The sequence below is a fragment of the Kitasatospora sp. NPDC001540 genome, from assembly GCF_042894345.1.
Classification (GTDB): Bacteria; Actinomycetota; Actinomycetes; order Streptomycetales; family Streptomycetaceae; genus Kitasatospora; species Kitasatospora phosalacinea_C.
Map to the genome: position 1 here is coordinate 1 of NZ_JBIAVO010000026.1, position 111172 is coordinate 111172.

Annotated in this window: 86 protein-coding genes and 1 rRNA gene; 63 read left to right on the forward strand and 24 right to left on the reverse strand. The window is 73.9% G+C overall.

From position 1 onward, the window contains the following. Positions 1-88, forward strand: a 5S ribosomal RNA gene (gene rrf / locus ACFY00_RS26460); the annotation flags it as partial. Between the two features lie 79 nt (positions 89-167). Further along, positions 168-1052, forward strand: coding sequence for a phosphatase PAP2 family protein (locus ACFY00_RS26465; RefSeq protein ID WP_388034053.1), 885 nt, complete (start codon positions 168-170; stop codon positions 1050-1052). Between the two features lie 26 nt (positions 1053-1078). On the opposite strand, the gene ACFY00_RS26470 is transcribed toward ACFY00_RS26465, so the two are convergent. From ACFY00_RS26470 to ACFY00_RS26495, 6 genes are all read right to left on the reverse strand, one after another. Then, entirely contained in the window at positions 1079-1948 is an 870-nt protein-coding gene (locus ACFY00_RS26470; protein WP_388034054.1) for an ArsR family transcriptional regulator, read from the reverse strand. Positions 1949-2065: 117 nt separating this feature from the next. Further along, positions 2066-3082, reverse strand: a complete 1017-nt coding sequence (locus ACFY00_RS26475) for an ABC transporter permease subunit (RefSeq protein ID WP_388034055.1) — start codon at positions 3080-3082, stop codon at positions 2066-2068. Then, the gene (locus ACFY00_RS26480; RefSeq protein WP_388034056.1) at positions 3079-3972 is read right to left on the reverse strand and encodes an ABC transporter ATP-binding protein; all 894 of its coding nucleotides are present in this window, start codon (positions 3970-3972) and stop codon (positions 3079-3081) included. Before ACFY00_RS26480 ends, ACFY00_RS26475 begins: the two co-directional genes overlap by 4 nt. Further along, positions 3969-4358, reverse strand: coding sequence for a GntR family transcriptional regulator (locus tag ACFY00_RS26485; RefSeq protein WP_388034057.1), 390 nt, complete (start codon positions 4356-4358; stop codon positions 3969-3971). The genes ACFY00_RS26480 and ACFY00_RS26485 overlap by 4 nt, the downstream gene beginning before the upstream one ends. Before the next feature lie 171 nt (positions 4359-4529). Further along, on the reverse strand, positions 4530-5084 hold the full coding sequence (locus ACFY00_RS26490; RefSeq protein ID WP_388034058.1) for an acetate uptake transporter: 555 nt from the start codon (positions 5082-5084) through the stop codon (positions 4530-4532). Positions 5085-5362: 278 nt separating this feature from the next. Next, positions 5363-7909, reverse strand: a complete 2547-nt coding sequence (locus ACFY00_RS26495; RefSeq protein WP_388034059.1) for a SpoIIE family protein phosphatase — start codon at positions 7907-7909, stop codon at positions 5363-5365. 514 nt (positions 7910-8423) lie between these two features. Here ACFY00_RS26495 and ACFY00_RS26500 point away from each other — a divergent pair. From ACFY00_RS26500 to ACFY00_RS26540, 9 genes are all read left to right on the forward strand, one after another. Then, the gene (locus ACFY00_RS26500; RefSeq protein ID WP_388034129.1) at positions 8424-12887 is read left to right on the forward strand and encodes a HAMP domain-containing protein; all 4464 of its coding nucleotides are present in this window, start codon (positions 8424-8426) and stop codon (positions 12885-12887) included. Between the two features lie 202 nt (positions 12888-13089). After that, on the forward strand, positions 13090-13725 hold the full coding sequence (locus ACFY00_RS26505; RefSeq protein ID WP_285738811.1) for a two-component system response regulator: 636 nt from the start codon (positions 13090-13092) through the stop codon (positions 13723-13725). Between the two features lie 120 nt (positions 13726-13845). Further along, positions 13846-16530: a DNA translocase FtsK gene (locus ACFY00_RS26510; RefSeq protein ID WP_388034060.1), complete on the forward strand. Its 2685-nt coding sequence runs from the start codon at positions 13846-13848 to the stop codon at positions 16528-16530. Between the two features lie 156 nt (positions 16531-16686). Continuing rightward, entirely contained in the window at positions 16687-17547 is an 861-nt protein-coding gene (locus ACFY00_RS26515) for a helix-turn-helix domain-containing protein (RefSeq protein ID WP_388034061.1), read from the forward strand. Positions 17548-17630: 83 nt separating this feature from the next. Further along, positions 17631-19106, forward strand: coding sequence for a 30S ribosomal protein S12 methylthiotransferase RimO (rimO, locus tag ACFY00_RS26520; protein ID WP_388034062.1), 1476 nt, complete (start codon positions 17631-17633; stop codon positions 19104-19106). After that, positions 19103-19735: a CDP-diacylglycerol--glycerol-3-phosphate 3-phosphatidyltransferase gene (gene pgsA / locus ACFY00_RS26525; protein WP_388034063.1), complete on the forward strand. Its 633-nt coding sequence runs from the start codon at positions 19103-19105 to the stop codon at positions 19733-19735. Before rimO ends, pgsA begins: the two co-directional genes overlap by 4 nt. Next, positions 19728-20213 carry a CinA family protein gene (locus tag ACFY00_RS26530; RefSeq protein ID WP_388034064.1) on the forward strand — a complete coding sequence of 162 codons (486 nt, stop codon included), beginning with the start codon at positions 19728-19730 and terminating at the stop codon, positions 20211-20213. Before pgsA ends, ACFY00_RS26530 begins: the two co-directional genes overlap by 8 nt. A 317-nt stretch (positions 20214-20530) precedes the next feature. Then, positions 20531-20899: a helix-turn-helix domain-containing protein gene (locus tag ACFY00_RS26535; protein ID WP_033254644.1), complete on the forward strand. Its 369-nt coding sequence runs from the start codon at positions 20531-20533 to the stop codon at positions 20897-20899. Positions 20900-20951: 52 nt separating this feature from the next. Continuing rightward, positions 20952-21200, forward strand: a complete 249-nt coding sequence (locus ACFY00_RS26540; protein WP_388034065.1) for a hypothetical protein — start codon at positions 20952-20954, stop codon at positions 21198-21200. 11 nt (positions 21201-21211) lie between these two features. Here ACFY00_RS26540 and ACFY00_RS26545 read toward each other — a convergent pair whose 3' ends face one another. Continuing rightward, positions 21212-25813 (reverse strand): ATP-dependent helicase, encoded by a 4602-nt coding sequence (locus ACFY00_RS26545; RefSeq protein ID WP_388034066.1) that lies wholly within the window; start codon positions 25811-25813, stop codon positions 21212-21214. A 151-nt stretch (positions 25814-25964) separates the two neighbouring features. On the opposite strand from ACFY00_RS26545, the gene ACFY00_RS26550 reads away from it, so the two are divergent. The 8 genes from ACFY00_RS26550 to rny all read left to right on the forward strand — a co-directional run bounded on the left by ACFY00_RS26550 (position 25965) and on the right by rny (position 34775). After that, entirely contained in the window at positions 25965-27623 is a 1659-nt protein-coding gene (locus tag ACFY00_RS26550; RefSeq protein ID WP_388034067.1) for a S8 family serine peptidase, read from the forward strand. Positions 27624-27673: 50 nt separating this feature from the next. Then, entirely contained in the window at positions 27674-27868 is a 195-nt protein-coding gene (locus ACFY00_RS26555; protein WP_388034068.1) for a DUF3046 domain-containing protein, read from the forward strand. Positions 27869-27901: 33 nt separating this feature from the next. Then, positions 27902-29338 carry an AI-2E family transporter gene (locus ACFY00_RS26560; protein WP_388034069.1) on the forward strand — a complete coding sequence of 479 codons (1437 nt, stop codon included), beginning with the start codon at positions 27902-27904 and terminating at the stop codon, positions 29336-29338. A 45-nt stretch (positions 29339-29383) separates the two neighbouring features. Further along, positions 29384-29917, forward strand: a complete 534-nt coding sequence (locus ACFY00_RS26565) for a SigE family RNA polymerase sigma factor (protein WP_388034070.1) — start codon at positions 29384-29386, stop codon at positions 29915-29917. Then, positions 29914-30831: a hypothetical protein gene (locus ACFY00_RS26570; RefSeq protein ID WP_388034071.1), complete on the forward strand. Its 918-nt coding sequence runs from the start codon at positions 29914-29916 to the stop codon at positions 30829-30831. Before ACFY00_RS26565 ends, ACFY00_RS26570 begins: the two co-directional genes overlap by 4 nt. Before the next feature lie 319 nt (positions 30832-31150). Next, positions 31151-32257, forward strand: a complete 1107-nt coding sequence (gene recA, locus ACFY00_RS26575; protein ID WP_388034072.1) for a recombinase RecA — start codon at positions 31151-31153, stop codon at positions 32255-32257. Between the two features lie 4 nt (positions 32258-32261). Next, positions 32262-33209 (forward strand): regulatory protein RecX, encoded by a 948-nt coding sequence (locus ACFY00_RS26580; protein WP_388034073.1) that lies wholly within the window; start codon positions 32262-32264, stop codon positions 33207-33209. Between the two features lie 162 nt (positions 33210-33371). Further along, positions 33372-34775, forward strand: coding sequence for a ribonuclease Y (gene rny / locus ACFY00_RS26585; protein ID WP_388034074.1), 1404 nt, complete (start codon positions 33372-33374; stop codon positions 34773-34775). A gap of 243 nt (positions 34776-35018) precedes the next feature. Here rny and ACFY00_RS26590 read toward each other — a convergent pair whose 3' ends face one another. The 5 genes from ACFY00_RS26590 to ACFY00_RS26610 all read right to left on the reverse strand — a co-directional run bounded on the left by ACFY00_RS26590 (position 35019) and on the right by ACFY00_RS26610 (position 40091). Beyond that, a complete protein-coding gene (locus tag ACFY00_RS26590; protein ID WP_388034075.1) occupies positions 35019-36689 on the reverse strand; it encodes an FAD-dependent monooxygenase in 1671 nt (556 codons plus the stop codon). Between the two features lie 107 nt (positions 36690-36796). Further along, positions 36797-37624 (reverse strand): amino acid ABC transporter permease, encoded by an 828-nt coding sequence (locus ACFY00_RS26595; RefSeq protein WP_388034076.1) that lies wholly within the window; start codon positions 37622-37624, stop codon positions 36797-36799. Then, entirely contained in the window at positions 37621-38271 is a 651-nt protein-coding gene (locus ACFY00_RS26600; protein WP_285738740.1) for an amino acid ABC transporter permease, read from the reverse strand. Before ACFY00_RS26600 ends, ACFY00_RS26595 begins: the two co-directional genes overlap by 4 nt. Positions 38272-38311: 40 nt before the next feature. Beyond that, positions 38312-39232 (reverse strand): glutamate ABC transporter substrate-binding protein, encoded by a 921-nt coding sequence (locus ACFY00_RS26605; RefSeq protein ID WP_388034130.1) that lies wholly within the window; start codon positions 39230-39232, stop codon positions 38312-38314. Positions 39233-39308: 76 nt separating this feature from the next. Further along, entirely contained in the window at positions 39309-40091 is a 783-nt protein-coding gene (locus ACFY00_RS26610) for an amino acid ABC transporter ATP-binding protein (RefSeq protein ID WP_388034077.1), read from the reverse strand. Positions 40092-40483: 392 nt separating this feature from the next. On the opposite strand from ACFY00_RS26610, the gene ACFY00_RS26615 reads away from it, so the two are divergent. Both ACFY00_RS26615 and ACFY00_RS26620 read left to right on the forward strand, forming a co-directional pair. Then, positions 40484-41233, forward strand: coding sequence for a response regulator transcription factor (locus ACFY00_RS26615; RefSeq protein ID WP_388034078.1), 750 nt, complete (start codon positions 40484-40486; stop codon positions 41231-41233). A 7-nt stretch (positions 41234-41240) separates the two neighbouring features. Further along, positions 41241-42680, forward strand: a complete 1440-nt coding sequence (locus tag ACFY00_RS26620) for a sensor histidine kinase (protein WP_388034079.1) — start codon at positions 41241-41243, stop codon at positions 42678-42680. A gap of 51 nt (positions 42681-42731) precedes the next feature. On the opposite strand, the gene ACFY00_RS26625 is transcribed toward ACFY00_RS26620, so the two are convergent. Next, complete coding sequence (locus tag ACFY00_RS26625; protein ID WP_388034080.1) at positions 42732-43757, reverse strand: TAXI family TRAP transporter solute-binding subunit; 1026 nt, start codon at positions 43755-43757, stop codon at positions 42732-42734. Positions 43758-43830: 73 nt separating this feature from the next. Here ACFY00_RS26625 and miaB point away from each other — a divergent pair, with 73 nt between their 5' ends. After that, positions 43831-45321 carry a tRNA (N6-isopentenyl adenosine(37)-C2)-methylthiotransferase MiaB gene (gene miaB / locus ACFY00_RS26630; RefSeq protein ID WP_388034081.1) on the forward strand — a complete coding sequence of 497 codons (1491 nt, stop codon included), beginning with the start codon at positions 43831-43833 and terminating at the stop codon, positions 45319-45321. 178 nt (positions 45322-45499) lie between these two features. Next, positions 45500-46192: a hypothetical protein gene (locus ACFY00_RS26635; protein WP_388034082.1), complete on the forward strand. Its 693-nt coding sequence runs from the start codon at positions 45500-45502 to the stop codon at positions 46190-46192. A 43-nt stretch (positions 46193-46235) separates the two neighbouring features. On the opposite strand, the gene ACFY00_RS26640 is transcribed toward ACFY00_RS26635, so the two are convergent. Next, positions 46236-46457, reverse strand: coding sequence for an antitoxin (locus ACFY00_RS26640; RefSeq protein ID WP_014138444.1), 222 nt, complete (start codon positions 46455-46457; stop codon positions 46236-46238). A 108-nt stretch (positions 46458-46565) separates the two neighbouring features. Here ACFY00_RS26640 and miaA point away from each other — a divergent pair, with 108 nt between their 5' ends. The 5 genes from miaA (at position 46566) to hflX (ending at position 53250) form a co-directional block, all read left to right on the forward strand. After that, positions 46566-47543: a tRNA (adenosine(37)-N6)-dimethylallyltransferase MiaA gene (gene miaA / locus ACFY00_RS26645; RefSeq protein ID WP_388034083.1), complete on the forward strand. Its 978-nt coding sequence runs from the start codon at positions 46566-46568 to the stop codon at positions 47541-47543. A 252-nt stretch (positions 47544-47795) separates the two neighbouring features. Then, entirely contained in the window at positions 47796-48281 is a 486-nt protein-coding gene (locus ACFY00_RS26650; RefSeq protein WP_388034084.1) for a hypothetical protein, read from the forward strand. 96 nt (positions 48282-48377) lie between these two features. Further along, the gene (gene dapF / locus ACFY00_RS26655; protein ID WP_388034085.1) at positions 48378-49256 is read left to right on the forward strand and encodes a diaminopimelate epimerase; all 879 of its coding nucleotides are present in this window, start codon (positions 48378-48380) and stop codon (positions 49254-49256) included. A 176-nt stretch (positions 49257-49432) separates the two neighbouring features. Continuing rightward, positions 49433-51754 carry a RelA/SpoT family protein gene (locus ACFY00_RS26660; RefSeq protein WP_388034086.1) on the forward strand — a complete coding sequence of 774 codons (2322 nt, stop codon included), beginning with the start codon at positions 49433-49435 and terminating at the stop codon, positions 51752-51754. After that, positions 51751-53250, forward strand: a complete 1500-nt coding sequence (gene hflX / locus ACFY00_RS26665; protein ID WP_388034087.1) for a GTPase HflX — start codon at positions 51751-51753, stop codon at positions 53248-53250. Before ACFY00_RS26660 ends, hflX begins: the two co-directional genes overlap by 4 nt. Positions 53251-53346: 96 nt before the next feature. On the opposite strand, the gene ACFY00_RS26670 is transcribed toward hflX, so the two are convergent. Continuing rightward, positions 53347-54492 carry a trypsin-like serine peptidase gene (locus ACFY00_RS26670; RefSeq protein WP_388034088.1) on the reverse strand — a complete coding sequence of 382 codons (1146 nt, stop codon included), beginning with the start codon at positions 54490-54492 and terminating at the stop codon, positions 53347-53349. Between the two features lie 127 nt (positions 54493-54619). Beyond that, positions 54620-55735 carry a trypsin-like serine peptidase gene (locus ACFY00_RS26675; RefSeq protein ID WP_388034089.1) on the reverse strand — a complete coding sequence of 372 codons (1116 nt, stop codon included), beginning with the start codon at positions 55733-55735 and terminating at the stop codon, positions 54620-54622. A 276-nt stretch (positions 55736-56011) separates the two neighbouring features. On the opposite strand from ACFY00_RS26675, the gene ACFY00_RS26680 reads away from it, so the two are divergent. Genes ACFY00_RS26680 through ACFY00_RS26700 form a run of 5 tightly spaced genes read left to right on the forward strand, consistent with a single transcriptional unit; the run spans position 56012 to position 63580 of the window. Next, entirely contained in the window at positions 56012-57778 is a 1767-nt protein-coding gene (locus ACFY00_RS26680; protein ID WP_388034090.1) for an IucA/IucC family protein, read from the forward strand. Further along, entirely contained in the window at positions 57775-58341 is a 567-nt protein-coding gene (locus ACFY00_RS26685; protein WP_388034091.1) for a GNAT family N-acetyltransferase, read from the forward strand. The genes ACFY00_RS26680 and ACFY00_RS26685 overlap by 4 nt, the downstream gene beginning before the upstream one ends. After that, positions 58338-59714, forward strand: coding sequence for a lysine N(6)-hydroxylase/L-ornithine N(5)-oxygenase family protein (locus ACFY00_RS26690; protein WP_388034092.1), 1377 nt, complete (start codon positions 58338-58340; stop codon positions 59712-59714). The genes ACFY00_RS26685 and ACFY00_RS26690 overlap by 4 nt, the downstream gene beginning before the upstream one ends. Next, positions 59695-61476: an IucA/IucC family protein gene (locus ACFY00_RS26695; RefSeq protein ID WP_388034093.1), complete on the forward strand. Its 1782-nt coding sequence runs from the start codon at positions 59695-59697 to the stop codon at positions 61474-61476. The genes ACFY00_RS26690 and ACFY00_RS26695 overlap by 20 nt, the downstream gene beginning before the upstream one ends. Before the next feature lie 13 nt (positions 61477-61489). After that, entirely contained in the window at positions 61490-63580 is a 2091-nt protein-coding gene (locus ACFY00_RS26700) for an ATP-dependent DNA helicase (RefSeq protein ID WP_388034094.1), read from the forward strand. Positions 63581-63629: 49 nt separating this feature from the next. On the opposite strand, the gene ACFY00_RS26705 is transcribed toward ACFY00_RS26700, so the two are convergent. Beyond that, positions 63630-64292 carry a hypothetical protein gene (locus ACFY00_RS26705; RefSeq protein ID WP_388034095.1) on the reverse strand — a complete coding sequence of 221 codons (663 nt, stop codon included), beginning with the start codon at positions 64290-64292 and terminating at the stop codon, positions 63630-63632. Positions 64293-64507: 215 nt separating this feature from the next. Beyond that, entirely contained in the window at positions 64508-65233 is a 726-nt protein-coding gene (gene lexA / locus ACFY00_RS26710; RefSeq protein WP_285738817.1) for a transcriptional repressor LexA, read from the reverse strand. Between the two features lie 438 nt (positions 65234-65671). Here lexA and nrdR point away from each other — a divergent pair, with 438 nt between their 5' ends. The 12 genes from nrdR (at position 65672) to ACFY00_RS26770 (ending at position 79671) form a co-directional block, all read left to right on the forward strand. Next, a complete protein-coding gene (nrdR, locus tag ACFY00_RS26715) occupies positions 65672-66148 on the forward strand; it encodes a transcriptional regulator NrdR (protein WP_285738757.1) in 477 nt (158 codons plus the stop codon). Between the two features lie 182 nt (positions 66149-66330). Then, complete coding sequence (locus ACFY00_RS26720) at positions 66331-69216, forward strand: vitamin B12-dependent ribonucleotide reductase (RefSeq protein WP_388034096.1); 2886 nt, start codon at positions 66331-66333, stop codon at positions 69214-69216. Between the two features lie 82 nt (positions 69217-69298). Continuing rightward, positions 69299-70036: a hypothetical protein gene (locus tag ACFY00_RS26725; protein WP_388034097.1), complete on the forward strand. Its 738-nt coding sequence runs from the start codon at positions 69299-69301 to the stop codon at positions 70034-70036. A gap of 39 nt (positions 70037-70075) precedes the next feature. After that, positions 70076-70501 (forward strand): hypothetical protein, encoded by a 426-nt coding sequence (locus ACFY00_RS26730; protein WP_388034098.1) that lies wholly within the window; start codon positions 70076-70078, stop codon positions 70499-70501. A gap of 286 nt (positions 70502-70787) precedes the next feature. Beyond that, the gene (locus ACFY00_RS26735) at positions 70788-70985 is read left to right on the forward strand and encodes a hypothetical protein (protein ID WP_388034099.1); all 198 of its coding nucleotides are present in this window, start codon (positions 70788-70790) and stop codon (positions 70983-70985) included. A 107-nt stretch (positions 70986-71092) separates the two neighbouring features. Beyond that, positions 71093-71884 (forward strand): SDR family oxidoreductase, encoded by a 792-nt coding sequence (locus ACFY00_RS26740; RefSeq protein ID WP_388034100.1) that lies wholly within the window; start codon positions 71093-71095, stop codon positions 71882-71884. 63 nt (positions 71885-71947) lie between these two features. Continuing rightward, positions 71948-72178, forward strand: a complete 231-nt coding sequence (locus tag ACFY00_RS26745; protein ID WP_388034101.1) for an RNA polymerase subunit sigma-70 — start codon at positions 71948-71950, stop codon at positions 72176-72178. A gap of 1 nt (position 72179) precedes the next feature. After that, positions 72180-72746, forward strand: coding sequence for a Clp protease N-terminal domain-containing protein (locus tag ACFY00_RS26750; RefSeq protein WP_388034102.1), 567 nt, complete (start codon positions 72180-72182; stop codon positions 72744-72746). A 182-nt stretch (positions 72747-72928) separates the two neighbouring features. After that, positions 72929-74305, forward strand: a complete 1377-nt coding sequence (locus ACFY00_RS26755) for an ABC transporter substrate-binding protein (protein WP_388034103.1) — start codon at positions 72929-72931, stop codon at positions 74303-74305. Between the two features lie 69 nt (positions 74306-74374). After that, positions 74375-75400, forward strand: coding sequence for a carbohydrate ABC transporter permease (locus tag ACFY00_RS26760; RefSeq protein WP_388034104.1), 1026 nt, complete (start codon positions 74375-74377; stop codon positions 75398-75400). After that, a complete protein-coding gene (locus ACFY00_RS26765) occupies positions 75397-76371 on the forward strand; it encodes a carbohydrate ABC transporter permease (protein ID WP_388034105.1) in 975 nt (324 codons plus the stop codon). Before ACFY00_RS26760 ends, ACFY00_RS26765 begins: the two co-directional genes overlap by 4 nt. 246 nt (positions 76372-76617) lie before the next feature. Next, the gene (locus ACFY00_RS26770; RefSeq protein WP_388034106.1) at positions 76618-79671 is read left to right on the forward strand and encodes an Ig-like domain-containing protein; all 3054 of its coding nucleotides are present in this window, start codon (positions 76618-76620) and stop codon (positions 79669-79671) included. Between the two features lie 86 nt (positions 79672-79757). Here ACFY00_RS26770 and ACFY00_RS26775 read toward each other — a convergent pair whose 3' ends face one another. Next, the gene (locus ACFY00_RS26775) at positions 79758-81311 is read right to left on the reverse strand and encodes an MFS transporter (protein WP_388034107.1); all 1554 of its coding nucleotides are present in this window, start codon (positions 81309-81311) and stop codon (positions 79758-79760) included. A 130-nt stretch (positions 81312-81441) separates the two neighbouring features. Between ACFY00_RS26775 and ACFY00_RS26780 the strand changes: the two genes are divergently transcribed. The 3 genes from ACFY00_RS26780 to ACFY00_RS26790 all read left to right on the forward strand — a co-directional run bounded on the left by ACFY00_RS26780 (position 81442) and on the right by ACFY00_RS26790 (position 83708). Further along, positions 81442-82080, forward strand: coding sequence for a TetR/AcrR family transcriptional regulator (locus tag ACFY00_RS26780; RefSeq protein ID WP_388034108.1), 639 nt, complete (start codon positions 81442-81444; stop codon positions 82078-82080). A gap of 139 nt (positions 82081-82219) precedes the next feature. Next, entirely contained in the window at positions 82220-82903 is a 684-nt protein-coding gene (locus ACFY00_RS26785) for a ribonuclease HII (RefSeq protein ID WP_388034109.1), read from the forward strand. Between the two features lie 283 nt (positions 82904-83186). Next, positions 83187-83708, forward strand: a complete 522-nt coding sequence (locus tag ACFY00_RS26790; protein WP_388034110.1) for a hypothetical protein — start codon at positions 83187-83189, stop codon at positions 83706-83708. A gap of 95 nt (positions 83709-83803) precedes the next feature. Here ACFY00_RS26790 and ACFY00_RS26795 read toward each other — a convergent pair whose 3' ends face one another. Together ACFY00_RS26795 and ACFY00_RS26800 are read right to left on the reverse strand one after the other, a co-directional pair. Next, positions 83804-84484, reverse strand: coding sequence for a hypothetical protein (locus ACFY00_RS26795; protein ID WP_388034131.1), 681 nt, complete (start codon positions 84482-84484; stop codon positions 83804-83806). A gap of 434 nt (positions 84485-84918) precedes the next feature. Beyond that, positions 84919-87114, reverse strand: coding sequence for a DEAD/DEAH box helicase (locus ACFY00_RS26800; RefSeq protein WP_388034111.1), 2196 nt, complete (start codon positions 87112-87114; stop codon positions 84919-84921). Positions 87115-87320: 206 nt separating this feature from the next. On the opposite strand from ACFY00_RS26800, the gene ACFY00_RS26805 reads away from it, so the two are divergent. Beyond that, positions 87321-88871: a DUF4192 family protein gene (locus ACFY00_RS26805; protein WP_388034112.1), complete on the forward strand. Its 1551-nt coding sequence runs from the start codon at positions 87321-87323 to the stop codon at positions 88869-88871. Between the two features lie 37 nt (positions 88872-88908). Here ACFY00_RS26805 and ACFY00_RS26810 read toward each other — a convergent pair whose 3' ends face one another. Next, positions 88909-90222, reverse strand: a complete 1314-nt coding sequence (locus ACFY00_RS26810) for an alpha/beta fold hydrolase (RefSeq protein WP_388034113.1) — start codon at positions 90220-90222, stop codon at positions 88909-88911. 1074 nt (positions 90223-91296) lie between these two features. On the opposite strand from ACFY00_RS26810, the gene ACFY00_RS26815 reads away from it, so the two are divergent. From ACFY00_RS26815 to ACFY00_RS26845, 7 genes are all read left to right on the forward strand, one after another. Continuing rightward, positions 91297-93513: a glycogen debranching N-terminal domain-containing protein gene (locus ACFY00_RS26815; protein ID WP_388034114.1), complete on the forward strand. Its 2217-nt coding sequence runs from the start codon at positions 91297-91299 to the stop codon at positions 93511-93513. Positions 93514-93630: 117 nt separating this feature from the next. Next, positions 93631-94398, forward strand: a complete 768-nt coding sequence (locus ACFY00_RS26820) for an NUDIX domain-containing protein (RefSeq protein WP_388034115.1) — start codon at positions 93631-93633, stop codon at positions 94396-94398. Between the two features lie 299 nt (positions 94399-94697). Beyond that, on the forward strand, positions 94698-96536 hold the full coding sequence (locus ACFY00_RS26825; RefSeq protein WP_388034116.1) for an ATP-binding cassette domain-containing protein: 1839 nt from the start codon (positions 94698-94700) through the stop codon (positions 96534-96536). 41 nt (positions 96537-96577) lie between these two features. Continuing rightward, complete coding sequence (locus ACFY00_RS26830; RefSeq protein ID WP_388034117.1) at positions 96578-97360, forward strand: hypothetical protein; 783 nt, start codon at positions 96578-96580, stop codon at positions 97358-97360. 219 nt (positions 97361-97579) lie between these two features. Further along, the gene (locus ACFY00_RS26835) at positions 97580-98452 is read left to right on the forward strand and encodes a FadR/GntR family transcriptional regulator (protein WP_388034118.1); all 873 of its coding nucleotides are present in this window, start codon (positions 97580-97582) and stop codon (positions 98450-98452) included. A gap of 403 nt (positions 98453-98855) precedes the next feature. Continuing rightward, the gene (locus ACFY00_RS26840; protein ID WP_388034119.1) at positions 98856-100484 is read left to right on the forward strand and encodes an RNA polymerase sigma factor; all 1629 of its coding nucleotides are present in this window, start codon (positions 98856-98858) and stop codon (positions 100482-100484) included. Between the two features lie 207 nt (positions 100485-100691). Then, positions 100692-101543: a S1 family peptidase gene (locus ACFY00_RS26845; protein WP_388034120.1), complete on the forward strand. Its 852-nt coding sequence runs from the start codon at positions 100692-100694 to the stop codon at positions 101541-101543. Between the two features lie 96 nt (positions 101544-101639). Here the strand turns inward: ACFY00_RS26845 and ACFY00_RS26850 are convergent, their stop codons facing one another. After that, positions 101640-101870: a hypothetical protein gene (locus ACFY00_RS26850; RefSeq protein ID WP_014138480.1), complete on the reverse strand. Its 231-nt coding sequence runs from the start codon at positions 101868-101870 to the stop codon at positions 101640-101642. A gap of 469 nt (positions 101871-102339) precedes the next feature. On the opposite strand from ACFY00_RS26850, the gene ACFY00_RS26855 reads away from it, so the two are divergent. The 6 genes from ACFY00_RS26855 to ACFY00_RS26880 all read left to right on the forward strand — a co-directional run bounded on the left by ACFY00_RS26855 (position 102340) and on the right by ACFY00_RS26880 (position 109119). Continuing rightward, positions 102340-104451, forward strand: a complete 2112-nt coding sequence (locus ACFY00_RS26855; protein WP_388034121.1) for a type IIA DNA topoisomerase subunit B — start codon at positions 102340-102342, stop codon at positions 104449-104451. A 140-nt stretch (positions 104452-104591) separates the two neighbouring features. Then, on the forward strand, positions 104592-105074 hold the full coding sequence (locus tag ACFY00_RS26860) for a DUF1453 domain-containing protein (protein ID WP_388034122.1): 483 nt from the start codon (positions 104592-104594) through the stop codon (positions 105072-105074). Positions 105075-105145: 71 nt separating this feature from the next. Next, positions 105146-106306: a sensor histidine kinase gene (locus tag ACFY00_RS26865; RefSeq protein ID WP_388034123.1), complete on the forward strand. Its 1161-nt coding sequence runs from the start codon at positions 105146-105148 to the stop codon at positions 106304-106306. Then, positions 106303-106989 (forward strand): response regulator, encoded by a 687-nt coding sequence (locus ACFY00_RS26870; protein WP_388034124.1) that lies wholly within the window; start codon positions 106303-106305, stop codon positions 106987-106989. Before ACFY00_RS26865 ends, ACFY00_RS26870 begins: the two co-directional genes overlap by 4 nt. Before the next feature lie 112 nt (positions 106990-107101). Then, positions 107102-107518 (forward strand): DUF485 domain-containing protein, encoded by a 417-nt coding sequence (locus tag ACFY00_RS26875; RefSeq protein ID WP_388034125.1) that lies wholly within the window; start codon positions 107102-107104, stop codon positions 107516-107518. Further along, complete coding sequence (locus ACFY00_RS26880) at positions 107515-109119, forward strand: cation acetate symporter (RefSeq protein ID WP_388034126.1); 1605 nt, start codon at positions 107515-107517, stop codon at positions 109117-109119. The genes ACFY00_RS26875 and ACFY00_RS26880 overlap by 4 nt, the downstream gene beginning before the upstream one ends. Before the next feature lie 120 nt (positions 109120-109239). Here ACFY00_RS26880 and ACFY00_RS26885 read toward each other — a convergent pair whose 3' ends face one another. Further along, positions 109240-110145 (reverse strand): sucrase ferredoxin, encoded by a 906-nt coding sequence (locus tag ACFY00_RS26885; RefSeq protein WP_388034127.1) that lies wholly within the window; start codon positions 110143-110145, stop codon positions 109240-109242. Between the two features lie 150 nt (positions 110146-110295). Here ACFY00_RS26885 and ACFY00_RS26890 point away from each other — a divergent pair, with 150 nt between their 5' ends. Further along, entirely contained in the window at positions 110296-110901 is a 606-nt protein-coding gene (locus ACFY00_RS26890) for a hypothetical protein (protein ID WP_388034128.1), read from the forward strand. Positions 110902-111172 lie beyond the last annotated feature (271 nt).

Genomic DNA, 111172 nt, shown 5'->3' on the forward strand with positions numbered 1-111172 from the left:
CGGTTACATTCCGAACCCGGAAGCTAAGCCTCACAGCGCCGATGGTACTGCAGGGGGGACCCTGTGGGAGAGTAGGACGCCGCCGAACAATCTTTCAGAGAAAGCCCCCTGACGGGAAGTCAGGGGGCTTTCTCGCGTTTCCGGGGTAGTGCGGGTAACCTGCGCGAATGCAGAACCTGACGTTGACGTGGCAAACCTCGGCCGGTGCCTCCGCGGTGCTGTACACTGCGGCGTTCGCCGTCAGGAGGGGGGTGGCGCGGCGGGCCGAGGGGGAGGTGCGGCGGCGTCGGGCGGGGACGGCGGCGGACGTGCTGCGGGAGGCGGGGACGCTGCTGGCGTTGTTCGCGCTGTGGCAGGTGGTGGGGCACCTGTCGTTGATGGGGACGGACCACGCGCTGGAGCGGGCGGAGTGGATCCACCGGACGGAGGGGGATCTCGGGCTGCCGGACGAGGCGTCCTGGCAGCGGGCGGTGGTGGGGCATCCGTGGCTGGTGCAGGGGGCGAACTACTACTACGCGACGATGCACTTCGGCGTGATGCTGGTGGTGCTGATGTGGTTGTTCCTGCGGCACCGGGCGCGCTACGCGTGGGTGCGGACGACGGTGGTGGCGACGACGGCGGTGTGCCTGCTGATCCAGTTCGTTCCGGTGGCGCCGCCGCGGATGCTGCCGGGGAGCGGGTTCGTGGACCTGGCGGAGCAGTACGGGCAGTCGGTGTACGGCAACGCGGTGGCGGGGGTGGTGGCGGACCAGTTGTCGGCGATGCCCTCGGTGCACGTGGCGTGGTGCGTGATCACGGCGATGGCGGTGGTCTCGGTGGCGCGCGGGCCGTGGCGGTGGCTGATGGTGGTGCACCCGGTGGTGACGGTGTGGGTGGTGGTGGTGACGGCGAACCACTTCTGGGCGGACGGCCTGGTGGCGGTGGTGATCCTGCTGACGGTCTACCTGGTGCAGGCGGCGGTGTCGGGGTGGCGGCAGCGGGAAGGCCGGCCGGACGGGGAGCCGCGGGACGTGGCGCGGGAGCGCGAGCACAGCGCGGTGCGACCGGGCTGAGGGCGGCGGCGCGGGGAGGTGGCCGGTCAGCCGGGTTGGGCGGAGAGCAGGGCTTCGGTGAGGGCGGTGCGGTAGTAGCGGCCCGGGGTGCTGGTGGCGGCGACCAGGCGGGCGTCGAGCAGGACGGTGAGGTGGTCGTCGACGGCGGCGGGGCTGAGGCCGGTGCGGGCGGCGAGTTGGGTGGTGTCGCGCGGGCGGTCGAGAGCGGCCAGGAGTTCGGCGCGGGCGCTGCCGAGCAGGCGGCCCAGGCTGGCTGGCGGGGTGCACGGGCCGGGGACGGGGGCGGCGGAGGCGGGGTAGACGACGGCGAGGCGGGCGTGCGACGCGTCCGGGAGGAGCCAGCCGTGGCGGGCGCTGGTGGGGACGAGGAGCAGTTCGGTTATCGGGTGCGGGGGAAGGTCGGGAGCGGTGAGGCGGAGGCGGCCGTCGGGGAGCCAGCGGTGCTGCGGGCCGAGGTGGGGGAGGGCGGCGGGCCAGCCGTGGTGGGCGGCGCGTTCGCGGCGGGCGGTGAGGTCGGCGCGCAGCGCGTGCAGGCGGGCGGGCCATTCGGGGCGGACGACGTGCTGCCACGTCCAGTCGAGGAGTTCGGTGAGGGCGGGTGGCAGGTCGAGGGCGGTGAGGTCGAGCAGGCGGGGGTCGGCGTCCGGGTCGGGGACGGGCAGGCGCAGGACGGTGGGCCAGTCGGACGGGCGGCGGTCGGCGAGCCAGGCGGCGGAGTGCGGGGCGGCCGCGAGGTGGGCCCGGAAGGCGGGCTGGTGGGTGGCGAGCCAGTGGCGGCGCCAGGGCTCGGGGCGGATCTCGGCGAGGATGCCGACCGCGGCGACCGTCTCGACCAGGGGGGAGAGGGCGAAACGGCACGCGGCGAGACACTCCGTACCGACCAGCCAGTGACCCATCCGTCCCCCTCCGCACGCAGACAGTAGCAACCGGAGGTGAACGGGGCAGGGGAATGCGGGAGGTGGGGGGGGGGGGGGGGGGGGGGGGGGCGCCCCCCCCCCCCCCCCCCCCCGCGGTCAGCCGAGGCGGCGGCGCAGGCCCCAGGAGGTGAGCGCGGCGAGGGCGGCGGCGAGGACCAAGTAGAGGCCGGTCTCCGCGAGTTGGAAGGTCCAGTAGCGGTCGGCGGGCTGGTAGTCGACGGCGACGTACAGGTCGACCCGGGCCACGCAGGAGCCGTCCGGGGGGAGGGGGCCGGAGCTCGGGCAGGGCAGGGAGGCGAGGGTGAGGACGCGGCCGGTGGCGTCGCGCGCGGGCTGCGGGGTGCGGCCGGAGAGCACCCAGCCGTCGGGGACGTCGAGGACGGCGATCAGGCGGGAGTCCGGGCCGAGGCGGCCGTCCGGGGTGTCGAAGCCGGCGAACGAGCCGTGGCGGGTCGACCCCTCGCCCAGGGCGACCAGTTCGTGGACGGGCTGCTGCAGGTGCGGGCGGACGGCCAGCGGCACCAGGACCTGGACGGCGGTGAAGACGGCCAGCGTGACGGCCATCGCGGCGAGGGTGCGGCGCAGGAACAGGCCGGTGCAGGCGCCGAGCGCGACCGCGAAGGCGGCGTAGCCGAGCGGGACGAGGCCACGGAGGTCGAACAGCAGCGGCTGGAAGCGGTCGTGGTCGAAGCGGTCGAACGGGGCGGCGTACCAGGTCACCAGCAGGCTGAGCAGACCGGTGGCGAGGACCGCGGCGGCGGTGGTGAGCAGCAGCTTGGCGGCCAGCCAGCGGCCGCGGGGGACGCTCTGGTTCCAGACCGTCCGGTGGGTGCCGGTCTCCAGTTCGCGGGCGATCAGCGGGGCGCCCCAGAACGCGCCGATCAGTGCGGGGGCCAGCAGCACGAGCGCACCGGCGGCGAGGTAGGCGTTGCGTCTGCCCTGGATCACCTGCTCCAGGTCGAAGCACTGGTTGAGGCCGCAGTCGGTGGGCAGGCCGTGCAGTTCGTGGCGCAGCCGGATGCCGTCCACCAGCAGGTAGGCGGCGGCGAGGACGAGCAGGGCGGCGGCGGTGAGGAACTGGGTGCGGTGCTGGCGCCAGGTCAGCCAGGTCATCGTTGCGGCTCCGGGGCGTGGCGGGGGTCGGCGGGCGCGGACTCGGACGGGTCGGACATGTAGTGCAGGACCAGGTCCTCCAGGCCGAGCGGCTCCATCACCCAGGACGGGTCGTCGACGGGGGCCGCGGCGCGGACGGTGAAGGTGCTCTGGCGTCCGGTGTGCTCGGCGCGCAGGACGTGCAGGGCGGCGGGCAGCGAGGTGGCGTCGCGGCGGGCGGTGGTGAGCCGGAAGTGGGTGGCGAGCAGGTCGTCGATGTCGCCTTCGGTGCGGACCCGGGCGTCGGCCAGCACGACCAGGTGGTCGCAGACCCGCTCCAGGTCGGAGAGCAGGTGGGAGGAGAGCACCACGGTGGGCTGCGGTTCGGACTCGGCGACGAACTCCATCAGGCCCTGCAGGAAGGTGCGCCGGGCCAGCGGGTCGAGGGCGGCCACCGGCTCGTCCAGCAGCAGGAGTTCGGGTCGCTTGGCGACGGCGAGGGCGAGGGCGAGCTGGGCGCGCTGGCCGCCGGAGAGCCGGCCGGCCTTCTGGGCGGGGTCGAGTCCGGCCTGCCGGACGCGGCGCTCGGCGAGGGCGGCGTCCCAGCGGGGGTTGAGCCGGGCGCCCATCCGCAGGTGGTCGGCGACGGTGAACGTCGGGTAGAGGGGGGTGTCCTGGGCGACGAAGCCGACCCGGGCGAGTTGGCCGGGCGGGGCGCCGAACACCTCGATGGTGCCGCTGGTCGGGGTGAGCAGGCCGCAGGCGAGTTGCAGCAGGGTGGACTTCCCGGCGCCGTTCGGGCCGACCAGGCCGACGACGCTCCCGGCCGGGACGCTCAGCGTGCAGTCGGTGAGGGCCGGGCGGCGGCCGTAGCGCTTGTGCAGCGCCCGGGCTTCGACGATCGCGGTCATCGCTCCTCTTCGGTGGGACTTCGGACGGTCTGGCGGAACAGCGCCTCGATGGACTCCTCGTCCAGCCCGGCGGCCCGGGCGGCGGCCAGCCAGCGGGCCAACTCCTGTCGCAGCGGCTCGTGTTCGGCCACCGCGGGGGCGCCGAGGGTGCCGCTGACGAAGGTGCCGACGCCGGGCTTGGGGGAGACGAGCCCCTCGTTCTCCAGCTGGCGGTACGCCTTGAGCACGGTGTTGGGGTTGATCGCGACCTTCGCCGCGACCTCCTTGACCTTGGGCAGCCGGTCCCCCTCGGAGAGCAGGCCCAGGCGCAGTGCCTGCCGCACCTGGTGGACCAGTTGCAGGTAGGGGGCGACGCCGGACCGGGGCTCGATGTGGAACTCGATCACCGCAACCTCATTTATCTAGGTTCCTAGCACTATAGAACTGACGGACCGTCGGCCTTGTCAAGTAAATGATCGCAAGCGGGAGTTGACCTGCGGACATGCCGGAGCCCGGGCGCCGTGGGGGTGGCGTCCGGGCTCCGGGACGAGCGGTGGTGCGGCGGTGCGGCGGTCCGACTACCTGACCGGCAGGGCGACCCGGCCCCAGCGGCCGCCGGTCAGCTCGGCGGTGGCCGAGTACCAGGCGACCAGGCCGGAGACGGCGGCGACCCAGCCGCCGACCTTGCCCCAGCCGGAGGCGTCGCCGAACGCCCCGATGGCGCTGAGCACCAGGGAGACGGTCAGCAGGCCGTAGACCGCGCGGGTCAGCAGACCGGCGCCCCAGGAGGCGGCGGTCAGGGTGAGCGCCAGCAGCGCCCACAGCAGCAGGAACAGGCCCGCGGTGTTCTTGCCGGCCGGGCCGGCCGCGGCCCAGGTCGCCCAGAAGGCGCCCAGGGTGGTGAACGCGGTGCCGCTGAAGCGGTCGCCGCCGCGGAACTGCCAGAGGCCGGCGACGAACAGCGTCACGCCGCCGACCAGGTGCGCCAGCGAGGAGGCGCCGCCGGCCGAGGTGCCGCTGAGGACACCGGTGCCGAGCAGGCCGTACGCCAGCAGAGTCAGACCGAGGGCCAGGTAACCGAGCGGACCCGCGTCAGCGGATCGGGCGTTCGCCCCGGAGGCTTCGTTGCTCACCGGAGGCTCCTTTCACTCTGCGCCAGGGCATGGCGAGATCACGGTGAAGGGTGGGTGCGTGCGAGGTGGTGCCGGGTGCCGGGTCGTGGGCGCACCGATGGGAGGGTGCGGCGGCTGCGGCGGATGAGAGAACCGACGGCGCGGCCGTCGGTCATGCCCTCCGGGGTGGAAGCCCCCGGTGCTTACGGTGTACCCGGCGACCCGGTCTTGTACCCTTGTGAATCACGCAGAATGAGCAAGTGTGAGCAAACCGTGACCAGTTCGAGTGGTCGCCCCGGTCAGTTCCGGCGCTGGGTCGGAATGCGCAGCGTCAGGATCGCCATGTCGTCGGACGGCGGCTCGGGCGCGAAGCGCTCCACCGCCCGGTGCACCCGGGCCGCGACCGCGCCCGCGGTCAGGCCCGCGCAGCCGGTCAGCACCTCGACCAGGCCCTCGTCGCCGAGCATCCGGCGGCCCTCCCGGCGCTCGGTCACGCCGTCCGTCACGCAGAGCAGCACCTCGCCCGGGGAGAGCACCAACTCCTCGGCGGTCAGGTCGAGTTCGTCCATCACACCGAGCAGCGGCTGCGGCGAGGCGGCCTGGTCGACCTGCCCGTCGGTGCGCAGCCGCAGCGGCAGCGGGTGGCCGGCGCAGACCAGCGACAGCGCGGTCGAGCCGTCCTCGCGGGGCGTCAGCTCGCCGTACAGCAGGGTCAGGAAGCGGGCCCGGCTGCCCTCCTCCAGGATCGCCGCGTTCAGCCGGGTCAGGACCTGCGGGGCGCTCAGGCCCTCGCGGGCCAGCAGGCGCAGCGAGTTGCGGGCCAGGCCGGTGACCGAGGCGGCCTCCGGGCCGGTGCCGCAGACGTCGCCGATCGCGAAGCCGTAGGTGCCCTCGCGGATCGGGAACAGGTCGTAGAAGTCGCCGCCGACCTCGTTGCCCTCGCCCGCGGCCTGGTAGAACACCTCCACCTCGACGCCCGGGATCTTCGGCAGCTCCGGCGGCAGCAGGGCGCGCTGGAAGGCCTGGCTGGTGGCGGTGCGCTCGGAGTACAGGCGGGAGTTGTCCAGGGCCAGGGCGGCCCGGCGGGAGAGGTCCTCGCCGAGCTCCAGGATCTCCTGGCGGAACCGGACGCCGCGCCGGGTGCCCAGCACCAGCAGGCCGATCACCCGGTTGCGGGCGGACAGCGGCAGCACCACCGTCTCGCCGAGGTCCGGGCCGACCGGGTGCCCGAGCGCCCGGGCGGTCTCGGCGAGCGCCGTCCACGGGCGGGCGCCGGGACTGGGCACCGCCTCCGGGGCGGGGGACTTGTCGAGCAGGGCGCGCAGCGCGTCGATCCGGTCCTCGTCCTCGTGCAGCACGAAGGCGAGTTCGGCGCCCGCCGCCACGTCCGGCGTGGTGTAGACGGCGCACCAGGAGGAGAGCGTGGGAACGGCCATCTGCGCCATCAGGGCCAGCGTCTGCTCGTGCTCCAGGGTGCCGGCCAGCAGGTCGGAGGCCTCCACCAGGAAGGACAGCGAGCCGCGCCGCAGCCGCTCCAACTCGCTCAGCCGGGCGCTCTCCAGGGCCAGCGCGATCCGGTCGGCGGCGAACTGCAGCCGCAGCGCGTCCTCGTTGTCGTAGCGGCCGGGGGCGGCCGCGGCCACCCCGAGCGAACCGGTCAGGCGGCCCTCGACCTTGAGCGGGACGGTGATCAGCGAGCGCAGCTCGGTGCCGTCGAGCAGCGGGGCGGCGCCGGTCGGGCGGACCGCCAGGTCCTCGTGGACGGCGGGCAGCCGGGCCGAGTCGAAGCGGCCCGCACCGGCGTCGATCGGCATCCGGGAGAAGCGCCGGGACGGCCCGGCCAGGCCGGTGGCGGCGCGCAGTTCGAACTCGGTCTCGTCCTCGCTGGTGAGCAGCAGGTAGGAGGCGTCCGCGTCCAGCAGGTCGCGGGCGCGCTCGACGATCCGCTGCAGCAGGCTGGACAGGTCGTCGGGGGAGACCGGGCCGACCAGCAGGTCCAGCGGCTCGACGGCGGTGGTGGCGCCCTCCGCGGCGCCGGGCGTGCCGGGGGTGCGCAGCACCGCGCGGTCGGCCTCCCGCACCAGCACGCACAGCACGGTCGGGGTGCCGCCGCTGTCGCGCAGCCGCACGTGGGTGCCGTACACCTCCTGCACCGCGCCGTCGCCGCCGCGCACCGCGTACGAGCCCTCCCAGCGGGCCAGGCGCAGGGTGTCGCCGAGGCCGAGGCCGGGGGTCTGCGGCCAGACGGCCAGCTCGGCCCAGGGGCGGCCGAACACGGCGTCCGCGGGCCGGTGGAAGAGCGACTCGGCGTCGGCGTTCCAGTGCCGGACCCGCCCGTGGTCGTCGAGCTGCACCACGGCGACCCGCACCGGCCCGTCCGCGGCCGGGAGCTCGCCGCCGGGCAGGCTGGGCAGCGCGTACCGGGTGCCGGGCTGCTGCTCGGGCAGGGCGAGGCGGAACCAGACGGTCTTGCGGCCCGCCGCGTACTCCACGCCCCAGCTGCTGGACAGCGCCGAGCACATCAGCAGGCCGCGGCCGCCCTCGCCGTCCGGGTCGGCGTACCGCTCGGAGTTCATCGTCACGTTGGCGAAGGAGGGCAGGCCGCGCTCCGGGTGCCGGTCGCTGACCTCGATCCGGACGGTCTCCTCCTCCTGGAGGCAGACCACCTCGGCGGCCGTCCCGGCGTGCACCACCGCGTTGGTGACCAGTTCGCTGACCAGTACCACGGCGTCGTCCACCACCTCGGGCACGCCCCACCCGAGCAGGGCGTCCCGGACGAAGCCGCGGGCCGCGGCGGCCGACCGGTCGACCGGTTCGAAGGTGGCGGCTGCGCGCGCGGTGACCACGGCCACGTCTCCTCTGCTGCTGGTCCGACGGAAGATGGGGAAGCTTACGGGCGGTGCGGCGGGCGCGGTGCGGCCCCGCCCCGGCCCGGTGCGGCCCTCCACCCTACTTTCCGGTTGGTACCCAGTGGGGCCGGGGCGCCGAAACAGGCCCCTGGGGGTGATTTCGTCCACCACTTTCCCTGCTCGCCGACAAAACCCTCCGCAACCGGTCCGACACCGGGGAGCAGTGCTGCCACACTGGGGGGTCCGCGTGCCGTCACCGCCGCAGTACGGTCGAGGGGGACGGCGCGGGAGCGACGGCGGACGCCTTCTCCTCCCGCGGCGGTGAACCGAGTCAGGACCTGGGAGGGCCCCGTTGAGTTCGGCGACCAAGGACGTGTCCGGTACGACGACCGCCGCTGCGCGAGGCGCCCGCCCGGTGCCGCCGTCGCGGGCCGGCGGCGGGCGGCGCCCTGGCCCGGGGCGCGGCGCGGAGCCCGCGGAGCTTCGCAAGCTGCTGACCGCGCTGACCGCGATGCGGGACGGCAACTTCCGCCGTCGGCTGACCTTCCCCGGCGACGGCCTGCTGGCCGAGATCGCCGCGGTGTTCAACGAGGTCGCCGACCGCAACCAGCACCTGACCGGCGAACTGGCCCGGGTGCGCCGGGCGGTGGGCCGCGAGGGCCGGCTCTCCGAGCGGCTGGAGAGCGGCGTCGGCGAGGGCGCCTGGATGGCGGCCGTCGACAACTGCAACGCGCTGATCGACGACCTGGCCCGGCCGATGGCCGAGGTCGGCCGGGTGCTGTCCTCGATCGCCGAGGGCGACCTGACCCAGACCATGGAGCTGCGCTCGCTGCACACCACCGGGGCCAGCTACCCGCTGCGCGGCGAGTTCCTGAAGGTCGGCCGGACGGTCAACGGCCTGGTCGACCAGCTGTCGGAGTTCACCGACGAGGTGACCCGGGTGGCGATCGAGGTCGGCACCGAGGGCAAGCTCGGCGGCCAGGCCCGGGTGCGCAGCGTCTCCGGCTCCTGGAAGGACCTGTCGGACTCGGTCAACACCATGGCCGGGCGGCTGACCGCGCAGGTGCGCAACATCGCCGAGGTGACCACCGCGGTGGCCCGCGGCGACCTGTCGCGCAAGGTCACGGTGGACGTCGACGGCGAGATGCTGGAGCTGAAGAACACCGTCAACACCATGGTGGACCAGCTCAACTCCTTCGCCGCGCAGGTCACCACGGTGGCCCGCGACGTGGGCACCGAGGGCCGCCTCGGCGGCCAGGCGCAGGTGTCGGGCGTGGCCGGCGTGTGGCGCGACCTGACCGACTCGGTGAACTTCATGGCGGCCAACCTGACCGCGCAGGTCCGCAACATCGCCGAGGTGACCACCGCGGTCGCCAAGGGCGACCTGTCGCGCAAGATCGAGGTCGACGCCCGCGGCGAGATCCTGGAGCTGAAGAACACCATCAACACCATGGTCGACCAGCTGTCCGGCTTCGCCGAGCAGGTCACCCGGGTCTCCCGCGAGGTGGGCACCGACGGCATCCTCGGCGGGCAGGCCCAGGTGCCCGGCGTGGCCGGGGTCTGGAAGGACCTGACCGAGAACGTCAACTCGATGGCGAACAACCTGACCAGCCAGGTCCGCGGCATCGCGCAGGTCACCACCGCGGTCGCCAAGGGCGACCTGTCGCAGAAGATCCAGGTCGATGCCCGGGGCGAGATCCTGGAGCTGAAGAACACCATCAACACCATGGTCGACCAGCTCTCGGCGTTCGCGGACGAGGTCACCCGGGTCGCCCGGGACGTCGGCACCGAGGGCATCCTCGGCGGCCAGGCCAGCGTGCCCGGGGTCTCCGGCACCTGGAAGGACCTCACCAACTCGGTGAACCTGATGGCCAACAACCTGACCAGCCAGGTGCGTTCGATCGCCGAGGTGACCACCGCGGTGGCCCGCGGCGACGTCTCCAAGAAGATCACCGTCGACGCGAAGGGCGAGATCCGCGAACTCGTCACCACCGTCAACACCATGGTCGAGCAGCTGTCCGCGTTCGCCGACGAGGTGACCCGCGTCGCGCGCGAGGTGGGCACCGACGGCATCCTGGGCGGCCAGGCCCGGGTCTCCGGCGTCTCCGGCATCTGGCGCGACCTGACCGACAACGTCAACCTGATGGCGTCCAACCTGACCAACCAGGTCCGCAACATCGCCGAGGTCGCCTCCGCGGTGGCCCGCGGCGACCTGTCCAAGAAGATCGCCATCGACGCGGCGGGCGAGGTCGCCGCGCTCGCCGACACCCTGAACACCATGGTCGACCAGCTGTCGGCCTTCGCCGTCGAAGTCACCCGCGTCGCGCGCGAGGTGGGCACCGACGGCATCCTGGGCGGCCAGGCCAGCGTCCCCGGCGTCGCCGGGATCTGGAAGGACCTGACCGAGAACGTCAACCTGATGGCCAACAACCTCACCGGCCAGGTCCGCAACATCGCGCTCGTGATCACCGCCGTCGCCCGCGGCGACCTCTCGCAGAAGATCGACGTGGACGCCCGCGGCGAGATCCTGGAGCTCAAGACCAGCATCAACACCATGGTCGACCAGCTCGGCGCGTTCGCCGACGAGGTCACCCGGGTCGCCCGCGAGGTCGGCACCGACGGACGCCTCGGCGGCCAGGCCCGCGTCCCCGGCGTCGCGGGCACCTGGCAGGACCTCACCGAGTCGGTGAACGAGCTGGCCAACAACCTGACCCGGCAGGTGCGCGCGATCGCCCAGGTCGCCACCGCCGTCACCCGCGGCGACCTGTCGCCGCGGATCAACGTGGACGCGTCCGGCGAGCTCGACGAGCTCAAGGACAACATCAACCAGATGATCGCCAACCTGCGCGAGACCACCCGGACCAACAAGGAGCAGGACTGGCTCAAGTCCAACCTGGCCCGGATGTCCGGCCTGCTGCAGGGCCGCCGCGACCTGTCCGCCGTCGCCTCGCTGATCATGAGCGAGCTGACCCCGGTGGTCTCCGCCCAGCACGGCGCCTTCTTCCTCGCCCAACCGGCCGGCCGGGCCGCCGAACTCGTCACCGAGGACGACGACGAGAACGACGTCGTGCTGCGCCTGATCGGCAGCTACGGCTACCACCGGCGCACCATGCCCACCACCTTCCGGCTCGGCGAGGGCCTGATCGGGCAGGCCGCGGTGGAGAAGCGGCCGATCGTGCTGAAGGAGACCCCGCCCGGCTACCTGAAGATCTCCTCCGGCCTCGGCGAGTCCTCCCCGGCGCACGTGGTGGTGATGCCGGTGCTGTTCGAGGGCCGGCTGCTCGGCGTGATCGAACTCGCCACCTTCTCCAGCTTCACCACCGTCGCGCTGGACTTCCTCAACCAGATCGCCGACCAGATCGGCGTGACCGTCAACACCATCTCGGTCAACACCAAGACCGAGGGGCTGCTGCTGGAGTCCCAGCGACTGACCGCCGAACTCTCGATGCGCTCCGCCGAGTTGGAGGCCCGCCAAGAGGAACTGGAGCGCACCAACGAGGAGTTGCAGGAGAAGGCCGAGCAACTCGCCCAGCAGAACCGCGACATCGAGATCAAGAACAGCGAGATCGAGGAGGCCCGGCAGATCCTGGAGGAGCGCGCCGAGCAACTCGCGCTGGCCTCCCGCTACAAGAGCGAGTTCCTCGCCAACATGTCGCACGAGCTGCGCACCCCGCTCAACTCGCTGCTGATCCTGGCCAAGCTGCTCTCCGACAACAACGAGGGCAACCTGTCGGCCAAGCAGGTCGAGTTCGCCGAGACCATCCACGGCGCGGGAAGCGACCTGCTCCAGCTGATCAACGACATCCTCGACCTGTCCAAGGTCGAGGCGGGCAAGATGGACGTCCGCCCGGCCCGGATCGCGCTCGTCCAACTGGTCGACTACGTGGAGGCCGCGTTCCGGCCGCTGGCCGCCGAGAAGAACCTGGACTTCGCGGTCCGGGTCTCCCCGGACCTGCCGGTCACCCTGCACACCGACGAGCAGCGCCTGCAGCAGGTGCTGCGCAACCTGCTCTCCAACGCGGTGAAGTTCACCGACGCGGGCGCGGTCGAGCTGATGATCCGCCCGGTCGCGGGCCAGGAGATCCCGCAGCACGTGCGCGAGCAGCTGCTGGAGTCCGGCACCATGGCCGACCCCGACGAGCCGCTGATCGCCTTCTCGGTCTCCGACACCGGCATCGGCATCCCCGGCAACAAGCTCCGCGAGATCTTCGAGGCGTTCAAGCAGGCCGACGGCGGCACCAGCCGCAAGTACGGCGGCACCGGCCTGGGCCTGTCGATCAGCCGGGAGATCGCCCGGCTGCTCGGCGGCGAGATCCACGTCGAGAGCGAGATCGGCCGCGGCTCCGCCTTCACCCTCTACCTGCCGCTGCGCAGCGAGGGGCCCGAACCGGTCACCCTGGAGCGCGCGGGCGCCCCGCGCGCCCTCGAAGCCCCCCGCACCCCCGCCGAGCAGTGGACCCAGGAGGCCCGCGGCCTGGTCGAGGAGCGCCGCCGCTCCACCGTCGAGCGCCGACGCCCCGCCGACGCCCCCCGTCCCGCCGAGGAGACCGTCCCGCGCCAGGGCGAACCCGCCCGCCCGGCCGGCGCCCCGCCCCGCTTCGACGGCGAGCGGGTCCTGATCGTCGACGACGACATCCGCAACGTCTTCGCCCTCACCAGCGTGCTGGAGCAGTACGGCCTGACCGTGCTGTACGCGGAGAACGGCCGCGAGGGCATCGAGATGCTGGAGCACAACGAGGACGTCGCCCTGGTGCTGATGGACATCATGATGCCCGAGCTGGACGGCTACGCGACCACCGAGCACATCCGCCGGATGCCCCGCTTCTCCGGCCTGCCGATCATCGCGCTGACCGCCAAGGCGATGAAGGGCGACCGCGAGAAGAGCCTCCAGGCGGGCGCCACCGATCACATCACCAAGCCGGTGGAGACCGACCACCTGCTGGCGGTGATGCGCCAGCACCTGCCCGTCAGGTGACCGCCACCCGCGGGGGCCCGCTCCGGCTGGCCCCCGCGGGCGGGAACCCGGTAGGGTCACCGCTCGTTGCCAACAGTGACCGGACGGTGACGCCCGGCACCGGGCCTGTGGCGGGCGAGGGGGTACGGCTAGCATGACCGGGGCAGTGATGGGCGGTGCGAAGGTGCCGGCCCTCGGGAAACAACCGGCAGGAGGGCGGGTCCTGGTGCAGAAGGCGAAGATCCTCCTGGTCGACGACCGTCCGGAGAACCTGCTCGCCCTGGAGGCGATCCTCTCCGCGCTCGACCAGACCCTGGTGCGCGCCTCCTCCGGCGAGGAGGCGCTCAAGGCCCTACTCACCGACGACTTCGCGGTCATCCTGCTGGACGTCCAGATGCCCGGCATGGACGGGTTCGAGACCGCCGCGCACATCAAGCGCCGCGAGCGGACCAGGGACATCCCGATCATCTTCCTGACCGCGATCAACCACGGCCCGCACCACACCTTCCGCGGCTACGCGGCCGGTGCGGTCGACTACATCTCCAAGCCCTTCGACCCGTGGGTGCTGCGGGCCAAGGTCTCCGTCTTCGTCGACCTGTACCAGAAGAACACCCAGCTGAAGGAGCAGGCCGCGCTGCTGCGCCTGCAGCTGGAGGCAGGCGCCGAACCGGCCATCGGCGGGGCGCTGCTGGGCGAGCTGTCGGCCCGGCTGGCCGCGGTCGAGGAGCAGGCCGAGGCGCTCACCAAGCAGCTGGAGGCGGGCTCCGACGGCGGCGCCGCGGCGACCGCCGCGCACCTGGAGCGGAAGATCGCCGGCCTGCGCGGGGCCCTGGACGCGCTGCGCCCGGGCTCCGGCTGACGGGCCGTCAGGGTCATCCGTCCGGGTGATTCCCGGGCGGCTGACGGCGGGTCGGCGACACAACCCGCCGAAGTGCGCCCGCGCATGTCCGCGGCCCGGGTGCGCCGGTAGGCTGCCCCCATGGCCACACGAACGCCCGGAAGCGCCGCCGCACGCACCAGCAAGCCCGGGCCGGCCAAGGGCGCACCGGCCAAGAAGGCTCCGGCGAAGAAGGCCGCCCCCGCCAAGAAGGCCGCGCCCGCCAAGAGGGCCCCGGCCAGGAAGGCGCCCCCCGCAGCTCCGCCGCCCCCGCCGAAGCGGCCGATACTCTTCCGGGCCGTCCGGGCGCTCTGGCTGGGCCTGGCGCACTCGGTGGGCGCGCTGTTCCGCGGCTTCGGCCACGGCGCCCGCAACCTGCACCCCGAGCACCGCAAGGACGGGGTGGCGCTGCTGCTGCTCGCCCTCGCCCTGGTGACCGCCGCCGGGACGTGGTTCAGCCCGCAGGGCTGGCTCGGCGAGGCCGCCACCAACGTGGTCTCCGGCCTGTTCGGCCGGCTCGACGTGCTGGTGCCGTTCCTGCTCGGCGCCCTCGCCGTCCGGCTGATGCGCCACCCCGAGGTGCCGGAGGCCAACGGCCGGATAGCGATCGGCCTGAGCACCCTGGTGGTCGGCGTCCTGGGCCTGGTGCACATCGGCTGCGGCGGCCCCGCGATGGGCGCGGGCGCGACGAGGATCCGGCAGGCCGGCGGTCTGCTCGGCTGGGGCGCCTCCACCCCGATGATGGCCGCGGCGGGCCCGCCGCTGGCCGTCCCGCTGCTGCTGCTGGTCGCGTTCTTCGGCCTGCTGGTGGTCACCGCGACCCCGGTCCACCGCATCCCCGAGCGGCTGCGGCAGCTCGGCGTGCGGCTGGGCGTGGTCGAGCCGCTGCCCGGCGACGAGGCCTTCCAGGACGTCGACGCGCCCACCGGGGAGCGCGCGTACTCCACCGCCCCGCCCGAGGACGCCGACCCGGACGCGCTGCCGATCACCGTCGAGAACGACGAGCTCTCCGCCCGCCGCAGTCGCCGCCGCCGCAAGGCGGAGGCCCCGGAGGGGACGGAGCCGACCGAGCCGCTCCCCCTGGAGAAGGACCCGTACCGGACCCGGGACCTCGCCGCCGGGGTGGCCGCCGACCTGGACGGCGCGCTGCTGTACGGCGTGCCCGGCTCGCCCGCGGTGGCCAGCATGGTCGGCCAGGTCAAGGACAACACCGCCCCGCCCGAGGAGCCGTGGGCCCCCGAGGTGCCCGCGGCCCGGGCCGCCGACGCCTCCGAGGGCCACGGCCAGGCCCCGGTGCGGATGGAGCAGCTCCAGCTCTCCGGCGACGTCACCTACGCGCTGCCCTCGCTGGACCTGCTGGAGCGCGGCGCCCCGGCCAAGGCCCGCTCCCAGATCAACGACGACGTGGTGGCCCAACTGACCGGCGTTTTCGCCGAGTTCAAGGTCGACGCGCGGGTCACCGGCTTCACCCGCGGTCCGACGGTGACCCGCTACGAGGTCGAGCTCGGCCCCGCCGTGAAGGTCGAGCGGATCACCGCGCTGGCGAAGAACATCGCCTACGCGGTGGCCACCCCCGACGTGCGGATCATCTCGCCGATCCCCGGCAAGTCCGCGGTCGGCGTGGAGATCCCCAACCGGGACCGGGAGATGGTCACCCTCGGCGACCTGCTGCGCTCGCGCGCCGCCGCCGAGGACGGCCACCCGATGGTGGTCGGCATGGGCAAGGACGTCGAGGGCCACACCGTGATGGCCAACCTGGCGAAGATGCCGCACGTCCTGGTGGCCGGCGCGACCGGCGCGGGCAAGTCCTCCTGCATCAACTGCCTGATCACCTCGGTGCTGGTGCGCGCCACCCCCGACGAGGTCCGGATGGTGCTGGTCGACCCCAAGCGGGTCGAGCTGACCGCGTACGAGGGCATCCCGCACCTGATCACGCCGATCATCACCAACCCGAAGAAGGCCGCCGAGGCCCTCCAGTGGGTGGTGCGCGAGATGGACATGCGCTACGACGACCTGGCGGCCTACGGATTCCGGCACGTCGACGACTTCAACGCCGCCGTCCGGGCCGGCACCGTGCAGCCGCCGCTGGGCAGCGAGCGCGAGCTGACGCCCTACCCGTACCTGCTGGTGATCGTCGACGAGCTGGCCGACCTGATGATGGTCGCCCCGCGCGACGTCGAGGACTCGGTGGTCCGGATCACCCAGCTCGCCCGCGCCGCGGGCATCCACCTGGTGCTGGCCACCCAGCGCCCCTCGGTGGACGTGGTCACCGGCCTGATCAAGGCCAACGTGCCGTCCCGGCTGGCCTTCGCCACCTCGGCGATGGCCGACTCCCGGGTCATCCTCGACCAGCCCGGCGCCGAGAAGCTGATCGGCAAGGGCGACGCGCTGTTCCTGCCGATGGGCGCCTCCAAGCCGGTCCGGATGCAGGGCGCCTTCGTCACCGAGGCGGAGATCGCCAAGATCGTCCAGCACTGCAAGGACCAGCTGACCGCCCGCTACCGGGACGACGTGGTGGTCGGCGGCGGGCCGAAGAAGGAGATCGACGAGGAGATCGGCGACGACCTCGACCTGCTGATCCAGGCCGCCGAGCTGGTCGTCACCACCCAGTTCGGGTCGACCTCGATGCTCCAGCGCAAGCTGCGGGTCGGCTTCGCCAAGGCCGGCCGGCTGATGGACCTGATGGAGTCCCGCGGCATCGTCGGCCCCAGCGAGGGCTCCAAGGCCCGCGACGTCCTGGTCAAGCCGGACGAACTCGATGGTGTGCTGCTGGCCCTCCGGGGGTAGACGGCGGGCGGTCGCGGGCCGGGGGCCGCCGTGACCGCCCGTCAACTTCTGTTGCGAGACTGTGGCACGTTCGGGCCCCCTCCGGTTGAGAAACGTTCCACCCCCACCCCTAGACTGGTGCCTCAGCAGGTGGCCTCCGCTCGAAAGGCGTGCCCAGTGACCATCGGCAAGTCCCCCCGCCGCTCCGCCCCCGACTCCTCCGCGCCGATTCCCGCCGAGGAGTCGAGTCGTGCCACCGCCGGCGGGCCGAGCATCGGGCGGCAGCTCGCCAGGGCCCGGATCGACGCGGGCCTGACGGTCGACCAGGTCAGCACCCGTACCAGGATCCGGGTGCCGATCGTGCACGCCATCGAGTCCGACGACTTCGAACGCTGCGGCGGCGCCTTCTACGCCCGCGGCCACCTGCGCCTGCTGGCCCGCGAGGTCGGCCTGGACGGCGAGGCGCTGGTCGCCCGCTACGACGCCGAGCACGGCGGGCCCGCCGCCCTGCCCGCCGGGCAGCTGCTCGACACCGGCCCGATCAAGGTCCGCGACCACAACCGGCCGAACTGGACCGCCGCGATGGTGGTCGCGATCCTCGCCGTGGTCGTGCTGATCGGCTACAACCTGGTCGGCTCCTCGTCCTCCGGCGGCAACCAGCCCGGCGCGGCCAGCGCCCCGCTGCCCTCCGGCGTCTCCGCCCCGGCCACCGGCTCGCCGTCGGCCCAGCCGCCCGCCCCCGAGAGCAGCGTCGCCGCGATCGCCGCCGCGCCCGCCGACAAGGTCACCGTCAAGCTGGTCGCCGGGGCGGACAAGAGCTGGGTCACCGCCAAGGACGGCAACGGCAAGTCGCTGTACTCCAACAACCTGGAAGCCGGCCAGGACCAGACCTTCACCGACCCCAAGAAGATCACCCTGGTGATCGGCAACGCCGGGGCCGTCCACCTGTTCGTCAACGGCAAGGACCTCGGTCCGGCCGGTCAGGACGGCCAGGTGGTGCACCTCACCTACACCCCCGGCGACCCGCAGGCGGGCTGAACCGGGGCGGATCCACCCACTGCGGCAACGCGCGCGCCCTCCGGGGGGAACTCCACCGGGGGGCGCGCGTTAATCTTGGCGTCATGCCTGAAACCCGCACTGTCGCCCTGGTCACGCTCGGATGCGCCCGCAACGAGGTCGACTCCGAGGAACTCGCCGGGCGACTCGAGGCCGACGGCTGGCGACTGGTCGACGACGCCAGCGAGGCCGACGTCGCCGTCGTCAACACCTGCGGGTTCGTCGAGGCCGCCAAGAAGGACTCCGTCGACGCCCTCCTGGAGGCCAACGACCTCAAGGGCCACGGCCGCACCCAGGCCGTGGTCGCGGTCGGCTGCATGGCCGAGCGCTACGGCAAGGAGCTCGCCGAGGCCCTCCCCGAGGCCGACGGCGTGCTCGGCTTCGACGACTACGCCGACATCTCCGCCCGCCTGAACACCATCCTCTCCGGCGGCCACGTCCAGGCCCACACCCCCCGCGACCGCCGCAAGCTGCTGCCGCTCACCCCGGTCGAGCGGCAGGCCGCCGCGGCCGCGATCGCGCTGCCCGGCCACGGCGCCCCCGCCGACCTCCCCGAGGGCCTCGCCCCCGCCTCCGGCCCGCGCACCCTGCGCAAGCGCCTGGACGACGCCCCGGTCGCCTCGATCAAGCTCGCCTCCGGCTGCGACCGCCGCTGCTCGTTCTGCGCCATCCCCGCCTTCCGCGGCTCCTTCGTCTCGCGCCGTCCTAGCGACGTCCTGAACGAGGCGGTCTGGCTGGCCGGGCAGGGCGTGCGCGAGGTCGTCCTGGTCTCCGAGAACAACACCTCCTACGGCAAGGACCTCGGCGACATCCGCCTGCTGGAGACCCTGCTCACCGAGATCGCCGCGGTCGAGGGCATCGAGCGGGTCCGGGTCAGCTACCTGCAGCCCGCCGAGATGCGCCCCGGCCTGATCGACGTGATGACCGGCACCGACAAGGTCGTCCCGTACTTCGACCTGTCCTTCCAGCACTCCGCGCCCGCCGTGCTGCGCCGGATGCGCCGCTTCGGCTCCACCGAGCAGTTCCTCGGCCTGCTGGAGTCGATCCGCGCCAAGGCCCCCGAGGCCGGGGCCCGCTCCAACTTCATCGTGGGCTTCCCCGGCGAGACCGAGGAGGACTACGCGGAGCTGGAACGGTTCATCACCCACGCCGGGCTCGACGCCATCGGCGTGTTCGGGTACTCCGACGAGGACGGCACCGAGGCCGCCGGGTACGACGGCAAGCTCGACCAGGACACCGTGAACGACCGCGTCGCCCGGCTCTCCAAGCTCGCCGAGGAGCTGACCGCGCAGCGCGCCGAGCGGCGCGTCGGCAGCGAGGTCACCGTGCTCGTCGAATCCGTCGAGGACGGGGTGGTGGAGGGCCGCGCCGCGCACCAGGCCCCCGAGACCGACGGCCTGACCACCCTGCTCGGCGTCGAGGACGCGGTGGTCGGTCGCTCCTACCGGGCCGTGGTGACCGGGACCGAGGGCGTCGACCTGATCGCCGAGGCCGTCGCGGCCACCGCCGAGGCGCCGGAGCTCGCCGGAGCCGAGGTATGACCAAGGGGCCGGGGGCCCCGGCCGCCACCCGGCCGACCCCGGCCGCCGTCCCGCCGCAGCCGGGCGTGTGGAACATCGCCAACGTGCTGACCATGTTCCGGCTGGTGCTCGTCCCGGTCTTCGCCGCGCTGCTGTTCGCCGACGGCGGCCACGACCCCGAGTGGCGGGCCTTCGCCTGGGCGGCCTTCGCCGTCGCGATGATCACCGACGTCTTCGACGGGGCGCTGGCCCGCCGCAAGGGCCTGGTCACCGACTTCGGCCGGATCGCCGACCCGATCGCCGACAAGGCGATCATGGGCACCGGCCTGATCGGCCTGTCCCTGCTCGGCGACCTGCCCTGGTGGGTCACCGCGGTGATCCTGGCCCGCGAGCTCGGCATCACGCTCATGCGGTTCTGGGTGATCCGCTACGCCGTCATCCCGGCCAGCCGCGGCGGCAAGATCAAGACGCTGGCCCAGGGCACCGCGGTCGGCATGTACGTCCTGGTGCTCACCGGGCCGCTGGCCACCGCCCGCGCCGTGGTGATGGGCGTCGCGGTGCTCCTCACCCTGGCCACCGGCCTGGACTACGTGCTGCAGGCCGTCCGGCTGCGCCGCGAGGGCATCGCCAGGGAGCGCCGCGGTGGGTGAGCGCCCGGCCGCGGCCCGGGCGCTGGCGGCGCTGCGGGCCGAGGGCGCCACCCTGGCCGTCGCCGAGTCGCTCACCGGCGGCCTGCTGGCCGCCGCCCTGGTCGACGTCCCCGGCGCCTCCGCGGTGTTCCGCGGCTCGGTCACCGCGTACGCCACCGAGCTGAAGGCCTCCCTCCTCGGCGTGGACGAGGGCCTGCTCGACGTGCACGGGCCGGTCCACCCGGTGGTGGCCCGGCAGATGGCCGAGGGCGTCCGCCGCCTGCTCGGCGCCGACTGGGCGCTGGCCACCACCGGCGTGGCCGGCCCCGATCCGCAGGACGGGCAGCCCGTCGGTACCGTGTACGTCGCCCTCGCCGGACCGGCGGGAACAGAAGCGCTCCCGCTCCGGTTGTCGGGTGGGCGTGACACGATCCGGCACGGTTCGGTGGACGCCGCGCTGGAGCTGCTGCTCCGGCGGCTGGCACCGGGCAACGGCTGAGCTTCGCCGAAAGACCCGGCGGAGCGCGGTGAAAACCGGCGAACCCACCGCACCCGGCGGGGGATCGTGTTAGACCGGATGCCCCGGCCGGACGGAAGACGGCCGGGGGCGAATTGCGTCGACCCGGTGTCGACCGTGCGTCCGGAGCCGGACATCTGCCCTTCACGAGGGGTTCGACGGCTCCGACGGGGAAGAATCAGGGAGGGGCGGCCTTGCAGCCCAGAGTGAACACGACCCCGGTCCCCGCACGGGATGCTGGCAAGGCGGTACGGTGGGGTCGTGACATCTCGATCCGCAGTCCGAGGAGGGAGGCACCGATGATTCTGCTCCGTCGCCTGCTGGGCGATGTGCTGCGTCGGCAGCGCCAGCGCCAGGGCCGCACACTCCGCGAGGTGTCGGCAGCCGCCAGGGTTTCGCTCGGGTACCTCTCCGAGGTCGAGCGGGGTCAGAAGGAGGCGTCCTCCGAACTGCTCTCCGCCATCTGCGACGCGCTCGACGTGCGGATGTCGGAGGTCATGCGGGAGGTCAGCGACGAACTGTCGCTCGCCGAACTTGCGGCGATGGCCACCCTCTCGGAGGGTGATCTGCTGAGGCCGGTGCTCGAACCGGTTCCGCTGCCGGCCCCCGGTGTCGACCGGGCCGGCTCCATCTCGCCCAAGGCGGCGATGGACGTGGTGGCGGCCTGACCGGACCTCGACCGCCCCGCGGACGCGGGGCGCCGGGTGAAGGAGGGCCACGATGCGGAGTGCGCGCAGTGCGCTGCTGCTCGGTGCGACGGCACTGGTCGGTCTGGGCCTGATACTGCTGCTGGTGAGCGGCACCGCGATACACGGCGGTGCCGCTCTCGGCGTGCTCGCGGCCGGGTGGTGGGGGATCGGGCTGGTCCCGGTGCACGCCAGAAACACGCCTCCGGAGCCGCGGAAACGGCAGACGGACCGGGCGGCGCCGGACCCGGCCGGGGCGGGCGGCGCTCCCCCGGACGGGTGAGCCACCGCCCGCTACCGCAGCCGGTAGCCCTTCGGGGTGGGGTGGAAACCGGCCGTCTCCAACCGGGGGCCCAGGGGGCTGGTGAGGGCCGGGTGGCCGTTGACGCGCTCGACGGTGAGCGGCCCGGCCAGCGCGGCCAGGGCGGCGTCCAGCGCGGGTCCCTCGGCGGCCCAGGCGAGCAGCGACCGACCGCCCCGCTCCAGGTACAGCACCAGTTCGCCGTCGACCAGGGCGACCAGTGAACCGGCCTTGCGGCCCGGGCGGTGGGCGACGGCGGTGTCGGCCGGGGGCTCCGGCCAGGCCAGCGCCGCGCCGTACGCGTTGGCGGGGTCGGCGGCGGCCAGCACCAGGGCCTGCGGCGGCTGCGCGGCGCCCTCGGCGGCCCACGCGTCGCCCGTCGCCCGCTCCAGCCGGGAGTTGACGGACCGCAGCCGGTCCGCGGCGCCGTCCATGGCGAACTGGGCGCCGCCGAGGCCCTCGACGAAGTAGCCCCGGCGGGCCCGGCCGCGCTCCTCGAACGCCGACAGCACCCGGTAGACGCCCGCGAAGCCGCCCGGGACGCGTTCGGCCCCCACCGCGCCGCGGGTCAGCACGCCGTGCCGGTCCAGCAGGGCCTGCGCCTGGGCGGCGGCCCGCGCCGTCACCTCGCCGCCGAACGCGGGCAGCAGCGACCAGCGGCCGGCCGCGGTCGCCGGGCCGGTGCGGGAGGCCGGGCGGGCCAGGCCGCGCCCCGCGCCGCCGTAGCGGCCGCGCGGGGTGGCGCGCGGCGCGCGGTGCGCGGTGGCGCCCGCGGTGCGGCCGGAGCCGAGCAGGCCGCGCAGCGGGGCCAGGGTGTCGTTGGTGACGTACCCGGCCCAGACCAGGTCCCACAGGGCGTCGGCGATCTCGGCGTCCGGAACGCCCGGGACGCGCTCGGCGAGCTGGCGGAAGAACGCGCCGTAGCCGCCGCTCAGCGCCTCCAGCAGGGCCGCGTGCACCGGGCCGGGGGTGAGCGGGAGCGGCTCGGGGCGCAGCAGGTGGGCGTTCTCCGGCAGGTGGAGGCTGATCCAGCCGTCCTTGCCGGGCAGCGCGCCCGCGCCGGACCAGCCGATCTCGCCGGCCGCCATCAGCTCGTCCAGCAGGGCGGGGGAGTAGTCGGACAGCCGGGCGGGCAGCACCAGCTTCTCCAGGGCGGAGGCGGGCAGCGCGGTGCCCTGGAGCTGCTCGACGACCCGGTAGAGGCCGTCGGCGCCGCGCAGCCGGTGCCCGGCCAGGTGCTGCCACTGCGGGAGGAACGCGGCCAACGCCTTCGGCGGGACGGCCTCCACCTCGTGCCGCAGGGCGGCCAGCGAGCGGCGGCGCAGGCGGCGCAGCACCTCGGCGTCGCACCACTCGGGGACGGTGCTGCTGCCCTCGGGCCGGAACTCGCCGCGGACCAGGCGCCCGGCGGAGGTGAGGCGGTCCAGGGTGCCGGTGACGACGGCGGTGCCGAGGCCGAAGCGCTCCGCGGCCTCCTGGGCGGTGAACGGGCCGTGGGTGCGGGCGTGCCGGGCCAGCAGGTCGCCCAGCGGGTCCTTGACCGGCTCGGTGAAGGCCTCGGGGACGCCGACCGGCAGCGGGGTGCCCAGGGCGTCGCGCAGCCGTCCGGCGTCCTCGATCGCGGCCCAGCGCAGGGCGCCGCCGATCCGGACCTGGATCGCCCGGCGGGCGGCCTCCAGCTCCAGCGCCCACAGCGGTTCGGCGCCGCGGGCGGCGAGCTCGGCCTCGGAGAGCGGGCCGAGCAGGCGCAGCGCGTCGGCGACGCCCTCGGCGTCCCGGATCCGGCGCTCGGGGGTGAGCCGCTGCAGCTCGGACTCCAGGTCGGCGAGGACCTGCGGGTCGAGCAGTTCGCGCAGCTCGGCCTGGCCGAGCAGTTCGGACAGCAGCCGGGAGTCCAGCGCGAGGGCGGCGGCCCGGCGCTCGGCGATCGGGGAGTCGCCCTCGTACAGGAACTGGGCGACGTAGCCGAACAGCAGGGAGCGGGCGAACGGGGACGGTTCGGGGGTGGTGACCTCGACCAGGCGCACCGCGCGGGACTCCAGGTCCCCCATCAGCTCGACCAGGCCGGGGACGTCGAACACGTCCTGCAGGCACTCGCGGACGGCCTCCAGGACGATCGGGAAGGAGCCGTACTCGGCGGCCACCTCCAGGAGTTGGGAGGCGCGCTGGCGCTGCTGCCACAGCGGGGTGCGCTTGCCGGGGTTGCGGCGGGGCAGCAGCAGGGCGCGGCCGGCGCACTCGCGGAAGCGGGCGGCGAACAGGGCCGAGCCGCCGACCTGGTCGGTGACCAGCTGCTCGATCTCGGCGGCGTCGAAGACCGCGGCGTCGGCGCCGACCGGGGCCTCGTCGGGGGCGGCCGCGGGCGTGGCGGAGGGGAAGTCGGCCAGCAGGTCGGCGTCCGGCAGGCGCAGCACGATGCCGTCGTCGGCGTGCATCACCTGCGGGTCCAGGCCGTGCTTCTCGCGCAGCCGGGCGCCGATGGCCAGCGCCCACGGGGCGTGCACCTGGGCGCCGAAGGGGGAGTGGACGACGATCCGCCAGTCGCCGAGCTCGTCGCGGAAGCGCTCGACCACGATGGTGCGGTCGTCGGGCAGGTGGCCGCAGGCCGCGCGCTGCTCGGCCAGGTAGGTCAGCAGGTTGGCGGCGGCCCAGTCGTCCAGGCCCGCCGCAAGCAGGCGCGCGGTGGCCGCGGCGGGCTCCAGGGCGCCCAGCTCGCGGACGAACGCGCCCACGGCGCGGCCGAGTTCGAGCGGGCGGCCGAGGGTGTCGCCCTTCCAGAACGGGAGCCGGCCCGGGACACCGGGGGCGGGGGTGACCAGCACCTTGTCGTGGGTGATCTCCTGGATCCGCCAGGAGGTGGTGCCCAGGGTGAACACGTCGCCCACCCGGGACTCGTAGACCATCTCCTCGTCCAGCTCCCCGACCCGGCCGCCGCCCTTCTTCGGGTCCGCCCCGGCGATGAAGACGCCGAACAGGCCGCGGTCGGGGATGGTGCCGCCGGAGGTGACGGCGAGGCGCTGGGCGCCCGGGCGGCCGGTGACCGTCCCGGCGACGCGGTCCCAGACCAGGCGGGGGCGCAGTTCGGCGAAGGCGTCGGACGGGTAGCGGCCGGCCAGCATGTCGAGGACGCCGTCGAAGGCGGACCGCGGGAGGGTGGCGAACGGGGCGGCGCGGCGGCACAGGGCGAGCAGCTCGTCGACGTCCCAGACGTCCAGCGCGGTGATCGCGACCAGCTGCTGGGCCAGCACGTCCAGCGGGTTGCGGGGCACCCGCAGGGCCTCGATCCGGCCGCTGCGCATCCGCTCGGTGACCACGGCGGACTGCACCAGGTCACCGCGGTACTTGGGGAAGAACACGCCCCGCGAGACCGCGCCGACCTGGTGCCCGGCCCGGCCGACCCGCTGCAGGCCGGAGGCCACCGAGGGCGGGGACTCGACCTGCACCACCAGGTCGACCGAGCCCATGTCGATGCCCAGCTCCAGGCTGGAGGTGGCCACCACGGCGGGCAGCCGACCGGCCTTCAACTCCTCCTCCACCAGAGCCCGTTGCTCCTTGGAGACCGAGCCGTGGTGCGCCCGGGCCAGCAGCGGCGGGGCGCCCGCGGCGGCGCCCGAGCCGCCCATCAGCTCGGCGGGCGCGTGCGCCCCGGGCAGCGGGGCGCCGGTGGCCCGCTCGTGGGCGATCTCGTTCAGCCGGTTGCACAGCCGCTCGGCCAGGCGGCGGGAGTTGGCGAACACGATGGTCGAGCGGTGCGCCTGCACCAGGTCGACGATCCGCTCCTCGACGTGCGGCCAGATCGAGGACTGCCGCTGCGGGTCGTCCTCCTCGGCGGGCGCGGCGGGCAGGTCCGCCAGGTCCGGGACGGGGACGACCACGGACAGGTCGAAGCGCTTGTCGCTGCCGGGCTGGACGATCGCGGCGCCGCGCTGCGGGCTCAGGTAGCGGGCCACCTCCTCGACCGGGCGGACGGTGGCCGACAGGCCGATCCGGCGGGCCGGGCGCTCCAGCAGCTCGTCCAGGCGCTCCAGGCTGAGCGCCAGGTGCGCGCCGCGCTTCGTCCCGGCCACCGCGTGCACCTCGTCCAGGATCACGGTGTCGACGCCGCGCAGGGCCTCCCGGGCGGCGGAGGTGAGCAGCAGGAACAGCGACTCGGGGGTGGTGATCAGGATGTCCGGCGGGTGGGTGGCGAACTTCCGGCGGTCGGCGGCCGGGGTGTCGCCGGAGCGGACGCCGACCTGCACCTCGGGCTCGGGCAGGCCCAGCCGGACACTGGCCTGCCGCAGGCCCGCGAGCGGGGCCCGCAGGTTGCGCTCGACGTCGACCGCGAGGGCCTTCAGCGGGGAGACGTAGAGCACCCGGCAGCGGCGCTTCGGGTCGGCCGGGGGCGGGGTGGCGGCGAGCCGGTCCAGCGCGGAGAGGAAGGCCGCCAGCGTCTTGCCGGAGCCGGTCGGGGCGACCACCAGCACGTCCGTCCCCAGCCGGATCGCCGACCAGGCCCGGGACTGCGCCTCGGTCGGCGCGGCGAACGCCCCCGTGAACCAGGCCCGGGTGGCCGGGGCGAAGCCTTGCAGCGGATCAGCGTCGGAGGTGGCCATGACCCCATGGTGCCCCGACACGCTGACAGGTCACGGAACGGTCACCGTCTGACCCAACTCCGCGCAGCAAATCGTACAAATCGCTCATATCGTGAGGATCCGGACCCGATCCCCCGGAGTCCGGCCCTGCCTGACGAGCGGAGACCGTGCGATGGAGCAGGTGAGCCAGGCCCACAGCAGCACCCCCGCCACCCGCCGGCGCCGCAGCGTCCGGGTGCTCGGCGCGACGCTGCTCACCGGACTGCTGCTCGGCGGCGCCGTCCCGTACGTCACCGGCAACGGCGGCACCTACCTCAGCTACCTGGTGCTGGACGAGCGCACCGACGCCCAGGGCGCCGAGCACGCCGCCGACCAGGCCCGGGCGCTCGGCGGCAAGGTCGTCCAGGACTACCCGCAGATCGGCGCGGTGCTCGCCTACGCCGGTCCGGGGTTCGCCGGGGAACTGCGCGGACGGCCCGGGATAGCCGCGGTCGGCGCCACCCGGACCGTCCCGGTGCCCTCGCCGCCCCGACCGCTGGCCGGGTCCGGGTTCCCCGCCGACACCGGCGTCCGGACCGGGCCCGACGCGGGGACCGGGAGCGCCGCCGCCGCGGGGGCCGGGGGAGCCGCCGCTGCCGGGGCCGCGGGAGCCGCCGCTGCCGCGCCGCCCGCCGCGGACGACGTGGCCGAGGGCGCCGACGACTCCACCGCCACCGTCCCCGACCCCGGCGAGCAGAGCGACTGGAACCTCGCCATGATCGGCGCCCTCGACCGCCCCGCCGGACGGAACGCCGCCCTGCTGCGCCCGCCGGTCGCCGACCGCGGCACCGACCCCTCCGCGGACCGGGCCGGTGCGCTGCCCACCGCCCAGCAGCTGTCCAAGGTCACCGTCGCGGTGCTGGACTCCGGCGTCGACGACACCCACCCCGACCTGCGGGCCGCCGTCGACCCGGCCGCCTCCGCCTCCTGCGCCGACGGCCGCCCCGACCCCCGCGGCGGCGCCTGGCGGCCCGACGACGCGATCAACGAGAGCGGCCACGGCACCCACGTCGCCGGGATCGTCGGCGCCGCCCGCGACGGCCACGGCGTCACCGGCGTCGCCCCCGGCGTGCGGATCGCCGCCGTCCGGCTGCTCGGATCGCTCGGCCAGTACTACGCCGAGAACATCGTCTGCGGCATGCTCTGGGCCGCCGACCACGGCGCCCGGGCGATCAACGACAGCTACTTCGCCGACCCGTGGAAGTACAACTGCCCCGAGGACGCCGACCAGGCCGCCCTCGTCGCCGCCGTCGGCCGGGCCGTCGCCTACGCCCAGCGCAAGGGCGCCGTGGTGGTCGCCTCGGCCGGCAACGACGGGCAGGACCTCAACGCCGGGCGCACCGACCGCCGCAGCCCCAACGACCGCACCACCGGCCCCCCGGAGGACCGGCGGCTCGGCACCGAGTGCATCCGGCTGCCCGGCGAACTGCCCGGCGTGGTCACCGTCACCGCCGTCGAACGCAACGGCCTGCCCGCCGTCTACAGCAACTACGGGCGCGGCAGGGTCTCCATCGCCGCCCCCGGCGGCGACCCCGACGGCGGCACCCAGGGCGCGGTCGTCTCCGACTGGCCCGGCGGCCGCTACGCCGCCCTGGCCGGGACCTCGATGTCCGCCGCGCACGTCACCGGCGCCGTCGCCGTCGTCGCGGCCCGGCACCCCGACTGGGGCCCGGAGCAGATCACCGCCGCCCTCGCCCGCGCCGCCGACGACACCTGCACCCGCTCCCTGCCGCTCGGCTGCCGGGACCGCGACTACTACGGCGCCGGGATCCTCACCCTGCCCACCGGCTGAGGACCGGGCACCCGCCGCGCCGCCGTCGCCGGTGCCCGATACTGGGGCGCATGAGGCTGACCGAGTTCTGGCGACGGATGCACGAGCACTTCGGCGAGGCGTACGCGGAGTCCTTCGCGCAGGACCACGTGATGGGCGAGCTCGGCGGCCGCACCGTCCGGCAGGCGCTGGACGCCGGGTGGGAGGCCAAGGACGTCTGGCGAGTGGTCTGCGTCACGCAAGGAGTGTCGTCGCAGCTGCGGTGAGTCATTCGCCCCGGTGTGGGTGAGACTGTCCCGGTGGCGAGCAGCGCAGAGCACCCCGACCCGTCCTCCGACACCCCGCCGACCACTCCGACCGCCCCGTCGGCCACTCCGCCGACCGCCCCGCCGGTCACCCCGCCCGGCGCCGCGGGCCGGGCCGACACGACCGCCCGGGCCGCCGAGGCCGAGGAGAGCGCCGAGGCCGAGGCCGCGGCCGCGAGCACGGCGGCCGCCGTCCGGATGCTGCGCCGGGCCGAGCTCGGCGGCGGGGCGATGCCCCGCTGGCTGCCCAGGGCGATGCTGCTGGCGCTGCTCGGCGTCGGCCTGTTCCAGCTCGCCGACTGGGCCTTCCACCAGCTGATCGACCTGTTCGTGATGCTGCTGGTGGCGTTCTTCCTGTCGCTGGCGATGGAACCCGCCGTCGACCGGATGGCCGCCCGCGGGGTGCGCCGCGGGCTCGGCACCTTCCTGGTGTTCACCGGCCTGGCCCTCGCCGTGGCCGGGTTCCTGGCCTCGCTCGGCACCCTGCTGGTCGACCAGATCACCCAGATCGCCGGGCGGCTGCCGCAACTGCTGCAGGACCTGATCACCTGGGTCAACCGCACCTTCCACACCGACCTGTCGCTCGACCAGCTCCAGCACCAGGTGCTCCAGGACTCCGGCACCATCGAGAAGTACGCCCAGCAGGCCGCCGACAACGTCTGGGGCGTCACCGGCACTGTCATCGGCGGCCTGTTCCAGGCGTTCACCGTCGGCCTGTTCACCTTCTACTTCACCGCCGAGGGCCCCCGGGTGCGGCGCACCGTCTGCTCGCTGCTGCCGCCGTCCAAGCAGGGCGAGGTGCTGCGGGCCTGGGAGATCGCCCTCGCCAAGACCGGCGGCTACCTGTACTCCCGGGCCCTGCTCGCGCTGATCTCCACGCTCGCCCACTGGGCGTTCTTCGCGATCATCGACCTGCCGTACGCGGCGGCGCTCGCCGTCTGGGTCGGCGTCATGTCGCAGTTCGTGCCCACCATCGGCACCTACCTGGCGGGCGCGCTGCCGGTGCTGGTCGGGCTGACCGTGCGGCCGGTGGACGCGCTGTGGGTGCTGGTCTTCGTCACCGTCTACCAGCAGGTCGAGAACTACCTGCTGCACCCGCGGATCACCGCGAAGACCGTCGACGTGCACCCCGCGGTCGCGTTCGGCTCGGTCATCGCCGGGGCCGCCCTGCTCGGCGCGGTCGGCGCGCTGATCGCCATCCCGGTCGCCGCGACCCTGCAGGGCTTCGTCGGGACGTACGTGCGCCGCTACGAGGTCGAGGACGACCCGCGGATCGACCGCGGCGAGGAGCGGCGCGAACGGCGGCGGCACACCGTCCGGCGGCTGCGGCGGATGGTGTCGGGGGGATCGGGCGGTGCGGGCGGTCCGGAGGGTTCGGGCGGTCCGGAGGGTTCGGGGGGCGAGCGGCGGGAGGATCCGCCCGGCGAGTAAGCGTTCCGCACCCGTTCCGGGCTCTGGAGGGGTGAGGAGGTGTTCATGGGAGAAGGACGGAACGGCCCGGACGATGAGTTCCGGGCGTTCATCGTGGGGGCCTGGCCCCGGTTGCTGCGGACGGCGTACCTGCTGACCGGCGACCAGCACGCGGCCGAGGACCTCGCGCAGTCCGCCGCCGAGCGGACCTGCGCGGCCTGGTCGAAGGTCAGCCGGGCCGACGACCCGCACAGCTACGTGCGCCGGATCCTGGTCAACCAGCACGCCCGCCGCTGGCGCCGCCGGACCCCCGAGGTCCTGGTGGAGGCGGTGCCGGACCGGGCCGGAACCGAGGACGGGTACGCCAGGTCGGACCAGCGCCGGATGCTGATGGCCGCCCTCGCGGCGCTGCCGGCCCGGCAGCGGCAGGCCGTGGTGCTGCGGCACTGGGAGGACCTGAGCGACAGCCAGGCGGCGGCGGCGATGGGGTGCTCGGCCGGTGCCGTGCGCAGCCACGCCGCGAAGGGGATAGCGAGGCTGCGGGAGGCCGCGGACCTCGGGGAACTGCAGGACATGACACGGATCGGGGGTGCGGTGTGACCACGGGTGACAGCGGAGCGCGGGGCAACGGCGAGATGTGGGTCGAACTGGGGCTCGCGGGGGCCGCGGCGGAGGTGCGGATCGGATCGGTCCCGGTCGAGGGCATCGAGGCCGGCGGGCGGCGGATCCGGCGACGGCGGCGCGCCGGGGTCGGCGCGCTGGCGCTGGCCGCGGTGGTGGCCCTGGGCGGCGGCGTGGCGGCCGGGCTGCAGACCGGGACCGGGGGCCGCGCCCCGCAGGCGGCCGGCGCGGCCGGGGGCGCGGCGGGCGGCAGCCTGGTCGGGGCCGGTGGCGAGGGCGCCGCGTCCCCCTCGGCGGCCGCCCGGGACCCGTTCACCCCGGTGCGGACGGTGATCGGGCAGGGCGTCGTCGACGGCAAGGAGTGGAAGCTCTGGGAGGCGCTCTGGCCGGTCGCCCCGCGGGAGCGCGCGTACGAGCAGGCGGTGGCGGTCTGGCAGGAGCGCCACGCCGTCGACCCCTCGCTGGAGAAGCCCACCGAGGCGTACGTCCAGGAGTACTGGACGCCGAAGGAGGACGTCGTCAACACCTACGCGACGCTGGACGGCGTCCGGCAGAAGTACGACGACCAGGGCAGCTACCCGGCGCCCGGGCACCTCGAACCGTGGATGGGGGACGCGTTCAGCGGCGGGATGATGGCGGCCCGGAGCAACGACTCCCGCCCCGGGCCGCTGCCGGTGGCGCTCGCCGTGATGGCGTTCGGGCCGGACATCGCCAGGGTCGAGGTGACCTGGACCGACGGCAGCGTCCTGGAACCGCGGCTGGTCACGGTCGGGGACTCGCCCTACCGGCGGATCGTGGTGCCGGAGCGGGCCGGGGAGCGGGTCGTGTCCTGGCGGTTCTTCGACAGGAGCGGTGCCGAGGTGCCGAACGCGGGTGAGGGGATGCTCAAGTAGCGGGCGGGACGGGGGAGGGGCCCGGCGCCGCGGCCTTCCGGTCGTGGGGCCGGGCCCCGGCTCCTTCCGGGGCGGTGCCGGGGTGGGGGGCGCCGGGGCCGGGATGGGGGCGCGCCGGGACGGGGCGGGGTGAGGGCGGTGGGCGCGGCGGGGCCGGGGTCGGGCGGTTGAGGTGCGAGACTGGAATCGAACGTGTGTTCTTTGTACTCTTCGGCGCGGAGTTTTCCACAGGCCGAGCCCGTCCGGGGCCGATTGTCGGTGGGACGCGCTAGCGTCGGTGACGATGAAGCGCACAGGACAGAACCCGAGGGTGGAAGCCATGGCAGGAACGGATCGCGAGAAGGCCCTGGAGGCCGCGCTCGCCCAGATCGAGCGGCAGTTCGGCAAGGGCTCGGTGATGCGCCTCGGCGAGAAGGCGAACGAGCCGGTCGAGGTGATCTCCACCGGGTCCACCGCCCTCGACGTGGCGCTCGGCGTGGGTGGCATCCCGCGCGGCCGGGTGGTCGAGATCTACGGCCCGGAGTCCTCCGGCAAGACCACCTTGACCCTGCACCTCGCCGCCAACGCGCAGAAGGCCGGCGGCACCGTCGCCTTCGTCGACGCCGAGCACGCGCTCGACCCCGAGTACGCCAAGAAGCTCGGCGTGGACACCGACGCGCTGCTGGTCAGCCAGCCGGACACCGGCGAGCAGGCGCTGGAGATCACCGACATGCTGATCCGCTCCGGCGCGATCGACCTGGTGATCATCGACTCGGTGGCCGCGCTGGTGCCGCGCGCCGAGATCGAGGGCGAGATGGGCGACTCACACGTCGGCCTCCAGGCCCGCCTGATGAGCCAGGCGCTGCGGAAGATCGCCGGTGCACTGAACCAGTCGAACACCACCGCGATCTTCATCAACCAGCTGCGCGAGAAGATCGGCGTGATGTTCGGCTCGCCGGAGACCACCACCGGTGGCCGCGCGCTCAAGTTCTACGCCTCGGTCCGCCTGGACATCCGGCGCATCGAGACCTTGAAGGACGGCACCGAGGCGGTCGGCAACCGCACCCGCGTCAAGGTGGTCAAGAACAAGGTCGCCGCGCCGTTCAAGCAGGCCGAGTTCGACATCCTCTACGGCGTCGGCATCAGCCGCGAGGGCGGCCTGATCGACATGGGTGTCGAGCACGGCTTCATCCGGAAGTCCGGTGCCTGGTACACCTACGAGGGCGACCAGCTCGGCCAGGGCAAGGAGAACGCCCGCAACTTCCTGAAGGACAACCCGCAGTTGGCCGACGAGATCGAGGCCAAGATCAAGGGCAAGCTGGGCATCGGCCCGAAGCCCGCCGCGGCCGAGGGCGACGCGGCCCCCGCTCCCGCCGTGGAGATCCCGGCCGCCGCGGCCCCCGCGAAGGCCGCGGCCAAGAAGACGGCGGCCGCCGCCAAGAGCTGATCCGTTGACACCGCACCAGACCCACCACCCGACACCGGGCCCGTCCGAGGACGGGCCCGGTGCGGGCGTTTCCGGGGTCGAGAACGAGTACGGGTACGAGGACGCGCGCGGGCACGAGGACGGGCCGCCGGACTGGTTCGCGGCCGTGGCCGAGGAGCCGGTGGGCGCGGGGGAGCAGCCGGGGCCGTCCTCGGTGGGGGAGTTGCCCGGGCTGGTCCGGGCGTCCGACCTGCCCGGCGGGCGACGGCGACGGCGCAGTGCGCTGGGGGAACTGCCGGAGGCCGTGCCGGTGGCGGCGGAGCGTCCGCGGTCGGGGCGGCGGGCGAAGGCCGAGCGGACGGAGCGAGCGGAACGGGCCGAGCGGGTCGAGGGCGCGGGCGGGGCGCGGGAGGCCCGGTCGGGGCGGACGGGGCGGCGCGGGCGGGCCGTCGAGCCTGAGGGGGATCCGGCGGAGCGGGCCCGGGACGTCTGCCTGCGCTTGCTGACCGGGGCCGCCAAGTCCCGCAAGCAGTTGGCCGATGCGCTGCGCCGCAAGGAGATCCCGGAGGAGGTCGCCGAGCAGGTGCTGGACCGGCTGGAGGAGGTCGGGCTGATCGACGACGCGGCCTTCGCCGAGGCCTGGGTGGAGTCCCGGCACGCGGTGCGCGGGCTGTCCCGGCGGGCGTTGGCACAGGAGTTGCGCACCAAGGGCGTCACCGGGGAGACCGCCGAGCGGGCCCTGCTGCAGGTGGACGCGGACGACGAGACCGAGGCCGCCCGGGCCCTGGTGGCACGGAAGTTGCGCTCCACCGCCGGGTTGGAGCGGGACGTGCGGATCCGGCGGCTGGTCGGGGTGCTGGCCCGGCGCGGCTACGCGGAGGGCCTGGCGTTCCGGGTGGTGCGGGAGGCGCTGGACGCCGAAGGGGTCGAAGGGGCAGAAGAGGCCGGGGAGTTCGACGGGGTGGAGGACTGAGAGGAGAGGCGGTGCGATTTGATGACCGGCGGTCAGATCGTTGGGGCCAATTCTCGATCGCATCTTGACCGTTTCGTAACCTCGGCTTAGCCTCACACTCAGTGGCAGGACGATCGCGGAGGTCGCCTCAGCGGCAGCGTGAGCAGGACGGGGAGTGGCCGGATGGGCATCGCTCAGGGCACCGAAACGGGTTCCTCCCTGCTGCTGGCGGCCGGAGTGCTGATCGGCGCCCTGGTGCTGGTGCTGGCCGCCGGGTTCCTGATGCTCCGGCAGCGCCGCGCCGAGCTCGACCGCCGCGAGGAGCGGCTCACCTCCGAACTGCACCGGCTGCACCAGCACGAGGACGAACTCGCCACCCGCGCCGCCGAAGCCGAGCGGGTGCGCGGCGAACTCGCCGAGCAGGCCGTCGAGAACCGCCTGCTGCTGGAGCGCACCGCCGGGCTGACCGCCGTGCAGGCCCGCGAGGAGATCGTCCGGGCCGCCGAGTCGGAGGCCCGCCGGGAGGCCGCGCTGACCGTCCGGGAGATCGAACGGCGGGCGGTCGCCGAGGGCGAGGGCCGGGCCCGGGAGATCATCGCCTCGTCCATCCAGCGCCTGGCCGCCGAGCACACCGCCGACACCGTGGTCACCACCCTGCGGCTGCCCAGCGAGGACATGAAGGGCCGGGTGATCGGGCGCGAGGGCCGCAACATCAGGGCCTTCGAGGCCGTCACCGGCGTCAACCTGATCGTCGACGACACCCCCGGGCTGGTGCAGCTCTCCTGCTTCGACCCCGTCCGGCGGGAGAGTGCCCGGCTCACCCTGGAGGCGCTGCTGGTCGACGGACGGATCCACCCCGCGCGGATCGAGGAGGCGCACGAGCGCAGCCGGGCCGAGGTCGAGCGGCTGTGCGTGCGGGCCGGGGAGGACGCGCTGCTGACCGTCGGGATCGGGACGGGCGGCGAGATGTCGCCCGAACTCGTCCGCACCCTGGGCACGTTGCGCTACCGCACCTCGTACGGGCAGAACGTGCTCGGGCACCTGGTGGAGTCCGCGCACCTGGCCGGGATGATGGCCGCGGAGCTCGGCGTCGACCCCGAGCCGGTGCGACGGGCCGCGCTGCTGCACGACATCGGCAAGGCGCTCAGCCACGAGGTGCCGGGCAGCCACGCCGCGATCGGCGCGGAGTTCGCGCGGCGGCACGGCGAGACGGACGAGGTCGTGCACGCGATAGCGGCGCACCACGGCGAGATCGAGGCGAAGACCGTGGAGGCCGTGCTCACCCAGGCCGCCGACGCGTGCTCGGCCGGGCGGCCGGGGGCCCGCAAGGAGTCGGTCGAGGCGTACGTGCGACGGCTGGAGCGGCTGGAGGAGATCGCCCGGGCGCACGACGGGGTCACCAAGGTCTACGCGATGCAGGCCGGGCGGGAGGTCCGGGTGATGGTGCAGCCGGAGGCGGTGGACGACCTGCGGGCGCAGGAGATCGCCCGGGAGGTCGCCCGGCAGGTGCGGGAGGAACTGACGTACCCGGGGCAGATCCGGATCACGGTGGTGCGGGAGTCGCGGGCGACGGAGGTCGCGCGGTAAGCACGCGCAGCGAGAGGGTGTGCAGCGAGGGGGCGTGCAGCGAGGGGCGCTCCGGGCGGCAACTGGCTGTCGGGGCGCGAACTTGCCGGGGGCGGATGGCTGGGCGCGCAGTTCCTCGCGCCCCCGGTTTGGTGCCTGCGATCTTTTTCGTGCGGGTGGGCGGATGGCTGGGCGCGCAGTTCCTCGTGCCCCCGGTTTGGTGCCTGTGGTCTTTTTCCGCCTGGGGCGCGGTTCTTCGCGCCCCTAGCGGGTCCGCTCCTGTTCCAGGCCGGGCTTGGGGGTGAGGGGGGCGGTGAGGGCGTGCAGGGTTTCGGGGTGGAGGCCGGGGGTGGTGCCGAGGAGGTGGCCGTCGGGGCGGATCAGGAGGACGGTGTGGGGGGCGGCGCCGGGGTAGGCGTCGGTGACCAGGACCTCGGTGGGGACGGGGAGGGCGGTGGCGAGGTCGGCGAGGCGGGGCATCAGGCCGGCGCCGAGCCAGTGTTCGGCGGACCAGACGGCGGCGCCGGGGGCGACCAGGACGAGCAGGAAGGGGCCGCCGAGGCGGGCCCGGAGGGTCTCCGATGCGCCGTCGGCGGTGACCACCGGCAGGTCGGGGACCAGGACGCCGGGGGCGGTCGCCGGGAGCTGTTCGGTGAGTGCGGTCCCGCGGCCGGAGCCGCGCTGCTCGGGGACGCGCGGGGCGACGCCGGAGGGGGCGGCCGGGTAGGCGGGGGCGCCGCCGAAGCGGCCGGTGCCGAGCTGGCCGTCGGCGAGCAGCGGGGCGTGCTTGCGGAAGGAGCCGGAGAACAGCGAGCGCCGGGTCTCGGCCCAGCCGCGCAGCGGTCGCAGCAGCGGCATGGCCTGGTCGACGGCGCGCAGCCGGGCGCCGACCGCGCCGCGGCGCTCGGCCTCGTAGCCGTCGAGCAGGGCGCGGTCGGCGCGGTCGCCGGTGGGGGGCAGGTGCCAGGCGAGGGCGAGCCGCCAGGCGAGGTTGTCGGCGTCGCGCAGGCCGTCGGCGAGGTTCTGCATGCCGAGGGCGCCGTGCAGGTGGGCGGCGTCCCCGGCGAGGAAGCAGCGGCCGGTGCGGAAGCGGGCGGCGAGGCGCTGCTGGTAGGTGTGGTCGGCGGCGGCGAGCAGTTGGTGGGGCGGGAGTTCGCCGCACCAGCCGGTGAGCGCGGAGGTGACCCGGGTGAGCAGGGTGTCGCCGGTGACGATGCCGGGCCAGGTCGCGTGCGGGTCGACGGGCTCGGTGGGTTGGGGGCGGCCGGGGGGCAGCCGCCAGTCGAGCCGCCACAGGCCGTCGGGCAGCGGGCGGGCGGAGGCCTCGCGGTCGCCGCGCCACGGGGGTTCGCGGTGCAGCCGGGCCTCGCCGGGGAAGGGCAGGTCGACCCGGACGGTGGCGACGGCGTGCCGGTCGACGGTGGGGCGGCCGGGGAAGCGGACCTTGAGCAGCCTGCGGACGGTGGAGCGGGCGCCGTCGCAGCCGACCAGGTGGCTGCCGTGCCACCAGGCGTCCTGTCCGGCGGAGTCGGTGCGGACGCTCACCCCGTCGCGGTCCTGGGCGAGTTCGACCACCTGGTGGCGCGGCAGCAGGCGGATCAGCGGGGTGGCGGCGACCGCGTCGCGCAGGCCGCGCTGCAGGCGGTGCTGGGCGAGGTGCAGGACGGGTTCGGCGTCCAGCGGCAGGCGCAGCACCTCGGCGCGGCGGCGCCAGACGGTGAAGGCGTCCCACCGGGCGGAGTCGGAGACGACCCGGGTGTAGCCGATCCGGGCCAGGAAGGCGGCGGTCTCGCCGCCGAGCACGACGGTGCGGGGGCTCTCCGGGCTGACGCCGGTGCCCTCGTCCAGGACGGTGCTGGGGACTTCGTTGCGGGCCAGCGCGAGCGCCAGGGCGAGCCCGACCGGGCCGGCCCCGACGATGATCACCGCGTCCATGTCGGGGCCTTCGGGCGGGCGGCGTCGGCCGCCGGGGCGTCAAGTGCCGGGTGGGAGGTCCCAGGTGGTGTCACGAAGAGCAATGCAACAGATCACCTGGGTGTCCGTCAAGCAGCGGCTGTGCCGCGACGGTTCGCGCCGCGGCGGCCGCGGGACTCGATCCAGCGGGCCAGGGCGCTGAGGGCGAGGCACATCGCGATGTAGATCGGGGTGATCACCAGGAGGACCGGGATGTACGGGTAGCCGTCGGAGTTGGAGGCGATCCACTTGCCGACGAACAGCAGCTCGGGGTACGTGATGATGTAGCCGAGCGAGGTGTCCTTGAGGGTGACGACCAGCTGACCGATGATCGCGGGCAGCATCGCCCGGACCGACTGCGGGACGAGCACCAGCGTCATCACCTGGGTCTTGCGCAGGCCCAGGGCGTACGCGGCCTCGCTCTGGCCGCGCGGGACGGCGTTGATGCCGGAGCGGATGATCTCGGCCTGCACGGCGCCGTTGTAGACGGACAGGCCGACGACCAGGGCCCACATCGGTTCGGCGGTGAAGACCGCCGCGTACAGCGCGAAGATCATGATCAGCAGCGGCATGGCCCGGAAGAACTGGACCACCGCGGTGCACAGCATCCGGACCGGCCGGTGCTCGGAGAGCCGGCCGACGGCGAACAGGACGCCGAGGACCAGTGAGCCGACCGCGGCCAGGCCGAAGGCCTTCAGGGTGGCGAGGGTGCCGTCGAGGATCCGCTGCTGGACGGCGTTGTATTCGAAGGACTCCCACAGCCGGGCGTCGAACTGGCCCTTGTCGGCCAGGGTGGCGACGATCCACCAGAGCAGGGCGGCGATGCCGAGCGCACCGAGCACGCCGGCCAGCAGGTAGCGCAGCCGGGCCCGCGGGCCGGGGACGTCGTACAGGACGGAGGCGGAGCGGGAGTTCATCGGGCCACCGCCATGCGACGCTCCAGGAGGGAGAGGACCGAGCTGATCGAGAAGCCGATCGCCAGGTAGGCCAGGGCCAGCCAGAAGAAGCTGGCGAAGATCGGGTACGAGTCCTCGGACCAGGTCTTCTGGACGCTGAACAGCTCGAACACGTTGAACGCGCCGGCCACCGCCGAGTTGCGGGGCAGGGCGATGAACACCGAGCCCAGCGGCGCGATCACCGCGCGGCCCGCCTGCGGCAGCACCACCAGCCCGAGGGTCTGGCCGAAGCCCATGCCGAGCGAGCGGGCCGCCTCGGCCTGGCCCAGCGGCACGGTGTTGATGCCGGCCCGCAGCACCTCGCAGACGAAGCTGCCGGTGTACACGCTGAGCGCGGCCACCGCGGCGGTGAAGCTGCTGATGTGCACGTCCAGCCGCGGCAGCATGAAGGTCACCACGAAGAACAGCAGGGTCAGCGGGGTGTTGCGGAACACCGTCACCCACGCGGTGCCGAAGGCCCGCAGCACCGGGACCGGCGAGACGCGGAAGGCCGCCAGCATGATGCCCAGCAGCAGCGCGAACAGGGCGCTGAGCGCGCTGAGTTCGATCGTTCCCACGAACCCGCGGACGAACAGCGAGAAGTTGTCCTTCTCGAACAGTATGCCCATGCCGGCGGCCCTCCTTTCTCGGTGTCGGTCGGGTGGTGCGTCAGGAGGCGGTGGTCGGGTCCAGCGCGGGGACGGACGGCGCGGCCGAGCCGGACAGGCCCAGGGTGGCGTCGTACGCCTTCTTCCAGTCGCCGCTGTCCTCGTGCTTCTTGAGGGCGTCGTTGATCGCCTTCTGCAGCGCCGCGTCGCCCTTCTTCAGGCCGATGCCGTAGCGCTCCTCGGAGAAGATGTTGCCGACGACCTTCAGCTGGCCCTGGTTCTTGGCCGCGAAGCCCTTGAGGATCGCGTCGTCGGTGGTGACCGCGTCGACCTCCTTGGTGAGCAGCTTCTCCACGCACAGCGAGTAGCTGTCGAAGGTGGTGACCTTCGCCTCGTACTTCTGGATGTTGCCGACCGAGGTCGAGCCGTTGGCGGTGCAGACGTTCTTGCCCTTGGTGGACTCCGGGCCGGTGATGTCGGAGTTGTCCTTGTTCACCAGCAGGGACTGGCCGGCGATGTAGTACGGGCCGGCGAAGTCGATCTGCTCCTTGCGCTTCGGGGTGATCGAGTAGGTGCCGACGTAGTAGTCGATCTGGCCGCCGACCAGCGAGGTCTCGCGGGCGCTGGAGTTGATGGTCTTGAACTCGATCTGGTCGGCCGAGAAGCCGAGGTCGGCGGCGACCATCTTGGCGATCTCGATGTCGAAGCCGTTGCGCTTGCCGGTCTGCACGTCCTCGAAGCCGAGGAACGGCTGGTCCGACTTGGCGCCGATGACCAGCTTGCCGCGCTTCTTGGCCTCGGTCCAGGTCGGCGAGGCGTCCAGCTTGGGGTCGGCGTTCACCTGGTAGGTGGGCAGCTGCGGGGCGGCCGAACCGCCCTTGGTGCCGGAGTCCGAGTTCGGAGATCCGTCCTTGCCGCAGGCGGCGACCGCCGTCAGGGCGAGCACGGACAGGGCGGCGGCGACGGTACGGCGGGCCTTCATGCGGTCGTTCTTCTCCTCGGTAGGGGCCATCGCTGGCTCCGGGCAAATTCGAACTGACGCTAGATCAATACAGGTCTCAGTGGTGCAGGATCTTCGAAAGGAAGTCCTTGGCGCGGTCGCTGCGCGGCGCGGTGAAGAACGCCTCGGGGGTGTTCTGCTCGACGATCCGGCCGTCCGCCATGAACAGGACGCGGTTGGCGGCCGAGCGCGCGAAGCCCATCTCGTGGGTCACCACCACCATGGTCATGCCCCTGGCGGCGAGCGAACGCATCACCTCCAGCACCTCGTTGACCATCTCCGGGTCGAGGGCCGAGGTGGGCTCGTCGAACAGCATCACCTTGGGGTTCATGGCCAGCGCGCGGGCGATCGCCACCCGCTGCTGCTGGCCGCCGGACAGCTGGGCGGGGAACTTGTCGGCCTGCGCGCCGACGCCGACCCGTTCCAGCAGTTCGCGGGCGGTCTTCTCGGCCTCGGCCTTCGGCACCCGGCCGACCTTCACCTGGGCCAGCACCACGTTCTGCAGCACGGTCTTGTGCGCGAACAGGTTGAAGGACTGGAACACCATGCCGACCTGGGCGCGCAGCCGGGCCAGCTCGCGGCCCTCCGCGGGCAGCGGGCGGCCGTCCACCTCGATCGTGCCGGAGTCGATCGTCTCCAGCCGGTTGATCGTGCGGCACAGCGTGGACTTGCCGGAACCGGACGGGCCGATCAGCACCACGACCTCGCCGTGGGCGATGTCCAGGTCGATGTCCTGCAGCACGTGCAGCGCGCCGAAGTGCTTGTTCACCCCGCGCAGCGACACCAGCGGGGTGCCCCGGCCGTCCTCGGGCACGCTCGGGTCGGCACTGTTCTCGGTCATCGCGGCTCGCTCCCTCGTCCTCCGAACCCGGGCCAACTCGCAGGGGCCGCAGAGCCGGTGATGGTCCGTCTGATGTCCGGGGGCCGGAGCCGGCGGAGCCCGCAGCCCCCGGACGGGGTGACTTTAGACAGGTACACGACCCCTCGTCAGCCGATCTGAGCTGAACTTGAGGATCACGGTTCGGCTACGCCCGGTAGTCGGGGGGTAGCGGATACCGGCTGGGTAACGGACCGGTCAAGCCGGTTGACCGGATGGCCCCGGATGGGAGTGGATGCCAGGATGGGCCGGTCCCGGTCCGGGCGCCCCCGGGTCGGGAACCGCGCCGCCGAACACCCGGACGTGCACGAACGACGGCCGTGCCGACCGCACCCGAGCCACCGGAAGGGAACCCGATGCGCCTGCTCCTGGTCGAGGACGACGACCGCGTGGCCGCCGCCCTGGTCGCGGTGCTGGGCCGGCACGGCTTCCAGGTCCGGCACGCCCGCAGCGGCCACGAGGCGCTGGACGCGCTCGTTCCCGACGGCAGCGAGCCGTACCGGGTGGTGCTGCTCGACCTCGGGCTGCCCGACCGGGACGGCTTCGAGGTGTGCAGCCGGATCCGGGCCGGCAGCGGCGTGCCGGTCATCATGGTGACCGCGCGGGCCGACATCCGCTCCCGCATCCACGGCCTCAACCTCGGCGCCGACGACTACGTGGTCAAGCCCTACGACATGGGCGAGCTGCTGGCCCGCATCCACGCGGTGGCCCGCCGCGGCACCCCCCGGCCCACCGAGGAGAACGGCCCCGAACCGGCCGGACCGCTGGCCTCCCGCGGCATCGAGATCGACCGCGAACGCCGCCGGGTCTCCGTCGAGGGCCGCGACGTCCCGCTCACCCGCAAGGAGTTCGACCTGCTGGCGCTGCTGGCCCAGAGCCCCGGCGTGGTCTACCGCCGGGAACAGATCTTCAGCGAGGTCTGGCGCTCCGGCTGGGAGGGCAACGGCCGCACCCTGGAGGTGCACATCGGCTCGCTGCGCACCAAGCTCGGCCTGCCCGGCCTGGTCGAGGCCGTCCGCGGCGTCGGCTACCGGCTGATACCCGGCCAGCCCGACGGCGAGCCCGGCCCGGGCCCCGGCTCCGGCGACCGCCCGGCGGAGCGCTGACCGCACCGTGCGCAACCGCCTGCTCGGCATCCTGATCGCCCTGATGGCCTGCGTGCTGGCCGCGCTCGGGGTGCCGCTGGCCTACCTGATCGCCGCCTCCGAGCAGTCCAAGGTGGTCGTCGACCGGATCGACGACGCCGCCCGCTTCGCCCAGGACCTGCCCACCCAGGGCCGCCCCAACGCCAGCGCGGTCAAGGGCGACCCGCAGCCCGGCCCCGGCGACAACGGCCGGCTGTACGCCCTGACCAGCGAGGCCGACCGCTACCACGAGCTGTACGGCGTCCGGATCGGCGTCTTCCAGCGCGACGGCAGCTCCATCGCCGTCGCCCCCGACGACTGGCGGCCCCCCGCCGCCGGACCCGGCCGCCAGGCCTACCAGGAGGCGCTGGCCGGCCGCCGCAGCCACAACCCGCCGCAGGTCTGGCCGTGGACCCCCGAACGCACCCTGGCCGTCGCCCTGCCCGTGGTCCGCGACGGCGACGTGGTCGCCGTGGTGCTCACCGAGTCGCCCACCGGCGGCCTGCGCTCGCGCATCCTGCACCGCTGGCTGGTGCTGGCCGGAGGCGAGGCGCTCGCCATGATCGTCGCCATCCTGCTCGCCGTCCGGCTCACCGGCTGGGTGCTGCTCCCCGTCCGCACCCTCGACCGGGCCACCCACGACATCGCCACCGGACGGCTCGGCGCCCGGGTCGCCCCCAGCAGCGGGCCGCCCGAACTGCGGCGCCTGGCACGCTCGTTCAACGACATGGCGGACCACGTCGGGCTCGCCATCGACCAGCAGCGGGCCTTCGTCGCCGACGCCTCCCACCAACTGCGCAACCCGCTCGCCGCGCTGCTGCTGCGGGTCGAGCTGATCGGGCTGGAACTGCCCGAGGGCCACGAGGAGGAGCTCGTCGCCGTCCGCGAGGAGGGCGCCCGGCTGGCCCGGGTGCTCGACGACCTGCTCGGCCTCGCCACCGCCGAGGGCTCCCGACCCGAACCCGAACCCGTCGACCTGGCCGAACTCGTCCGCACCCGGGTCGACGCCTGGACGCCGCTGGCCGAGCGGCGCGGTGTCACGCTGCACTGGGAGGGCCCGCCGATGGCGCACGCCTGGGCCGACCCGATCGGCTTCGGCAGCGCGCTGGACGCCGTCCTGGACAACGCGCTCAAGTTCACCCCGGCCGACAGCACCGTCCGGGTCGGCCTGCTGATCGGCAAGGACGAGGTCACCGCCACCGTCACCGACGCCGGACCGGGCCTCACCGAGGAGGAGCTGGCCCGGGTCGGCGACCGGTTCTGGCGCTCCTCCCGGCACCAGAACATCGACGGTTCCGGCCTGGGCCTGTCCATCGCCCGCACCCTGTTGCTGGCCGGCGGCGGCGGGCTCGAGTTCGCGCCCGCGGAGCCGAACGGCCTCACCGTGCGGCTGGTGGTGCCGCGGCGGCGGCGCTGGCCCGGAGCCTGAGCGGGCGCCTCCGGTCGGGGCTCCGGGGCTCGGGGCTCCGGGGCTCGGGGCTCAGGGCTTCACGGACAGGTAGTAGCGCTTGGCGCCGTCGTGCAGCGGCAGCGGGTCGGTGTACACCGCGGTGCGCAGGTCCACCAGCTGCGCGGCGTGCACCTGGCGGCCGATGTCGTCCCGGCTGTCGATCACCGCCCGGGTCAGCGTCTCCACCAGCGCCGGGTCCACGTCCGCCCGGGTCACCAGCAGGTTGGGCACCGCCACCGTCGGCACCGCCACCCGCTCCGGCTGCACGTTCGGGTACGCGTCCGCCGGGATGGTCGCCGCCCGGTACGCGTCCATGCCCGGGCCCGCCAACTGGTGCAGCGGATCGGACAGGTCGCCCATCGGAACGATCCGGATCGGCGTCCGGTCCGACAGGTCCGACAGGGCGGTCGTCGGCAGGCCGCCGGACCAGAAGAACGCGTCCAACTGCTTCTGCTGCAGCTCCTCCGCCGCCTGGACGACGCTGACCGAGTCCGACCGGACGTCCCGGTCCGGGTCCAGGCCCGCCGCCTCCAGCAGCCGCCGGGTCACCAGGTTCACCCCCGACTTCGCCTGCCCCACCCCGACCCGCAGCCCCCGCAGGTCGGCCACCGAGTGCACCGGCGAGTCGGCCGGCACCACCAGCTGCATGTAGTCGTCGTACAGCCGGGCGATCGCCCGCAGCTTCGGCTTCTCCGGGCTGTCGAAGGAGGCCACCGCGTCCGCCGTGGCCACCGCGAAGTCGTCCCGGCCCGAGGCCAGCCGCTCCAGGTTGTCCATCGACCCCTCGGAGTTGTCCAGCTGCACCTTCAGCCCCGGCAGGTGGTCGCCCAGGTACTGCCGCAGCAGCACCCCGTAGCGGTCGTACACGCCGCCGACCACCCCCGTCGCGAACGCCACCCGGCCGTGCGGCCCCGAGGTCGAGCGCGCCGAGGACGCCCACCAGCCGCCCGCGCCCCCGACCACCAGCAGCAGCACCGCGGCGACCCGGAACAGCCGGCCGCGCAGGACGGAGCGCAGCCCGGCACCCGGACGGGAGGAGAGGTTCGCAGCAGCCATGCCGTGGATACTGCCAGCCCCCACCGCCCGGCGGGAGGCCCTCCCCGGTGCCCGTACCCTTGGCTCTGTGGGTATGGAGGAGAGCTTGCGAACTTACAAGGTCGTCACGTACGGCTGCCAGATGAACGTCCACGACTCCGAGCGCCTGTCCGGGCTGCTGGAGGAGGCCGGCTACGCCAAGGCCGACGGCGACGGCGACCCCGACCTGGTGGTCTTCAACACCTGCGCCGTCCGCGAGAACGCCGACAACAAGCTGTACGGCAACCTCGGCCGGCTCGCCCCCGCCAAGCAGGCCAACCGCGGCATGCAGATCGCCGTCGGCGGCTGCCTCGCCCAGAAGGACCGCGAGACCATCGTCCGCAAGGCGCCCTGGGTCGACGTGGTCTTCGGCACCCACAACATCGGCCACCTGCCCGCCCTGCTGGAGCGCGCCGCCGTCGAGCGCAAGGCCCAGGTCGAGATCCTCGAATCGCTGGAGACCTTCCCCTCCACCCTGCCCACCCGGCGCGAGTCCGCCTACGCGGCCTGGGTCGCGATCTCGGTCGGCTGCAACAACACCTGCACCTTCTGCATCGTCCCCGCGCTGCGCGGCAAGGAGGAGGACCGCCGCCCCGGCGACGTCCTCGCCGAGGTCGAGGCGCTGGTCGCCGAGGGCGTCATCGAGGTCACCCTGCTCGGGCAGAACGTCAACGCGTACGGCTCCGACCTGGGCGACCGGGAGGCCTTCGGCAAGCTGCTGCGGGCCTGCGGCCAGGTCGAGGGCCTGGAGCGCGTGCGCTTCACCTCGCCGCACCCGCGCGACTTCACCGACGACGTGATCGCCGCGATGGCCGAGACGCCCAACGTGATGCACCAGCTGCACATGCCGCTGCAGTCCGGCTCCGACACCGTCCTGAAGGCGATGCGGCGCTCCTACCGGCAGGAACGCTTCCTCGGCATCATCGAGAAGGTCCGGGCCGCGATGCCGGACGCGGCGATCTCCACGGACATCATCGTCGGCTTCCCCGGTGAGACCGACGAGGACTTCGAGCAGACCCTGCACGTGGTCCGCGAGGCGCGGTTCGCCAACGCGTTCACCTTCCAGTACTCCAAGCGGCCCGGGACGCCCGCGGCCGAGATGGCGGACCAGGTGCCCAAGGCCGTGGTCCAGGAGCGCTACGACCGGCTGATCGCCCTCCAGGAGGAGATCTCCTGGGAGGAGAACAAGAAGCAGGTCGGCCGCAGGCTGGAGATCCTGGTCGCCGAGGGCGAGGGCAAGAAGGACGACCGCACCGACCGGCTCTCCGGGCGCGCGCCCGACAACCGGCTCGTCCACTTCACGCGGCCGGAGGGCGGGGTGCGGCCCGGCGACGTGGTCACCGTCGAGATCACCTACGCCGCCCCGCACCACCTCCTCGCGGAGGGCCCCGCGCTGGGCGTGCGGCGCACCCGGGCGGGCGACGCGTGGGAGAAGCGGCAGGCGGCGCCGGCGGCGAAGCCCGCGGGCGTGATGCTGGGGCTGCCGACGGTCGGCGCGCCGAAGCAGGTCGCGGCGGCGCCGGGCGGGGACGGGTGCGGCTGCTGAGAGGCAGCACGGAGCGGTGGGACCAGGGGCGCGGGGAACTGCGCGCAGCGGAGTCGCACGCCGACAGGATCGCGGGACGGTGCAGGGGATCGTCCTGCGTCGCGATCTTGCCGGCGTCCACGCGGCCGGACGCGCAGTTCCTCGCGCCCCCGTTTTGCCCTCCCGTAGAGTGATCGACATGCTTGCTGCTGCTGCCGTGTGCCCCTGCCCGCCGTTGCTCGTGCCGGAGGTGGCCGCCGGGGCCGCCGGTGAGGCGGCGGAGTTGCGGGGGGCGTGTCTGGCGGCGGTGGGGGAGTTGGCCGGGGTCGACCTGGTGGTGGTCGTCGGGACGGGCGAGCGGGCCGGGGTGTGGACGGAGGGCGGGGCGGGGTCGCTGCGCCGGTACGGGGTGGCGAAGGCGGTGCGGCTGCCGCTGGGCGGGGTGGACGGACCGGAGCTGTCGCCCGCGCTGACGGTGGGGGCGTGGCTGCTGGAGGAGGCGGGCGTCCGGGTGCCGACGCACGCCGTCGCGGTGCGGTCGGACACCGGGACCGAGCGGCTGCTGGGCCTGGGCCGGGGACTGGCGGAACTCGCGGACCGGGTGGGCCTGTTGGTGCTTGGCGACGGCAGTGCCCGGCGTTCGGTGAAGGCGCCCGGGTACCTGGACGAGCGGGCCGAGGGGTACGACCGGGCGGTGGCGCTCGCGCTGGCCGGGGCGGACGCGGCGGCGCTGGCCGGGCTGGACGCGGAGCTCTCGGCCGAGCTGATGGCCGAGGGGCGCGCCCCGTGGCAGGTGCTGGCGGGGGCCGCGGAGGGGACCGCGCTCAGCGGTGAGCTGCGCTACGAGGACGCCCCGTACGGCGTCGGCTACCTGGTGGCCTCCTGGCGCTGAGCGCTGAGCGCTGAGCGCCGGGTGGAGGGCGGAGGGCGGGGCGTCAGTCGTCCTTGGGCTTGGCGGCGAAGTCGTCGCGGGCGTGCTTGGTCGCGGAGGTGCCCTTGACGATCTTGTCCGAGTACTTGTGCTTGGTGGCCTTGTCGATCGCCTCGCCGGTCTTGTCCACCACGCTGTCGATCTTGTCGCCGTGCTTCCCGGCCAGTTCGCTGGCCTTCTCCTTGAGTTCCTCGGCCTTGCCCTTGAGGTTGTCCATCAGGCCCATGGGGTGCGCTCCTCGCGAATCGGGTCATTCCGGTACGGATACAGCTGATCCTCCCCGGTCAACGAGGCCGCGACACGGGAGGTGCCCGGGTTTTGCGAGACTGGGGAGGTGAGCGGTTCCTCTTCTTCCCCTTCCGCGCGTCCCGACGCCCTGCCCCGGGTGGTCTCGGTGGTCGGCGCGACGGCGGCCGGCAAGTCCGACCTGGCGGTGGCGATCGCCCGGGAGCTCGGCGGGGAGGTGGTGAACACCGACTCGATGCAGCTCTACAAGGGCATGGACATCGGCACCGCCAAGCTGACCCCGGCGGAGCGGGGCGGCGTCCCGCACCACCTGCTGGACGTCTGGGAGGTGACCGAGACCGCCTCGGTGGCCGAGTACCAGCGCCTGGCGCGGGCGGAGATGGACCGGCAGCTGGCGGCGGGGCAGGTGCCGGTGCTGGTCGGCGGCTCGGGCCTGTACGTGCGGGCGGCGGTGGACGAGATGGAGTTCCCGGGGACGGACCCGGCGGTGCGGGCCCGGCTGGAGGAGGAACTGGAGCGGGTCGGCCCCGGCGCGCTGCACCGGCGCCTGGCCGGGCTGGACCCGGCGGCGGCGGAGGCGATCCTGCCCAGCAACGGGCGGCGGGTGGTCCGGGCGCTGGAGGTCATCGAGATCACCGGGCGTCCGTTCACGGCCAGCCTGCCGACCCAGCGGGCGGTGTACGGGGCGGTGCAGATCGGCGTCCGGGTGCCGCGTCCGGAGCTGGACCGGCGGATCGAGCTGCGGGTGGACCGGATGTGGGAGGCCGGACTGCTCGACGAGGTGCGCGCGCTGGAGGAGGTCGGGCTGCGCGAGGGGCTGACCGCCAGCCGGGCGCTCGGCTACCAGCAGGTGCTGGCGTTCTTCGCGGGGGAGTGCACCGAGGACGAGGCGCGGACGGAGACCGTGCGGGCGACCCGGCGGTTCGCCCGGCGGCAGGAGTCCTGGTTCCGCCGGGACGAGCGGATCCACTGGCTGGACCGGCCCGAGGGGGCGGATCCGGTCGAGCTGCTGGGCCGGGCGCTGGAACTGATCGACCGTCCGGCGGCGCCCGGCACACCGGGCTGACCGGCGGTTTTCGGCTGCCCGGCGGTCCGATCCGGCCAGGCTCGCGGCGTCTGCACCGGCAGACGCAGGTGCAGGAGGTACCGGCGGTCACGGCGGGATCACGTCCTGGCATCGGATCACCCGATCATGCCGTGGGACACCCTGTCGAGGTGTTGGTACGTGCCATCATCGGTAGCACCGAGGCCCGGCACGCGGGCCGGCCTCACCGCCCGCGAGCCCCGGAGCTCGTGTCGAGCCGTCAGGGGAGGCCGCGTGTCAACGGGTACCGGCCCCGAAACCGATGAGCTGCTCGGCGACGTCTCCGACGGGTCCGAGACGCTCCCCGAACTCGCCGCCCCCACCACCTCGTACGCGGTGGCGCTGCCCGCGATCGACGACCTGGCCGCCGCGCCGGGGGTGGTCCACGAGCGGGACATCCGACCGCGCCGCCGCCTGCGCTGGTGGCAGATCCTGCCGATCGCCGCGACGCTGATGTTCGGCTCGCTGATGTTCGCCTTCCCGCTGGCCTTCGGCAGCGAGGGCGCGACCGCGATGATCGGGATGCTCGGCCTGCTGATCACCTCCGCCTCGGTCGGCTGGGGCGCGATGGCCGCCCGCCGGGCCGGGTACAAGTGGCCGGGCGTGCCGCGCCGCGGCAGCACCGAGCGGGCCGGGTGGCGGGCCATCGTGCTGTACACCCTGCTGGCCGCGGCGGCGGTGGCGCTCGCCGTCTGGCGGGTCGTCCACCTGCGCGGCTAGGCCCCTCCCGGCGCCGTCCCGCCTGTCGTCCCGCCTGTCGTCCCGCCTGTTGTTCGGCCGCGGCCGGACCCCGGCGGCCCCGTTACCATCGGCGGTGTGAGCGAGCGCAGCGGAATCAGCGGAACGGCCTTCCTCAAGGGGCACGGCACCCAGAACGACTTCGTGATCGTCCCGGACCCGGACGGTCGGATCGACCTGTCGGCGGACGCCGTCGCGCGGCTGTGCGACCGGCGGGCCGGGATCGGCGCGGACGGCGTGCTGCGGGTGGTCCGCTCGGCGGCCGAGCCCGCCGCGGCGGGGATGGCCGAGCAGGCCGAGTGGTTCATGGACTACCGCAACGCGGACGGGTCGATCGCCGAGATGTGCGGCAACGGGGTGCGGGTGTTCGCCCGGTACCTGGTGCACGCCGGGCACGCGAAGCCGGGCGAGCTGGCGGTGGCCACCCGCGGCGGGGTGAAGCGGGTGCGGATCGCCGAGGACGCCGCGGACGGCACCCCGGGCGAGGTCACCGTGGACATGGGCCGCGCCGCCTTCCCCGGCCCGGACGGCATCACCGTCACCGTGGACGGGCGGACCTGGCCCGCGCTGAACGTCAACATGGGCAACCCGCACGCCGTCGCCTTCGTCGAGGACCTGGCGCACGCGGGCCGCCTGTTCGACGCCCCGGCCACCGCCCCCGCGGGCGCGTACCCGCAGGGCGTGAACGTGGAGTTCGTGGTGGACCGCGGCGAGCGGCACGTGGCGATGCGGGTGCACGAGCGCGGCTCCGGCGAGACCCGCTCCTGCGGCACCGGCGCCTGCGCCGTCGCGGTGGCGGCGATCCGGCGCGACGGCGTCGACCCGGCGGCCACCGGCGAGGCGGTGCGCTACACGGTGGACGTGCCCGGCGGGCGGCTGGTGATCGAGGAGTTCCCGGACGGCCGGATCGAGATGACCGGCCCCGCGGTGATCGTCGCGGAGGGCGTCCTCGCCTGACGGCAGGTCAGCGCGACGCGGCGTCAGCTCCCGCTTCCCACACCGCTTCCCGGTTAATCCGCCCGTTCGGGTGATCCGGATGACAGAGGGGAAGCGGGGGCTCGCGCAACGTGCTCTGCTCGGTAGCATGGACCACCGGGTCGGCCGTCGCTCCGGTGTTGCTGCCGGAGGTGCAGATGACCATCCGCTCCGAGTTGGCGGGCTCGCCGTCCAAGCAGCAGGCGGGCCGGTTCAGCCGCGCGGCACTCGGCCGGGCCGGCCGGGCCGCGCTGCTCGCCACCGGGCGGACGCCCGTCCCCGACGCCATCGAGCCGATCGTCCAGGCCCACCGGGTGCACCACCCGCAGGCCGACGTACCGCTGCTGACCAGGGCGTACCGCGTCGCCGAGGAGAGCCACCGCGGGCAGACCCGCAAGAGCGGCGAGCCGTACATCACCCACCCGCTCGCGGTCACGATGATCCTCGCCCAGCTCGGCGCGGACACCACCACGCTGGTCGCCTCGCTGCTGCACGACACCGTCGAGGACACCGAGGTGACGCTGGAACAGGTCGCCGAGGACTTCGGGCCCGAGGTGGCGTACCTGGTCGACGGCGTCACCAAGCTGGAGAAGGTCGACTTCGGGGCCGCCGCCGAGCCCGAGACCTTCCGCAAGATGCTGGTCGCCACCGGCGACGACGTCCGGGTGATGGTGATCAAGCTCGCCGACCGGCTGCACAACATGCGCACCATCCGGCACATGAAGCCCGCCAGCCGGGTGCGGATCGCCAAGGTCACCCGGGACGTGCTGATCCCGCTCGCCGAACGGCTCGGCATCCAGGTGGTCAAGGCGGAGCTGGAGGACATCGTCTTCGCCACCCTGCACCCCGAGGAGTACGAGCGCACCGGCGCGGTGGCCGGCGGCTGGACGGACGGCGTGCTCGCCCCGTTCGCCGCCGAGCTCGGCCGCCAGCTCGCCGAGGCCGGCGTCCCCGCCGCCGTCACCGTGCGGCCCCGGCACCTGGTCTCGCTGCACCGGGTGATGATCAAGCGCGGGGCCGGGCCGGACGGCGCCGGGCTGCGGCCCGCCGACTTCGGGCGGCTGCTGGTGGTGGTCGAGGAGAACGCCGACTGCTACGCCGTCCTCGGCGAGCTGCACACCTGCTGGACGCCGCTGCCCGGCGAGTTCAAGGACTTCGTCGCCGCCCCCAAGTTCAACCTGTACCAGTCGCTGCACACCGCGGTCGCGCTGCCCGGCGGCGAGGTGATCGAGGTCCTGGTCCGCACCCGGCGGATGCACGAGGTCGCCGAGACCGGCGTGGTCGCCCTCGGCGACCCGCGCGCCGCCGACCGGCCGGGCGCGGCCGACGACCCCGAGGACCGCACCGACCCGGCCCGCCCCGGCTGGCTGGCCCGGCTGCTCGACTGGCAGCAGGACACCCCCGACCCGGACGCCTTCTGGTCCGCGCTCACCGCCGACCTGCGCGACGACCGCGAGATCACCGCCGTCACCGAGGACGGCGCTACCCTGCACCTGCCGGCCGGCTCCAGCTGCCTGGACGCCGCCTACCTGCTCGGCGAGGAGACCGGCCACCGATGTATCGGCGCCCGGGTCAACGGCCGGCTCGCCGCGCTCTCCACCGAACTGCGCGACGGCGACATGCTCGGCCTGCTGCTGGCCCCCGACGGCGAGGACAGCGGCCCCGACCCGCAGTGGCTGGAGTACGTCCGCACCCCCGGCGCCCGGCTCGCCGTCGCCCGCCGACTGGCCGCCCGCCCGGCCGCGCGACCGGCCCTGGCCGAGCTGCCCGAGCAGCCCGTCGGCGGCGCCCCGGCCCCCGCCGCGCCGCCCGTCGCCGGGCCCCCCGCACTGCCCGCGCCCCCGACGCCGCCCGCGCCGCCCGCCGCCGCGCCCGCCGAGGTGCCGGAACTGCCCGGCGCCGCCGTCCGGTTGGCCCGCTGCTGCACGCCCGTCCCGCCCGACGAGGTGACCGGCATCGTGCTGCGCGGCGGGGCCGTCGCGGTGCACCGGGCGGGCTGCCCCACCGGCACCCGGATGCTGCGCGGCGGCCGCCACGCGGCCGCCGTCCGCTGGCTGCCCGGCGGCGCCCCGCAGTGGGGCTACCGGGTCACCCTGCACGCCGAGGCGCTCAACCGCCCCCGGCTGCTCGCCGACCTGACCGCGGCGATCTCCGGCGAGGGCGTGTCCATCTTCTCCGCCGAGGTCGAGCCGCCCCGCCAACTGCGGGTGCGGCACAGCTACACCCTGGAGCTGCCGGACGCCGCGGCGCTCCCGGCGGTGATGCGGGCGATGCTCCGGGTCTCCGGCGTGTACGACGTCTACCGGCCCGGCGGGCCGGAGGCCGCGTCCGACGAGGCGGGGGCGGGTGCCGGGGCCGAGGCGGCGGCTGGTAAAAGGGATGACTCGGGCACGGCGGGCGTGCAACCATCGTGGGGAATTCACGGCGGCTCCGCCGTGTTGTCCGAGAGCACGACCCGATCCAACCCAAGGATGAAATGACCTCCACGTTCGACAGCCGCACCCGATCGAGCGAGTCCGCCAACCGGCTCGCCGACCTCAAGGCGGAAGCCCTGATGGACGAGGACCTCGCGGCGATCGACGAGGGCCTCGGCAACTACGACGGAGAGCAGTACGACCGCTCCGAGCGCGCCGCGCTCCGCCGCGTCCACGGCCTCTCCACCGAACTGCAGGACGTCACCGAAGTCGAGTACCGCCAGCTCCGCCTGGAGCGCGTGGTGCTGGTCGGCGTGTGGACGGACGGCACGCTGGAGGAGGCGGAGAACTCGATGGCCGAGCTCGCCGCCCTCGCCGAGACGGCCGGCTCCGAAGTCCTGGACGGCGTGATCCAGCGCCGCGACAAGCCCGACGCCGCCACCTACATCGGCTCCGGCAAGGCCCAGGAGCTGCGTGACATCGTCGCCTCCACCGGGGCCGACACCGTGGTCTGCGACGGTGAGCTCACCCCGGGCCAGCTGATCCACCTCGAAGACGTGGTCAAGGTCAAGGTCGTCGACCGCACCGCCCTGATCCTGGACATCTTCGCCCAGCACGCCAAGTCCCGGGAGGGCAAGGCGCAGGTCTCGCTCGCGCAGATGCAGTACATGCTGCCGCGCCTGCGCGGCTGGGGCCAGTCGCTGTCCCGGCAGATGGGTGGCGGTGGCTCCGGCTCCTCGGGCGGCGGCATGGCCACCCGCGGTCCCGGTGAGACCAAGATCGAGACCGACCGGCGGCGGATCCGCGAGAAGATGGCGAAGCTCCGCAAGGAGATCGCCGAGATGAAGAAGGGCCGCGACACCAAGCGGCAGGAGCGGCGGCGCAACCACGTCCCGTCGGTGGCCATCGCCGGGTACACCAACGCGGGCAAGTCCTCGCTGCTCAACCGGCTCACCGGGGCCGGCGTCCTGGTGGAGAACGCCCTGTTCGCCACCCTGGACCCGACGGTCCGCCGGGCCCAGACCCCCAGCGGCCGGCTCTACACGCTGGCCGACACCGTCGGCTTCGTCCGGCACCTGCCGCACCACCTGGTCGAGGCGTTCCGCTCCACCATGGAGGAGGTCGCCGACGCCGACCTCATCCTGCACGTGGTGGACGGCTCGCACCCGGAGCCGGAGACCCAGCTCGCCGCCGTCCGCGAGGTGATCGTCTCGGTCGAGGCGCAGAACGTGCCGGAGATCGTGGTGATCAACAAGGCCGACGCGGCGGACCCGCTGGTCCTCCAGCGCCTGCTGCGCCGCGAGCCGCACGCCATCGTGGTGTCGGCCCGCAGCGGCCAGGGCATCGAGGAACTGCTCGCCCTGATCGACCGGGAACTGCCCCGCCCCGCGGTGGAGGTCAAGGTCCTGGTGCCCTACACCCGCGGCGACCTGGTCTCCAGGGTCCACGCGGAGGGCGAGCTGCTCTCCACCGAGCACACGGCGGACGGCACCCTGCTGCACGCCAAGGTCGCGGCCGTACTGGCCGGGGAGCTGGAGCGGTACGCCGTCGTCGCGGCCTGACGCGGTCACCGGCACGGAACGGGACGGGCGGTGCACCCTCGGGGGTGCGCCGCCCGTCCGCTGCGTTCAGGCCCGGTCAGGCCCGGTCAGGCCCGGTCAGGCCTTGGAGACGAAGGCGTCGAACATCTTCTTGGCCTCGGCGCCGAGGGTCGGACCGGCCTGCCAGCCCGCCTCGTCGTCACCGATCGAGACGTTCGAGAACAGCACCGTCCTGCCGTTCTGGCGGGTCAGCCAGCCGCCGCCGGAGGAACCGCCGGTCATGGTGCAGCCGATGGCGAGCATCGGCGGGCGCGAGGCCAGGAAGGCGAACGGGGCGAGCTTGGCGTTGGAGTCGCAGTGCTCCAACTCCTCGCCGTCGAACGGCGGGTCGGCCGGGTAGCCGTACGCCTTCGGCGCGGTGACGTCCTCCGGCTTGGCGTTGAACAGGATCGGCACGGAGCTGCCGACCGTCTCCTCCAGCGAGCGGTCGCCGTCGAGCGGGGACACCTTCACCACCGCGAAGTCGAACTGGCTGGCCTGGTTGCCCACGTGGGTGCCCTCCTGCGTCCACTGCGGCATCGTCAGCATCGCGTCGGCGGCCCAGCGGCCCAGCGGGGCGGCCTCCTGCCAGGAGTCGATCGACTTGCCGTTGCTGGTGGCGCCGGAGCGGTTGTACGCCGGGATGAACATCATCTTCTTGACGTAGTCGCTGCCCTTGCCGCCGTGCACGCAGTGCCCGGCCGTCCAGACCAGGTTGCTCTGGCCCGGGTGCTTCGGGTCGGAGACCACGGTGCCCGAGCAGGAGTGCTCCTCGCCCTCGGCGTTCACGAACAGGAGCCGGCCGATCACGGCGGTGTCCGCGCTGTACGGGTGCGGCTGGGGCTTGGCGGCTATCCGGGCCGGCAGGGTGAACTCCCGGAAGGACGGGGCCTGCTTGTCCGGCTTGACGGAGTCGCCGCCGCGCGGGTCGGTCGGCTTCTTCTTGTCCCAGAAGCCCTTGATCGCCTTGATGTCCTCCGGCTTGAAGCCGTTCTTCGCCGCCCACTTCTGCCAGTCCTCGGCGGACCAGTTCGGCACCTGGGAGACGAAGTTCTGCAGGTCGGCGACGTCGACGGAGTCCCCCGTCGCGTGGGAGGTGGCCTGGGTGGCCGGGGTGGGGTCGGCGCTCTTGCCGCAGGCGGCGGTGCCGACGGCGAGCACCGTCACCAGGGCGGCCGCGGCCGCGCTCCGGATCCGGCGTGCTGCGCGGTGCTGGTCGGTCATGGGTTGTCCCCCCGTGTTCGGTGAGCGGAAAGCGGATCGGAAACGGATCGGAGGCGGGCCGGGACGCGCGCGGGGCGGCCGCCCCGGGGTCGTGCGGGCCGGGTGGGGGCGCCGCGCGGCCGTGCGGTCAGGTCCGGGAGATGTAGGCGAGCGCCTGGCGGGCCGTCTCCTCCAGGTAGGGGCCGTGCAGGGCGGTGTGCGCCTGGCTGCCGATCGAGGTGTTGCTGACCAGCCGCTGGCGGCCGTCCGGCCCGTCGGCGAACCAGCCGCCGCCCGAGGCCCCGGCCGTCATGGTGCAGCCGATCACCAGCATCGGCGGCCGGGACGCGTCGAAGCTGCGCGAGCCCGGACGGCCGGAGTCGCAGCGCTCCAGCTCCTGCCCGTCGAACGGCGCGACGGCCGGGTAGCCCCAGGCCTGGATCGCCAACTGCTCGCGCGGGGCGTCGAACCAGACCGGGACGGCGGTGCCGATGACCTCCTCCAGCGAGCGGGTCTCGCCCTCCGGGCCGCGCACCCTGACCACCGCGAAGTCGTACTGGTTGGCGGCGTCCCCGCCCTTGGTGCCCTCGGTGGTCCACAGCGGCGAGGTGATCACCTTGTCGGCCCACCACTGCCCGAGCGGGGCGACCTCGGCCAGCGTCGCCCGCCGGTGGTCGCTGGCCGCGCCGGAGCTGTTGTAGGCGGGCACGAACACCAGGTTCCGGTACCAGTCGCCGCCCTTGCCCTCGTGCACGCAGTGCGCGGCCGTCCACACCAGGTTGCTCCGGCCCGGGTGCGCCGGGTCGGCGACCACGGTGGCCGAGCACTGGCCGGTGCCGCCGTTCGGCGCGGTCATGAACACCTTCCCGGAGGCCGGGTAGCTGGTGTACGGGCGCGGCACCGGCTGCGCGGCCACCGGCGGCGGCGCGGCGGGCGCCGTCGCGGACGGTGACGCGGACGCGGGCGGTGCCGGGGGCGGCGACGCGGGCCCGGTCGGCGCGGGCGCGTCCGTCGCGGGAGTCTCCGGTGCCGGGGCGGGCTGCTGCGGCGGGGCCTGGTCCATCTTCTCGGCGCTCCACAGGCCCGGCACCACCGGGTTGCGGAAGCCGTGCCGCTGCGCCCAGCGGTCCCACTCGGCGGCTCCCCAGTGCCGCAACTCGGCGAAGTCGCGCGGGTTCCCGTCGCCCCCGCCGCCGCCCCCGCCGTCCGTCGTGCAGGCGCTCGCGCCGCCGACCAGGACGGCGAGCGCGGACAGCACGGCCACCACCCTCCGTGCCCTCACCATCGACCCCCCAGTAACGGACCGTCTCCCCGGGAACAGTCTTCCATCCGGGTGCGTCGCACCGGCGGGGAGGTGCCCCTGCTGTTGACGTCCGGTCACCGAACCGTGATGGTGACGGCCCGTCAGGATCGCGTCCACTCACACCTGAGGGTGAGTGATCGGTCGAAACTCACCGGAACGAGTGAGCTGATCTTGTGCCCGGCCACGGGGGATAGGTAACCCTTACCGGAAGGCAGTCACGCGGCTCAAGGAGCGGATTTGGCCAGCACCCTCACCGGCGTTCCCCCGGCCGTCCGGCCGACGGCCGGGCACCCCGACCCGGACCCGCTGCTGCACCCCGACCCGGCGGTGGCCGCCGAACACGCCGCCACCGAGAGCCTGTTGCGCTGCTGGGCCCGGGAGACCGCCGCCGAACGCCCGGACGGCGACCTGCTGCGCATCCCGGTGCTCGGCGGCGCCGCCCGGCTGTCCGCACCGGTGCGGCACTGGTCGGCCTGCGGCTGGCACCGGTTCGGCCCCGCCACCGTCTCCACCGTCGACGCCGAGCACCCGGTCGACGCGGTCACCGTCGCCGCCCTGGTGGCCGGCGCCACCGGCCGCCCCGAACCCGGCCAACTCGCCGACCTGACCGCCCGGGTGGCCGACTCGGTGGGCCGCACCGCGGAGATCCTCGCCCACCGCCGGGCGGTCTCCGCCGCGCCCGCCGACGCGTTCCTGCGCGCCGAGCAGTCGCTGCTGCTCGGCCACCCGCTGCACCCCACCCCGAAGAGCCGCGACGGCCTCGGCCCCGCCCAGTCCGCCGCGTACTCCCCGGAACTGCACGGCAGCTTCCGGCTGCACTGGTGGGCCGCGCACCGCTCGTTGCTGGCCGGGGACTCCGCCACCGGCACCCCCGTCGAGCAGCTCACCGCCGGGCTGTACGGCCGTCCGCTGCCCGCCGACGCGGCCGCCCTGCCGCTGCACCCCTGGCAGGCCCGCGAGCTGGCGCTGCGCCCGGCCGTCGCCGACCTGCTGGAGCAGGGCCTGCTCACCGACCTCGGCCAGCACGGCGAGCCCTGGCACCCCACCAGCTCGGTGCGCACCGTCTGCCGCCCCGGCACCCCGTGGATGCTCAAGCTGTCGCTGGGCCTGCGGATCACCAACTCCCGCCGGGAGAACCTCCGCAAGGAACTGCACCGCGGCGCCGAGGTGCACCGGCTGCTGGAAGCCGGCCTGGCCGAGCGGTGGCGGGCCGCCCACCCCGGCTTCGACATCGTCCGCGACCCGGCCTGGATCGGCGTCGACCACCCCGCCCTCGCCGACCCCAACGGCCTGGACACCGTGCTGCGGCAGATGCCGTTCGGGCCCGCCGACCGGGCGCTGTGCGTGGCCGGGCTGGTCGCCGAACAGCCCGTCGGCCGCGACCGGACCGGCTCGCAGCTCGCGGACGTCGTCGGCGAGCTGGCCGCCCGCACCGGCCGCCCCGGGCCGACCGTCGCCACCGAGTGGTTCCTGCGCTACCTGGACGCCGTCGTCCTGCCGGTCCTGTGGCTGGACGGGCAGGCCGGGATCGCGCTGGAGGCCCACCAGCAGAACAGCCTGGTCCTGCTGGACGCCCTCGGCTGGCCCGCGGGCGGCCGCTACCGCGACAACCAGGGCTACTACTTCCGCGCCTCGCACGCCGACCGGCTGCACGCCCTGCTGCCCGCGCTCAGCGCGCACAGCGACACCTTCGTGCCCGACCGGGTCGCCGACGAGCGCTTCGCCTACTACCTCGGCATCAACCACGTGCTCGGCCTGATCGGCGCCTTCGGCTCCCAGGGCCTCGCCGACGAGCACCTGCTGCTGGCCGCGCTGCGCCGCTTCCTGTCCGGCCCCGCCGCGACCGCCACCGGCTCCGCGCTGCCCGCCCACCTGCTGGACGCGCCGACCCTGCGCTGCAAGGCCAACCTGCTCACCCGGCTGCACGGCCTGGACGAACTCGTCGGCCCGGTCGAGACCCAGTCGGTGTACGTCGAGATCGACAACCCGGTGGCCCGGGCGTGATCCCGGAGACCGGGGCGATAGCCACCACGGCCGGTGAACTCGTCCTGCGCACCGTGCGGTTGGCCACGGACCTGGCCCTGCTCACCGGCTGGATGAACGACCCGGACACCGACCGCTGGTGGGCCCTCGCGGGCCCGCCCGGCACCACCGCCGACCACCTCGCCGCCCAACTCGACGGCGACGGCCGCAGCCGCCCCGTCCTGGCCCTGCTCGACGGCGCGCCCACCGGCTACTTCGAGCTCTACCGGGCCGACCTCGACCCGCTGGCCGCGCACTACCCCGCCCGCCCGCACGACCTGGGCGTCCACCTGCTGCTGGCCCCCGCCGCCCGCGGCCGGGGCCTGGCCGCCCCGCTGCTCGACGCGATCGCCGCCCGGCTGCTGCGGCGCGAACCCCGCTGCACCCGGGTGCTCGCCGAACCCGACGTCCGCAACACCCCCTCCGTCCGGGCCTTCGCCCGGGCCGGGTTCACCCGCGTCGCCGACCTCGACCTGCCCGACAAGCGCGCCGCCCTGATGATCCGGCGGCGCGCCGACACCCCGCCGCTCCCTAGGACGACATGACTCCCCACGACGACACGGCGGGCCGGCCGCCCGAGCCGTACGACCTGATCGGCGTCGGCATCGGCCCGTTCAACCTCTCGCTGGCCGCGCTCGCCGACCGGGCCGAGCACCTCGCCGCGCTGTTCCTCGACGCCCGGCCCGAGTTCCGCTGGCACCCCGGCATGCTCGTGGACGGCGCCCGGATGCAGGTCCCGTTCCTGGCCGACCTGGTCACCCTGGTCGACCCCACCAACCCCTGGTCGTTCCTCAACTACCTGCGCGAGCGGCAGCGGCTCTTCCCGTTCTACTTCAGCGAGCGCTTCCACCTGCCCCGGCGCGAGTACGAGGACTACTGCCGGTGGGCCGCCGAACGGCTCCCCAACTGCCGCTTCGGCAGCCCCGTCACCGCCGTCCACTGGGACGCCGAGGAGCGGCTCTACCTGGTGCACGCCGCGGGCGCCGTGCACCGCGCCCGCCACCTCGTCCTCGGCACCGGCACCGAACCCGTCCGCCCCGAGGCCTTCGCCCCGCTGCGCCACCACCCCGCCGTCCTGCACTCCGCCGACTACCTGACCAGGCGGCACGAGCTGGACGGCGCCCGGGACGTCACCGTGGTCGGATCCGGCCAGTCCGGCGCCGAGGTCTTCCTCGACCTGCTGCGCCACCGGGCCGGCGACGGCACCCGGCTGCGCTGGCTCACCCGCACCCGGGCGATCGCCCCGATGGAGTACTCCAAGCTCGGCCTGGAGCAGTTCACCCCCGACTACACCCGCTACTTCCACGGCCTGCCCGCCGACGTCCGGGACGCCCTCGTCCCCGCCCAGTGGCAACTGCACAAGGCCGCCAGCGCCGAGACCCTCGCCGAGATCCACGACCACCTGTACGAGCGCACCGTCGGCCGCCCGATCGACGCCGAACCCGTCGAGATCCTCCCCGGCACCGCCGTCACCGAGGCCGTCCAGGGCCCCTGCGGCGGCCTCGAACTGCACTGCCGGCACGGCGACTCCGGCCGCCGCCACCTGGTCCGCACCGACGCCGTGGTGCTCGCCACCGGCTACCGGGCCGTCCGCCCCGCCGCCCTCGACCCGATCGCCGAGCTGATCGACTGGGACGAGCAGGGCCGCTACCGGGTCGACCTCGACCACCGGGTCGCCACCCGGCCGGAACTCACCGGCGGTCTGTACGTCCAGAACGCCGAGCTGCACACTCACGGTGTCGGCACCCCGGACCTCGGGCTCGGCGCGCACCGCGCCGCCGTGATCCTCAACGCCGTCGCGGGCAAGACCCTCCACCCGCTGCCCCGCCGCACCGCCTGGACCACCTTCGAGCCGCCCGCCGCCGCGGCGCTCCCGCGACCCCAGGAAGGAACCGAGCGTGCCGCAGCCCGCCGCTGACCCGGCCCTCCACCTGCCGCCCCAGCTCACCGCCGAGCACTGGCGGGCCGCCGGACGCGAGATGCTCGCCAAACTCCTCGGCGAGTTCGCCTACGAGGAACTGCTGCACCCGCGGGCCGAGGGCGACGGCGGCCGCTACCTGCTGCGGCTCCCGGACGCCGACTACCGGTTCACCGCCCGCCGCGGCGCGTACGGCAGCTGGCGGGTCGCGGCGGCGTCGATCGAGGGCGGTGACGACCCGCTGCGCTTCCTCCAGCAGGCCCGGCACGTCCTCGGGCTGAGCGGCGACACCACCGGCCACCTGGTCCGCGAGCTCACCGCGACCCTGATCGCCGACGTCCACCTGCGGGCCACCGCGCTGACCGCCGCCGAACTCGCCGACCTCGACCACGTCGCCCTGGAGGGCCACCAGACCGGCCACCCGTGGATCGTCGCCAACAAGGGACGGCTCGGCTTCTCCGCCACCGACGCGGCCGGCTGGACCCCGGAGGCCCGGCTGCCCCGCGCCCTGCCCTGGCTCGCCGTGCACCGCAGCCTGGCCGAGTTCCGCGGCGACCCGACGATCTACGACACCGAGCTCGACCTCGCGTTCCGCGACCAACTCGGCGAGCGCGCCGACGAGTTCTGGCTCCTGCCGGTGCACCCCTGGCAGTGGGACGAGACCGTGGTCGGCCTGTTCGCGCCGTGGATCGCCGACGGCCGGATCGTCCCGCTGCCTACCGACGGCGACCTGCGGCTGCCCCAGCAGTCGATCCGCTCCTTCTTCAACCTCAGCCGCCCCGACCGCTGCACCGTCAAACTGCCGCTCGCCATCCTCAACACCCTGGTCTGGCGCGGCCTGCCCACCGAACGCGCCCTCGCCGCGCCCGCCGTCACCGCCTGGATCCACCACCTGCGCGACAGCGACCCGTACCTGCGCGACGAGTGCCGGGTGATCCTGCTCGGCGAGATCGCCTCCGTCACCGTCGAGCACCCGCTCTACCGGGACCTGCCCGAGGTGCCCTACCAGTACAAGGAACTGCTCGGCGCGATCTGGCGCGAACCCCTCGGCCGCCACCTGGAGCCCGGCGAGCGGGCCCGCACGCTGGCCGCGCTGCTGCAGACCGGCTCGGACGGGCGGGCGCTGACCGCCGAACTCGTCGCCCGCTCCGGCCTGCCGCCCCGGGAGTGGGTGGGCCGGCTGTTCGACGCGATGCTGCCGCCGCTGCTGCACTTCCTGTACCGCTACGGCCTGGTGTTCTCCCCGCACGGCGAGAACGCCATCGTGGTCTTCGACCGGGACGACGTCCCCGTCCGGCTCGCCGTCAAGGACTTCGTCGACGACGTCAACCTCAGCGACCGGCCGCTGGCCGAACTCGCCGACCTGCCCGCCGACATCGCCGGGGTGCTCAACCGGGAGGACCCGGACTACCTCTGCCAGTTCCTGCACTCCGGCCTGTTCATCGGCGTCTACCGCTACCTCGCCCCGCTGCTGGAGGACCAACTCGGCCTGCCCGAGGAGGAGTTCTGGGAGATGCTGCGCACCGGGATCCGCTCCTGCCAGCGGCGCTTCCCCGAACTCGCGGACCGCCACAAGCTGTTCGACCTGTTCGCACCCCGGATCGACCGGCTCTGCCTGAACCGCAACCGGCTGCTGCTGGACGGCTACCGGGACCGGCCCGACCGCCCGCACGCCGCCGTCCACGGGCAGGTCGACAACCCGCTGCACGCCGGGGTGCGGCTGCCCGCCCAGGCGTCCCGGGTTGTCAGCCCCGCCCCGTAGGCTGGGGGGCGTCATGACGAACGACACCACCGAACCCCTGCCCGGCGGCCCGGAGACGGCCGAGCCCCCCGCGCCGGTCCCCGCCTCCCGCATCCCCGAACTGCTGCACGCCGCCGTCGCCGCCGTCGGCGGCACGGAGCGGCCCGGGCAGGTCAGGATGGCCGAAGCCGTCTCCGCCGCCGTCGACGAGGGCGAGCACCTGCTCGTCCAGGCCGGCACCGGCACCGGAAAGTCCCTCGCCTACCTGGTGCCCGCCCTCGCCCACGGCGACCGGGTGGTCGTCGCCACCGCGACGCTCGCCCTGCAGCGCCAGCTCGTCGAGCGCGACCTGCCGCGCACCGTCGAGGCCCTGCACCCGGTGCTGCGCCGCCGCCCGCTGTTCGCCATGCTCAAGGGCCGCTCCAACTACCTGTGCCTGCACCGCGCCAACGAGGGCACCCCGAGCGACGAGGGCGAGGGCCTGTTCGACCCGGTCGACGCGCTCGGCGGCCCCACCGGCAAGCTCGGCCAGGACGTGCTGCGGCTGCGCGAGTGGGCCGAGGAGACCGAGACCGGCGACCGCGACGACCTCACCCCCGGCGTCTCCGACAAGGCCTGGGCCCAGCTCGCCGTCACCTCCAAGGAGTGCCTGGGTGCCTCCCGCTGCGCCTACGGCGAGGAGTGCTTCGCCGAGCAGGCCCGCGAGCGCGCCAAGCTCGCCGACGTGGTGGTCACCAACCACGCCATGCTCGCGATCGACGCGATCGAGGGCGCCCCCGTGCTGCCCGAGCACGGCCTGCTGATCATCGACGAGGCCCACGAACTGGTGAACCGGGTCACCGGCGCCGCCACCGCCGAACTCACCGTCGGCGCCGTCAACCGGGCCGTCAAGCGCGCCGCCAAGCTCGCCAACGAGAAGGCGGTGGACGCGCTCCAGGCCGCCGCCGAGAACTTCCACGGCCTGATGGAGACCGCCCAGCCCGGCCAGGTCGACGAGCTCCCCGAGTACCTCGGCTACGCGGTCGCCGCCATCCGGGACGCCTGCCGCCAGGTCATCACCTCCCTCGGCGAGACCCGCGACAAGGGCCTCACCGACGAGGACGCCGTCCGCAAGCAGGCGATGGCCTCCGCCGAGACGCTGCACGAGACCGCGGACCGGCTGCTCACCGGCTCCGAGTACGACGTGATCTGGATCGAGCGCTCCGACCGCTACGGCCTGGGCACCGCCTCGCTGCGGGTCGCCCCGCTGTCGGTCTCCGGCCTGCTGCGGGAGAACCTGTACCGCGACCGCTCGGTCGTGCTGACCTCCGCCACGCTCAAGCTCGGCGGCGACTTCAACGGCGTCGCCGCCTCGCTCGGCCTGCCCGGCGAGACCAGGCTCCCCGACCACCGCACCCCCGACGGCCCCGCCGCCGAGACTGGGGAGGACGCCCCGCCGTACTGGCGCGGCCTGGACGTCGGCTCCCCGTTCAGCTACCCCAAGCAGGGCATCCTCTACGTCGCCAAGCACCTGCCGCCGCCCGGCCGGGAGCCCGACCGGCCCGAGATGCTGGACGAGCTCGCCGAGCTGATCGGCGCGGCGGGCGGGCGCACGCTGGGCCTGTTCTCCTCGATGCGGGCCGCCCAGACCGCCGCCGAGAAGCTCCGCGAACGCCTCGACGTGCCGATCCTGCTCCAGGGCGAGGACACCCTCGGCGAACTCATCAAGGCCTTCGCCGCCGACGCCGAGACCTGCCTGTTCGGCACGCTCTCGCTCTGGCAGGGCGTCGACGTGCCCGGCTCCGCCTGCCAGCTCGTCGTGATGGACCGGATCCCCTTCCCGCGCCCCGACGACCCGCTGATGAGCGCCCGGCAGAAGGACGTCGAGGCGCACGGCGGCAACGGCTTCATGGCGGTCGCCGCGACGCACGCCGCGCTGCTGATGGCGCAGGGGGCGGGCCGCCTGGTCCGCGCCGCCGACGACAAGGGCGTCGTGGCGGTCCTCGACCCGCGGCTGGCCACCGCCCGCTACGGCGGCTTCTTCCGCTCCTCCATGCCGGACTTCTGGTACACCACCGACCGCAACCAGGTCCGCCGCTCGCTCGCCGCGATCGACGCCGCGGCCCCGCCGGTCAGGCCCCGCTGAGGGCGGCGGCCCGGGCCCGCGGGTACGGGCCCGGGCCGTTCGCCCCCGCTCAGTCGGTGGCGTCGACCAGGCGGCGCATGATCGCCATCAGCTCCTCGGGCGGGACGATGCTCGCCGTCCGGGTCTCCGGGTCGACGTGCGTGATCGAGGTCAGCTCGCCCGCGCGCCACCAGAACACCCGCGGCGACAGCCGTCCCGGGCCGTCCTCGTACGCGCCCTGCGCGAACATCGCCAGCGAGTTGACCGCCTCCGCGACGTGCCGGTCGGCGAGCGGGTAGAACACCAGGTTGTGCCGGTTCGGGACGACCAGCAGCACGCCCTCGTCCGGGATCGCCGGACCGCCCGCGGCCCGGACCGCCTCCTCGAACACCAGCAGCTTGCTGGCCGCGAACACCGACTCCGGGTGGCCCAGCAGGTGCAGGACAGCGCCGCCCGGACGGTCGACGAGGTGGTGGTCCACCGGCTCGGCGAGCAGGTTGGACCGGCCCGCGGCCGAGAGCTCCCCCCAGCCGAGGCCCGCCACGTCCCGGTCGTCGAGCAGCCGGACGCTCTCCGGGCCGTCCAGCACGCAGCCCACCAGCAGGTCGGTGGCCAGCCGCCGCAGGTAGTGGAACTGCGGCCGGGCCTCCTCCGGCACCGACTCGTCGGCGACCAGCCGCAGGTACACGCTGCTCAACTGTTCCGGGGCGAGACGGGTGGACAGGTCGCTCATGCGCGGTTCCTCGGGGTGTGCGGGCCGCGGCGGGGTGCCGGGCGCGGTTCGGTGAGTGGCGGCGCGGCTCGTCGAGCCGGCCGTACACCGATCAGATCACGCAACTCCGCGCCCCCGCACGGGTTTCCGACCCACCGGGCGGTAACCGGGCGGAAACGGCGAGGTCCGGCCGCGGACGGGCACCCGTCCACGGCCGGACCTCGCCGGCGCACCCTTCAGAGGCGCCGCAGCACCGCCACGACCTTGCCGAGGATCGTCGCGTTGTCGCCCGGGATCGGCTCGTACGCCGCGTTGTGCGGCATCAGCCAGATCTTGCCGTCCTCGCGCTTGAGCCGCTTCACCGTCGCCTCGCCGTCGATCATCGCGGCGACGATGTCCCCGTTCTCGGCGACCGGCTGCTTGCGGACGGTCACCCAGTCGCCGTCGCAGATCGCGGCCTCGACCATCGAGTCGCCCTTGACGGTCAGCGCGAACAGCTCGCCCTCGCCGACCAGCTGGCGCGGCAGCGGGAAGACGTCCTCCACGGTCTGCTCGGCCAGGATCGGGCCGCCGGCCGCGATCCGGCCGACCAGCGGCACGTACGAGGTGGACGGCCGGCCCGAGGTCTCCGCCGCGGCCGGGCGGGCCACCTCGACGCCGCGGACCTCGTAGGCGCGCGGGCGGTGCGGGTCGCGGCGCAGGAAGCCCTTGCGCTCCAGGGCCATCAGCTGGTGCGCCACCGAGGAGGTGGAGGAGAGGCCGACGGCCTGGCCGATCTCGCGCATGGACGGCGGGTAGCCGCGGCGCTGGACCGAATCCCGGATGACCTCGATGACCCGGCGCTGACGCTCGGTCAGGCCGGCCTCGTCGGTGCGGATGCCGGGGGGGCGGCCGGGGAGGGAGCGGACGACGGGGGCGGGCGCGCCGAGCGGAGTCTCCTCGATCGGCTGACTACGGCTCATGGTCTGGTCCATGCTCTCCTGGTCAGTGGTGCGCGCGGAACGCTCCTGCACCGGGATGGCGGTCTTGGCATCGGCGGTGTGCATGATGCCGGTGGCGCTGGGGGTGGACATCGCTGCGACCCTCTCGTCGGGCTGGTGCTCCATCTGCCCAGCTCAACTGGCCCCTCTATCGAAAGGTTGCGCCAAACACACGTTCGAGTGAATTTATTCGAGGTCGGCTGACTTGATCAAGACTCCGGGTGTAAGTCGATTGCCTGTTCGACTCGAACAGTCTATGGCGCCGCCCCGGCCGCTGTCCCCGAAACTGCGCGTTCACTCGGCGTGGCGCCGCGCCAGCCACAAGATCTAGTGGCTAGTCTCCTCGATCGGGCACAGGTGTTGTGTTCGGGTAGAGTGTTGCGAGTTGTTCGCCGTCGGGTCGCAGGGAGGGAGTTCCAGGTGCACTGCCCCTTCTGCCGGCATCCGGACAGCAGAGTCGTGGACAGTCGGGCCAGCGACGACGGGAGCTCGATCCGCCGCCGCAGGCAGTGCCCCGACTGCGGTCGCCGGTTCACCACCGTCGAGACCGCCACCCTGATGGTGATCAAGCGCAGCGGCGTCACCGAGCCCTTCTCCCGCGAGAAGGTGATCTCCGGCGTCCGCAAGGCCTGCCAGGGCCGCCCGGTCACCGAGGACGCGCTGGCCCAGCTCGGCCAGCGGGTCGAGGAGTGCGTCCGGGCCAGCGGCAGCGCGGAACTCTCGACGCACGACGTCGGACTGGCCATACTCGGCCCCCTGAAGGAACTGGACGTGGTGGCGTACCTGCGGTTCGCCTCCGTCTACCGCGCCTTCGACAACCTCGAGGACTTCGAGGCCGCGATCGCGGAGCTGCGCGCCGAGCGACCCGCGGCCCCCGAGCCGGTGCCCGTGCCCTAGTCGGCGCCCGCACCGCCGCCCGTACCCGCGTTTCCCACGTCCCGACGTTTTCCCGTAGTCACCAGTAGTACCCGTGCGCAGTGGCGGGGATCCCCCCTGCCCGCGTGCGGACGGAACGAACCAGTCGTGCCCGGACTTTTCCGGGCACTTCGGGCGTTTGCCCAGGAGGAGGAGCAGGAGCAGTGACAGACACCACGAGCGGGTCCGCACGAGGGTCGAAGTCGGACAAGGCCGCCAAGGGAGCCAAGGGCCCCAAGGCCGGGCTGCGGCTGGAACGCATCTACACCACCCCTGGGGTCCACCCGTACGACGCGGTCACCTGGGAGCGCCGTGACGTGGTGATGACCAACTGGCGCGACGGCTCGGTCAACTTCGAGCAGCGCGGCGTCGAGTTCCCCGACTTCTGGTCGGTCAACGCGGTCAACATCGTCACCAGCAAGTACTTCCGCGGCGCGGTCGGCACCCCGCAGCGCGAGTGGAGCCTGAAGCAGATCATCGACCGGGTGGTGCTCACCTACCGCGCCGCGGGCGAGAAGCACGGCTACTTCGCCTCCCCGGACGACGCCGAGGTCTTCGAGCACGAGCTGACCCACGCCCTCCTCCACCAGGTGTTCAGCTTCAACTCCCCGGTCTGGTTCAACGTCGGCACCCAGCAGCCGCAGCAGGTCTCGGCCTGCTTCATCCTGTCCGTCGACGACTCCATGGAGTCGATCCTCGACTGGTACAAGGAAGAGGGCATGATCTTCAAGGGCGGTTCCGGCGCGGGCCTGAACCTGTCCCGGATCCGCTCCTCCAAGGAACTGCTCTCCTCCGGCGGCAACGCCTCCGGCCCGGTCTCCTTCATGCGCGGCGCCGACGCCTCGGCCGGCACCATCAAGTCCGGCGGCGCGACCCGCCGGGCCGCCAAGATGGTCGTGCTGGACGTCGACCACCCGGACGTCGAGGCCTTCATCGAGACCAAGGTGAAGGAGGAGGAGAAGATCCGCGCCCTGCGCGACGCCGGGTTCGACATGGACCTGGGCGGCGACGACATCACCTCCGTCCAGTACCAGAACGCCAACAACTCGGTCCGCGTCAACGACGAGTTCATGACCGCGGTGGAGAAGGGCACCACCTTCGGCCTGCGCGGCCGGATGACCGGCGAGGTCATCGAGACCGTCGACGCCAAGGGCCTGTTCCGCAAGATGGCCGAGGCCGCCTGGGCCTGCGCCGACCCGGGCATCCAGTACGACTCGGTGATCAACCACTGGCACACCTGCCCCGAGTCCGGCCGGATCAACGCCTCCAACCCGTGCTCCGAGTACATGCACCTGGACAACTCCAGCTGCAACCTGGCCTCGCTGAACCTGATGAAGTTCCTCCGCGACGACGACTCCTTCGACGCGCGGACCTTCGCCAAGGTCGTCGAGCTGGTCATCACCGCGATGGACATCTCCATCTGCTTCGCCGACTTCCCGACCGAGAAGATCGCCGAGACCACCCGCGCCTACCGTCAGCTCGGCATCGGCTACGCCAACCTCGGCGCCCTGCTGATGGCCACCGGCCACGCCTACGACTCGGCGGGCGGCCGCGCCCTGGCCGGGGCGATCACCTCGCTGATGACCGGCACCGCCTACCGCCGCTCCGCCGAACTCGCCGCCGTGGTCGGCCCGTACGACGGCTACGCCCGCAACTCCGCCCCGCACCGCCGGGTCATGCGGCAGCACGCGGACGCCTCGGCCGCCGTCGCCCCGCTGGACGACCTGGACGCCCCGGTCTGGGCGGTCGCCAACGACACCTGGGCCGACGTGGTCCGCCTCGGCGAGCAGAACGGCTTCCGCAACGCGCAGGCCTCGGTGCTGGCCCCGACCGGCACCATCGGCCTGATGATGGACTGCGACACCACCGGCGTCGAACCCGACCTCGCCCTGGTCAAGTTCAAGAAGCTGGTCGGCGGCGGCTCGATGCAGATCGTCAACGGCACCGTCCCGCGCGCCCTGAAGCGCCTGGGCTACCAGGACGAGCAGATCGAGGCGATCGTCGCGCACATCGCCGAGCACGGGAACGTCATCGACGCGCCCGGTCTCAAGACCGCCCACTACGAGGTGTTCGACTGCGCGATGGGCGAGCGGTCGATCTCCCCGATGGGCCACGTCCGGATGATGGCCGCGATCCAGCCGTGGATCTCCGGCGCCATCTCCAAGACCGTCAACATGCCGGAGAACGCCACCGTCGAGGACGTCGAGGAGATCTACTTCGAGGCGTGGAAGCTCGGCGTCAAGGCGCTGGCGATCTACCGCGACAACTGCAAGGTCGGCCAGCCGCTCTCGGCCAAGACCAAGGCCCCGGCCGCGGCCACCGCCTCGGCCCCCGCGCCGGCGGTGGAGAAGGCCGTGGAGAAGGTCGTCGAGTACCGGCCGACCCGCAAGCGCCTGCCCAAGGGCCGCCCCGGCATCACCACCTCCTTCACGGTCGGCGGCGCCGAGGGCTACATGACCGCCAACTCCTACCCGGATGACGGCCTCGGCGAGGTCTTCCTCAAGATGTCCAAGCAGGGCTCGACCCTCGCGGGCATGATGGACGCCTTCTCCATCGCCGTCTCGGTCGGCCTGCAGTACGGCGTCCCGCTGGAGACGTACGTCGCCAAGTTCACCAACATGCGCTTCGAGCCGGCCGGCCTGACCGACGACCCGGACGTGCGGATGGCGCAGTCCATCGTCGACTACATCTTCCGCCGCCTGGCCCTCGACTTCCTGCCCTTCGAGACCCGCTCCGCGCTGGGCATCCACTCCGTCGAGGAGCGCACCCGGCACCTGGAGACCGGCTCCTACGAGCCGACCGAGGACGACGTCGACATCGAGTCGCTGGCCCAGTCCGCCCCGCTCGCCCCGGAGAAGCCGCACGTCGCCCTCCCGCTGGTCGAGCAGCCCAAGGCCGCCCCGGCCGCGCACAACTCGACCGAGCTCGCCGAGATCCGCCTCGGCCTGAACGCCGACGCCCCGCTCTGCTTCTCCTGCGGCACCAAGATGCGCCGCGCGGGCAGCTGCTACCTCTGCGAGGGCTGCGGCTCCACCAGCGGCTGCAGCTGACGCACCGCCGCCGCACGCCAACGCCCGGGGCGCCCACCGAAATCCGGTGGGCGCCCCGCGCCGTGCGCGGCACCATGTCCGGATGGACGAGACCGCGGACAACCGGCTGGAACTGCGCATCGACGACCTGCCGTCCCACCGGCGGACCGAACTGCACCTGCTGGTCGACGGTCGGGACGTGCTGGCCGCCGGCCTCGCCGACGGGCACGGCGGCCCCGACCCGCGCACGCTGCTGGGCCCGTACAGCCCGCTGCTGCCCGGCGCCGTCCCCCGCGAGGTCCGGCTGCACGTGGCGGGGTGCGGGCACGAGGACTGCTGCGGCGCGCTGTACGTGACGGTGCGCCGGGAGGGCGACGCGGTGCGCTGGGACGGCTGGCGCAACCCCGACCTCCCGGACCTCGACCTCCCGGCGTACCGCTTCGACGCCGAGCGGTACGCGGCGGAGGTCGAACGCGCGGGCGCCGGCGTCGAGGACTGGCCCGCACGCGGCGTCGGCCGCCTGCTGAAGGACGAGTTCGTCCGCCGCCCGGAGCTGCTGGCCGCCTGGGAGTGCGAGCTGCACGCGGTGTGGACCAGGCCGTGGAAACCCGACCGGATCGACCTGACCTTCTGGCACCCGACGCGCCCCGAGGCCCGCGGCAACGAGCCGTACCTGCAGTTCATCGCCGAACTGCCCGTCCCGGACGGCGAGCCGCGGGCCGCGGCCGCCGAGCTGGTCGAACATCTCGTCGCGACCGACCCGCGCGCCTGGGCGAAGGTCTGCGGCGGCCGGGCGGATTACGCGGAGGCGCTCGGCTACCCGTGGCCGGAAGGCATGTGAGGCGTTCCCCGGCCGGGCCGGGGCCGGTAGCCTCCGGGCATGCTGCTGACCGAGGTGCTGCTGTCCTCCGGCCGTTCGATCCGCCTCGACGAGGTGCGGATGTCGCCCACCTACGGGGGCATGCTGGAGGGCTACCCGTGCCGGCGGGTCAACGACTGGAGCATCAGGAACCAGCGGAGCGCCGTCGCGCGGCAGTACCCGTCGATACCGGCCCACCTGGTGGAGCCGGTGCGGGAGCACCCGGAGGACGGGATTCGGGGAGGACTGGGCCCGGAGGAACGGCTGCCCCTGGTGCGCTGCGTCGGCCTGTTCAGCAGCCGCCCGGTCGGTTCGGGCGACGCCGACTTCTCCCGGCTGGTGGTGGCCTGGTACCAGCCGGGCCCGGAGCTGGCCGACCTGGCCGCGGCGGTGCCCGGACTGGTCGACCTGCCCTGGGACGAGCTGGCCGAGGACTGCGAGTACTGAACTCCCTTTCCCCGTACGGCGCCCGGCGCCGTACGGTGCCCGGACGGACGAGGTGCCGACCAGTCGGCTGGAGCTGCGCGTCGAGGACGTGCCGGGCCGGGCCGGACCGAAATGCGGCTGCTGGTCGACGGGTCCGACCTGTGGAGGCCGGGTTCGGCCGCCGGCTGCTCGGCCCGGGGCCGGAATCCCTGCTCGGGCCGTACAGCCCGCCGCTGCCCGGCCCCGAGCGGTGCGGGCGGGGCACCGGGGGCCGGACCGGATCGGCCTGCTCTTCCACCACCCGGCGGTGCCCGACGACCGCGCGGGCCTGCCCTTCCTGCAGTTCCAGGCCGAGCCGGCCGTCCCGGCCAGTGACCCGGAGGCGCTGGCCGCGGAGCTGGTGGAACGGATCACCTCGACCGACCCGCGCACGTGGTCCCGGCTCTGCGGCGGCGACGCCCGGTACGCGGAGCGGCTCGGCCACCCGCGGCCCGAGGACCTCTGATCCGGCCCCCGCGGCGGGCGGGGTTCCCCCGGCTGCGTGGGCCGGGCTGCCGGGGGCGGCGGAGGCGGGCAGGCTGGGGGCACTGGCGGAACTGAGGGGTGAGCGCGATGCGGCCGATACTCGTGACGGGCGGTACCGGGACCCTGGGGCGCGTGGTGGTGCGGCGGCTGCTGTCGCGGGGCTGCCCGGTGCGGGTGCTGAGCCGCCAGGCGCACACGCCGGGGGAGCACGGCTGGGCGGTGGGCGACCTGGTGACCGGCCGCGGGGTGGAGGCGGCGCTGTCCGGCGCCGGGACGGTGGTGCACTGCGCGACCACCCACGGCGGGCGGGACGTCGCGGCGACCCGGCGGCTGGTGGAGGCGGCGGGCGGCGCCGGGGTCTCGCACCTGCTGTACGTGTCGATCGTCGGGGTGGACCGGGTGCCGCTCGGCTACTACCGGACGAAGGCGGAGTGCGAGCGGCTGGTGGTGGAGTCCGGCCTGGGGTGGACGGTGCTGCGGGCGACCCAGTTCCACGACCTGGTGGCGCGGGTGCTGGACGGCCTGTCGAAGGCGCCGGTGCTGCTGGTGCCGCGCGGGGTGGCGCTCCAGCCGGTCGACGTGCGGGAGGTCGCGGAGCGGGTGGCGCAGCTGGCCGAGGCGGGCCCGGTCGGGCGGGCGGACGACTTCGGCGGGCCCGAGGTGCGTCCGGTGGAGGTGCTGGCGGCGGAGTTCCTGCGGGCCCGGGGGCGGCGGCGGCCGGTGCTGCGGACGCCGCTGCCGGGCGGGACGGCGCGGGCGCTGCGGGCGGGCGGGAACCTGGTGGCGGGGGGCCCGGGTGGCGTGGGGAGTCCGGGGGCCGCGCGCCCGGCGGGCCGGACCACCTTCGCGGAGTTCCTGGCGGAGCGCTACCCGGCCTGATCCGGCCCGTCCGCGTGTCAACCGGGGTTGACGCCGCCGGTCGCGTCAACCTATGTTGACACCATGAGCGAGACGACACGGCTCGCGGCCGACGCGAGCAGCGGCGACCCGGCCACCGGCCTGCGCGCCGTCCGGGCCCTGCGCGACCTGGCCGAGCGGCTGGAGGACCTCCAGGTCGGCAACGCCCGCCGCAAGGGCTGGTCCTGGCAGGAGATCGCGGTCTGCCTGGGCGTCACCAGGCAGGCCGTGCACAAGAAGCACGCCCGACGGGCGGCCGGACAGGGAGGGGACTGAGATGTTCGAACGGTTCGCGGCGGAGGCCCGCCGGGCGGTCACGCTGGCCGGCGAGGAGGCCCGCCGGATGCGCCACGACCACCTGGGCACCGAGCACCTGCTGCTCGGCCTGCTCGCCCAGCCGCAGGACCCGACCGCCCGGGTGCTCGGCGGGTTCGGCCTCGACCTGGACGGCGGGCGGCGCGCGGTGCTCCGCGCCCTGGGCGGCCCCGAGCCGGAGCGGGACGCCGCCGCGCTGGCCGCGATCGGCATCGACCTGGACGCGGTCCGCGAGGCCGTCGAGTCCGCGTTCGGGCCGGGCGCGCTGGACGGACCGCCGCCCGCCCGCCGCTCCCGCTGGAGCGGGCCCCGGTTCACCGAGCGCGGCCGCCGGGTGATGGTGCTGACCCTGCGGGCGGCCACCGGCCGGCGGGCCCGCCGGATCGAGACCGGCCACCTGCTGCTCGGCCTGCTCCGCGAGGGCGGCGGGGTGGCCGTCCGGGTGCTGCGCGATCACGGCGTCGACCCGGCCGAGCTGGAGCGCGCGACGGAAGCTTCGCTGGTGAGCGGCCTGCGGGCGGCCTCATAGCACGGACTGGTCACAACTGGGGCGCTGCCCGATGAAGGTCGAACGCACTCCTTGGCCTGGGGGTACCGGTGAGTTAACGTCTTTGAGCCAGCGATCGCTGGGTACAGATCACATCTCCGGTACGGCGCAGCGTTGTTCTGTCTGAAGGCTGGCATGTCCATGCCCTGGCAAGGAGGACCGCATTGACCACCCCCGTGACCACCGGACGCCGTCGGCTGCTGGCCGTACCGGCGGTCCTGGCACTGGCGTTGACGGCCGCGTGCTCGAACAGCTCCTCCGACGGCGGTGGTGGTGGGGGCGGCTCCGCCGCCGCGCTGACCGGTGACTGCGCCAAGTACCAGGCGTACGCGGGCCACTCCGGCACCAAGGTGTCGATGTACGCCTCGATCCTCTCGCCGGAGTCGGACTCGCTGGAGAAGTCCTGGGCCGAGTTCACCAACTGTACGGGCATCAAGATCGTCTACGAGGGCTCCAACGACTTCGAGTCGCAGCTCCCGGTCCGGGTGGCCGGCGGCAACGCCCCCGACCTGGCGATCATCCCGCAGCCCGGCCTGCTCGCCCAGATGGTCAAGTCCGGCAAGGTGGTCAAGCCGCCGCAGCAGACCGTCGAGAACGAGAACAAGTGGTCGCCGGTCTGGAAGCAGTACGGGTCGGTCAACGGCACCTTCTACGCGGCGCCGATGAGCGCCAACATGAAGTCGCTGGTCTGGTACTCGCCCAAGGCGTTCAAGGCCGCCGGGTACGAGGTCCCGAAGACCTGGGCCGACCTGGTCGCGCTCAGCGACAAGATCGCCCGGGCCGGCGGCGAGACGAAGCCGTGGTGCGGCGGCATCGGCTCCGGCACCGCCACCGGCTGGCCGGCCACCGACTGGCTGGAGGAGATCGTCCTCGGCTCGTACGGCGGTGACGTCTACGACCAGTGGATCAACCACCAGGTGAAGTTCTCCGACGAGAAGATCACCACCGCGATGCAGACCCTGGCCGGCTGGATGCAGAACCCGGCCTGGGTCAACGGCGGCATCGGCGACGTCAAGACGATCGCCACCACCACCTTCCAGGACGCGGGCGCCCCGATCCTCAGCAACAAGTGCGCGATGCTCCAGCAGGCGTCCTTCTACCGCGCGCAGTGGCCCAAGGGCACCAGCATCGGGCCGGACGGCGACGTCTTCGCCTTCCAGCTGCCCGCGGTGAACCCGCAGGTCCACAGCCCGGTCGAGGGCGGCGGCGAGTTCCTGACCGCGTTCTCCGACCGGCCCGAGGTGCAGGCCGTGCAGAACTACCTGTCCACCTCCGAGTGGGCCAGCAGCCGGGTCAAGGTCTCCCCGGGCTGGGTCTCCGCCAACCAGGGCGTGGACAAGAGCCTGTACACCGACCCGATCGACAAGCTCTCCGCCGAGTCGCTCACCGACCCCGCGGCCACCTTCCGGTTCGACGCCTCCGACCTGATGCCCGCCGCCGTCGGCTCCGGCGCCGAGTGGAAGGCGCTGACCGCCTGGTTCGCCGAGGGCCAGTCCGTCCAGAAGACCGCGAGCGACATCGACGCGGCCTGGCCGCAGTAACCGGACGCCACCGGGCAGCGCGGGCCCGCCCGCGCTGCCCTTCCCGTGCCCCGAGGAAGGATCCTCCGCATGCCCACCGATCCCCGGCTCGCCGGGCCGGCGCTCCACCTCGCCGACTCGCTGTGGCAGGACGCGGCGATCAAGTTCGGCAACACCGCGGGCGCCGTCCTGGGCTTCCTCGGCGTGCTGCTCGCGGTGTTCTTCGCGGCGGGCCGCGCCACCGGCCGCTTCTCCCGGCCGCTGGCGGTCGTCCTGATGCTCGGCCCCGCGGCCCTCCTGCTGGTCGTCGGCCTGGTGGTGCCGCTGCTGCGCACCGTCTACCTGAGCTTCTACGACGCCGACTCGGCGAAGTTCGTCGGCGGCAGGAACTACGGCTGGGCGGCGACCAGTTCGCAGATCCACGACGTGCTGCTGAACACCCTGCTCTGGCTGGTGGTCGCCCCGATCGCGGCCACCGGGCTCGGCCTGCTGCTGGCCCTGCTGGTCGACCGGATGCGCGGCCAGGCGGTCTACAAGTCGCTGATCTTCATGCCGATGGCGGTCTCGCTGGTGGCCGCCTCGCTGATCTTCAAGCTGCTCTACGAGTCGCGCGGCCCCGGCCAGAACCAGGTCGGCCTGCTCAGCCAACTCGCCGTCGCGGTCGGCTGGGACGACCCGCCGAACTGGATCCTCTCCCAGCCGCTGAACAACTTCCTGCTGATGTCCGCCATGGTCTGGGTGCAGACCGGCTTCGCCATGGTGGTGCTGTCCGCCGCGATCAAGGCCATCCCGGACGAGATCACCGAGGCCGCCCGGCTCGACGGCGCCTCGGGGGTGCGGCTGTTCCTGCACGTCACGGTGCCGATGATCCGCACCACGCTGGTGGTGGTGCTCACCACCATCATGATCATCACGCTGAAGGCCTTCGACATCGTCCGCACCATGACCGGCGGCAACTTCGGCACCCAGGTGCTGGCCAACGAGATGTACTCGCAGAGCTTCGAGCAGTACAACACCGGCCGCGGCAGCGCGCTCGCGGTGATCCTCTTCCTCGCGGTGGCCCCCCTGGTGGTCTACAACATCGCCCTGCTGCGCAAGGAGCGTGCGACCCGATGAGCGCCGAGCCCACCCTCGACAAGGCCGCCGCCCCCGGGCCCGGCAAGGCGGCCCGCCCCGACCTGCCGCCCGCCAAGGCCGTCCGTCGGGCGTTCAGCTCCCCGCTGGCCAGCGCCCTGGTGATCGCCGTCACCGTGCTGTGGACCATCCCGACCATCGGCCTGCTGGTCACCTCGCTGCGCCCGAAGGGGGACGTGGCCTCCAGCGGTTGGTGGGAGGCGTTCGTCCACCCCGACTTCGGGCTGGAGAACTACCGGTCGGTGCTGTTCGACAACACCTTCGGCACCTCCGGCGGCCTGATGCCGTACCTGGTCAACTCGGCGGCGATCGCGATCCCGGCGACGGTCTTCCCGCTGGTGCTGGCCGCGATGGCCGCGTACGTGCTGGCCTGGGTGCGGTTCAAGGGCAGCGACACGCTCTTCTTCGTGGTCTTCGCCCTGCAGGTGGTGCCGCTGCAGATGTCGCTGATCCCGCTGCTGCGACTGTTCTCCAGCGGCGCGCACCTGGGCTCGGTGACGGTCGTCCCGGCGCTCAGCCTGCAGGACAGCTACCTGCCGGTCTGGCTGACGCACACCATGTTCGCGCTGCCGCTGGCGATCTTCCTGCTGCACAACTTCATCGCCCAGCTGCCCCGCGACCTGATGGAGGCGGCGGTGGTGGACGGGGCCTCGCACTTCAAGATCTTCCGCTCGATCGTGCTGCCGCTGAGCGCCCCGGCGCTGGCCTCGTTCGCCATCTTCCAGTTCCTGTGGGTGTGGAACGACCTGCTGGTGGCGCTCACCTTCGCGGGCGGCAAGCCGACCGTCGCGCCGATCACCTCCCGGCTGGCCCAGCTGTCCGGTTCGAACGGCAGCCGCTGGGAGCTGCTCAGCGCGGGCGCCTTCCTGTCGATGATCGTCCCGCTGGCGGTGTTCTTCGCCCTGCAGCGGTACTTCGTCCGCGGGCTGCTGGCCGGGTCGGTGAAGGGCTGACCCGGGCGGTCGGGGTTTCTTGAACGTGCGCGGACAGACTGGTCGGATGCGGAGCGTTCGCGTCCTAGTTGGCCGGAAGTCGTGGTTGTGATGTGAGGGTTCTGCGGACGCGCCGGGGTCGGAGCCGGTAGGACGGAGGGCGGCACTTCTGCCGTTCATCCGGTCATCCGACCTTGGGGGGTTGGCGTGAGGATCAGAAAACGAATCGCCGGGCTGCTCGTGGGCCTGCTCGCAGCCAGCGGACTGATGGTGGCACCCGCGGCGCACGCGGACACCACCGCCGTCCTCGGCAACAACACCACCGGCACCGCCACCGACTCCGGTGACTCGAACTACATCAACACCTCGCGCTTCGTGACCGGTGCCAGCGGCGGCACCGTCAACAGCGTCAGCGTGTACGTCGGCGCCGTCGGCGCCACGCCCAACGACCAGTACCAGGTCGCGGTGTACGGCGACGTGGCCGGCAAGCCCGGCCCGCTGCTGGGCTCCTCCGCCTCCGGCACGCTCACCGCGCACGCCTGGAACACCCTGCCGGTCGCCGCCACGCTCGCGCCGAACACGCCGTACTGGCTGGCGTACAACTCCAACGGCGTCTCCGCCGCGGTCAACAACCTGAACTACTCCACCGGCGGCCAGAGCGGGTACTCCACCGGCGGCACCGCCTTCGGCACCTGGCCCAGCAGCTTCGGCGCCGTCTCCACCGGCTCGCTGAACTACTCCATCTACGCCACCTACACGCCCTCCGGCGGCGGTGGCGGCACGCCCGGCAGCGGACCCGGCAACGAGGGCCCGATCCTGCTGGTCACCAACCCGGCCGACCCGTACACCGCGTACTACGGGGAGATCCTCAAGGCCGAGGGCCTGAACTACTACAAGACCGTCGACCTGGGCAGCGTCACCGCGACCGTGCTCAACTCGTACGACGTGGTGCTGCTGGCGGAGAACCCGCTGACGGCCGCCCAGACCACCATGTTCAGCACCTGGGTGAACGGCGGCGGACGGCTCGTCGCGATGCGGCCCGACAAGCAGCTCGCCGGGCTGCTCGGCCTCACCGCGACCACCGACACACTGGCCGACAGCTACCTGAAGATCGACACCACCGCGGCGCCCGGCGCCGGACTGACCTCCGACACCATCGGCTTCCACGGCACCGCCGACAAGTACGCCCTGAACGGCGCCACCGCCGTCGCCACCCTGTACAGCGACACCGCGGTCGCCACCACCAACCCGGCCGTCACGCTGCGCACCGTCGGCACCGGCCAGGCCGCCGCGTTCACCTTCGACCTCGCCAAGTCCGTCGTGCGGACCCGCCAGGGCAACGCCGCCTGGGGCGGCCAGCAGCGCGACAACGTCGACGGCATCGAGGCCAGCGAGATGTTCTTCGGCACCGGCGGACAGCTCAACTGGAACAACCTGGACAAGGCGCAGATCCCGATCGCCGACGAGCAGCAGCGCCTGCTCGCCAACCTGATCACCACCATGGACGCCGCCAAGAAGCCGCTGCCGAAGTTCTGGTACTTCCCGCGGGACGTCAAGGCCGTCGTGGTGATGACCGGTGACGACCACGGCATCGGCGGCACCGGCGGGCGCTTCGACGGCTACGTCGCGCAGAGCCCGGTCGGCTGCAACGTCGCCAACTGGGAGTGCGTGCGCGCCTCGTCCTACATCTACACCGACGACCCGCTGACCGACGCCCAGGCCAAGGCCTACTCCGACCAGGGCTTCGAGATCGGCGTGCACGTCACCACCAACTGCACCCCGTGGGGCACCCCCGCCGACCTGCAGAACGTCTACGTCACCCAGCTCGGCGCCTGGAAGGCCAAGTACACCTCGCTGCCCAACCCGGACAGCACCCGCACCCACTGCGTCGAGTGGGACGACTGGGCGACCCAGGCCAAGACCAAGCTCGCCAACGGCATCCGGCTGGACACCGACTACTACTACTACCCGGCCAGCTTCGTGCAGGACCGGCCCGGCTACTTCAACGGCACCGGCCTGCCGATGAAGTACGCGGACAGCGACGGCAGCACCATCAACGAGTACCAGGCCACCACCCAACTCACCGACGAATCCGGGCAGTCCATGCCGGGCACCGTCAACACGCTGCTGGACAACGCCTACAACTCCAAGGGCTACTACACCGTCCTGACCGCCAACATCCACACCGACTACGCCGCCTCCACCTCCTCCGACCAGGTCATCGCCTCGGCCAAGGCGCACGGCGCCCCGGTCGTCTCCGGCCGCCAACTGCTGAACTGGCTGGACGCCCGCAACGGCTCCGCGTTCTCCGGGATGGCCTGGAGCAGCAACACGCTGAGCTTCAGCATCACCGGCGGCGCCAACGGCCTGCGCGCGATGGTCCCGGTCAACTCGGCGGCGGGCACGCTCACCGGCGTCAAGCGCGGCACCACCAGCGTCAGCTACCGCATCGAGACCATCCACGGCATCTCCTACGCCTTCTTCGACGGCAACGTCGGCTCCTACACCGCGACGTACGGCACCGACACCACCGCGCCGACCGTCACCGGCTCCGTGCCGGCCAACGGCGCCACCGGCGTGTCGGCCACCGCCCCGGTGAAGGCCTCGTTCAGCGAGCCCGTCCAGGCGAGCACCGTCAACGGCACCAACGTCACCCTGAAGACCACCGCCGGCTCCACCGCGGTGCCCGGCACCGTCGCCCTGGACGCGGCCACCAACACCGTCACCTTCACCCCGAGCGCCGCGCTCTCGCTCAGCACCGGCTACACGCTGAGCGTCACCAACGTGAAGGACCTGGCGGGCAACACCCAGACCGCGGCCTACACCGCGGCCTTCACCACGGCCGGCGCGCCGCCGCAGACCATCGGCAACAGCGCGGTCGGCACCCAGCTCGACGACACCGACTCCAACCACCTCAACGGTTCCAAGATCACCACCGGGGCCTCCGCCATCGCACTGACCTCGCTCAACGTGCACACCGGGCAGATCAGCGCGGCGCCCAACAACCAGTTCCAGATCGCCATCTACAGCGACAACGCCGGCTCGCCCGACGCCCTGCTGGCCACCAGCTCGGTCGGCACGCTGAGCGCCAACGCCTGGAACAGCGCGCCGATCACCTACACGCTGGCGGCCAACACCACGTACTGGGTGATCTACAACTCGAACGGCACCAGCTCCACCGTCAACAACATGCACTACAGCTCGGGCCCGGCCGGTTCGGGCGCCTACAGCAGCGCGTCCGTCCCGTTCGGGACCTTCCCGGCCAGCTTCGGCACCGCCGTGAAGGACAACCTCGTGTACTCGCTGTACGGCACCTACTGAGTGCAGCGAGCGCACCCAGCGCACCGAGTTCACTGCCGGGGCGGTCCGGGCCACGTTCGCGTGGTACGGACCGCCCCGGCGGTTCGTCAGATCGCCATCCCCGCAGGGGCTTCGGAGGGCAGGTCGCCCGCCTTGGCCTTGACCACGAACAGGGCGGAGAGCAGGGCCACCGCGGCGAAGGCCACGCCGACCACGAAGGCGTGCGACACCGCGTACGCCAGCACCTGGTTGGCCCAGGAACTGCCGGGCGGGAAGGACTGGTGCTCCTGCGCGTACTGCAGGTCGGCGGGGGAGGCGTGGGCCGCGAAGTCCGCCTGCTGGCGGTTGCCCTCGCTGGTGGCCGCCTTGGCGAATACCGTGGTGAGGATCGACAGGCCGACCGAACCACCGATCTGCTGCACCGAGTTGAGCAGGCCCGAGGCGGCCCCGGTCTCGTGCGCCGCCACCCCGGACACCGCCATCAGCATCACCGGCACGAAGATCAGGCCCATGCCGAAGCCGAAGGTGACCGTGGGGCCGAGCACGGCGGCCGTGTAGCTGCTGTGCACGTCCGTCTGCGTCAGCCAGCTCAGGCCGGCGGTGACCAGGACGGACCCGGTGACCAGGAAGGGCTTGGGGCCGATCCGGGCCTGGAAGGTGGAGGCGACCTGGGCCGCGATGATGATCGCCACGCTGATCGGGAGGAAGGCCACGCCGGCCTTCAGCGCGCTGTACCCGAGGACCCGCTGCACGAAGAGCGTGACGTAGAAGAAGATGCCGAACATGGCGGCGGCCAGGCAGAGCATCATGATCAGGCCGCCGGTGCGGTTGCGGTCCCGCAACAGCCCCAGCGGGGTGATGGGTTGGGCGGTGCGCCGCTCGATCAGCACGAAGGCGACCAGCAGCACGGCGCCGACCGCGAAGGACGCGACGGTCACGCCGCTGCCCCAGCCCGCCTTCGGGTCGGCCGCGTGGATGAACCCGTAGACCAGGCTGACCAGGCCGAGCGTCGAGGTGAGCGCGCCCGGCAGGTCGAAGGTGCCGGCCCGGCGCTCGGACTCGTTGATGTACTTCGGCGCGGCGAAGGCGATCAGTGCGGCGATCGGCACGTTCACGAAGAACACCCAGCGCCAGTTCAGGTACTCGGTGAGCACGCCGCCGGCCAGCAGGCCGATCGCCGCGCCGGAACCGGCCACCGCCGAGAAGACGCCGAATGCGCGGTTCCGCTCCGGCCCCTCCTTGAAGTTGGTCGCGATCAGGGCGAAGGCCGTCGGTGAACAGATCGCCCCGCCGATGCCCTGCAGCGCGCGGGCCGCGAGCAGCATGCCGCCGTTCTGCGCGAAGCCGCCGAGCAGCGAGGCCAGCCCGAACAGCAGCACGCCGACGACGAACACCCGGCGGCGGCCGAGGATGTCGCCCGCCCGCCCGCCGAGCAGCAGCAGGCCGCCGAAGGTCAGCGTGTAGGCGTTGATCACCCAGGACAGGTTGGTGGTCGAGAACTTCAGCGCGTCCTGGATGTGGGGGAGCGCGATGTTCACGATGGTCGCGTCCAGCACGACCATGAGCTGGGTGGCCGCGATGACCGTGAGCGTGATGTTCTTGCTCCGGCCCCCGTCGGGCCCGGGCGGAGCGGACTTGCTGAGCGTGTCGGAAACAGCCACTGAGTGCCCCCTGCTGATCACTGCTGCCGTTCGGTAAGGTGCATCGACGATGCGGACAGTGAACGCTCGCGTTCACTGTGAGGGACGATAGACCCGCGCCGTTAGTGAACGCAACCGTCTTTTAGGGTGGATGACGATGGATCAGCCGGACCGGCACGATCGGCGCCGATCGACCGTCGGCGCCCCGGAGGGCGCCCCGCAGCGCCGCCGCGGGAAGGCCCTGGAGGCGGCGATCTTCGAGGCCGCGATCGAGCAGCTCACCTCCGGCGGCTTCGCCCGGATGACCATGGAGGGCGTGGCCGGGGCGGCCCAGACCGGCAAGGCCGCGCTGTACCGCCGCTGGAACTCCAAGGCCGACCTGGTGGTGGACGCGCTGGCCGCCGCCCTGCCGCCGCCGACCGGCGTCCCCGACCTCGGCTCCGCCCGGGACGAGCTGCGGCGGGTCGTCGAGGCCTACGTGGCCGTGGTGGGCTCCCCGATCGGCGCCGCCATCCACACCCTGATGGGCGAGTTCGACCACGAGCGCGCCGAGTCCTTCAAGGACTTCCTGCAGGAGCGGGTGGTCGCGCCGGGCGTCGAGGTGATCCTCGACATCCTCCGCCGGGGCGAGGAGCGCGGCGACGTCCGCCGCGGCGCGGCGGTCCCTGCGGTCGCCGACGTGCTCCCCGCCATGCTGCTGTACCGCGCCAAGCTCTGCGGCGGCGTGCTCGACGAGGCGTTCGCCACCGAGCTGTTGGAGCAGGTCCTGCTGCCGATGGTCCGGCCGTAGCGGTCCGGCCGGGGCCCGCCCGCCCGCCGCGGTCGCCCGGCCGGGGCGCGGGCGCGGCGGCGTACGCTGGGAGGGGCCCGGAGCCCCCGTCCCGCGGGGCCCGGTCGCCCGCCGTGCCCCCTCAGCGAACGGAACCGCGATGCCGTACGACCCGCCGACCCACGCGGTCGAGCGCTCCCTGCGCCGGGCCGGCGCCCGCGTGGTGGCCGGGCTGGACGAGGTCGGCCGGGGCGCCTGGGCCGGTCCGGTCATGGTCGGCGCCGCCGTCACGGGGCTGCGCCGCCCGCCGGAGGGGCTGACCGACTCCAAGCTGCTCACCGAGCGGCGCCGGGTCGCGCTGGCCCCGGTCCTGGAGGAGTGGGTGACGGCGTACGCGCTCGGTTCCGCCTCGGCCCGGGAGTGCGACGATCTGGGCATGACCGCCGCGCTCCGACTGGCCGCCCTGCGCGCCCTGGAGGCCCTGCCGGTGCGGCCCGACGCGGTGATCCTGGACGGCAAGCACGACTACCTGGGCGGGCCCTGGAAGGTCCGCACGGTGATCAAGGGCGACCAGTCCTGCGTCTGCGTGTCCGCGGCCTCGGTGCTGGCGAAGGTCCGGCGGGACGCGCTGATGGCCGAACTCGGCGCGGAGCACCCGGCGTTCGCCTTCGGGGAGAACGCCGGGTACCCGTCGCCGACGCACCGCGCCGCCCTGGAGGAGCTCGGCCCGACCGAGCACCACCGGCTGTCCTGGTCCTACCTGGACGCCCTGCCGCGCTGGAGCCACCTCAAGCGGCAGCGCACCCCGGTCGACACCGGTGAGCAACTCTCCCTGGGTTTCTGAGGGTTTCCTGGCGGTCGGGCCCGGTCCGCGAACGGTCCGGCGCGCGCTCCGCCATCCCTTTTCCTGACGGTTCGTCAGCATTCGTCCGCCGGTCACCGGGGCGTCGTCGCCACCGTGCGCACAGCGCGCCACACTTCCAAGGGGTGGGGTGCCCGTGCGCGTCCGACCGGCATTTGATAGGAATCCGGGTATGCCTGTCTTCCCCGAGGAGCCGGAGATTCACGAGACGATCCCGGGCCCGGGCGTTCCCCTTCCCCACAAGTCGGACGCACCTGCCCCCCGTATGCCTTCCTCCACCGCCGTCGCCGCACCGGTCCCGGGCCCGCGCCCCGGCCCGCCGCGCCCCGCTCCGCCCCGTGCCGACCGTCCGGTCCCCGGTCCCCGGCCCCCGGCCCGACCCAAGCCCGGCCCCGCGCCGCGCCCCGGTCGGCCGGAGGTCCAACTCCTGCCCGCCGCCGCGGCCGAGGCGATCGACCGCGCCGACGAGGCGGTGGACGCGCTGCTGGAGTCCGGCCGCCGCCCCGGCGACGTGCTGGTCCTGACGGTCGGCGAGTCGCACCCCTGGCAGGAGCACGAGCTCAGCTTCGGCGAGGAGCGCTACTGGGCGCAGCTCGCCGACGGGGGCGACGTGTTCTACGCCGACGCCGCCGCGACGCGCCCGCTCCGCCGGGACGTGGTGGTCCTGGTCGTCAACGAGGTCCGTCCGGAACGGGTGGCCGTTGCGGCGCGCAAGGCGCTGGAGCGGGCCGCGAAGCTCCTGGTGGTCTGCGGCGAGACGGAGACCGTCGCCCCGCTGTTCGCCTGAGCGGAGCTCCGACCGGCGGCCCGTCCGCCTTCCGTCCTTCCGCCTTCCGTCCGTTCGCCCGGGTGCTCCGGTCGGCCGTCCGCAGCGCCGTCCGGTCAGCGGGCGGCGGCGCGGCGGACGGTCCGGCCGTCCTCGTGGACACCCTCCAGGGCGCGGACCGCGCTCAGCGAGGTGACCGGGGCGATCGGCGGCTGCTGGAGCAGTGGCGCTCCGGGCGCCGTGGCGCACGCATCGAGCGGGAGGCGCGGCGGCAGTTCGGTGACGGTGTGGATCGGACCGAGCGTCCACGACCCGGAGTGCGGGTTGCGCCCGCGCCGACCGTCCCCGAGCGACTGCCAGCCGGCCGGCGTGAGCGTCAGGTACGAGCCGCAGCGCAGACCGTGCAGTTCGGCGGCGGCGCGGAGCGCCCACATCCAGGCGCCGTCCTGCTCGGTCCAGTCCGGGCCGCCCTCGCGGCAGCGCAGCAGGACCGCGGTCCTGCTCGGCCTGTGCCGCTTCAGGTCGTGCGGAGTGACCCGGCGGAGATGGCCGAGCAGCGCGTTGCGGTGGTCCCACCCGTCGTCGAACTGCGGTCGGACGCCGAAGGAGGCGGACGCCACCACCCGGTTCCCGGCGTCCAGCACCGCGACCACCGTGGTGCCCGGCTGCGGGAGGTGGCGCTGGTGCAGTTCGGTGACGAACTCCCGGGGCGCCCGGAGGAGGGGCACGCCGTAGCTCCTCCACTCCGGCAGGGAGATGCTCCGGTGGCCGTCGCAGCGGGAAGGACCTCGGTCGATGCCGTTGATCACGATCCTCCTTCCCGCGCCCGCGCCCCCTGGGGTGCGCGAGCGTACGCCGAAGGCCGGGTCCGACGGACCGGGCACTGGATACCTTCCAATTCTCGATGGAGAGCAGTCCGAGCGGCAATGATGAAATGACGAACGCGGCCCGAAAACCGAGCTTCTGCCGGATATGTTCCACGCTCTCGACAGGGCCATTCGGCTGACCTGTCGGTGAGCGGTGGGTGTACGGCTCGGAACGCTCCGGTGTACGCCCTCTCCACGCCCCGGTGCGCCATCCCGACCGGGGGCGTCGAGGCGCGTGGGTTTCCGGCCACCGGCCGCCGGGCAACGCCCCGGTCACCGGCTGTCGGCTGCCGGCCGCCAGGCGGCGCCCCGGCGGTCGGTCGCGCGTGCTCCCGCCCCCGCCCGGGTCGGGCGGGGGCGGGTCCTCACCCCCGGACGGCGAGGACGAGCGGGAGCACGGCGGTGGCTCCGGCCTGGCGGAGCAGCCGAGCGGCGACCGTCAGCGTCCAGCCCGAATCCACCAGGTCGTCGACCAGGAGGACCGGGCCCGGCGCGGCGGCCAGGGATTCGGCCAGGTCCGGTGGGAGGACGAGCGCCCCGGCGACCGAGCGCAGCCGTTGGGCGCTGTTGCTGCGCGGGCCGTGCGGCGGTTCCCCGGTGGCGTACTCGACCCGGCCGAGCAGCGGCATCCGGCCGATCGAGGCCAGGCCGCCCGCCAGCTCGGAGAGCAGGCGGGGGCGGGTGGAGGAGGCGAGCGCGACGACCCCGACCGGGCGGTCTAGCCGCTGGCCGTCCGCCCCGGTCGGCCCGGCCCAACCGCCGGGGCCGCGGGCCCAGTCCGCCACCACCCCGACCATCGCGTCCAGCACCTCGCGCGGCAGCGGTCCGTCCGGGGAGTGCTCGTCCAGCAGCGAGCGCAGGCGCCCGCCCCAGCCGATGTCGGACAGCCGGCCCAGGGCGCGCCCCGGCTCGGCCTGCTGGGCGGCGGGGATCCGGCCCTTGAGCGGGACGCCCAGGGACTCCATGCCGGTGGGCCACATCCGCCTGGTCTCGAAGGAGACGCCGGGGCGGCCGAGCGCGGCCCGGGCCGCGTCCAGCGCCTCGGCGGAGACCTCCGCGGAGTGCCGGGGCGGGGCGCAGCGGTCGCACCGGCCGCACGGGGCGGCCTCGGGATCGTCGAGCTGGCGGCGCAGGAACTCCATCCGGCATCCCTCGGTGGCCACGTACTCCCGCATCGCCTGCTGTTCGGCCTCGCGGGCCCGGGCGACCTTGGCGTACCGCGCGGCGTCGTACTGCCACGGCTCGCCGGTGGACTCCCAGCCGCCGCGCACCCGGCGGACCGCGCCGTCCACGTCGAGCACCTTGAGCATGGTCTCCAGCCGGGTGCGGCGGAGGTCGACCGAGGTCTCCAGGGCGGCGGTGGAGAGCGGGCGGCCCGCCTCGGAGAGCGCGTCCAGCGTGCGGCGGACCTGCTCCTCGGCGGGGAAGCCGATCGAGGCGAAGTACCGCCAGATCGCCTCGTCCTCCCGGCCGGGGAGCAGCAGGACCTCGGCCCGGTCCACCCCGCGCCCGGCCCGGCCGACCTGCTGGTAGTAGGCGATCGGGGAGCTCGGCGAACCGAGGTGCACCACGAAGCCGAGGTCCGGCTTGTCGAAGCCCATGCCGAGCGCGGAGGTGGCGACCAGCGCCTTGACCCGGTTCTCCAGCAGCGCCGCCTCGGCCTCGCGGCGCTCCGCGTCCTCGGTCCGCCCGGAGTAGGAGGCGACCTGGTAGCCGCGCCCGCGCAGGAACGCGGTGACCTCCTCGGCGGCGGCCACCGTGAGGGTGTACACGATGCCGGAGCCCGGGAGGTCGGGCAGGTGGTCGGCGAGCCAGGCCAGCCGGTGCGCCGGGTCGGGCAGCGGCAGCACCGCCAGGCTGAGGCTCTCCCGGTCCAGCGGCCCGCGCAGCACCAGGGCCTGCGCGTCGCCCGCGCCGGTGCCGAGCTGCTCCGCGACGTCCGCGGTGACCCGGGCGTTCGCGGTCGCCGTGGTCGCCAGCACCGGTACGCCGGGGGAGAGCTCGGCCAGCATGGTGCGCAGCCGCCGGTAGTCGGGCCGGAAGTCGTGCCCCCAGTCGGAGATGCAGTGCGCCTCGTCCACCACCAGCAGGCCGGTGGAGGCGGCGAGCTTGGGCAGCACGTGGTCGCGGAAGTCGGGGTTGTTCAGCCGCTCCGGGCTGACCAGGAGGACGTCGACCCGGCCGTCGGCGACCTCCTGCTGGATCTCCGACCACTCCTCGGGGTTGGCCGAGTTGATCGTCCGGGCGCGGATGCCCGCCCGGGCCGCCGAGTCGACCTGGTTGCGCATCAGGGCCAGGAGCGGGGAGACGATCACCGTCGGCCCGGCGCCGCGTGCGCGGAGCAGCGCCGTGGCGATGAAGTAGACGGCGGACTTGCCCCAGCCGGTGCGCTGGACGACCAGGGCGCGGCGGCTGTCCACCACCAGTGCCTCGATGGCCCTCCACTGGTCCTCGCGCAGGGCCGCGGCCGGGCCGGCGAGGTCGCGCAGCACGGCTTCCGCGGCGGCTCGGACGGCGTCGCGGTCGGCGGGGGTGGTCGGGTGGAGCTCGCGCGTCTGCATGGGGTCATGGATACCGTGCGGCACGGACGGACCGCGAATGACCGGCTGTGGACAGAGTGGCGTTCATCGGTTGATCTGCTGTCAAATCGCCGTGAAAGCCTTGGGAACTGGTCCATTCGGGTGAGTAGATGCTGAACCCCCCGATTTATCCACAGGGTCGGGCGAATTCTCCGCAGTCGGGCGCGGTCCGGTCCAAGCTTTCCGCCATGACCGCAGACGACCGCACCACCACCCCCGTCCCCAACCCCGGCCACCTGCCCGTCCGGCTGCGCGGCCCCGCCGACATGGCGGAGATGCTGCCCTACCTGCTCGGCTTCTTCCCCGACGACAGCATCGTCGCGGTGGGCCTGCAGGGCTCCGCGCTCGACCAGGGCGGCGTGATCCGGATCGACATCCCGGAGGATCCCGCCTGCTGGGAGCGCACCGCCGAGGAGGCCGCCCGGCTCCTGGTTGAGCTCTCCGAGCAGCGTGACCGCCGCCCCGTCCAAGTCCTGCTGTACCTGTGCCGGGATCCCGACGACGGCGCCCGCGCGTCCGGGGGCGGGTCCGCCGTGCTGGCGCGGCTCCGCCCGCTGGCCGCCGCGCTCGCCCGGGCCTTCCGGAACGAGCAGGTGGCCGTCAAGGAATCGCTGTGCGTCTCCGCCGGCCGCTGGTGGTCCTTCCTGTGCGCCGAAGCCGACTGTTGTCCGCCGGACGGCACTCCGGTCCGGGCGGCCCACCAACCGAGCCCGCTCGCCGCGGCGGCCACGTTCGCGGGGCTCGCCCCGCGGGGCAGCCGCAAGGCGATCGTGGCCGGGCTGACCCCGATCGGCCCGCCGGGCTCCGAGGTCCAGCGCCGGGCCCTGGAGGACGCCGGGCCGCCCTTCATCCGTGAGTTGGCCGGGCCCGGCGGCCGGGTCGCGGCCGTCGAGCGCACCGCCGGGCTGCTCGCCGAGGCGATGGCCGAATTCCGCGCCGGAGCACGCGAGTTGGACAGCGCCCGCACCGCCAGACTGCTGATCGGCATGCAGGACAAACTCGGTCGGGACCGCGCCGCCGAGTACGCCGAGCCCGACGAACTCGTTGCCGCCCAGCGGCTGTGGCGGTTCCTGATCCAACGCTGCGTCGACCCGTTCGAACACCTCGCCGCCCCGCCGATGACCTTGCTGGCCTGGACGTCCTGGCTGGCGGGAGACTCGGCCACGGCCCGGATCGTGCTGGCCAGGGCGCTGGAGCTGGAACCGGACTACACCCTGGCCCGGCTCCTCTACGAATCGCTCAACTGCGGCATCGCCCCGGAGGCACTGCTCCGGGTGATCCGCCGCGAGCGCACCGCCCGCCTGCGGGCCGAGCAACCCACGCGCCTGGCCGAACTCCCGCCGGGGGCGCCCCCGGAAGCCTCCGCCGACCCGGCGGGCGCCGGAGGCGGGGCGGCCGCCGAGGGCGGAACCGCTCCGCGGGAGCCGGGCGGGACCCCCGGGCCGCAGGGGCCGATCCCCGGACCGGCCGGGCCGTCCGCCGCACCCCGCCCCGGAGGCACCGGCCTGACACCACCGGCCGGGCCCGGGCGGTCCGAAACCCCGGACCAGGCCCCGGCCGACGGGGCGCCGGGCGACGACCGACCGACGCCTCCGACCGCTCCACCCGACGGGCCGTCAGCCGCCGCGGCCTGCCGGGCCGAGCGGGTGCGCGGCCCGCGCGCCCACCGCGTCGTCCCGGCGGGCGCCAAGGTCCGGCAGGTCCGGCCGCACCGAAGCCGACGCACGATCGGAGACTGACATGCGAACCCTCGACCCGCGGCTGCGCGGCAGGCGGCTAGACCTCGCCGCGCGCCATCCGGATCAGCCGGTCCAGCACCGTCCGACCGCTGGTCCGGACCCCGTCGTGCTCCCACTCGTTGGTGACCCAGACCCGGGTGCCCGCCACCGCGTCCGCGGTCTCCAGCGAGTGCGCCGTGTCCACGTACATGTCGTCGTGGTACACCGCCGCGTACACCGGTACCTGGTTCGACGCCAGGCGCGGCAGGTCGTACAGGTCGGGCCAGTCGGTGCGCTCCGCCAGCAACTGCGCCGTCTCGCGCAGCGGCCGCAGCGCCGGGTCGGTCTCGAACATCCAGGGGTGGATCATCTCGCCGGTGAGCAGCACCGGCCCGTCCCCGGCCAGTGCCGTCTCGGCGTCGAACTCGGGGAACTCCTTGCGCACCCGCTCCGCCGACCAGTCGGTGGCCCCGGCGTCGACCGAGCGCTGCCCGTAGATCGACTCGTGCAGGACGGCGTACAGGGGGTTCTGCGCGAAGGACAGGTGCGACTGCGCCCCGGCCAGGAAGGTGTCGGAGAGCTCCGGCCCGTCCGGCCCCTCCACCCAGGCCTCCTCCAGCAGGTAGTGCAGGACGTAGGAGCCGGAGCCGCCGCCCAGCAGGATGCCCAGCGCCTGGAACGCCTCGACGGTCAGCGTCCCGCCGCCGGGGAGGGCCGCGGGCCGCTCCAGCAGGTGCGCCGCGATTCGCCGTACTGCCGCCACGTCCTGGGGGAAGCGCGCGTAGTGCCCGGCGTTCTTGCGGGCGACGCGCGGGTAGGCCGCGCGGTAGACCTCGTCCGCCGAGCGGCGCAACCCGGCCAGCCCGCCGGTGACGAAGGCCTCGCGCAGGTGCTCCGGGGCCAGCGAGAGGTAGGTCAGGGTGCAGAAGCCGCCGAAGCTCTGCCCGAGCAGGCTCCACGCGGCGTCCTCGCCGAGCAGTCGGCGGCGGATCAGTTCGGCGTCCCGGACGATCGAGTCGGCCCGGAAGTGCGCCAGGTACTCGGCCTGCTGCCGGGCGTCGCCGCGCCGGGCCAGGGTCTGGCGGTTGGCCGGGGTGGAGCGGCCGGTGCCGCGCTGGTCCAGCAGCAGCACCCGGTAGTCGTCGAGCGCCCGGTCCAGCCAGCCGTCCCGGCCCATCGGGCGGTTGGCCTTCCCGCCCGGCCCGCCCTGCAGGTACACCAGCCACGGCAGTTCGTCGTGCTCGCGTCCGGCGGCCACCACCTCACGGGCGTAGACCTCGATCGTCTCGCCGTCGGGAGCAGCGTGGTCCAGCGGCACCCGGAAGAGGTGGTCGGTGGTGACGATTCCGGGGAGGCGGCTGAGGGAGGACATGCAACTCCTAGGTGCGAGCTGGTCACAGGCTGGTCGCGGCGCCGAACGCCGGGGTCACCGGTGCGTCCGCCGTCGTCCTCGCACCGTATCCTGACGTCGGACAGGAGCCGCCGGGGGGCGTCCGCCAGGTGCGGAGAACCCCGGGCGGAACCACGACACAGCGGGCGCCCCGGGTGTCGGCCGCGGAGCACCGAACGACCATCGGCTCGCGGCCGCCTCCAGCCGGACGTCCGTCGCGCGGGCGTGACCTGGGGCAGGTGTGGTGCGTTCAATCTGCGGAACGCCACCACCCGAACCGGCAGCGCCGGACCGACCACGGCCGGGCCGACCGTGCGGGGCACCGGCCACGCGTCGTTCGACCCGGCACGGCCGATCCCCGGACGGCCCCGGTGTCCGGGCCGGTACCCCGTCCCGACCGAGGCGGGGCATCGGCGGTCCGGTCCGTTCCGAGTCAGAGCCGCGTGTTCCGGCGGCAGAGCAGCACAGTCCGCGATCGAGCACGCTCGCGGCCGACCGAGCCCGCAGCCCTCGGCCGGTCGAGGGGAGGAGAGCCCGGTGACCGACCCAAGGCCACCCCACGCAGCGCCCCAACCGCTGCCGCCCACCAGCCCGCCGGCCCCCGGCGCCGCCCCCGCACCGCCGAACCGCCCGGCCGGGCCTCCGACACCCCGTCAGGCGACGCCGCCATACGGCACCGCGACCGGTCCCGCCCGGGGAACGGCCGGGGCGGGCCCGATGGTTCCCGGCGCCCCTCCGTACGGCTCCTCCCTGCCCGGAGCCCCGGCCCACGGCCCCCAGCCCTACGGCACCCCGCCGCACGGCACGCACCCCCAGGGCACGCCGCCCTACGGCACGCCGTTGGGCGCCGTCCACCCGGCTGCCCCCCCACCCGGCCACCCGTACGCGCCCGCAGCGGGCACGCCCCCGTACGGCACCCCTGCCGGAGGTGTGCCGTACGGCCCCGGTGGCACCCCGCCGTACGGCACCGCGACGCGGCCGGCCGCCGGTCGGCCCGCCGCCGGGCGCGGTGGCCCGGTGGTCCCGGGGGGTGCGCCCGGTGGTAGGTCGGAGCAGGTGGCGGGCGCGCCCGCCACCGGTCCGGCCCGGTCGACCGGCTCGGTGGCGCCGCCGCGGCCGCAGCCCTCCGCCGCGCACGACGTCCTGTGTGTCAACGCCCCGGGCATGGCGGCCTCCGGCCCGGACGGACAGGTGCGGGGGCAGGGCCTGCACGGTTTCTTCCGGCACGGCGTGCGCACCCTGGCCCGGATGGAGCTGCGGCTGGGCGGCATGGAGCCGCTCCCGCTCCAGGGCACCCTGACGTCCGCGGCGGCGGCCCGGTTCGTCGGGTCGGTCCGGGTGCCGGGAGACCTCGACCCGGATCCGGCACTGACGGTCGAACGGCTCCGGCACGCCGACGGCGCGGAGACGGTGACGGTCCGCAACACGGGAGCCCGTCCGGCCCGGCTCCCGCTGGAGATCGCGCTCGGTACCGACCTCGGCCTGCTCACCGACATCGCCGCGGGCCGCCGATCGGCGGACCTGCCGGGCCAGGTCCAGTCCTCCGGCCTGCGCTGGGTCGGCCAGGGCCGGGCGGCCACCGTCAGCGCCCGCCCCTCGCCGCACGCGGTGCTGGCCGGTGCGGGCGTGCTGCGGTGGGACTTGGAGATCCAGCCCGGCGCCCGCTGGTCGGTCGACCTCCGCGCCGAGCTGGAGACCCCGTCGACGGGGCGGCCGCCGACCGGTAGGGGCCCCGGCGTGCCGCTGCCCTGGTCCGAACCCGAGGTCAGGGCCGACGACCGCCGGGCCGCCCGCCTGGTCTCCCGCGCCCTGGACGCGCTGGGCGGCCTGCTGCTCGCCGACGCGGACCGGCCGACCGACCTCTACACCGCCTCGGGCGCCCCCTGGCGCTTCGGCCTCACCGCCGCCGACGCGCTCTGGGCCGCCAGGATGACCCTGCCGCTCGGCACCCGGCTCGCCGCCGGGACCTTGCGGGCGGTCGCCCGCCGCCAGCACCAAGCGGCCCCGCAGAGCGCCGCGCCCGTCCCCCGGCAGGCCGACGCGGCCCCGGGCGACGGCGCGCCGGCCCCGGAAGGGGCCGGTACCACCGGGCCGGTACCAGGTGGTGCTCCGAGCGCGACCGGCGGGGCGCACCCGTCCGGTGGCGAGGCCGGTGCGGCGGCGCAGGCGATGGACGGGGTGATCCCCGGCCCGCTGCGGCACGGCGGCCCCGAGCTGCCGGCCAGTTGCACCGCGACGGAGGCGACCCTGCTGTTCGTCACGGTGCTGGCCGAGGCCTGGCGCTGGGGCATGCCCCGGGCCGAGGTCGCCGAACTGCTCCCGGCGGCGGAGCGGGCGCTCGGCGCGCTGCGGGCGGCCGTGGTGGCGGAGGGGACGGACGGCCCGGTCGGGTTCGTCACCGACTTCGGGCGCCCGGCGGAGGAGCGCGCCGCGCGCCCCGGTCCGGCCCGGTGCGAGGTCCAGGCCCAGGCCCACCGGGCGGCCCTCCAGGGGGCCGACCTGCTCGACGCCTTCGACCGGCCCGGCGCGGAGCAGTGGCGCTCCTGGGCGGCCGAACTGCGGGAACGGTTCCGCGAGCAGTTCTGGATCGACGACCTGTCCGGCGGCCGCCCGGCCGCCGCCCTGCTGGCCCCGGACCGTCCGGTGCCGGCCGTCGCCTCCACCCTGGTCCACCTCTTCGACCCGGGCCTGGCCGCCGAGGGCGAACTGCACGAGGGCCTGCTCGACCGCGAGCAGACCAGGCTGCTGGCCCAGCGCCTGGTGACCCCGGAGCTCGACTGCGGTTGGGGCCTGCGCACCCTGAGCGCGAAGTCGCCCCGCTTCAACCCGCTCGGCCACCGCAGCGGGGCGGTCCGGGTCCAGGAGACCGCGCTCGCGGTGAGCGGCCTGGTGGACGCGGGCTTCGAGCGGGAGGCCGAAATACTGCTGGAGGGACTGCTGGAGGCGTCCGTCCACTTCGAGGGCCGCCTGCCGGAGATGTACGCGGGCGAGCAGAAGGTCGCCGACTGCCCGCCCGTCCCGCACCCGGCGGCCTGCCGCCCGGCCGCGGTCTCCGCGGCCGCCGCCGTCCACCTGGTGCTCTCGTTGGCGGGCGTCCGACCTGACGTCCCGTCAGGTCGGGTCGCCACCCGCCCGGCGAGCACCGCCCCCCTGGGCGCACTGGAGCTGACCGGCCTGCGGGTGGCCGGTGAGCCCTTCTCGGTCCGGGTCAGCCGGATCGGCGTCGCGGTCGTGGAGGAGGCGCCGTCGTTCCTGCAACTCGCCGCTGGCTGAGCGCGCCGCGGCGCGGACGCCGTCCGGCCGCCCCCGGCCGGAGCGGGGCGGTCTCGCCGGGAGGGGAAAGCGCCGTGGTCTGTGATTATCGTCAGAGAGACGACTAAGATCGGCCGCATGTCGCGTTATGACCCGTCGGCCTTCCCCCCGTTCGCAGTCACGGTTGACCTCGTGGTGCTGACGGTGCGCGACCACGAGCTGTGCGCCCTGCTGGTGAAGCGCGGTGAGGCGCCGTTCCAGGGGTACTGGGCGCTGCCGGGCGGCTTCGTGCGGCTGGACGAGGGCCTGGCCGAGGCGGCCTCCCGCGAACTGGCCGAGGAGACCGGGCTGCGGGCGCAGTCGCTGCCGGGCAGCCTGCCGGTCGGGCGGGCCCCCGCGGGGGCGCACCTGGAGCAACTCGCCACCTACGGCCACCCCCAGCGGGACCCGCGGATGCGCGTGGTGAGCGTCGCGTACCTGGTCCTCGCCCCGGACCTGCCGTCGCCCCGTGCGGGCGGCGACGCCAGCAGCGCCCGCTGGGCGCCGGTGCGCGAACTGTTCGGCGAGGAGCGCGAGGAGCGCAACGACGGCGTGCTGCTCGCGTTCGACCACGGACAGATCCTGGCGGACGGGGTGGAGCGCGCCAGGTCCAAGATCGAGTACTCCTCGCTGGCCACGGCCTTCTGCCCCCCGGAGTTCACCGTCGGAGAGCTGCGCCGGGTCTACGAGGCGGTGTGGGGCGTGGCACTCGACCCGCGCAACTTCCACCGCAAGGTGACCGGCACCCCGGGCTTCCTGCTCCCCTCCGGCGGCACCACGACCCGTCAGGGCGGCCGCCCCGCCCAGCTGTTCAAGGCGGGCGGCGCCACCGTCCTCAACCCCCCGATGCTGCGCCCCGAGGCCTGACCCGGGCCCCGCCCCACCTCCCGGCGCGAGCCCGTCCCGCCCCTGCGGGCCCCGGGGCGTAACGCGGTTGCGGCGACCCGGCCGAGTCCGTTGCTGCCGACGGGTGGTGACGGTTCGTGAGGAGGCCGTCAGCGCGGCGGCGGGGCTGTCGCCTGTACGGGTGAGGTCGGCGCCCACCACGTCCACGACCCATCCGTAATGCCTGGTTTCACCGCTTCCGCGCCCTACTGTGCAGGCTCAGGCCAGGTGGACACCCCCGGCCTGTCGGCGGGCGAGGGCGGGCGAGGGAGCGGGCAGCGATGATCCAGATCACCGGACTGACCAAGGCGTACCGGCGGGGGCGTCCCCCCGCCCTGCTGGACCTGACCTTCGACGCCCGGCCGGGAATGGTCACCGTGCTGCTCGGGGACGAGGGGGCGGGCAAGTCGACCGCGCTCCGGCTGATGGTGGAGCTGGAACGGGGCCACGGCCTCACCCTGTTCGACGGCCGGACGTACCGGCGGATCCGGCGGCCGGAGCGGGAGATCGGCGTCCTGCTGGCCTCCGGGCGACCGGAGGCCGGGCACCCGGGCCAGCGGGCCCGGGCCCACCTGCGGATGCTGGCCGGTGCGATCGGCGTCCCGGCGCGCCGGGCCGACGACCTGCTGGAGCAGACCCGGCTCGCGGGCGTCGCCGACCACCGGATCGGTACCTTCTCGCCCGGCATGCACCGCCGCCTCGCGCTGGCCGCCGCACTGCTCGGGAACCCCTCGACCCTGCTGCTGGACGCCCCGACCGAGGGCCTGTCCCCGGGCAACGAGGAGTGGTTCGGGGCCTTCCTGCGCTCCTTCGCCCTCTCGGGCGGCACCGTGCTGGCCACCACCCGCGCCCCCGGGGAGGCCGCCGCGCTCGCCGACCGGGTGGTCACCCTGGACGCGGGCCGATTGGCCGCCGACCAGCCGGTGGTGGAGTTCCGCCGCACCAGGCTGCACCCCGAAGTCCTGGTCCGCGGCCCGCAGATGGCCCGCCTCGCGGACCTGCTGGTCGCCCAGGGCGGCCAGGTCCGGCGGGACGGCGGCGCGGGCCTCGCGGTGAGCGGCATCGGCCGCACCGAGATCGGCGAACTCGCCTACCGCCACGGCATCCTGCTGCACGAACTATCCGACCGGGTGGTGGAGCGCCCGGTCTCCTACCCCTCCGCCCTGCCCAGCGGTTCGGGCCGATCGGGCCAGGGGGCGATCCGGACGGTGCGCCAGGGCCAGCGTCCGCACCAGCACCAGGACCAGGAACCGGTCACGGGCCGTGGGGAACCGGACGGCCGGGCCGCCGACCCCGGGGAGCGGCGGCCCGCGACCGTCGGCAGCCCGGCCGGGTCCGAACCGGGGCGCCAACTCGACCACCGAGGCCTGCAGGCCGGCCGCTGGGCCGCCGCCGCCCTCGCGCCGAACCCGCCCGCGCAGGCGCAGGTCCAGGTTCAGGTTCAGACGCAGCAGGCGCAGAGCACGCCCGTGCCCGCCCCGACGGCCCCCGCCCCGATGCCCGCCGTCCAAGTGCCGCCCGTCCAAGGGCCCCCGGCTGCTCCGGTGCCCCCCGTCGACCTGACCAGGCGGACGCCCCGCGGGGCCTCCGCGCTCGGCCGGTCGGCGGCTCGAGCCGCAGAGACGGGAGCCGCGGACACGGGAGCCGCGGAGACGGGAGCCGCGGAGACGGGAGCGGCGGCGGCCGGGGCGGAGGTTCCGGGCGCGGGGCCCGGAGCGCGGGGCGGTGAACGGTCCGCGCGGCCGGACGGGGTCGATCCGCTGCCCGGGCCGGGGGCGGTCGACGCCGAGCACCTGACCGCCAACCCGACCGACGCCGAACTGCTGACTCCCGCCCGGATCGGGGGAGTCGGCCACCACCCCGCCCCCGTGCGCCCCCTCCCGGGGCGCCCCTGGTCGGTCGAGTCCACCGGACTGCGCCCGGCCGGTCGCACCGAGCGGGCCGAGCAGGCCGAGCGCGCCGGTCGCACCGAGCAGGCCGGCCCCGCCGAACCGGCCTGGCGGCCACGGGAGTCGGGGGAGCCGGGGGAGCCGGGAGGACCGGAAGGGCCGCGGGAGTCGGTGGATCCGCAGGGGACGGCGCGGCGGAGCGCCGTCGGCGACGAGAACGGGAGTGAGTGACCGTGCGGGTGGTGGCGAGTGAGGTGCGTCGGTTGCGCGGGGTGCGCTCCACGTGGGTGGTGGTGGCGGGCGCGGTCCTGGTGAACGCGGCGGTGGCGGCGTTCACGGCGTCCCGGTTGCCGACCGGGGAGTTGGCGGTGCCGGACGCGGTGCGGGCGGTCGCGGCGGTGGTGCCGGTCCTGCCGCTGCCGCCGACCGCGCTCGCGGCGGCCGTGCTCGGCGCGCTGGCCTACGGCAACGAGACCCGCTGGCCCGGCCTGCCCGCCTCGCGGGTGACCCTGGGGCGCCGGTTGGGCGCGCTGCTGGCGAAGTCCTCGGTGGTGGGCGCGGCCGCCGCGCTGCTGGCGGTGCTCGCCCTCGGCGTCGACGCCCTCGCGGCGTGGCTCGCCCTGCCCGCCGGGGTGGACGCGTCGACGGCGCTCCACCCGTCCGGCCTGCCCGCGGCCTCGTTCGCGGCCCCGTTCGCGGTGGGCGGGCCGGGCCGTCCGCTGGCGGCGTTCGTGGTGCTGGCGGTGGCGGGCGGCTGGGCCGGTCTGCTGATCACCTCGCTGGTGCGCAGTGCCGTCGTCGGCATCCTGCTGACCGGCGCGCTGCCCGCCCTGCTGGAGCCCACCGCCGGTCTGCTGCTGCACCGCACGGGTCGCAACTGGCCGGTCTGGGTGCGGGAGTTGGTGCCCTTCCAGTACGGCCTGGACCTGGTCCGCGACGCGGCCGACCGGACGGCGGGCGCGCTGGACGGCGCGGTGGTCGCCGCGCTGCTGACCCCGGCCGCCCTGCTGGTGCTGGCGGCGGTGCTGGCCCAGCTGCGCCGCCGGAGCCTCTGAGCGCCCGGCCGGGGAAGGACGCGGGAAGCGGCGCAGGGAGGGGCCCTGACGGTGTGACAACGGAGGCTGGGGGAAGGGCCGGGGAAAACGGACGGGATGACTGATATGTGCATTTACGGCTGATAAGAAGTCAATTATCCAGGCACGGTCGATCACCCTTTCGTGTGCTTTTCAGGAGAATGCTCAAGGCGGCCCCGCCGATCGCCGACAAAGGATGGCGTGAGTACCCTTGCGCACCCCACCGTGACCGCCGCCCGCCAGGCCGAGTCGATCTCCGCCTCCGAGCTGGACCGCTTCCCGTACGCCGACCGCCCGACCCCGCCCGCCCCCCGCTGGGAGGGGGCGGAGAACGACCTCGCCCGGGTCGGTCGCAAGACCACCAGCAGCCGCGGCCGCGGCCTGCACGGCCAGCTGGTCCAGCAGCTCGGCCAGATGATCGTCTCCGGCGACCTGGGCGCCGACCGCCCGCTGGTGCCGGAGGAGATCGGCCAGCGCTTCGAGGTCTCCCGCACCGTGGTGCGCGAGTCGCTCCGGGTGCTGGAGGCCAAGGGCCTGGTCTCGGCCCGGCCGAACGTCGGCACCCGGGTCCGCCCGGTCAGCGACTGGAACCTGCTGGACCCGGACATCATCGAGTGGCGCGCCTTCGGCCCGCAGCGCGACGAGCAGCGCCGCGAGCTGTTCGAGCTGCGCTGGGCGATCGAGCCGCTGGCCGCGCGGCTGGCCGCCGGGCACGGCCGGGAGGACGTCCAGCACCGGCTGGTCGAGCTGACCGAGATCATGGCCCAGGCCGGCGGCCAGGGAGACCTGGTCAGCTACTCCCGGGCCGACGCCGAGCTGCACGGGCTGGTGCTGCAGATGGCCGGGAACCGGATGCTGGAGCACCTGTCCGGGATCGTGGCCGGCGCGCTCCAGGTCTCCGGCGGCTCCGGCACCACCTGCGAGCGCCCCTCCGAGTCGGCGGTCAGCCTGCACGCCCGGCTGGTGGACGCGCTCGGCACCGGCGACGGCACCGCCGCCGAGGCCGCCGTCCGCGCGCTGCTCACCGTCCACCCGGACATCGAGCACGCCGTCCCCGCCCCGCGCGAGCACTGAGCGGCCCGCCCGATCCGACCGCGGCCCAGACCGGATGGCCCTTCTGCTGCCCCACCCGCGCAGCCGAGGGGCCATCGGCGCACCGGGGCCGCCGGGCCCGCGGCAGCCACGGCCGCCGAGCCCCCGTCGGGCCCGCGTCGGGCCTGCGGATAGGCCGCTCGGGGGCAGCCCGCACCGGCCGCCGGGTGGTGTGACGGGCGCCACGACGGGCATGCGTAACACTTGAGGGGCGGCAGCGATGTGTACGGAGCGGAAGCAGCTCCGGAATATCACCACAAGCCAGCTGGCTGTGTTGGTCCGCGGCGCTGCTGCCGTACTGCAGATCCCGGTCACCGCCCACCCGCCCGAGCAGTCGGGCCGGTCGGTACGGGTTCGTGTCCACTCATCGTCCGAGAGGTTGTTCGTGTCGGCCAGCACATCCCGTTCGCTTCCCCCCGAGATCGCGGAGTCCGCGGCACTGCTGGCGCTCATCGAGCGGGGCAAGGCCCAGGGGCAGATCGCCGGTGACGACGTGCGCCACGCGTTCGAGGCGGACCAGATCCCGGTTACCAAGTGGAAGAACGTCATGCGCAGCCTCAACCAGGTGCTGATTGAGGAGGGGGTGGAGCTGATGGTCAGCGCGGCCGAGCCGGCCGGCGCCAAGCGCAAGAGCGTCGCGGCCAAGAGCACCACCAAGCGCACCGCGACCAAGGCGGTCACCACCCGCACGCCGGTCGCCCAGACCAAGCCCCCGGTGCGGATCGCCCCCGCGGCGACCATCGCCCCGTCGGTGTCGGCGGTGGCCGCCACGGTGACCAGCACCGAGGTCGGCGTCGTCGAGAGCATCGACGTCGCCGAGGCGAAGGCCGCCGTCAAGAAGGCCGCCGCCCCGGCGAAGAAGGCGGTGGCCAAGAAGGCCGCCGCCCCCGCCAAGAAGACCGCGGCCAAGAAGACCGCCGCGGCCGCCAAGCCCGGCGCCAAGGCCGGCGACGAGGACATCATCGGCGAGGAGGAACTCCTCGAGGACGTGGCCCTGCCCGGTGACGGCAAGGAGGTCGAGGCCGAGGAGGAGACCGACCAGGGCTTCGTGCTCTCGGACGACGACGAGGACGACGCCCCGGCCCAGCAGGTCGCCGTGGCCGGTGCCACCGCCGACCCGGTCAAGGACTACCTCAAGCAGATCGGCAAGGTCCCGCTGCTCAACGCCGAGCAGGAGGTCGAGCTCGCCAAGCGGATCGAGGCCGGCCTGTTCGCCGAGGACAAGCTGAGCCAGGCCGACAAGCTCGCCCCGAAGCTCAAGCGCGAGCTGGAGATCATCGCCGAGGACGGCCGCCGCGCCAAGAACCACCTGCTGGAGGCCAACCTCCGCCTGGTGGTCTCGCTGGCCAAGCGCTACACCGGCCGCGGCATGCTCTTCCTGGACCTGATCCAGGAGGGCAACCTCGGTCTGATCCGTGCGGTCGAGAAGTTCGACTACACCAAGGGCTACAAGTTCTCCACCTACGCGACCTGGTGGATCCGGCAGGCGATCACCCGCGCCATGGCCGACCAGGCCCGCACCATCCGCATCCCGGTGCACATGGTCGAGGTCATCAACAAGCTCGCCCGCGTGCAGCGCCAGATGCTCCAGGACCTGGGCCGCGAGCCCACCCCGGAGGAGCTGGCCAAGGAACTCGACATGACCCCCGAGAAGGTCATCGAGGTCCAGAAGTACGGCCGCGAGCCGATCTCGCTGCACACCCCGCTCGGCGAGGACGGCGACAGCGAGTTCGGCGACCTGATCGAGGACTCCGAGGCGGTCGTCCCGGCCGACGCGGTCTCCTTCACCCTGCTCCAGGAGCAGCTGCACTCCGTGCTGGACACGCTGTCCGAGCGCGAGGCGGGCGTGGTCTCGATGCGCTTCGGCCTGACCGACGGCCAGCCGAAGACGCTGGACGAGATCGGCAAGGTCTACGGCGTGACGCGCGAGCGCATCCGCCAGATCGAGTCGAAGACCATGTCGAAGCTGCGCCACCCGTCGCGTTCCCAGGTGCTGCGCGACTACCTGGACTGATCCGGCACTCCGGCACCGGGCCGATCCGGTCCGGACGTCACCTGGACGGGCCCCTCCGCCACCGGCGGAGGGGCCCGTTCGCGTGTCCGGGGGTACCCCGATGGGGTGGCGGGCGGACGGAGCATGGGCACGGAGGGTGACCTGCTTACTACGCTGGGCAGGTTGTCGCGCTGCACCCCGAACCCCGCCGAACCCCCTGGAGAACCGGTGCCCATCCTGGACACGTTCGCGCCTCGGCTCCGCCGCCGGGCGGTCGCGCTCGTCGCCCTGGCCGCCCTGCCCGCCCCGCTGATCGCGCTGGGCGCGGCCGACCCGGCCGCCGCGCAGCGGCGGATCATCGGCGGCACCGGCGCCAGCACCGGCGACCACCCGTGGATGGTGGCGCTGGCCAGCAGGCAGCAGTTCGGTTCGGCCCGCTCCGGGCAGTTCTGCGGCGGGGCACTGGTCAGCCCGACCAAGGTGGTCACGGCGGCGCACTGCTTCTACGACGAGTCCACGGCCCGTCCGACCGAGCGGCCCGGGCTGCGGGTGATCGTGGGGCGGGACGACCTGCGGGGCACCGCGGGGCGGGAGGTGGCGGTGCGCGGGGTGTGGATCGACCCGGGCTACAGCTTCACCGCGAACACCCGGGACGTGGCGGTGATCACGCTGGCCGAGCCGCAGGACGGCCGACCGGTGCTGGAGATGGTGAACCCGGGCGAGACCGAGCCGTACGCGGCGGGCACCCCGGCCACGGTGTTCGGTTGGGGCGACACCCGGGGCAACGGGAGCTACTCGAACACGCTGCGCCAGGTCACGGTGCCGATCATCTCGGACGAGGCGTGCGGGCGCGCCTACCCGGGCGGCTCGGACAGCGCGTACGACGCCCGCAGCATGGTGTGCGCGGGCGAGCAGCAGGGCGGCAAGGACGCCTGCCAGGGCGACAGCGGCGGGCCGCTGCTGGTGGCGGGGCGGCTGGCCGGGCTGGTGTCCTGGGGCGCGGGCTGCGCGGAGGCCGACCACCCCGGGGTGTACACCCGGATCGCGGCGGTCTCGGAGGCCGTGCACGGCGTGCTGTGAGACGGCAGGCGGGGAAAACGCCACGGCCGGGCGGCCCGCCCCTGGGAAGGGTGGGCCACCCGGCCGTCAGGCAGCTCGGGAGAGCAACGGGAGCGTCTAGCGCTCCCCCTCCTCGGCAACCGCCGGGGTGCCGGAGAGGCGGTCGCTCTCGTCGTGTATCTCCACGGCGATCTTCTTGAGCTCGGGCTCGAACTTACGCCCGTGGTGGGCGCAGAACAGCAGCTCTCCGCCACTGGAGAGGACGACGCGCAGGTAGGCCTGAGCGCCGCAACGGTCGCAGCGGTCTGCCGCGGTGAGCGGGCTCGCAGGGGTCAGAACAGTAGTCACGTCGCCTCTTCTCTAGCTCGACGAGCTGTGTACCAGGATCAACATCCAACCAGGTCGAATTCGTTCCCGCTCGTGGCTTTTCTCTTGGAGGATTCTGCCGTCGTCTTGATGAGGACGTGCCCCGGGCAACGATGGTTCATGCGTACCGATTCCCGCGGCCGGCCAATCACCTCGAACGCCCGACCGGGCCGGGGTGCGAGGTCCGCGTAGCATAATCCTCCGCTGGGTTGGAGCATAAGCCCCGTCCCGGAACCCGTTGAACCGCATCGCAGCAGCTCCGCAGCCCGCACCGGCCGCCCCGATCCGCCAGGACCCGTGGTGTCGGCAGGAGATGGCAGGCTGGGAACCGCCCCCGGGGCGGGAACCGTGTTCGCGCAGCGCGTACAGAGCGCGCGGACCTCAGCGCCCCGGATCTCAGTTGCTGAGAGCATGCGGGGGTGTCCGTCAACGTCATGGAGGAGTGCAGAGCGTGAGTGGAGAAAAGACCGGCCCGTCCTCTCTGGTGACCGGTGAGGGCGGGTCCGACTACACCGCGCGGCATCTGCTCGTCCTGGAGGGGCTCGAAGCGGTCCGCAAGCGGCCGGGCATGTACATCGGGTCGACCGACAGCCGCGGCCTGATGCACTGCCTCTGGGAGATCATCGACAACGCGGTGGACGAGGCGCTGGGCGGCTTCTGCGACCGGATCGAGGTGCTGCTGCACCAGGACGGTTCGGTCGAGGTGCGCGACAACGGCCGCGGTATCCCGGTGGACGTCGAGCCCAAGACCGGACTGTCCGGCGTCGAGGTGGTGATGACCAAGCTGCACGCGGGCGGCAAGTTCGGCGGCGGCTCGTACGCGGCCTCCGGCGGTCTGCACGGCGTCGGCGCCTCGGTGGTCAACGCGCTGTCCGCCCGGCTGGACGTGGAGGTGGACCGCTCCGGCACCACCCACGCGATCAGCTTCCGGCGCGGCACCCCCGGCGCGTACGCGGGGGAGGGGCCGGACGCGAAGTTCGAGCCCGGCAGCGGCATGACCAAGCGGGGCAAGTTCGCCAAGACCCGCACCGGCACCCGGATCCGCTACTGGGCGGACCGGCAGATCTTCCTCAAGGACGCGAAGCTCTCGCTGGAGCTGCTGCACAACCGGGCCCGGCAGACCGCCTTCCTGGTGCCCGGGCTGACCATCGTGGTGCGTGACGAGCGGCTCACCGAGAGCGAGCAGGTCGCCGAGGAGACCTTCCGCTACGACGGCGGGATCAGCGAGTTCTGCGAGTTCCTGGCCCCCGACCGCCCGATCTCCGACGTGCTGCGGCTGCGCGGCGAGGGCACCTTCAAGGAGACCGTCCCGGTGCTCGACGAGCTCGGGCACATGACCCCCACCGAGGTCACCCGCGAGCTCGGGGTGGACATCGCGCTGCGCTGGGGCGCCGGGTACGACACCACCCAGCGCTCCTTCGTCAACATCATCGCCACCCCCAAGGGCGGCACCCACGTCACCGGCTTCGAGCGGCAGCTCGCCAAGACCGTCAACGAGGTGCTGCGGGCCACCAAGCTGCTGCGGGTCGCCGAGGACGACATCACCAAGGACGACGCGCAGGAGGGCCTGACCGCGGTCATCACCGTCCGGCTGGCCGAGCCGCAGTTCGAGGGGCAGACCAAGGAGGTGCTCGGCACCTCGGCGGCCAACCGGATCGTCGCCGCCGTGGTCGCCAAGGAGCTGAAGGCGTTCCTCACCTCCGCCAAGAAGGACGAGAAGCTCCAGGCCCGGGCGGTGCTGGAGAAGGTCGTCGCGGCCGCCCGGACCAGGGTCGCGGCCCGGCAGCACAAGGAGGCGCAGCGCCGCAAGACCGCGCTGGAGACCTCCTCGCTGCCCGCCAAGCTGGCCGACTGCCGCAGCGACGACGTGGACCGCAGCGAGCTGTTCATCGTCGAGGGCGACTCCGCGCTCGGCACCGCCAAGCTGGCCCGCAACTCGGAGTTCCAGGCGCTGCTGCCGATCCGCGGCAAGATCCTGAACGTCCAGAAGGCGTCCGTGAGCGACATGCTCAAGAACGCCGAGTGCGCCTCGATCATCCAGGTGATAGGAGCGGGTTCGGGGCGGACGTTCGACATCGACCAGGCCCGCTACGGCAAGGTCATCTTCATGGCCGACGCCGACGTCGACGGCTCGCACATCCGCACCCTGCTGCTGACGCTCTTCCACCGCTACATGCGGCCGATGGTCGAGCAGGGCCGGGTGTTCGCCGCGGTGCCGCCGCTGCACCGGATCGAGCTGACCAACCCCAAGCGCGGCCAGGAGAAGTACCACTACACCTACTCCGACGCCGAACTGCGGCGCACCCTGCTGCAGTTCCAGGGCAAGGGACTGCGCTGGAAGGACCCGATCCAGCGCTACAAGGGCCTCGGCGAGATGGACGCCGACCAGCTGGCCGAGACCACCATGGACCCGCGGTTCCGGATCCTGCGCCGGATCAACCTGGGCGACCTGGAGTCCGCGGAGAAGACCTTCGACCTGCTGATGGGCAACGACGTCGCCCCGCGGCGGGAGTTCATCGTCGACTCGGCGGCCACCCTGGACCGGTCCCGGATCGACGCCTGACCGGTGCGGTGCGCGAGGGCTCTCCACCCCAGGGTGGAGAGCCCTCGCGCGTGCGGGATCAACCCGTGCTCCGAGGACCGGGCGGCCCGTTCTCCGTAGCGTTCCGGGTGTCGAGAACGCCCCGTCCCGGAGGAACCGAAATGACCGCCCTGTCCGACGTCCTGATCGCCGTCGCCGTGATCGTCCTGGTGGTGGGCCGGCAGCTGCGGGCCCGTCGACTGGACACCGAGCGCCGCTTCTGGCTGATCCCGCTGGTGCTGGCCGCCGTCGCGCTGCGCGACCCGGTGCTACTGGACCCGCACCACCGGGTCGCCTCCGCCGTGCTGGTGGCGGGCTCGCTGCTCACCACCGCCGGGATGGGCTGCGTCTGGGGCTGGACGGTGCGGATCTGGCGCGAGGCCGACGGCTCGCTGTGGAGCAAGGGCACCGCCGCCACCGCGTTCGCCTGGATCGGCGCGATCCTGGTCCGGATCGCCTGGTACGGGGTGGGCGCCGCGCTGCACGTCCACCAGTCCGGCAGCGTGCTGCTGCTCTCGCTCGGCCTGCTGCTGCTGATCCGCTCGGCGGCCGTCCAGTGGCGGGCCCGGCAACTGGGCGGCCACCGGCACGCCCTGGCCGCCTGACGGAACGCCGCGCGAGCGCCGCCGAGCCCCACCGGGGCCCGGCGGCACCGCCGTTGAGGGAGGATCGTCCGGTGAGCACACTGGAACGCTGGACCCGGTGGCCCGCCGGGGACGTCCCGATCCGGGAGCGCAGCTCGCGGGCCCGGATCACGCTGTCCCTGTTCGGCCGGACCGCGATGCTGGGCGCCGTGGTGTTCGGCACCTTCGCCGAACACCGGTACACCGGCTGGCGGTTGCTGCCCCCGATCGGCTGGATCGCCGCCGCGGCCGCCCTGTTCACCGGCTGGTACCTGGCCTGCCGGGCCCGGCGGCTGTGGCCCGCGCTGGGCTGCGCCGCCGGGCTGCTGGCCACCGCCGGGGTGGCCCACGAGGGCGGGGCCGACACCCTGGCCTCGGTGATCTGGTGCGGGCTCGCGGTGCTCGCCGTGATCCGGCTGCCGCTGGCCGCCGGACTGCTCACCGCCGGTGCGGCGCTGGTCAGTTACGGCCTGGGCTCGGGCGACTCGCTGCTGGCGATGCTGGCCGTCGCGGGCGGCATGGGCCTGCTCGGCTACCTGCTGCGCCTGGACGGCCAGGCCCGCTCCGCGCAGCGCGCCCTGCTCGCCCAGGAACGGGCCGCGCAGGCCGCGCAGGCCGAGAGCGCGGCGCTCGCCGAACGGGCCAGGATCGCCCGGGAGATCCACGACGTGCTCGCGCACAGCCTCTCCGCGCAGCTGGTGCACCTGGAGGCGGCCCGGCTGATGCTGGACGCCGGGGCCGAGCGGGCCGAGATCCGCGAACGGGTGGTCGCCGCCCGGCGGATGGCCCAGGACGGCCTGGCCGAGACCCGGCAGGCGCTGTCCGCGCTGCGCGGCGAGTTCGCCCCCGTCGCCGAGTTCGTGGCCCAGCTGGCCGCGCAGTCCGGGGCCGACCTGGCCGTGGACGGGGTGCCCCGCCCGCTGCCCGCCGAGGCCGGGCTGGCGGTGCGCCGGGTCGCCCAGGAGGCGCTGACCAACGCCCGCAAGCACGCGCCCGGCGGCCGGGTGGAGGTCCGACTCGCCTACCTGGAGGGGGAGGTGGAGCTGCGGGTGCACAACTCCCTCGCCCCGCGCGGGGCGCACCCCGTGCTCGGCGACAGCGGGAGCGGGTACGGTCTGCTCGGGATGCGCGAACGCGCGGAACTGCTCGGCGGCGAACTGCTGGCGGGCCCCGACCAGGGAGGGTGGCGCGTGCTGCTGCGGGTGCCGACGTGACGGACGGACCGATCCGGGTGGTGGTCGCCGACGACCAGACCGTGGTGCGGGAGGGCATCGTGATGCTGCTCGGCCTGCTGCCGGGCATCACCGTGGTCGGCTCCGCGCCGGACGGCGAGGAGGCGCTGCGGCTGGTCGCCGAGCACGCCCCCGACGTGGTGCTGATGGACCTGCGGATGCCGCGCTGCGACGGGGTGGAGGCCACCCGCCGGATCCGCGCCGAGCACCCCGGCACCGAGGTGGTGGTGCTCACCACGTACGCCGACGACGACTCGCTGTTCTCCGCGCTGCAGGCCGGGGCGCGCGGCTTCCTCACCAAGGACGCGGGCGCGGAGGAGATCGCCCGCGCCGTGGCCGATGTCCGCTCGGGCGCGGCGGGGCTCTCCCCGCAGGTCCAACTGCGGCTGCTGGAGCGGCTGTCGGAGCCGAAGCAGGCCGAGCCGGAGCACGCGCCCGCGCCGACCCGACGCCCGGCGCTGCCCGACGGGTTGACCCAGCGGGAGGCCGAGGTGCTGGCGCTGATCGCCGCCGGACTGTCCAACGCGGAGATCGCGGAAAGGTTGTTCGTCAGCCCCGCAACGGTGAAAACGCATATCAACAACCTTTTCGCCAAGACGGCGGTGCGGGACCGCGCGCAGGCCGTGGCGTACGCCTTCAGGCATGGAATTTCCGACGGTTCGTAGGCCAACCTCCTGGTAGCTGGTTCGGGTGAACGTATCTGCACCGGTTTCAGGGCGGGTTTGTGACGCTCCATCATGGTTCGGTCGTAGTGACCGAAATGATGAGGTGTCGGCTGTGGCACAGCAGGAGAGAGTCGACTGGTGGGCCGTGGCCGCCCCCCGTCCCCGGGTGGTGGCGCAGCGGCGGACCGCGGAGCCCGCGCCGCCGGAGGAGCGGGCCGGGCGGGAGGTCTACCGGAGCGTCCAGGAAAGCGACGCCTTCCAGGAGATCCGGAGCGGCTACCGCTCGTTCGTGTTCCCGGCCAGCGCCGGGTTCCTGGCCTGGTACCTGCTGTTCGTCGTCGCCCAGGCGTTCGCGCCCGAGCTGATGCGCCAGCAGGTCGCCGGGCCGCTCAACCTGGCCTGGCTGCTCGGCCTCGGCCAGTTCGCCTCCACCTTCCTGCTCACCTGGCTCTACGCCCGCAACGCCCGCACCAAGCGCGATCGAGCCGCCCTCGAGCTGCGCTGGGACACCCAGGACCAACTGCGATGACCCCACACCCCAGCCACGGCCTCGCGATCGCGCTGTTCGCCGTCGTCGTCGCCGTCACCCTGACCATCACCGTCTGGGTCGGCCGCCGCGGCCACGCCGCGGAGGACTTCTACGCCGGCGGCCGCGACTTCTCGCCGCTGCAGAACGGCTTCGCCCTCTCCGGCGACTACCTGTCGGCCGCCTCCTTCCTCGGCGTCACCGGCCTGATCGCGCTCTACGGCTACGACGGCGTGCTCTACAGCATCGGCTTCCTGGTCGCCTGGCTGGTCGTGCTGATGCTGGTCTCCGAACTCGTCCGCAACGCCGGCCGCTACACCCTGGCCGACGTGCTGGCGCTGCGGATGCGCCAGCGCCCGGTGCGCGCCGCGGCCGGCCTCGCGTCCATGGTCGTCACCCTGATGTACCTGATCGCGCAGATGGTCGGCGCGGGCAGCCTGGTCGCCCTGCTGCTGGGCACCGACAGCGGCGCCGCCAAGGGCTGGACCATCGTCGCGGTCGGCGGACTGATGATCGTCTACGTGACGGTCGGCGGGATGCGCGCCACCACCTGGATCCAGATCGTCAAGGCCTTCCTGCTGGTGGCCGGGTCGCTGCTGCTCACCGGGCTGGTGCTGGCCCGCTTCCACGGCGACCTCGGCGCGCTGATGCACGCCGCCGCGCAGCACAGCGGCGTCGGCGACAAGTACCTGGAGCCGGGGCTGAAGTACGGGGCCAGCACGACCAGCCGACTCGACTTCGTCAGCCTCGGCCTGGCGCTGGTGCTCGGCACCGCGGGCCTGCCGCACATCCTCAGCCGCTTCTACACCGTGCCCACGGCGCGGGCCGCGCGGCGCTCCACGATGTGGGCGATCGGCCTGATCGGCTGCTTCTACCTGATGGCGATCGTGCTCGGGCTCGGGGCCGGGGCGGTGGTGGGCGCGAAGGCCGTCAAGGCGGCCAACCCGGCCGGGAACACCGCCGTCCCGCTGCTGGCCCTGGACCTCGGCGGCGGCGCCGGATCCACCTGGGGCCTGCTGCTGTTCGCGGTGATCTCGGCGATCGCCTTCGCCACCATCCTCGCCGTGGTCGCCGGGCTCACCCTGGCCTCCTCCGCGGCCTTCGCCCACGACCTCTACGCGCGGGCCTGGCGGCGCACCGAGGAGCGGCAGGTCTCCGAGCGCGAGGAGGTCATCGCGGCCCGGATCTCCGCCGTCGTGATCGGCGGACTCGCGGTCGTGCTCAGCCTGTTCGCGCAGAAGCTGAACGTCGCGTTCCTGGTCGGCCTGGCCTTCGCGGTGGCCGCCTCGGCGAACCTGCCGACGCTGCTGTACTCGCTGTTCTGGAAGCGGTTCACCACCCGCGGCGCGGTCTGGTCGGTGTACGGCGGCCTCGTCCCGGCGGTGCTGCTGGTGCTGTTCTCGCCGGTCGTCTCCGGGGCGAGGACCTCGGTGCTGCCCGGCGTCGACTTCCACTGGTTCCCGCTGGAGAACCCGGGTCTGGTCTCCATCCCGCTCGGCTTCCTGGCCGGCTGGCTGGGCACCGTCCTGGACAAGGAGACCGCGGACGAGGACGGCTTCGCGGAGCTGGAGGTGCGGGCCCTGACCGGCGCGGGCGCGGCGTAGGCCCCGTCCGGCCGCGCGGCGGCGGGACGCACGGCGAGGTCGCGACGGGACGGCGGGTCACCGCCCTCGTCGCGACCTCGCTCCGCGCGGGGGCGCGGGCCGCTCAGGGGCGCGGGCCGCTCAGGGGCTCTGCGGCGAGAGTTCCACGACGTCCATCCGGGACGGGGTGCCCGGGGTCTTGCCGCAGCTCTCGGGGCGGGGCGGCTCGCTGGCGGACTCGGCGACGGTGGCCCGCCAGCGGCGGCCGTCGGCGTGGTGGACGTCGACCGTCCAGGGGGAGCCGCCGGGGTGCTGGTGCAGGGTCAGGGCGTCGGCGGCGCTCTCGCCGGTCAGTTCGCGGACGGCCTGCTCGGCCGCCTGGGCCGGGCGGGGCCAGTAGGAGCGGCCGCGGGAGTGGGCGGGGACGGTCTGCCCGGCGGCGGTCGCGGCGAGGACCTCCTTCGCGGTCTCGGCGGTGAGCCGCCCGTACGCGTAGCCGTGCGGCAGCACCAGCATGGTGGGGGAGAAGCGGTGGCCGCCGAGGTGGGTGACCTCCCAGACCTCGCTGTGGCCCGCCGCGGCGATCTCGGCGGCGAGCGGGCGGCCGAGCAGCGCGCAGCAGCGGTCGCGGCGGCCGTTGGTGCACACCAGGGCGATCGGGCCGCCGGCGTGCGGGGTGCCGAAGGAGCCGTGGTCGCCCGCGCCGAGGGCGGCGAAGTCGAGGTCGAGCAGGGCGGCGGGGGAGGAGAGGTGGCCGCGGCGCACCCACGGGTCGGCGGGGGAGGTGTGGGCGAGCAGCACCTCGTGCCCGGCGGCGCCGCCGGCGTCGGCGTGCCGACCGGGGCGGCGGATCAGGGCGACCCGGACGCCGGTGCCCGCGGCGGCGCGGTCGAGGGCGGCGCCGAGCTCGGGGTCGAGGTGGCTGCCGGTGAGCGCCTTCGCGCCCCAGGGACCGGACTGTTCGAGCAGCAGCCAGGTGGTGGCGGTGGCCGCGGTGGCGCTCAGCGGCTCGGTCAGTTCGCGCGACAGCGTCGTACAGGTGCTCACCAGGCCCACCCTACGACCGGACGGCCCCGCGGGGTGCGGTCGTGTGCCCACGGAGGGCCGGTGGGGGCGGGCTATGCTGGGCCCGGTTGCTGGCAGTTGACGTTCTTTTGGGGGAGTCTTGACGTTCTTCCTGCGCGGCGGGGGCGGCTGATGCACGGGGTACCGCAGGTGATGCCGGAGACGGTCGAACCGGTGAAGCGGCGCTGGCGGCCCGGGCTGCTGCTGTGGTTCGTCCTGCAGTGGGTGCTGATCCCGGCGGAGCTGGTGCTCACACTGGTGGTGTGGATCCCGTTCCGGACGGTCTACGAGCTCAACGAGATCGGCAAGGGGCGCGGCTGGTTCCTGCTCGGCTGGGTGCAGCTGCTGGTGCGTCCGCTGCGCCGTTTCGTCGGCCCGGCCAGGTTCGTCCGGGAGTGGACCAACGACCAGCGGCGCTGGGAGGCCAGGCTGGCGGAGATCTGCCGCACCGCGGCCGAGGCGTTCGCCCGCGGCCCGGGCCGCTGGTACGCCTTCCGCGGTTGGGCCTACCTGCGCTGGGGGGTGGACACCAAGAATTTCGAGGTGCGCGAGAAGGACTACCGGGGCGCCCGGCCGGAGCCGGTCCTCGCGATCGCCGCCCAGCACGGACTGTACGTGCACTTCCACGAGTACAGCGGCGGCTTCCTGCTGTCGCCGACGCCGGTGGAACGGCAGGCGTCCGGGCAGCAGACACCCGGGCGGCAGGCGTTCGGGCAGTACCCGGCGACGTACCGCTGAGTCCGTGCGGAGCGCGGGGGGGGGGGGGGGCCCCCCCCGGGGCCCCCCCCCCCCCCCCCCCGGGGGGGGGGGGGCGGGGCGAAAAACGCGGGCCCCCCCGCCGGGCGCGGGCGGCCCCCCGGGGGCGGGGGGGGGGCGCGCCCCGCGCGCGCCCCGGGGGGGGGGGGGGGGGGGGGGGGGGGGGGCGCCCCCCCCGGGGCCCCCCCCCCCCCCCCGCGTCCGTGCGTCCGTGCGCGGCGCTACATCCGGCTGCCGACCGCGGCGACCGGGG

Bases quoted from the DNA above. Each gene is read 5' to 3' on its own strand.
- ACFY00_RS26805 (WP_388034112.1), top strand. From the start codon at position 87,321: ATGACCGCAGACGACCGCACCACCACCCCCGTCCCCAACCCCGGCCAC.
- ACFY00_RS26535 (WP_033254644.1), top strand. From the start codon at position 20,531: ATGATTCTGCTCCGTCGCCTGCTGGGCGATGTGCTGCGTCGGCAGCGC.
- ACFY00_RS26880 (WP_388034126.1), top strand. From the start codon at position 107,515: ATGACCCCACACCCCAGCCACGGCCTCGCGATCGCGCTGTTCGCCGTC.
- ACFY00_RS26635 (WP_388034082.1), top strand. From the start codon at position 45,500: ATGCTTGCTGCTGCTGCCGTGTGCCCCTGCCCGCCGTTGCTCGTGCCG.
- ACFY00_RS26785 (WP_388034109.1), top strand. From the start codon at position 82,220: ATGCCGTACGACCCGCCGACCCACGCGGTCGAGCGCTCCCTGCGCCGG.
- ACFY00_RS26475 (WP_388034055.1), bottom strand. From the start codon at position 3,082: ATGACCTGGCTGACCTGGCGCCAGCACCGCACCCAGTTCCTCACCGCC.
- pgsA (WP_388034063.1), top strand. From the start codon at position 19,103: ATGACCAAGGGGCCGGGGGCCCCGGCCGCCACCCGGCCGACCCCGGCC.
- ACFY00_RS26690 (WP_388034092.1), top strand. From the start codon at position 58,338: ATGACTCCCCACGACGACACGGCGGGCCGGCCGCCCGAGCCGTACGAC.
- hflX (WP_388034087.1), top strand. From the start codon at position 51,751: ATGACCTCCACGTTCGACAGCCGCACCCGATCGAGCGAGTCCGCCAAC.
- ACFY00_RS26750 (WP_388034102.1), top strand. From the start codon at position 72,180: ATGTTCGAACGGTTCGCGGCGGAGGCCCGCCGGGCGGTCACGCTGGCC.
- ACFY00_RS26780 (WP_388034108.1), top strand. From the start codon at position 81,442: ATGACGATGGATCAGCCGGACCGGCACGATCGGCGCCGATCGACCGTC.
- ACFY00_RS26670 (WP_388034088.1), bottom strand. From the start codon at position 54,492: ATGACCGACCAGCACCGCGCAGCACGCCGGATCCGGAGCGCGGCCGCG.
- ACFY00_RS26760 (WP_388034104.1), top strand. From the start codon at position 74,375: ATGCCCACCGATCCCCGGCTCGCCGGGCCGGCGCTCCACCTCGCCGAC.
- ACFY00_RS26745 (WP_388034101.1), top strand. From the start codon at position 71,948: ATGAGCGAGACGACACGGCTCGCGGCCGACGCGAGCAGCGGCGACCCG.
- lexA (WP_285738817.1), bottom strand. From the start codon at position 65,233: ATGAGCCGTAGTCAGCCGATCGAGGAGACTCCGCTCGGCGCGCCCGCC.
- ACFY00_RS26595 (WP_388034076.1), bottom strand. From the start codon at position 37,624: ATGAACTCCCGCTCCGCCTCCGTCCTGTACGACGTCCCCGGCCCGCGG.
- ACFY00_RS26465 (WP_388034053.1), top strand. From the start codon at position 168: ATGCAGAACCTGACGTTGACGTGGCAAACCTCGGCCGGTGCCTCCGCG.
- ACFY00_RS26890 (WP_388034128.1), top strand. From the start codon at position 110,296: ATGCACGGGGTACCGCAGGTGATGCCGGAGACGGTCGAACCGGTGAAG.
- ACFY00_RS26600 (WP_285738740.1), bottom strand. From the start codon at position 38,271: ATGGGCATACTGTTCGAGAAGGACAACTTCTCGCTGTTCGTCCGCGGG.
- ACFY00_RS26540 (WP_388034065.1), top strand. From the start codon at position 20,952: ATGCGGAGTGCGCGCAGTGCGCTGCTGCTCGGTGCGACGGCACTGGTC.
- ACFY00_RS26800 (WP_388034111.1), bottom strand. From the start codon at position 87,114: ATGCAGACGCGCGAGCTCCACCCGACCACCCCCGCCGACCGCGACGCC.
- ACFY00_RS26545 (WP_388034066.1), bottom strand. From the start codon at position 25,813: ATGGCCACCTCCGACGCTGATCCGCTGCAAGGCTTCGCCCCGGCCACC.
- ACFY00_RS26610 (WP_388034077.1), bottom strand. From the start codon at position 40,091: ATGACCGAGAACAGTGCCGACCCGAGCGTGCCCGAGGACGGCCGGGGC.
- ACFY00_RS26810 (WP_388034113.1), bottom strand. From the start codon at position 90,222: ATGTCCTCCCTCAGCCGCCTCCCCGGAATCGTCACCACCGACCACCTC.
- ACFY00_RS26625 (WP_388034080.1), bottom strand. From the start codon at position 43,757: ATGGCTGCTGCGAACCTCTCCTCCCGTCCGGGTGCCGGGCTGCGCTCC.
- recA (WP_388034072.1), top strand. From the start codon at position 31,151: ATGGCAGGAACGGATCGCGAGAAGGCCCTGGAGGCCGCGCTCGCCCAG.
- ACFY00_RS26740 (WP_388034100.1), top strand. From the start codon at position 71,093: ATGCGGCCGATACTCGTGACGGGCGGTACCGGGACCCTGGGGCGCGTG.
- miaB (WP_388034081.1), top strand. From the start codon at position 43,831: ATGGAGGAGAGCTTGCGAACTTACAAGGTCGTCACGTACGGCTGCCAG.
- ACFY00_RS26590 (WP_388034075.1), bottom strand. From the start codon at position 36,689: ATGGACGCGGTGATCATCGTCGGGGCCGGCCCGGTCGGGCTCGCCCTG.
- rimO (WP_388034062.1), top strand. From the start codon at position 17,631: ATGCCTGAAACCCGCACTGTCGCCCTGGTCACGCTCGGATGCGCCCGC.
- ACFY00_RS26470 (WP_388034054.1), bottom strand. From the start codon at position 1,948: ATGGGTCACTGGCTGGTCGGTACGGAGTGTCTCGCCGCGTGCCGTTTC.
- rny (WP_388034074.1), top strand. From the start codon at position 33,372: ATGGGCATCGCTCAGGGCACCGAAACGGGTTCCTCCCTGCTGCTGGCG.
- ACFY00_RS26565 (WP_388034070.1), top strand. From the start codon at position 29,384: ATGGGAGAAGGACGGAACGGCCCGGACGATGAGTTCCGGGCGTTCATC.
- ACFY00_RS26730 (WP_388034098.1), top strand. From the start codon at position 70,076: ATGCTGCTGACCGAGGTGCTGCTGTCCTCCGGCCGTTCGATCCGCCTC.
- ACFY00_RS26770 (WP_388034106.1), top strand. From the start codon at position 76,618: ATGGTGGCACCCGCGGCGCACGCGGACACCACCGCCGTCCTCGGCAAC.
- ACFY00_RS26500 (WP_388034129.1), top strand. From the start codon at position 8,424: ATGCGGGACGGCAACTTCCGCCGTCGGCTGACCTTCCCCGGCGACGGC.
- ACFY00_RS26615 (WP_388034078.1), top strand. From the start codon at position 40,484: ATGCGCCTGCTCCTGGTCGAGGACGACGACCGCGTGGCCGCCGCCCTG.
- ACFY00_RS26705 (WP_388034095.1), bottom strand. From the start codon at position 64,292: ATGAGCGACCTGTCCACCCGTCTCGCCCCGGAACAGTTGAGCAGCGTG.
- ACFY00_RS26825 (WP_388034116.1), top strand. From the start codon at position 94,698: ATGATCCAGATCACCGGACTGACCAAGGCGTACCGGCGGGGGCGTCCC.
- ACFY00_RS26510 (WP_388034060.1), top strand. From the start codon at position 13,846: ATGGCCACACGAACGCCCGGAAGCGCCGCCGCACGCACCAGCAAGCCC.
- ACFY00_RS26605 (WP_388034130.1), bottom strand. From the start codon at position 39,232: ATGAAGGCCCGCCGTACCGTCGCCGCCGCCCTGTCCGTGCTCGCCCTG.
- ACFY00_RS26860 (WP_388034122.1), top strand. From the start codon at position 104,592: ATGACCGCCCTGTCCGACGTCCTGATCGCCGTCGCCGTGATCGTCCTG.
- ACFY00_RS26820 (WP_388034115.1), top strand. From the start codon at position 93,631: ATGTCGCGTTATGACCCGTCGGCCTTCCCCCCGTTCGCAGTCACGGTT.
- ACFY00_RS26480 (WP_388034056.1), bottom strand. From the start codon at position 3,972: ATGACCGCGATCGTCGAAGCCCGGGCGCTGCACAAGCGCTACGGCCGC.
- ACFY00_RS26700 (WP_388034094.1), top strand. From the start codon at position 61,490: ATGACGAACGACACCACCGAACCCCTGCCCGGCGGCCCGGAGACGGCC.
- ACFY00_RS26550 (WP_388034067.1), top strand. From the start codon at position 25,965: ATGGAGCAGGTGAGCCAGGCCCACAGCAGCACCCCCGCCACCCGCCGG.
- ACFY00_RS26640 (WP_014138444.1), bottom strand. From the start codon at position 46,457: ATGGGCCTGATGGACAACCTCAAGGGCAAGGCCGAGGAACTCAAGGAG.
- ACFY00_RS26765 (WP_388034105.1), top strand. From the start codon at position 75,397: ATGAGCGCCGAGCCCACCCTCGACAAGGCCGCCGCCCCCGGGCCCGGC.
- ACFY00_RS26725 (WP_388034097.1), top strand. From the start codon at position 69,299: ATGGACGAGACCGCGGACAACCGGCTGGAACTGCGCATCGACGACCTG.
- ACFY00_RS26555 (WP_388034068.1), top strand. From the start codon at position 27,674: ATGAGGCTGACCGAGTTCTGGCGACGGATGCACGAGCACTTCGGCGAG.
- ACFY00_RS26790 (WP_388034110.1), top strand. From the start codon at position 83,187: ATGCCTTCCTCCACCGCCGTCGCCGCACCGGTCCCGGGCCCGCGCCCC.
- ACFY00_RS26660 (WP_388034086.1), top strand. From the start codon at position 49,433: ATGACCATCCGCTCCGAGTTGGCGGGCTCGCCGTCCAAGCAGCAGGCG.